Origin of the sequence: Streptomyces sp. NPDC015171, from assembly GCF_043079545.1 — a bacterium.
In the GTDB taxonomy this organism is placed as follows: Bacteria; Actinomycetota; Actinomycetes; order Streptomycetales; family Streptomycetaceae; genus Streptomyces.
In genome coordinates this window covers 14609-129405 of sequence record NZ_JBIBUO010000007.1, presented here as the reverse complement: position 1 = coordinate 129405, position 114797 = coordinate 14609, and the positions used below count along the sequence as shown (strand labels likewise).

The 114797-nt window shown below is 72.3% G+C and carries 102 protein-coding genes, 1 tRNA gene and 1 pseudogene (1 of these 104 cut by a window edge); 55 read left to right on the top strand and 49 right to left on the bottom strand.

From position 1 onward, the window contains the following. Positions 1 to 644, bottom strand: partial view of a DEAD/DEAH box helicase gene (locus ACF073_RS20675; protein ID WP_392071962.1) — the 5' portion only. 1921 nt of this gene lie to the left of the window's left edge; only the first 644 of its 2565 coding nucleotides appear in the window; its start codon is at positions 642 to 644; the stop codon falls past the left edge of the window. An 81-nt stretch (positions 645 to 725) separates the two neighbouring features. Between ACF073_RS20675 and bldG the strand changes: the two genes are divergently transcribed. The 11 genes from bldG to ACF073_RS20620 all read left to right on the top strand — a co-directional run bounded on the left by bldG (position 726) and on the right by ACF073_RS20620 (position 18413). Further along, entirely contained in the window at positions 726 to 1067 is a 342-nt protein-coding gene (gene bldG / locus ACF073_RS20670; protein WP_009189842.1) for an anti-sigma factor antagonist BldG, read from the top strand. Between the two features lie 244 nt (positions 1068 to 1311). Next, positions 1312 to 1740, top strand: a complete 429-nt coding sequence (locus ACF073_RS20665) for an ATP-binding protein (RefSeq protein WP_392071961.1) — start codon at positions 1312 to 1314, stop codon at positions 1738 to 1740. A 752-nt stretch (positions 1741 to 2492) separates the two neighbouring features. Continuing rightward, the gene (locus ACF073_RS20660; RefSeq protein WP_392071959.1) at positions 2493 to 4898 is read left to right on the top strand and encodes a sodium-translocating pyrophosphatase; all 2406 of its coding nucleotides are present in this window, start codon (positions 2493 to 2495) and stop codon (positions 4896 to 4898) included. 207 nt (positions 4899 to 5105) lie between these two features. Beyond that, positions 5106 to 5753, top strand: a complete 648-nt coding sequence (locus ACF073_RS20655; RefSeq protein WP_392071958.1) for a small secreted protein — start codon at positions 5106 to 5108, stop codon at positions 5751 to 5753. A gap of 276 nt (positions 5754 to 6029) precedes the next feature. Next, positions 6030 to 7550, top strand: a complete 1521-nt coding sequence (locus ACF073_RS20650) for a methyltransferase (protein WP_392071957.1) — start codon at positions 6030 to 6032, stop codon at positions 7548 to 7550. A gap of 348 nt (positions 7551 to 7898) precedes the next feature. Next, positions 7899 to 8096, top strand: a complete 198-nt coding sequence (locus ACF073_RS20645; protein WP_392071955.1) for a hypothetical protein — start codon at positions 7899 to 7901, stop codon at positions 8094 to 8096. 257 nt (positions 8097 to 8353) lie between these two features. Continuing rightward, on the top strand, positions 8354 to 11188 hold the full coding sequence (gene topA, locus ACF073_RS20640) for a type I DNA topoisomerase (protein ID WP_392071953.1): 2835 nt from the start codon (positions 8354 to 8356) through the stop codon (positions 11186 to 11188). A 337-nt stretch (positions 11189 to 11525) separates the two neighbouring features. Further along, complete coding sequence (gene tmk, locus ACF073_RS20635) at positions 11526 to 14912, top strand: dTMP kinase (protein ID WP_392071951.1); 3387 nt, start codon at positions 11526 to 11528, stop codon at positions 14910 to 14912. 175 nt (positions 14913 to 15087) lie between these two features. Then, positions 15088 to 16293 carry a DNA polymerase III subunit delta' gene (locus ACF073_RS20630; RefSeq protein WP_392071949.1) on the top strand — a complete coding sequence of 402 codons (1206 nt, stop codon included), beginning with the start codon at positions 15088 to 15090 and terminating at the stop codon, positions 16291 to 16293. Between the two features lie 322 nt (positions 16294 to 16615). Continuing rightward, positions 16616 to 18229 carry an alpha/beta hydrolase gene (locus ACF073_RS20625; protein WP_392071948.1) on the top strand — a complete coding sequence of 538 codons (1614 nt, stop codon included), beginning with the start codon at positions 16616 to 16618 and terminating at the stop codon, positions 18227 to 18229. Between the two features lie 107 nt (positions 18230 to 18336). Next, positions 18337 to 18413 (top strand) — tRNA-Thr (locus tag ACF073_RS20620). 44 nt (positions 18414 to 18457) lie between these two features. Here ACF073_RS20620 and ACF073_RS20615 read toward each other — a convergent pair. The 13 genes from ACF073_RS20615 to ACF073_RS20555 form a co-directional block, all read right to left on the bottom strand. Beyond that, positions 18458 to 19843: a tyrosine-type recombinase/integrase gene (locus tag ACF073_RS20615; protein WP_392071946.1), complete on the bottom strand. Its 1386-nt coding sequence runs from the start codon at positions 19841 to 19843 to the stop codon at positions 18458 to 18460. A 59-nt stretch (positions 19844 to 19902) separates the two neighbouring features. After that, a complete protein-coding gene (locus tag ACF073_RS20610) occupies positions 19903 to 20106 on the bottom strand; it encodes a helix-turn-helix domain-containing protein (protein ID WP_392071944.1) in 204 nt (67 codons plus the stop codon). 187 nt (positions 20107 to 20293) lie between these two features. Next, entirely contained in the window at positions 20294 to 21448 is a 1155-nt protein-coding gene (locus tag ACF073_RS20605) for a DUF3631 domain-containing protein (RefSeq protein ID WP_392071943.1), read from the bottom strand. Continuing rightward, positions 21445 to 21801: a hypothetical protein gene (locus ACF073_RS20600; RefSeq protein ID WP_392071941.1), complete on the bottom strand. Its 357-nt coding sequence runs from the start codon at positions 21799 to 21801 to the stop codon at positions 21445 to 21447. Before ACF073_RS20600 ends, ACF073_RS20605 begins: the two co-directional genes overlap by 4 nt. Further along, positions 21798 to 22691, bottom strand: coding sequence for a bifunctional DNA primase/polymerase (locus ACF073_RS20595; RefSeq protein WP_392072461.1), 894 nt, complete (start codon positions 22689 to 22691; stop codon positions 21798 to 21800). Before ACF073_RS20595 ends, ACF073_RS20600 begins: the two co-directional genes overlap by 4 nt. A 157-nt stretch (positions 22692 to 22848) precedes the next feature. Next, positions 22849 to 23346 carry a hypothetical protein gene (locus ACF073_RS20590; protein ID WP_392071939.1) on the bottom strand — a complete coding sequence of 166 codons (498 nt, stop codon included), beginning with the start codon at positions 23344 to 23346 and terminating at the stop codon, positions 22849 to 22851. Positions 23347 to 23513: 167 nt separating this feature from the next. Beyond that, entirely contained in the window at positions 23514 to 25574 is a 2061-nt protein-coding gene (gene traB / locus ACF073_RS20585; RefSeq protein ID WP_392072460.1) for a plasmid transfer protein TraB, read from the bottom strand. A gap of 40 nt (positions 25575 to 25614) precedes the next feature. Next, positions 25615 to 26178 carry a plasmid transfer protein TraA gene (gene traA, locus ACF073_RS20580; RefSeq protein ID WP_392071937.1) on the bottom strand — a complete coding sequence of 188 codons (564 nt, stop codon included), beginning with the start codon at positions 26176 to 26178 and terminating at the stop codon, positions 25615 to 25617. A gap of 19 nt (positions 26179 to 26197) precedes the next feature. Continuing rightward, positions 26198 to 26695, bottom strand: a complete 498-nt coding sequence (locus ACF073_RS20575) for a hypothetical protein (protein ID WP_392071936.1) — start codon at positions 26693 to 26695, stop codon at positions 26198 to 26200. A 47-nt stretch (positions 26696 to 26742) separates the two neighbouring features. Then, entirely contained in the window at positions 26743 to 27087 is a 345-nt protein-coding gene (locus ACF073_RS20570; RefSeq protein ID WP_392071935.1) for an RRQRL motif-containing zinc-binding protein, read from the bottom strand. Further along, entirely contained in the window at positions 27087 to 28097 is a 1011-nt protein-coding gene (locus ACF073_RS20565; protein ID WP_392071933.1) for a DUF2637 domain-containing protein, read from the bottom strand. The genes ACF073_RS20570 and ACF073_RS20565 overlap by 1 nt, the downstream gene beginning before the upstream one ends. After that, positions 28094 to 28381 (bottom strand): DUF6303 family protein, encoded by a 288-nt coding sequence (locus ACF073_RS20560; RefSeq protein WP_392071931.1) that lies wholly within the window; start codon positions 28379 to 28381, stop codon positions 28094 to 28096. Before ACF073_RS20560 ends, ACF073_RS20565 begins: the two co-directional genes overlap by 4 nt. Then, positions 28381 to 28644: a DUF6284 family protein gene (locus tag ACF073_RS20555; protein ID WP_392071929.1), complete on the bottom strand. Its 264-nt coding sequence runs from the start codon at positions 28642 to 28644 to the stop codon at positions 28381 to 28383. The genes ACF073_RS20560 and ACF073_RS20555 overlap by 1 nt, the downstream gene beginning before the upstream one ends. Positions 28645 to 29357: 713 nt before the next feature. Between ACF073_RS20555 and ACF073_RS20550 the strand changes: the two genes are divergently transcribed. Together ACF073_RS20550 and ACF073_RS20545 are read left to right on the top strand one after the other, a co-directional pair. Next, complete coding sequence (locus ACF073_RS20550) at positions 29358 to 30083, top strand: XRE family transcriptional regulator (RefSeq protein WP_392071927.1); 726 nt, start codon at positions 29358 to 29360, stop codon at positions 30081 to 30083. A 3-nt stretch (positions 30084 to 30086) separates the two neighbouring features. Continuing rightward, a complete protein-coding gene (locus tag ACF073_RS20545; RefSeq protein WP_392071926.1) occupies positions 30087 to 30560 on the top strand; it encodes an NUDIX domain-containing protein in 474 nt (157 codons plus the stop codon). Here the strand turns inward: ACF073_RS20545 and ACF073_RS20540 are convergent. Then, entirely contained in the window at positions 30548 to 31114 is a 567-nt protein-coding gene (locus ACF073_RS20540) for an HD domain-containing protein (RefSeq protein WP_392071924.1), read from the bottom strand. The genes ACF073_RS20545 and ACF073_RS20540 overlap by 13 nt on opposite strands. A 1-nt stretch (position 31115) precedes the next feature. Next, positions 31116 to 31577, bottom strand: coding sequence for a GntR family transcriptional regulator (locus ACF073_RS20535; RefSeq protein ID WP_392071923.1), 462 nt, complete (start codon positions 31575 to 31577; stop codon positions 31116 to 31118). A gap of 579 nt (positions 31578 to 32156) precedes the next feature. On the opposite strand from ACF073_RS20535, the gene ACF073_RS20530 reads away from it, so the two are divergent. The 3 genes from ACF073_RS20530 (at position 32157) to ACF073_RS20520 (ending at position 38143) form a co-directional block, all read left to right on the top strand. Further along, the gene (locus ACF073_RS20530; RefSeq protein ID WP_392071922.1) at positions 32157 to 32291 is read left to right on the top strand and encodes a hypothetical protein; all 135 of its coding nucleotides are present in this window, start codon (positions 32157 to 32159) and stop codon (positions 32289 to 32291) included. Between the two features lie 805 nt (positions 32292 to 33096). Continuing rightward, entirely contained in the window at positions 33097 to 33990 is an 894-nt protein-coding gene (locus ACF073_RS20525) for a glycosyltransferase family 2 protein (RefSeq protein WP_392071920.1), read from the top strand. A 634-nt stretch (positions 33991 to 34624) separates the two neighbouring features. After that, positions 34625 to 38143: a BTAD domain-containing putative transcriptional regulator gene (locus tag ACF073_RS20520; RefSeq protein ID WP_392071919.1), complete on the top strand. Its 3519-nt coding sequence runs from the start codon at positions 34625 to 34627 to the stop codon at positions 38141 to 38143. Positions 38144 to 38150: 7 nt separating this feature from the next. Here ACF073_RS20520 and ACF073_RS20515 read toward each other — a convergent pair whose 3' ends face one another. Both ACF073_RS20515 and ACF073_RS20510 read right to left on the bottom strand, forming a co-directional pair. Then, positions 38151 to 39842, bottom strand: coding sequence for a bifunctional 3'-5' exonuclease/DNA polymerase (locus ACF073_RS20515; protein ID WP_392071916.1), 1692 nt, complete (start codon positions 39840 to 39842; stop codon positions 38151 to 38153). A gap of 48 nt (positions 39843 to 39890) precedes the next feature. After that, on the bottom strand, positions 39891 to 40712 hold the full coding sequence (locus tag ACF073_RS20510) for a Clp protease N-terminal domain-containing protein (RefSeq protein WP_392071915.1): 822 nt from the start codon (positions 40710 to 40712) through the stop codon (positions 39891 to 39893). A gap of 185 nt (positions 40713 to 40897) precedes the next feature. Here ACF073_RS20510 and ACF073_RS20505 point away from each other — a divergent pair, with 185 nt between their 5' ends. Next, positions 40898 to 42007, top strand: coding sequence for a DUF2786 domain-containing protein (locus ACF073_RS20505; RefSeq protein WP_392071913.1), 1110 nt, complete (start codon positions 40898 to 40900; stop codon positions 42005 to 42007). Positions 42008 to 42031: 24 nt separating this feature from the next. Here the strand turns inward: ACF073_RS20505 and ACF073_RS20500 are convergent, their stop codons facing one another. The 4 genes from ACF073_RS20500 to rpmB all read right to left on the bottom strand — a co-directional run bounded on the left by ACF073_RS20500 (position 42032) and on the right by rpmB (position 43757). Continuing rightward, positions 42032 to 42547, bottom strand: coding sequence for a DUF4232 domain-containing protein (locus ACF073_RS20500; RefSeq protein ID WP_392071911.1), 516 nt, complete (start codon positions 42545 to 42547; stop codon positions 42032 to 42034). Between the two features lie 103 nt (positions 42548 to 42650). Continuing rightward, positions 42651 to 43148, bottom strand: coding sequence for a hypothetical protein (locus ACF073_RS20495; protein WP_392071909.1), 498 nt, complete (start codon positions 43146 to 43148; stop codon positions 42651 to 42653). A 67-nt stretch (positions 43149 to 43215) separates the two neighbouring features. Then, a complete protein-coding gene (gene rpsN / locus ACF073_RS20490; protein WP_392071907.1) occupies positions 43216 to 43521 on the bottom strand; it encodes a 30S ribosomal protein S14 in 306 nt (101 codons plus the stop codon). Continuing rightward, positions 43521 to 43757 (bottom strand): 50S ribosomal protein L28, encoded by a 237-nt coding sequence (gene rpmB, locus ACF073_RS20485; RefSeq protein ID WP_392071905.1) that lies wholly within the window; start codon positions 43755 to 43757, stop codon positions 43521 to 43523. The genes rpsN and rpmB overlap by 1 nt, the downstream gene beginning before the upstream one ends. A gap of 61 nt (positions 43758 to 43818) precedes the next feature. Here rpmB and rpmG point away from each other — a divergent pair, with 61 nt between their 5' ends. From rpmG to ACF073_RS20455, 6 genes are all read left to right on the top strand, one after another. Then, on the top strand, positions 43819 to 43983 hold the full coding sequence (rpmG, locus tag ACF073_RS20480) for a 50S ribosomal protein L33 (RefSeq protein WP_392071903.1): 165 nt from the start codon (positions 43819 to 43821) through the stop codon (positions 43981 to 43983). A gap of 5 nt (positions 43984 to 43988) precedes the next feature. Beyond that, positions 43989 to 44243 (top strand): type B 50S ribosomal protein L31, encoded by a 255-nt coding sequence (locus ACF073_RS20475; protein ID WP_392071901.1) that lies wholly within the window; start codon positions 43989 to 43991, stop codon positions 44241 to 44243. Next, positions 44240 to 45391 (top strand): CobW family GTP-binding protein, encoded by a 1152-nt coding sequence (locus tag ACF073_RS20470; RefSeq protein ID WP_392071899.1) that lies wholly within the window; start codon positions 44240 to 44242, stop codon positions 45389 to 45391. The genes ACF073_RS20475 and ACF073_RS20470 overlap by 4 nt, the downstream gene beginning before the upstream one ends. 7 nt (positions 45392 to 45398) lie before the next feature. Continuing rightward, positions 45399 to 45632 carry a 30S ribosomal protein S18 gene (rpsR, locus tag ACF073_RS20465; protein WP_392071897.1) on the top strand — a complete coding sequence of 78 codons (234 nt, stop codon included), beginning with the start codon at positions 45399 to 45401 and terminating at the stop codon, positions 45630 to 45632. Positions 45633 to 45694: 62 nt separating this feature from the next. Next, the gene (locus ACF073_RS20460; protein ID WP_392071895.1) at positions 45695 to 46069 is read left to right on the top strand and encodes a VOC family protein; all 375 of its coding nucleotides are present in this window, start codon (positions 45695 to 45697) and stop codon (positions 46067 to 46069) included. Between the two features lie 581 nt (positions 46070 to 46650). Next, positions 46651 to 46869, top strand: a complete 219-nt coding sequence (locus tag ACF073_RS20455; RefSeq protein ID WP_048910258.1) for a DUF397 domain-containing protein — start codon at positions 46651 to 46653, stop codon at positions 46867 to 46869. Between the two features lie 114 nt (positions 46870 to 46983). On the opposite strand, the gene ACF073_RS20450 is transcribed toward ACF073_RS20455, so the two are convergent. After that, positions 46984 to 47460, bottom strand: a complete 477-nt coding sequence (locus tag ACF073_RS20450) for an ATP-binding protein (RefSeq protein ID WP_392071893.1) — start codon at positions 47458 to 47460, stop codon at positions 46984 to 46986. Between the two features lie 366 nt (positions 47461 to 47826). On the opposite strand from ACF073_RS20450, the gene ACF073_RS20445 reads away from it, so the two are divergent. The 3 genes from ACF073_RS20445 to ACF073_RS20435 all read left to right on the top strand — a co-directional run bounded on the left by ACF073_RS20445 (position 47827) and on the right by ACF073_RS20435 (position 50884). Continuing rightward, positions 47827 to 48651: a helix-turn-helix domain-containing protein gene (locus ACF073_RS20445; protein WP_392072458.1), complete on the top strand. Its 825-nt coding sequence runs from the start codon at positions 47827 to 47829 to the stop codon at positions 48649 to 48651. 95 nt (positions 48652 to 48746) lie between these two features. Continuing rightward, entirely contained in the window at positions 48747 to 50207 is a 1461-nt protein-coding gene (locus ACF073_RS20440) for an aldehyde dehydrogenase family protein (RefSeq protein ID WP_392071891.1), read from the top strand. A gap of 137 nt (positions 50208 to 50344) precedes the next feature. Beyond that, positions 50345 to 50884: a DinB family protein gene (locus tag ACF073_RS20435; protein ID WP_392071889.1), complete on the top strand. Its 540-nt coding sequence runs from the start codon at positions 50345 to 50347 to the stop codon at positions 50882 to 50884. 352 nt (positions 50885 to 51236) lie between these two features. Here ACF073_RS20435 and ACF073_RS20430 read toward each other — a convergent pair whose 3' ends face one another. Then, the gene (locus ACF073_RS20430; RefSeq protein ID WP_392071887.1) at positions 51237 to 52643 is read right to left on the bottom strand and encodes a glutamate decarboxylase; all 1407 of its coding nucleotides are present in this window, start codon (positions 52641 to 52643) and stop codon (positions 51237 to 51239) included. 25 nt (positions 52644 to 52668) lie between these two features. Further along, positions 52669 to 53955 (bottom strand): ion channel protein, encoded by a 1287-nt coding sequence (locus ACF073_RS20425; RefSeq protein WP_392071886.1) that lies wholly within the window; start codon positions 53953 to 53955, stop codon positions 52669 to 52671. A gap of 142 nt (positions 53956 to 54097) precedes the next feature. Here ACF073_RS20425 and ACF073_RS20420 point away from each other — a divergent pair, with 142 nt between their 5' ends. Next, positions 54098 to 54874, top strand: a complete 777-nt coding sequence (locus ACF073_RS20420; RefSeq protein WP_392071884.1) for a MerR family transcriptional regulator — start codon at positions 54098 to 54100, stop codon at positions 54872 to 54874. A gap of 171 nt (positions 54875 to 55045) precedes the next feature. After that, positions 55046 to 56134, top strand: a complete 1089-nt coding sequence (locus ACF073_RS20415; protein ID WP_392071881.1) for a DedA family protein — start codon at positions 55046 to 55048, stop codon at positions 56132 to 56134. A 5-nt stretch (positions 56135 to 56139) separates the two neighbouring features. On the opposite strand, the gene ACF073_RS20410 is transcribed toward ACF073_RS20415, so the two are convergent. Continuing rightward, positions 56140 to 57795, bottom strand: a complete 1656-nt coding sequence (locus ACF073_RS20410) for a threonine/serine exporter ThrE family protein (RefSeq protein WP_392071879.1) — start codon at positions 57793 to 57795, stop codon at positions 56140 to 56142. Positions 57796 to 57934: 139 nt separating this feature from the next. Further along, positions 57935 to 58426, bottom strand: a complete 492-nt coding sequence (locus ACF073_RS20405; protein ID WP_067316824.1) for an inorganic diphosphatase — start codon at positions 58424 to 58426, stop codon at positions 57935 to 57937. A 79-nt stretch (positions 58427 to 58505) separates the two neighbouring features. Here ACF073_RS20405 and dacB point away from each other — a divergent pair, with 79 nt between their 5' ends. The 6 genes from dacB (at position 58506) to folE (ending at position 66537) form a co-directional block, all read left to right on the top strand. Continuing rightward, positions 58506 to 60116: a D-alanyl-D-alanine carboxypeptidase/D-alanyl-D-alanine-endopeptidase gene (gene dacB / locus ACF073_RS20400; RefSeq protein ID WP_392071877.1), complete on the top strand. Its 1611-nt coding sequence runs from the start codon at positions 58506 to 58508 to the stop codon at positions 60114 to 60116. A gap of 410 nt (positions 60117 to 60526) precedes the next feature. Next, on the top strand, positions 60527 to 61660 hold the full coding sequence (locus tag ACF073_RS20395; protein WP_392071875.1) for a zinc-dependent metalloprotease: 1134 nt from the start codon (positions 60527 to 60529) through the stop codon (positions 61658 to 61660). A 191-nt stretch (positions 61661 to 61851) separates the two neighbouring features. After that, positions 61852 to 62934, top strand: a complete 1083-nt coding sequence (tilS, locus tag ACF073_RS20390) for a tRNA lysidine(34) synthetase TilS (protein WP_392071873.1) — start codon at positions 61852 to 61854, stop codon at positions 62932 to 62934. Positions 62935 to 63001: 67 nt separating this feature from the next. Then, positions 63002 to 63562, top strand: a complete 561-nt coding sequence (gene hpt / locus ACF073_RS20385; protein ID WP_392071871.1) for a hypoxanthine phosphoribosyltransferase — start codon at positions 63002 to 63004, stop codon at positions 63560 to 63562. 195 nt (positions 63563 to 63757) lie between these two features. After that, entirely contained in the window at positions 63758 to 65797 is a 2040-nt protein-coding gene (gene ftsH, locus ACF073_RS20380; RefSeq protein ID WP_392071870.1) for an ATP-dependent zinc metalloprotease FtsH, read from the top strand. Positions 65798 to 65931: 134 nt separating this feature from the next. Further along, on the top strand, positions 65932 to 66537 hold the full coding sequence (gene folE, locus ACF073_RS20375; protein WP_392071868.1) for a GTP cyclohydrolase I FolE: 606 nt from the start codon (positions 65932 to 65934) through the stop codon (positions 66535 to 66537). 45 nt (positions 66538 to 66582) lie between these two features. On the opposite strand, the gene ACF073_RS20370 is transcribed toward folE, so the two are convergent. From ACF073_RS20370 to ACF073_RS20345, 6 genes and pseudogenes are all read right to left on the bottom strand, one after another. Further along, a complete protein-coding gene (locus ACF073_RS20370) occupies positions 66583 to 67071 on the bottom strand; it encodes a DUF3180 domain-containing protein (protein WP_392071867.1) in 489 nt (162 codons plus the stop codon). Positions 67072 to 67144: 73 nt separating this feature from the next. Continuing rightward, complete coding sequence (folK, locus tag ACF073_RS20365) at positions 67145 to 67756, bottom strand: 2-amino-4-hydroxy-6-hydroxymethyldihydropteridine diphosphokinase (RefSeq protein WP_392071865.1); 612 nt, start codon at positions 67754 to 67756, stop codon at positions 67145 to 67147. Beyond that, positions 67753 to 68112 carry a dihydroneopterin aldolase gene (gene folB / locus ACF073_RS20360; RefSeq protein ID WP_392071864.1) on the bottom strand — a complete coding sequence of 120 codons (360 nt, stop codon included), beginning with the start codon at positions 68110 to 68112 and terminating at the stop codon, positions 67753 to 67755. Before folB ends, folK begins: the two co-directional genes overlap by 4 nt. A 354-nt stretch (positions 68113 to 68466) precedes the next feature. Further along, positions 68467 to 69006: a nuclear transport factor 2 family protein gene (locus ACF073_RS20355; protein ID WP_392071863.1), complete on the bottom strand. Its 540-nt coding sequence runs from the start codon at positions 69004 to 69006 to the stop codon at positions 68467 to 68469. Between the two features lie 143 nt (positions 69007 to 69149). After that, a pseudogene (gene folP / locus ACF073_RS20350) lies at positions 69150 to 70052 on the bottom strand (dihydropteroate synthase); the annotation flags it as partial. Positions 70053 to 70221: 169 nt separating this feature from the next. Continuing rightward, positions 70222 to 72036, bottom strand: coding sequence for a phosphatidylglycerol lysyltransferase domain-containing protein (locus tag ACF073_RS20345; RefSeq protein WP_392071861.1), 1815 nt, complete (start codon positions 72034 to 72036; stop codon positions 70222 to 70224). A gap of 224 nt (positions 72037 to 72260) precedes the next feature. Here ACF073_RS20345 and ACF073_RS20340 point away from each other — a divergent pair, with 224 nt between their 5' ends. Together ACF073_RS20340 and ACF073_RS20335 are read left to right on the top strand one after the other, a co-directional pair. Continuing rightward, positions 72261 to 73388 (top strand): alpha/beta hydrolase, encoded by a 1128-nt coding sequence (locus ACF073_RS20340; RefSeq protein WP_392071859.1) that lies wholly within the window; start codon positions 72261 to 72263, stop codon positions 73386 to 73388. Between the two features lie 98 nt (positions 73389 to 73486). Beyond that, the gene (locus tag ACF073_RS20335) at positions 73487 to 74776 is read left to right on the top strand and encodes a hypothetical protein (protein WP_392071857.1); all 1290 of its coding nucleotides are present in this window, start codon (positions 73487 to 73489) and stop codon (positions 74774 to 74776) included. A gap of 109 nt (positions 74777 to 74885) precedes the next feature. Here ACF073_RS20335 and ACF073_RS20330 read toward each other — a convergent pair whose 3' ends face one another. Together ACF073_RS20330 and ACF073_RS20325 are read right to left on the bottom strand one after the other, a co-directional pair. Continuing rightward, positions 74886 to 76307 (bottom strand): PH domain-containing protein, encoded by a 1422-nt coding sequence (locus ACF073_RS20330; RefSeq protein ID WP_392071855.1) that lies wholly within the window; start codon positions 76305 to 76307, stop codon positions 74886 to 74888. Next, entirely contained in the window at positions 76304 to 76807 is a 504-nt protein-coding gene (locus ACF073_RS20325) for a PH domain-containing protein (RefSeq protein ID WP_392071853.1), read from the bottom strand. Before ACF073_RS20325 ends, ACF073_RS20330 begins: the two co-directional genes overlap by 4 nt. Positions 76808 to 76838: 31 nt before the next feature. Here ACF073_RS20325 and ACF073_RS20320 point away from each other — a divergent pair, with 31 nt between their 5' ends. Continuing rightward, complete coding sequence (locus tag ACF073_RS20320; protein ID WP_392071851.1) at positions 76839 to 77990, top strand: NADH-quinone oxidoreductase subunit D; 1152 nt, start codon at positions 76839 to 76841, stop codon at positions 77988 to 77990. 61 nt (positions 77991 to 78051) lie between these two features. Here the strand turns inward: ACF073_RS20320 and ACF073_RS20315 are convergent, their stop codons facing one another. After that, positions 78052 to 79215 carry an SAM-dependent methyltransferase gene (locus ACF073_RS20315; protein ID WP_392071849.1) on the bottom strand — a complete coding sequence of 388 codons (1164 nt, stop codon included), beginning with the start codon at positions 79213 to 79215 and terminating at the stop codon, positions 78052 to 78054. Between the two features lie 118 nt (positions 79216 to 79333). Between ACF073_RS20315 and ACF073_RS20310 the strand changes: the two genes are divergently transcribed. After that, entirely contained in the window at positions 79334 to 80539 is a 1206-nt protein-coding gene (locus ACF073_RS20310) for a sensor histidine kinase (protein ID WP_392071847.1), read from the top strand. Between the two features lie 78 nt (positions 80540 to 80617). Continuing rightward, the gene (locus tag ACF073_RS20305) at positions 80618 to 81289 is read left to right on the top strand and encodes a response regulator (RefSeq protein WP_392071845.1); all 672 of its coding nucleotides are present in this window, start codon (positions 80618 to 80620) and stop codon (positions 81287 to 81289) included. Between the two features lie 30 nt (positions 81290 to 81319). On the opposite strand, the gene ACF073_RS20300 is transcribed toward ACF073_RS20305, so the two are convergent. Beyond that, the gene (locus ACF073_RS20300; protein WP_392071843.1) at positions 81320 to 82423 is read right to left on the bottom strand and encodes a DUF5937 family protein; all 1104 of its coding nucleotides are present in this window, start codon (positions 82421 to 82423) and stop codon (positions 81320 to 81322) included. Between the two features lie 185 nt (positions 82424 to 82608). On the opposite strand from ACF073_RS20300, the gene ACF073_RS20295 reads away from it, so the two are divergent. Beyond that, the gene (locus ACF073_RS20295) at positions 82609 to 82815 is read left to right on the top strand and encodes a hypothetical protein (RefSeq protein ID WP_392071840.1); all 207 of its coding nucleotides are present in this window, start codon (positions 82609 to 82611) and stop codon (positions 82813 to 82815) included. On the opposite strand, the gene ACF073_RS20290 is transcribed toward ACF073_RS20295, so the two are convergent. Beyond that, positions 82816 to 83973 carry a threonine aldolase family protein gene (locus tag ACF073_RS20290; RefSeq protein ID WP_392071838.1) on the bottom strand — a complete coding sequence of 386 codons (1158 nt, stop codon included), beginning with the start codon at positions 83971 to 83973 and terminating at the stop codon, positions 82816 to 82818. It abuts the gene before it with no gap. A gap of 182 nt (positions 83974 to 84155) precedes the next feature. On the opposite strand from ACF073_RS20290, the gene ACF073_RS20285 reads away from it, so the two are divergent. The 10 genes from ACF073_RS20285 (at position 84156) to ACF073_RS20240 (ending at position 92653) form a co-directional block, all read left to right on the top strand. Continuing rightward, the gene (locus tag ACF073_RS20285; RefSeq protein WP_392071836.1) at positions 84156 to 85214 is read left to right on the top strand and encodes a Rossmann-like and DUF2520 domain-containing protein; all 1059 of its coding nucleotides are present in this window, start codon (positions 84156 to 84158) and stop codon (positions 85212 to 85214) included. Beyond that, positions 85211 to 86203: a pantoate--beta-alanine ligase gene (gene panC / locus ACF073_RS20280; RefSeq protein ID WP_392071834.1), complete on the top strand. Its 993-nt coding sequence runs from the start codon at positions 85211 to 85213 to the stop codon at positions 86201 to 86203. Before ACF073_RS20285 ends, panC begins: the two co-directional genes overlap by 4 nt. Continuing rightward, positions 86200 to 87897 (top strand): L-aspartate oxidase, encoded by a 1698-nt coding sequence (locus ACF073_RS20275; RefSeq protein WP_392071832.1) that lies wholly within the window; start codon positions 86200 to 86202, stop codon positions 87895 to 87897. The genes panC and ACF073_RS20275 overlap by 4 nt, the downstream gene beginning before the upstream one ends. Before the next feature lie 25 nt (positions 87898 to 87922). Continuing rightward, entirely contained in the window at positions 87923 to 88909 is a 987-nt protein-coding gene (gene nadC / locus ACF073_RS20270) for a carboxylating nicotinate-nucleotide diphosphorylase (protein ID WP_392071830.1), read from the top strand. A 4-nt stretch (positions 88910 to 88913) separates the two neighbouring features. Next, entirely contained in the window at positions 88914 to 89711 is a 798-nt protein-coding gene (locus tag ACF073_RS20265; protein WP_392071828.1) for a type III pantothenate kinase, read from the top strand. 217 nt (positions 89712 to 89928) lie between these two features. Further along, a complete protein-coding gene (locus tag ACF073_RS20260; protein WP_392072456.1) occupies positions 89929 to 90600 on the top strand; it encodes a hypothetical protein in 672 nt (223 codons plus the stop codon). A 131-nt stretch (positions 90601 to 90731) separates the two neighbouring features. Then, entirely contained in the window at positions 90732 to 90914 is a 183-nt protein-coding gene (locus tag ACF073_RS20255) for a hypothetical protein (RefSeq protein ID WP_392071826.1), read from the top strand. Positions 90915 to 91148: 234 nt separating this feature from the next. Next, entirely contained in the window at positions 91149 to 91571 is a 423-nt protein-coding gene (locus tag ACF073_RS20250) for a BlaI/MecI/CopY family transcriptional regulator (protein ID WP_392071825.1), read from the top strand. A gap of 9 nt (positions 91572 to 91580) precedes the next feature. After that, a complete protein-coding gene (locus ACF073_RS20245) occupies positions 91581 to 92114 on the top strand; it encodes an amino-acid N-acetyltransferase (protein WP_392071823.1) in 534 nt (177 codons plus the stop codon). A 203-nt stretch (positions 92115 to 92317) separates the two neighbouring features. Continuing rightward, complete coding sequence (locus ACF073_RS20240) at positions 92318 to 92653, top strand: Lsr2 family protein (protein ID WP_392071821.1); 336 nt, start codon at positions 92318 to 92320, stop codon at positions 92651 to 92653. On the opposite strand, the gene ACF073_RS20235 is transcribed toward ACF073_RS20240, so the two are convergent. Next, entirely contained in the window at positions 92632 to 93426 is a 795-nt protein-coding gene (locus ACF073_RS20235; RefSeq protein ID WP_392071819.1) for an SCO3374 family protein, read from the bottom strand. The genes ACF073_RS20240 and ACF073_RS20235 overlap by 22 nt on opposite strands. A 454-nt stretch (positions 93427 to 93880) precedes the next feature. Here ACF073_RS20235 and ACF073_RS20230 point away from each other — a divergent pair, with 454 nt between their 5' ends. After that, positions 93881 to 96406, top strand: coding sequence for an ATP-dependent Clp protease ATP-binding subunit (locus ACF073_RS20230; RefSeq protein WP_392071817.1), 2526 nt, complete (start codon positions 93881 to 93883; stop codon positions 96404 to 96406). A 70-nt stretch (positions 96407 to 96476) separates the two neighbouring features. Here the strand turns inward: ACF073_RS20230 and ACF073_RS20225 are convergent, their stop codons facing one another. Together ACF073_RS20225 and ACF073_RS20220 are read right to left on the bottom strand one after the other, a co-directional pair. Then, a complete protein-coding gene (locus tag ACF073_RS20225; protein ID WP_392071816.1) occupies positions 96477 to 99518 on the bottom strand; it encodes an NACHT domain-containing protein in 3042 nt (1013 codons plus the stop codon). A 60-nt stretch (positions 99519 to 99578) separates the two neighbouring features. Next, the gene (locus ACF073_RS20220; RefSeq protein WP_392071814.1) at positions 99579 to 100211 is read right to left on the bottom strand and encodes an HAD family acid phosphatase; all 633 of its coding nucleotides are present in this window, start codon (positions 100209 to 100211) and stop codon (positions 99579 to 99581) included. Positions 100212 to 100680: 469 nt separating this feature from the next. On the opposite strand from ACF073_RS20220, the gene ACF073_RS20215 reads away from it, so the two are divergent. Continuing rightward, positions 100681 to 101232 carry a M23 family metallopeptidase gene (locus ACF073_RS20215; RefSeq protein WP_392071812.1) on the top strand — a complete coding sequence of 184 codons (552 nt, stop codon included), beginning with the start codon at positions 100681 to 100683 and terminating at the stop codon, positions 101230 to 101232. A 1-nt stretch (position 101233) separates the two neighbouring features. Here the strand turns inward: ACF073_RS20215 and ACF073_RS20210 are convergent, their stop codons facing one another. Continuing rightward, on the bottom strand, positions 101234 to 101833 hold the full coding sequence (locus tag ACF073_RS20210; RefSeq protein WP_392071811.1) for a TetR/AcrR family transcriptional regulator: 600 nt from the start codon (positions 101831 to 101833) through the stop codon (positions 101234 to 101236). A gap of 128 nt (positions 101834 to 101961) precedes the next feature. On the opposite strand from ACF073_RS20210, the gene ACF073_RS20205 reads away from it, so the two are divergent. After that, positions 101962 to 103542, top strand: a complete 1581-nt coding sequence (locus ACF073_RS20205) for an MDR family MFS transporter (protein ID WP_392071809.1) — start codon at positions 101962 to 101964, stop codon at positions 103540 to 103542. 513 nt (positions 103543 to 104055) lie between these two features. On the opposite strand, the gene cseC is transcribed toward ACF073_RS20205, so the two are convergent. The 5 genes from cseC to ACF073_RS20180 all read right to left on the bottom strand — a co-directional run bounded on the left by cseC (position 104056) and on the right by ACF073_RS20180 (position 108516). Then, positions 104056 to 105423, bottom strand: a complete 1368-nt coding sequence (cseC, locus tag ACF073_RS20200) for a two-component system sensor histidine kinase CseC (RefSeq protein WP_392071807.1) — start codon at positions 105421 to 105423, stop codon at positions 104056 to 104058. 15 nt (positions 105424 to 105438) lie between these two features. Beyond that, positions 105439 to 106143 (bottom strand): two-component system response regulator CseB, encoded by a 705-nt coding sequence (cseB, locus tag ACF073_RS20195; RefSeq protein WP_392071805.1) that lies wholly within the window; start codon positions 106141 to 106143, stop codon positions 105439 to 105441. 43 nt (positions 106144 to 106186) lie between these two features. Continuing rightward, positions 106187 to 106840 carry a hypothetical protein gene (locus ACF073_RS20190; RefSeq protein WP_392071803.1) on the bottom strand — a complete coding sequence of 218 codons (654 nt, stop codon included), beginning with the start codon at positions 106838 to 106840 and terminating at the stop codon, positions 106187 to 106189. Beyond that, positions 106828 to 107367, bottom strand: a complete 540-nt coding sequence (locus tag ACF073_RS20185; RefSeq protein WP_392071801.1) for a SigE family RNA polymerase sigma factor — start codon at positions 107365 to 107367, stop codon at positions 106828 to 106830. The genes ACF073_RS20190 and ACF073_RS20185 overlap by 13 nt, the downstream gene beginning before the upstream one ends. A gap of 273 nt (positions 107368 to 107640) precedes the next feature. Beyond that, a complete protein-coding gene (locus tag ACF073_RS20180; RefSeq protein ID WP_392071799.1) occupies positions 107641 to 108516 on the bottom strand; it encodes an A/G-specific adenine glycosylase in 876 nt (291 codons plus the stop codon). 181 nt (positions 108517 to 108697) lie between these two features. On the opposite strand from ACF073_RS20180, the gene ACF073_RS20175 reads away from it, so the two are divergent. Further along, positions 108698 to 109507, top strand: coding sequence for a hypothetical protein (locus ACF073_RS20175; protein WP_392071797.1), 810 nt, complete (start codon positions 108698 to 108700; stop codon positions 109505 to 109507). 30 nt (positions 109508 to 109537) lie between these two features. Here the strand turns inward: ACF073_RS20175 and disA are convergent, their stop codons facing one another. Both disA and radA read right to left on the bottom strand, forming a co-directional pair. Beyond that, entirely contained in the window at positions 109538 to 110662 is a 1125-nt protein-coding gene (disA, locus tag ACF073_RS20170; RefSeq protein WP_392071795.1) for a DNA integrity scanning diadenylate cyclase DisA, read from the bottom strand. Between the two features lie 79 nt (positions 110663 to 110741). Beyond that, entirely contained in the window at positions 110742 to 112151 is a 1410-nt protein-coding gene (gene radA / locus ACF073_RS20165) for a DNA repair protein RadA (protein WP_392071793.1), read from the bottom strand. A gap of 197 nt (positions 112152 to 112348) precedes the next feature. Here radA and ACF073_RS20160 point away from each other — a divergent pair, with 197 nt between their 5' ends. Beyond that, positions 112349 to 114187: a hypothetical protein gene (locus tag ACF073_RS20160; protein ID WP_392071791.1), complete on the top strand. Its 1839-nt coding sequence runs from the start codon at positions 112349 to 112351 to the stop codon at positions 114185 to 114187. Positions 114188 to 114797: the final 610 nt, after the last annotated feature.

Below are 114797 nucleotides of genomic sequence, written 5' to 3'. Positions count from 1 at the left end.
CCGCGGTGCAGCATGTCCGGGTTGGTGAGGACGTAGTTGGCGTACTGGCGGATCCACTCGCGTTCCTCGACCGGAGTGTCGCCGTCGTACACCGCCGGGCGCACGGCGGTGCCCAGCGGTTGTGAAAGTTCCTTCACCGAACGGCACTGGTCCGCCGCGAGCGCCTTCGTGGGGGCCAGGTAGAGGGCGGTGGCGCCGCGGCCGTTCGGAGCCTCGGAACCGTCCAGAAGGGTGGACAGGACGGGCATCAGATACGCGAGGGACTTCCCGGAGGCGGTGCCGGTGGCGACGACCACCGAGTCGCCGTCCAGGGCGTGCTCGGCGGCCAGCGCCTGGTGCGCCCACGGGTCCTGGATGCCGCATGCCTGAACGGCCGCGATCACTTCGGACCGAATTCGATCAGGCCAGACGGCATGGCGACCCGCGCGCGGGGGCAAGTGCTCCGTATGAGTGATGCGCGCAGCCCGACTCGGCCCGGAGGCGAGCCGGTCCAGGATCGCCCCCGGAGACGGGCGGGACACCGGGTGCGCCTGGGGTCGGTCGGGTCGGTGATTCTTGGCCATCGGCACCGAGTGTGTCACTGGAGTGACGGACAATGGAGCCAAGGCGTCGTGCACGCCTGCCGGTAAGTGATTGAATGCCATCGCGGCTGGCGTAGCGTCCCGGGGGCCGCAAGCCAAGGTCCCCAAGGGGCGACCGCTCGATAGCAAGGTGCTGGAGGATCCGTGGACCTGTCCCTGTCGACCCGTACCGTCGGCGATCGTACGGTCGTCGAGGTCGGTGGCGAAATCGACGTATATACCGCGCCCAAGCTGCGCGAGCAGCTGGTCGAGCTGGTGAACGACGGGAATTTCCACCTCGTCGTCGACATGGAGGGCGTGGACTTCCTCGACTCCACCGGGCTCGGCGTTCTGGTCGGCGGCCTGAAGCGTGTTCGTGCCCATGAAGGCTCGCTGCGCCTGGTCTGCAACCAGGAGCGCATTCTCAAGATCTTCCGCATCACCGGCCTCACCAAGGTGTTCCCGATCCACACCTCGGTCGATGAAGCGGTGGCTGCCACCGACTGAGTCTGGACCGGTCGCCGGCGTCGGGGCTCCTGCGGGGGTCCGGGCGTCGGCCGGCCCGTCCGGGCCGCCGACCTGGCACGTGCCGGGTCGGTGAACCATGTGCTTCCGGGCCCTGAACGGTCCGGAGCCCGGACCGCCCCGGTGGCATGCCACGGGTGGCCCGGCATACAGAAATACACGCGGGGGTGCGGGCGCTCGGTGGCCCCGCCCCCGACCGCACGACTCGTAGTCGCGAGGGGGATGCATGGCCACCGTCGAACTCCGCTTCAGCGCGCTGCCCGAGCACGTCCGGACAGCCCGGCTGGTGGCGGCAGCGGTGGCGCGCAGGGCCGGAGTGGACGAGGCCGTCCTGGACGAGGTCCGGCTCGCCGTGGGCGAAGCCTGCTCGCGCGCCGTCGGACTGCACCAGAACAGTGGTGTCACGGCACCCGTGAAGGTGGCGCTGATCGAAGAGGAGAAACAGTTCTCCATCGAGGTCGGCGACGAGGCCCCGCACGCCGTTCCGGGCAGCGACACGCGCGCGCAGGACGGCGATGTGGAGGCCGAGGAGGACGAGATGGGCCTCGCGGTCATCAGCGGCCTTGTTGACGACGTGGAGGTCACCACCGGGCAGGACGGCGGCCTGATCCGCATGACCTGGCCGACCGCACCGCCGGCCACCGCACTGCTCTGACCCGTCCCGCGTCCGTCCACGGCGATCCGCCCCGGACCCGTCTGCGCTGACCCGACCCGTTCCGGACTCGTCTGTGCTGACCCGACGCGTCCCGGACTCGTCTGGGTGACCCGTCTCGGACTCGTTTGCGGTGATCCGCCGCACTCGCCGCGCCCCGCCGCGCGCTCGTTCCCGGGTCGCCGACCACAGCGCGCCCCTGCCCATCCGTTCCGGCCTGTCTCCGAGCCGCGGGCGGCCACGGCACTCCCACGTACGCCTCAGGGGCCACGGCACACCCCCGTACGCCTCGGGGCCTGCCGGACCCGTCTCCGGGCTGCCAGCCCGCCTCCGGACTGACGGACCCCTCCCGAGCCGCCGGCCTCCCCTCCCGAGCCGCCGAGCCCGTCTATGAAGCCGCCGCCTCGTCTCCTCCCCGACGGCGGTCCCGGCTCCAGGGCGCCGCGCCGGAGCGTCGCTGGGCCGTCGCACGCACTCCCTGGGGCCCTGTTCAGCCGGGTCCTCAAGGCGTTTTCCGGCGCGTCCCGGAATTCGTGAATAAATTCACGATCATTTGCCCGATAATTTGATCAAGAGTCAATGCGGCCGTCAATGCTTTTAGGGCGTTACCTCTTTCGGGTTCCGTGACGATACCGCGATCATTTGCTGAACGGCACGAGAAGGCTGATTCCGCTTACCGTCCCCTTTTTAGATCACTCGGCGGTACCTACAATCCGTCCACATCTTGAGCTCAGCCCAAGCGTCAAGGAGGACGAATGGCGGGGCTTTCTACCCCAGAGCAGTTGGGCCATCCCACATCCCTCGCGGCTGCGGTCCTGACAGACGACAACCGGATCATCGTGGCCGTCATCGCGGCGGTCGCCCTACTCGCGCTGGTGGTCGCGGGGATCCTGGTGCGTCAGGTGCTGGCGGCGGGCGAGGGCACCGACAGAATGAAAGAGATCGCCGCGGCGGTCCAGGAAGGTGCCAAGGCGTATCTCGCCCGACAGTTGCGCACGCTCGGCGTATTCGCCGTCGTGGTCTTCTTCCTGCTCATGCTGCTTCCCGCGGACGACTGGAATCAGCGAGCCGGCCGCTCGGTGTTCTTCCTGATCGGAGCGGTGTTCTCGGCGGCCACCGGCTATATCGGCATGTGGCTCGCCGTGCGCACCAATGTGCGGGTCGCCGCAGCGGCCCGGGAAGCGACTCCGGCGGTAGGCGAGCCGGCAAAGGATCTCACCACCGTCTCGCACACCGCGATGAAGATCGCATTTCGCACCGGCGGCGTCGTAGGCATGTTCACGGTGGGCCTCGGCCTGCTGGGCGCCTCCTGTGTGGTGCTGGTGTACGCGGCCGACGCGCCGAAGGTGCTCGAAGGCTTCGGCCTCGGCGCCGCCCTGATCGCGATGTTCATGCGCGTGGGCGGTGGCATCTTCACCAAGGCCGCCGACGTCGGCGCCGACCTGGTCGGCAAGGTCGAACAGGGCATTCCGGAGGACGACCCGCGCAATGCCGCGACCATCGCCGACAACGTGGGCGACAACGTCGGCGACTGCGCGGGCATGGCGGCCGACCTGTTCGAGTCGTACGCCGTCACCCTCGTGGCCGCGCTGATCCTCGGCAAGGCCGCGTTCGGCGACTCCGGACTGGCCTTCCCGCTGCTCGTGCCCGCCATCGGTGTGATCACCGCGATGATCGGCATCTTCGCGGTCGCCCCCAGGCGTGCCGACCGCAGCGGTATGACCGCGATCAACCGCGGCTTCTTCATCTCGGCGGTGATCTCGCTGGTGCTGGTCGCCGTCGCGGTCTTCGTCTACCTGCCGTCGAAGTATTCCGGGCTCGACGGCGTCACCGACGCGGCGATCCGGGGCAAGGACGGCGATCCGCGGATCCTCGCGCTGGTCGCGGTGGCCATCGGCATCCTGCTCGCCGCCGTCATCCAGCAGCTGACCGGCTACTTCACCGAGACCAACCGCCGTCCGGTGCGGGACATCGGCAAGACGTCCCTCACCGGACCGGCCACCGTCGTCCTGTCCGGCATCTCGCTGGGTCTGGAGTCCGCCGTCTACACCGCGCTGCTCATCGGGCTCGGTGTGTACGGCGCGTTCCTGCTCGGCGGTACGTCGATCATGCTGGCGCTGTTCGCGGTGGCGCTGGCCGGCACCGGCCTGCTCACCACGGTCGGCGTGATCGTCGCCATGGACACCTTCGGGCCGGTCTCCGACAACGCCCAGGGCATCGCCGAGATGTCCGGCGACGTCGAGGGCGCGGGCGCCCAGGTGCTCACCAACCTGGACGCGGTCGGCAACACCACCAAGGCCATCACCAAGGGCATCGCCATCGCCACCGCGGTCCTCGCCGCGGCGGCGCTGTTCGGGTCGTACCGCGACGCGATCACCACCAACGTGCAGGACGTCGGGGTGAAGCTGACCGGGCCTGGTTCGCCGTTGAGCCTGTCCCTGGACATCTCGCAGCCCAACAACCTCGTCGGCCTCATCGCGGGTGCCGCGGTGGTCTTCCTCTTCTCCGGACTGGCCATCAGCGCGGTGTCCAGGTCGGCGGGTTCGGTGGTGTACGAGGTGCGGCGGCAGTTCCGTGAGAAGCCCGGGATCATGGACTTCACGGAGAAGCCCGAGTACGGCAAGGTCGTCGACATCTGCACCAAGGACGCCCTGCGGGAGCTGGCCACGCCCGGTCTGCTCGCCGTCATGGCACCGATCTTCATCGGGTTCACGCTCGGCGTCGGCGCGCTCGGTTCCTACCTCGCCGGCGCGATCGGCGCGGGCACGCTGATGGCGGTGTTCCTCGCCAACTCCGGCGGTGCCTGGGACAACGCCAAGAAGCTGGTGGAGGACGGGCACCACGGCGGCAAGGGCAGCGAAGCCCATGCCGCCACGGTGATCGGGGACACGGTCGGCGATCCGTTCAAGGACACCGCGGGCCCCGCGATCAACCCGCTGCTGAAGGTCATGAACCTGGTCTCGCTGCTCATCGCACCGGCGGTGATCAAGTTCTCCTACGGTGAGGACAAGAGCCTCGGGGTGCGGATCGGGATCGCCGTCCTCGCGCTGCTGGTGATCGTCGTCGCCGTGTATCTCTCCAAGCGGCGCGGCATCGCTGTCGGAGAGGAGGAGAGCGCCGAGCGGGTCGCCAACTCGCCCGACGCGGCGGTGGTTTCGTAGGGCCCCTGAAGAGGGCCTGGTCGGCGGGCGGGCGGCGGCACGTACTGACGTGCCGCCGCCCGCTCCCGTATGTGTGGGCGGCATGTGTGCTCGGACACGTCGTGAGCCTTCTCTCGCATGGTTCAAAACGCCACAAAAGCTGACTTGTAGCTCATCCGACAAGAGGAGGGATGGTGTCCGGCGTGTAGATTCCGGTGGCCGAGAGCCATGGAAGGGACCAATCCGGTGAACAAGAAGCTCGCGGCCGCACTGTCCGGCGGTGCGGTACTCGTTGTGGCGTTGTCGGGGTGCAGCAGCAGCGGCGGTGACAAGGGGCCCGACCCCAAGCTGGTGTCCTGGGCCAAGGCGGTGTGCGACGCGGTGCCCGCACAGGACGCGAAGATCAAGGCGGCGAACGCGGCGATCAGGACGACCGCCGCCGACACGGCCAAGCCCGAGACCCTCCAGAAGACGGACTCGCAGGCATTCCAGGACATGGCTGACGGCTACAAGGCCATCGCCGCCGCCATCAGCGGTGCCGGGGCGCCTCCCGGGGTCGACGGCGGTGCCAAGCGGCAGCAGGACGTCGTGAAGACCCTCACCAGCCTCGCCTCCTCCTACACCGACCTGAAGAAGCAGGTCGACGGCCTGAACACCAAGAACCAGGGGAAGTTCGCCTCCGGTCTGCGTGACGTCGCCACGCGGATGACGGAGCTGGAGAAGCAGCACAAGAGCGGCACCGAGGCGCTGAAGAGCCTGCAGCAGGGCGAGGTCAAGGAGGCCATCGCCGAGCAGAGCAGCTGCAAGAAGGTCGCGTCCTCGACCGCGCCTGCGACGGGTTCGACGACCGGGGAGACCGGGGCGACGAAGGGCTGAGCCCTACTGGGGCCGGGCCCGCCCGGAGCAACCGGGCCAACCGGGCCGGGCAGGGCGGCCGGTGCGCTCAGGCTTCTGCCCCCCGCCCCCTCCTCCCGCCCCAGCCCCCTCCCCCCGGCCCCCGCCGCCCCCCGGCCCCCGCCGCCCCCCGGCCCTGCCGTCCCTCCCGGCCCCCCGGCCGCGCCTCCCGCGCCCGCCGGGGCGGCTTCCTGCCGCCCCCTGCCCGTACGGGCGCTCAGGCCGCTCCCGGCAGGTCTCGCGGGCCACAATGGTGGCGTGACTGACTCCGGACTCGCCCCCCTGCCCGCTCCCGACCGGCCCGACACCGCCGCGCGCCTGAGGGACGCCCTGCTGGCCGCCTCCTTCACCGCCGACGGGCTGCTCGACCTGCTCGGCGCCCCCGCGTACGCGGCGCTGGCCCGCAGCGAGACCGTGCCCGCTCTGCGCGCGACCCGTGGCGACACACCGCTGGAGACGCTGGTACGGCTGTTCCTGCTCCAGCAGCCGGTGCCCCACGCGCGCGTGACGGCCGTGCTGCCGGTCGAGGAGGCGGTGGAGGCAGGCTGGCTCACCCGCGTGGGCGCCGACGAGGTGGCCGCGACCGTGGACGTACGGCCGTACGGCGGCCCCGGCGGCGAGGACTGGTTCATCGTCTCCGACCTCGGGTGCGCGGTCGGCGGTGCCGGTGGCATCGGACAGCGCGAGAAGGGCGTCGTCCTGGGCGTCGGCGGCGCCTCCACGACCCTCGCCGGCATCACCGTCCGCGCCCCCGTCTCCTCCGCCCTCGACCTCGGTACGGGCTCCGGCATCCAGGCGCTGCACGCCGCCCAGCACGCCACGCGCGTGACGGCGACCGACCTCAACCCGCGTGCGCTGCACATGACGGCGCTCACGCTGGCCCTCTCCGGGGCCCCCGCCGCCGACCTGCGCGAGGGCTCGCTGTTCGAGCCGGTCCGGGACGACGAGACGTTCGACCTGATCGTGTCCAACCCGCCGTTCGTGATCTCCCCGGGCGCCCGGCTGACGTATCGGGACGGCGGCATGGGCGGGGACGATCTGTGCCGCTCGCTCGTTCAGCAGGCGGGGGAACGGCTGAACGAGGGCGGGTTCGCGCAGTTCCTCGCCAACTGGCAGCACGTGGCAGGGGAGGACTGGCAGGACAGGCTCAGGTCGTGGGTGCCGCGCGGGTGCGATGCCTGGATCGTGCAGCGCGAGGTGCAGGACGTCACGCAGTATGCCGAGCTGTGGCTGAGGGACGCGGGTGACCACCACGGGGACCCGGCGGAGTACCAGGCGCGGTACGACGCCTGGCTCGACGAGTTCGAGGCGCGCAAGGTCAAGGCGATCGGCTTCGGCTGGATCACCCTGCGCAGGACGGGCTCGGCGGAGCCCGTCATCACCGTCGAGGAGTGGCCGCACCCGGTGGAGCAGCCGCTCGGGGACACGATCCGGGCGCACTTCGACCGTCTCGACTATCTCCGGGAGCGCGACGACGCGGCGCTGCTGGCCAGCCACTTCAAGCTCGTCGCCGAAGTGGTCCAGGAGCAGGTCGGGCTGCCCGGCGCCGAGGACCCGGAGCATGTGGTGCTGCGCCAGCACCGCGGGATGCGCCGGGCGACGAAGGTGGACACGATCGGCGCCGGATTCGCGGGCGTGTGCGACGGCACGCTGAGCGCCGGCCGCATCCTGGACGCCATCGCGCAGCTCGTCGGAGAGGACCCGGTGCTGCTCCGCGACCGTACGCCGGCGCAGATCCGGCTGCTGGTGGAGCAGGGCTTCCTGGAGCCGACGGGCTGAGCGGCGGGGCCCGGGAGCGCGGGCCGCGGGGGCGTGCGCGGGGTCGGGCAGCTCCCGGTCCCCGACGCCCGCACTCCCGGTCCCCGGCACCCGTGCTCCCGGTCCCCGGTGCCGTACCTCCGGGTTCGGAGCGGATGCCGACCGGGAGCGGGGCCGGGACCGCGTGCGGACCCGGTCCCGGAAAACGGCCGGAAAAATATGGGCGGAGAGCAGAGACCGCTCTCACTCGTACGCGCGTTCGGTTGTGCGTCGACCTCCCGTTCACCCCGATGTCGCCCGCCCGACTCCCGCGCGTGCCACCCTCCCGGCGCTGGGCGGAGCCGAGGGCAGGGAACGGGTGGGCGGGCGATGGAGAGTGGGCCGGCGATCTTCGCGGGAGTGGTGTTCGCCCTGTTCGGGGCCGGTCTGCTGGCCTGGACCGGGACGCGTTTTCGGCGCGGGGAGCCGGTGGCCCTGGGTGTGAGTCGGGTCGCATCGGCGACCGTCGCGAGCCTGGCCGGAACGGCCGCGCTGGCCCTCGGCGTGTACTGCCTGACCCGGCTCTGAGGCCGGTGGTCACCGCGTCCGCGGCGTAAGGGGAGCGTCACGCTCCGGACAGGGGCGCGGGAATGACCGGGCAGTCCGGGCGGCAGGAATGGCGGTAGTCGGGTTACCGTTCGAGTGGCCGTTGTGGGCTTTTCCCGTTTGACACGGGGGCGGGATGTAGCGTCACACTCCGCAGCGTCACACGAGCCAGCAGTGCGCCGCGACCCCGGGACGAAGGCCTGGGGAGGCCCCAGCGTCGACCGGAGAGAAGAGCGAAGTTGTCCCCGACCAGCGAGACCGCACAGGGCGGTCGCCGACTCGTCATCGTCGAGTCGCCTGCCAAGGCGAAGACGATCAAGGGCTACCTCGGCCCCGGCTACACCGTAGAGGCGAGCGTCGGGCACATCCGCGACCTTCCCAACGGCGCCGCGGAGGTGCCGGAGAAGTACACCGGCGAGGTCCGCCGCCTCGGTGTGGACGTAGAACATGACTTCCAGCCGATCTATGTCATCAACGCTGACAAGAAGGCACAGGTCAAGAAGCTCAAGGACCTGCTGAAGGACTCCGACGAGCTGTTCCTCGCCACCGATGAGGACCGGGAGGGCGAGGCGATCGCCTGGCACCTCCAGGAAGTCCTGAAGCCGAAGATCCCGGTCAAGCGCATGGTGTTCCACGAGATCACCAAGGACGCGATCCGCGAGGCCGTCGCCAACCCGCGCCAGCTCAACCAGCGGCTGGTCGACGCCCAGGAGACCCGCCGCATCCTCGACCGTCTCTACGGCTACGAGGTCTCCCCGGTGCTGTGGAAGAAGGTCATGCCCCGGCTGTCGGCCGGCCGCGTGCAGTCCGTCGCCACACGACTCGTCGTGGAGCGGGAACGCGAGCGCATCGCGTTCCGTTCGGCTGAGTACTGGGACCTGACGGGCACCTTCGCGACCGGCCGCGCCGGCGACTCGTCGGACCCGTCGTCGCTGGTCGCCCGCCTGCAGAGCGTCGACGGCAGGCGAGTCGCGCAGGGCCGCGACTTCGACTCCCTGGGCCAGCTCAAGGGCGCGAACACCCTCCACCTCGACGAGGCGACCGCGCGCGGCCTCGCCGCCGCCCTGGAGAACACCCGCTTCTCCGTACGCTCCGTCGAGTCCAAGCCGTACCGCCGTTCGCCGTACGCGCCGTTCCGTACGACGACGCTGCAGCAGGAGGCCAGCCGCAAGCTGGGCTTCGGCGCGAAGGCGACCATGCAGGTCGCCCAGAAGCTGTACGAGAACGGCTACATCACGTACATGCGTACGGACTCCACGACGCTGAGCGACACGGCGGTCGCCGCTGCCCGCGCCCAGGTCACGCAGCTGTACGGCGCCGACTACCTGCCGCCGCAGCCGCGCACCTACGCCGCGAAGGTCAAGAACGCGCAGGAAGCGCACGAGGCGATCCGTCCCTCGGGTGATCGTTTCCGCACGCCCGCCGAGACCGGCCTGACCGGCGACCAGTTCAAGCTCTACGAGCTGATCTGGAAGCGGACCGTCGCCTCCCAGATGAAGGACGCGACCGGCAACAGCGTCACGGTGAAGATCGGCGGTACGGCCGCCGACGGCCGGGACGCCGAGTTCAGCGCCTCCGGCAAGACGATCACCTTCCACGGCTTCCTGAAGGCCTACGTCGAGGGTGCCGACGACCCGAACGCCGAGCTGGACGACCGCGAGCGCCGGCTGCCGCAGGTCGCCGAGGGCGACGCGCTGGCCGCCGAGGAGATCACGGTCGACGGCCACGCGACCAAGCCCCCGGCCCGCTACACCGAGGCGTCCCTGGTCAAGGAGCTGGAAGAGCGCGAGATCGGCCGCCCTTCGACGTACGCGTCGATCATCGGCACGATCCTGGACCGCGGCTACGTCTTCAAGAAGGGCACGGCCCTGGTGCCGTCCTTCCTGTCCTTCGCCGTGGTGAACCTCCTGGAGAAGCACTTCGGGCGGCTCGTCGACTACGACTTCACCGCCCGGATGGAGGACGACCTCGACCGCATCGCGGCCGGTGAGGCCAAGGCCGTGCCGTGGCTGAAGCGTTTCTACTTCGGCGAGGGCACCGCCACGGGCGGCGCGGCCGACGCCGGCAACGGCGACGGGGACCACCTCGGCGGCCTCAAGGAGCTGGTGACCGACCTGGGCGCGATCGACGCGCGCGAGGTGTCGTCGTTCCCGGTGGCCAACGACATCGTGCTCCGCGTCGGCCGCTACGGCCCGTACATCGAGCGCGGCGAGAAGGACACCGAGCAGCACCAGCGTGCCGACATCCCGGACGACCTGGCGCCGGACGAGCTGACCGTCGAGCTGGCCGAGGAGCTGCTGGCCAAGCCCAGCGGCGACTTCGAGCTGGGCACCGACCCCCGGTCGGGCCACCAGATCGTCGCCAAGGACGGCCGCTACGGCCCGTACGTCACGGAGATCCTCCCCGAGGGCACCCCGAAGACCGGCAAGAACGCGGTCAAGCCGCGCACGGCCTCGCTCTTCAAGACCATGTCGCTCGACACGGTGACGCTCGACGACGCGCTGAAGCTGATGTCGCTGCCGCGGACAGTGGGCACGGACGTCGACGGCGTGGAGATCACCGCGCAGAACGGCCGGTACGGCCCGTATCTGAAGAAGGGCACGGACTCGCGCTCGCTGCAGTCCGAGGACCAGCTCTTCACCATCACGCTGGAGGAGGCGCAGGCGATCTACGCCCAGCCGAAGCAGCGTGGCCGGGCCGCCGCCAAGCCGCCGCTGAAGGAACTGGGCGAGGACCCGGTCTCCGCCAAGCCGGTCGTGGTCAAGGACGGCCGCTTCGGCCCGTACGTCACCGACGGCGAGACGAACGTGACCCTCCGCTCGGGTGACAGCGTCGAAACGATCACTCCTGAGCGTGGTTTCGAGCTGCTCGCCGAGAAGCGCGCGAAGGGCCCCGCCAAGAAGACGGCCGCGAAGAAGACGACGGCCAAGAAGACCGCCCCGGCGAAGAAGACCGCCGCCAAGAAGACGGCCGCCAAGAAGACGACGGCCGCCGCGAAGAAGACGACCGCGAAGAAGACCACCGCCAAGAAGGCGACGGCCGCCAAGTCGACGGCTTCCGGCGCGGAGGACTGACCTGTTCCGCGCGGACCGAACCTGGTCCGCGCGAAACCTGGTCAGCGCGGACCTGGTCAGCGCGGATCTGTTCCGCGCGGGTCGAATCCGGTCTGTGGGCCGAACCCGATCTGTGGGCCGAACCCGGTCTGTGGGCCGAATCCGCTCCGCGCGGATCGATCTCCGGTCCGTGCGGCGGTCCGCCGGCGTTGCTGCCGTAGGACCTGCCCGTGCTACGGCCGTCCGCGGCTTCGCGAAACGAACGCCCGCCCCCGCCCCGGCACCGTCTCGGTGCCGGGGCGGGCGTACGTCCGGACACGTGAGGTGTGCTGTCAGTCGCTGCGGATAGGCTGAACGCATGACGCGAGCCGAGCAGCCAACGGCCCATTCCACAGAACCGGACGACGCCCTGGTCGCGGACTCCCGCGAGCGCGCCGTCCGCTCCCTGCTGCGCCGCCCGCAGCTGCGGCGCCTGTGGAGCGCGCAGCTGGTGAGCGGCGTCGGCGACGCCCTCTCCCTGCTCGTCCTGGTCGTCCTGGTCCTCCAGGCGTCGATAGCGGAAGGGGCGTTCGGCGGGGGCTACCGCGGCGCGGCGTTCGCAGTGGCGACGGTCTTCGGCGCGCGCGTCGTCGCCGCGCTGCTCTTCGGTGCCGTCCTCCTCGGCCCGGTGACCTCGCTCACCGCCCAGGAGGGTCCGCTCGACCGCCGCTGGACCATGGTCGGCTCCGACGGCCTGCGCGCCGCGCTGCTGATCGTCGCGCCCCTGTGGATCGACTGGACCCCGGACAACGCGCTGGCCGTCCTGCTGGTCACCGCCTTCGTCACCGGCGTCGCCGAGCGGCTGTGGACCGTGTGCCGGGAGAGCGCCGCCCCCGCCCTGCTGCCGGCCCCGCCGCCGGAGGGCGCGACCGTCCGGCCGCTGCCGGACCACCTCGACGCCCTGCGCCGCCTCGCGCTGCGCACCAGCTTCCTCGCGGTCCCGCTGGCCGCCACTGCCCTGGTGGTCGCCGGCCTGCTGAACAACCTGCTGGGCACCGGCGTGGCCTGGTTCGACCAGCACCATGCGGCCCTCGGGTCGTATGTGGCGGCCGGTCTGTTCGCCGCCTCGCTGTCCGTGCTGACCTACCTGGAACTGCCCGACACGCGCACCCCGCGCCCGCGGTCCCCGCTGGAGGGCCTGCGCCGCCCGCGCACCGGCACCGGCGTCGACAAGGGACGTACGGGCGCCATCCCGCTCCTCGTCCCGGCCTGCGCCGGAGTCGCCGGGGCGATCGCGGCGGCCGTCTCCGTGTGCGTGCTGCACGCCAAGGACCTGGGCGGCGGCCCGGTGCTGTACGGCCTGCTGGTGCTGGGCCTGACCGGCGGCGTCGCCCTCGGTATCCGCACCGCTCCCGCGCTGCTCCCCTCGCTCTCCCGCCGCCGCCTGCTGGCCCTCGCGATCGCCGTCACCGGCATCGCGCTGCTCGCCGCCGGTCTGGTCCCGGACGTCACCACGGTCCTGCTGATCGTCACACTGGCCGGCACCGGCGCGGGCGTGGCCGCCAACACCGGGCACACCCTGCTCGACCAGGAGACCGAGGACTACCGCCGGGCCCGCACCTCCGAGCACCTGCACGCCGTGGTCCGTGTCTTCATAGCGCTCGGCGCCCTGATCGCGCCCCTGGTCGCGGCGCTGATCGGCCCGCACCGGCTGGAGAACGGCAGGTTCGTCTTCGCGCACGGCGGTGCCGCCTTCACGCTGATGCTGGTCGGCGCGCTGCTGCTGCCGGTGGCCGCGCTGGTGCTCGCCAAGGTCGACGACCGGTCCGGCGTGCCGCTGCGCCAGGACCTCAAGGACGCGCTGCTCGGCGGCGACGACCCGGTGCAGGTCCCGGGGGCCGACGGCTTCTTCATCGCCCTGGAGGGCGGCGACGGCGCCGGCAAGTCCACCCAGGCCGAGGCGCTCGCCGAGTGGATCCGCGCCAAGGGCCACGAGGTGGTCCTGACCCGCGAGCCCGGTGCCACCCCGGTGGGCAAGCGGCTGCGCTCCATCCTGCTGGACGTGTCCTCGGCGGGCCTGTCGCACCGCGCGGAGGCGCTGCTGTACGCGGCCGACCGCGCGGAGCACGTCGACACGGTCGTACGCCCCGCCCTGGAGCGTGGCGCGGTGGTCATCTCCGACCGCTACATCGACTCCTCCGTCGCCTACCAGGGCGCCGGCCGCGATCTGTCCCCCACCGAGATCGCCCGCATCAACCGCTGGGCCACCAACGGGCTCGTCCCGCACCTCACGGTCCTGCTGGACGTCCCCCCGGAGACCGCCCGCGAGCGGTTCACCGAGGCGCCGGACCGGCTGGAGTCGGAGCCTGCGGAGTTCCACGCGCGCGTGCGGTCCGGTTTCCTCACGCTGGCCGCCTCCGACCCGGGCCGCTACCTGGTCGTGGACGCCGGGCAGGAGCCCGAGGCCGTCACCACGGTGGTCCGGCACCGGCTGGACATCGTGCTGCCGCTCTCCGAGGCCGAGGTCAAGGCCCAGGAGGAGGCCCGGCGGAAGGCCGAGGAGGAGGCCCGCCGCAAGGCCGAGGAAGAGGCCGCCCGCAAGGCCGAGGAGGAGCGCCTGGAGCGCGAGCGCCAGGAACAGCTCGCCAAGCTGCGTGCCGAGGAGGAGGAGCGCAAGCGGCGCGAGCTGGAAGAGGCGCAGCGGCGCGAGGCCGAACGGCAGGCGGAGGAGGCCCGCCAGCGGGCCGAGGAAGCACACCGGCGCGCGGAGGAGGAGCGGCAGCGGCTGCTCGCCGAGGAGAAGGCGCGCGCCGAGGAGGAGGCCCGCCGCAAGGCCGAGGAGGAGCGGCGCCGCAAGGAGGCCGAGGAAGCGGCCCGGCTGCGTGCGGAGGAAGAGGCCCGGCAGGCCCGCCTGCGCGCCGAGGAGGATGCCCGGCGCCTGGAGGCGCAGCGCAAGGCCGAGGAGGCGCTGCTGCGGGCCGAGGAGGCACGCCGGCAGGCGGCCGAGGCGGCGGCTGCGGCCGACGCGGCGGCCCGCAGGCCCAGCGCGCCCCGGCCGGCGGCACCGGGCGTGGTTCCCGAGGCGTCCACGGTCCCCACTCCGGTGGTGTCACCGGACGCGGGCAGGCCGGGCACGGACACGCGCGCCGCGGACACGCGGGCCACGGACGAGACGACGGTGCTGCGGCCGGTGCGTGAGGAGCGCGACGCCCCCGCGGACGACGTCCGGGGCCGGGGCGGTCGGTCCGCTCAGGACGCCCGTGCCGACTCCGAGGTGACGGCCGAGCTGCCGCAGCCGCCGGCGGCCCCCGGTCCCGCCGACGAGACCGCGGTGCTGCCGCGTATCCCGGGCGCGGCGGACGAGACGGCCGTGCTGCCGCAGGTGTCCGCCGACGAGACGGCCGAGCTGCCGTCGGTGGCACGGGGTGCGGCCGACGAGACGGCCGTGCTGCCCCCCGTACGCGATGACGCCCCGGCGGACCGGATGCCGTCCGGTTTCTTCCGGGACGAGCGGCCCGCCGCGGGTCCCGACGGCTCCGAGCCGCGCACGCGTGAGATGCCCCAGATCGACGCCGACGGCACACCCCGGCGCCGGCCGCGTTCCGACTGGGCCGAGGAAACCCCGCTGGACGACCTGCCGACGCTGGCCGACGAGCTGCTGGGCTCGTACGACGAGGGGGAGTACGGCGACCAGGGCGGCGACCACGGCGACGGCCGGGGCGAGGAGCAGGGCCGCAGGGGCCGCGGCCGGGGCCGGCGCGGCTGACCGGCACGCTCCCGCTGGGCATCAACGCCCCGGCACACCGGCGAGGGCCGGTGTGCCGGGGCGTTTCCGTCGCCGCCGCCGGCGGCCGTGTTCTCGCCGGTGGACCTCGGCTGTCAGTGGTCACCCGCACAATGGATGCCGGAACGCGGAATGTGACGGAAGGACGGCGTGACCCATGACCGTATGGGACGACCTCGTCGGGCAGGAGAAGGTGAGCGCGGTGCTCGACGCCGCCGCGCGGGACGCCGACGCCCTCGTCACGGCCGCCGCTGCGGCCCAGCCGCTGCCCGAGGCGTCGAAGATGACGCACGCCTGGCTGTTCACGGGCCCGCCCGGCGCGGGCCGGAACCAAGCGGCGCGGGCCTTCGCCGCGGCCCTGCAGTGCGTGAGCCCGGACCGCGCGCTCGGCGGCACCCCCGGCTGCGGCTTCTGCGACGGCTGCCACACCGCGCTGCTCGGCACCCACGCGGATGTCAGCGCCGTCGCAGCGGTCGGTGCCGAGATCCTGGTCAAGGACATGCGGGACACGGTTCGCAAGTCCTTCACCTCCCCGGCGAACGGCCGCTGGCAGATCATCCTGGTCGAGGACGCCGAGCGGCTGAACGAGAAGTCGGCGAACGCCGTCCTCAAGGCCGTCGAGGAGCCCGCCCCCCGCACGGTCTGGCTGCTGTGCGCCCCCTCCATCGAGGACGTCCTGCCGACGATCCGCTCCCGCTGCCGGCACCTGAACCTGCGCACGCCGTCCGTCGACGCCGTGGCCGACATGCTCGTACGGCGCGACGGCATCGAACCCGAGGTCGCCGCGACCGCCGCCCGCGCCACCCAGGGCCATGTCGACCGGGCCCGCCGCCTCGCCACCGACCCGGCGGCCCGTGAGCGCCGGGCCGGCGTGCTGAGGCTGCCGCTGCGGCTCGACGAGGTCGGCGCCTGCCTCAAGGCCGCCCAGGAGCTGGTCGACGCGGCGGCCGAGGACGCCAAGCAACTCGCCGAGGAGACGGACGGCAAGGAGTCCGAGGAGCTGAAGGCGGCGCTCGGCGCGTCCCAGGGCGGCCGGCTGCCACGGGGCACGGCGGGGGTGATGAAGGACCTGGAGGACATGCAGAAGCGCCGCAGAACCCGTACGCAGCGCGACAGCCTGGACGTCGCCCTCGGCGACCTCACCGCCTTCTACCGCGATGTCCTCGCCCTCCAGCTCGGCACCCGTGTGGCGCTCGCCAACGCCGACGCCGAGGACGCCCTGGACCGGCTGGCCCGTGGCAGCACCCCGGAGTCCACCCTGCGCCGCATCGAGGCGATCGCCGCCTGCCGCGACGCCCTGGACCGCAATGTGGCTCCGCTGCTGGCGGTGGAGGCGATGACGATGGCCCTGAGAGCCGGCTGACACCGACCGGGCGGACGGGACGACGCCGCCGGGCGCGGCGGCGGGCGCGGGCGCGGGCGCGGGCATGAGCGTGGGCAGGACCGACGGCCGGCGCCGGACGGCTGGCGGGCGCTCGTACGAAAGGGGCCGCGACGACGTCCACGCGCACGCGCCCAGGGGCCAGCGGCGACGTCCACGCGCACGCGCCAAGGGCAGCGCTGGCGTCCACGGGCCGTGTCCGCTTCCGTCCCCGTGTCCCCCGTACTCCGTCCCCGTGTCCCTCGTAGGAGGCACAAAGCCCACAGAGCGCACCCGATCCATCGCGCAGCGTTACGCTCGCCTGGTGTATACCAGGCCATCCCCCCACTCCCGCCGGACCCAGGGCATCCGCCCCCGGCCGCCGGCCCGCCTCACGGCCGCGCTTCTCACGGCCGCCGCCCTGCTCGTGTCCGCCTGCTCCGCCGGCATCTCGACCACGCCGGCGGGCGGGACGGTGGAGGAGGCGGCGCTGGCCGCGCTGCCGCGCGCGACGCCGTCGGCCCTCACGTCGTACTACGGCCAGCGGCTGGGGTGGCGTGACTGCGGCGCCCCCGGCTACCAGTGCGCCACGATGAAGGCCCCGCTGGACTACGCGAACCCCGACGCGGGCTCCGTCCGGCTCGCCGTCGCCCGCAAGAAGGCCACCGGCAAGGGCAGGGCGCTCGGTTCGCTGCTGGTCAACCCGGGCGGCCCGGGCGGCTCGGCGGTCGCCTACCTCCAGCAGTACGCGGGCTTCGGCTACCCGGAGGAGGTACGCGCCCGCTACGACATGGTGGCGGTGGACCCGCGGGGCGTCGCCCGCAGCGAGCCCGTCGAATGTGTCGACGGACGGCAGATGGACGCGTACACGCAGACCGATCTGACCCCCGACGACCCGCGGGAACAGGGCGCGGTCGTCGCGGCGGACCGCGAGTTCGCGGAGGGCTGCGGGGCGCGGTCGGCGCGGCTGCTGCGGCACGTCTCCACCGTCGAGGCGGCCCGGGACATGGACATCCTGCGGGCGGTGCTCGGGGACCGGAAGCTGCACTACGTCGGGGCGTCGTACGGCACGTTCCTCGGGGCGACGTACGCCGGGCTGTTCCCCGCGCGGGTCGGCCGGATGGTCCTGGACGGCGCGATGGACCCCTCCCTGGACGCCCGCAGGCTGAACCTGGACCAGACGGCGGGCTTCGAGACGGCGTTCCAGGCGTTCGCGAAGGACTGCGTACGGCAGTCCGACTGCCCGCTCGGCGGCAGGAGCGCGACGCCCGCGCAGGTCGGCGACCACCTGCGGGCGTTCTTCCGCAGCCTGGATGCCCGCCCCGTCCCGGCCGGCGACAAGGACGGCCGCAAGCTGGGAGAGGCGCTGGCCACCACCGGGGTGATCGCGTCGATGTACGACGAGGGGTCCTGGGGCCAACTGCGCCAGGCGCTCACCTCGGCGATGAAGGATCACGACGGCGCCGGCCTGCTGGCCCTCTCCGACAGCTACTACGAGCGCGACACAAAAGGCCACTACAGCAACCTGATGATGGCCAACGCCGCCGTGAACTGCCTGGACCTGCCCCCGGCGTTCTCCGGCCCCGGCGAGGTCGAGAAGGCGCTGCCCGCCTTCGAGAAGGCGTCCCCGGTCTTCGGCAGGGGCCTGGCCTGGGCATCGCTGAACTGCGCGTACTGGCCGGTGCGGGCGACGGGCGAGCCGCACCGCATCGAGGCCGAGGGGGCGGCGCCGATCGTGGTCGTCGGCACCGTCCGCGACCCGGCGACGCCCTACCGCTGGGCGCGTTCCCTGGCCGGCCAGCTCTCCTCCGCCCGCCTCCTGACCTACGACGGCGACGGCCACACGGCGTACGGCCGCGGCAGCGCCTGCATCGACGCGGCGATCAACGCCTACCTCCTCCGAGGCACCCCGCCGGCCAGCGGAAAGCGCTGCTCATAGCCCCGCCGACCGCCCCGGAGCCGCCTGCTCCGGGGCGGGTACGAAGCACCCCGGGAAACTGTGTAGACTTACCGACGTTGCTGATCGCACCATAGTGCGGGCAGCGCGCCGCTTTAGCTCAGATGGCCAGAGCAACGCACTCGTAATGCGTAGGTCTCGGGTTCGAATCCCGAAAGCGGCTCCATCGGAAAGACCAGCTAGGAACGTTCCTAGCTGGTCTTTCGTCGTTCAGCGCACGCGACGGCGGAGCCGCGCGCGGGCCGCACGGCTGTCGCCGGTCTCAGTTCTGGTCTCAGTCGAGGGTTCCGGGCGAGGCATGAAGGCGTCGCCCATGCGGCGCATCGCGTCCTTCGAGAGGTGCGAGCGCCCCTTCACGTATCGCCGGGTCTGACTGATCTGGGTGTGCCGCAGGATCTCCATGATGGTCGGCATGTCGACCCCCAGTTCGTTGAGGATCGTGCCGGCGGTGTGGCGACTCCCGTCGTACAGCCGGCGGTCGTCGATCCCGGCTTCCGCGAGCAGCTCCTTGAACTCCTCCCAGTCGGCCCGGGGGTCGATCGGCCGGCCGTCCGGCCGCGTGAAGACGGCGCCGCTCTCCTCCCAGGAGTCCCCGGCCGCCTCTCGCAGCGCGTTCTGCCGTTCCTTGTGTTCGTTCAGGTAGGGGACGAACGGCGGGGGAATCGGTACCGGGTTCCGGCTCTTCTTCGTCTTCGGCCGGGTGAAGACGAGTCCGCCGTTCTTGCGCTCCGGGCACGCGCTCGCGTGCCGGGTGCAGCCTTTCGGGCACGGCTTGGGGCACCCGCGCTTGTAGCTCCTGTGCGTCTGGCAGTCCGGCGGACAGGGCTCGAACCGGTGCAGTCGAGCACCGCAGCCGTGGGGGTCCTTGCAGCCGTGCCGCCAGGTGAGTCGCTGGAGCTGCCACTGGGGGTGAAACAGCTCGTTTTCCAGGTCGACGTACGACCAGCGCAGGCCGAGCGTCTCGCCCTGCCGGAAGCCCATGCCGACACCGACGCACCACCGCATGAAGGTGGGCCGCTTCGCCGCGGCTTCCAGGAACGCTTTGGCTTCCTCGGTGGTGAAGGGGTTCGCCTCGGTCTCATCGACGGTCGGCGGGTCGACCAGTGTCGCTACGTTCTCGCCGATGATCCGACGGCGGTGGGCGATCTTGAGTGCGCGGGACAGGATGCGGTGCACCTTGAGGACGTGCGACGGGGCGTGTCCCTCGTCCAGCATGGCGCGGTACATCCGTTCCAGATGCTCCGGGGCGAGCTTGTCGAGCCGGTGCTGTCCCACGCCGGGGTTGATGTCGTTGCGGGTCTTCGACCAGTAGTCGTCCAGGGAACGCGGCTTGAGCTTCAGGCTCGCGATCTCGGTCAGGTAGGTCTCCATCCACTGCGCGACGGTCGGCTTGCGGCCGGCCTTGGGGGCCCGGCCCTTGTCGCGCAGCGCTTCCAGCTCGCGGACCTTGCGGCGCACCTCCGCTTCGGTCTTCGCGCGTCGGTGGCGTCGGTCGGGGCTTCCGTCGTTTTTCACGCCCATCGTGACGCGGCCGTGCCACCAGCCGTCGGCGCCGAGGTAGATGGACGACTCCATGTTGGCCTTGCGGGGGCTCATGTACTCCTCCGAACGCGATGGGACCCCGGGCGGGCGGCCCGGGGTCCCATCGCGCATGCTCAGCAGGACTGCGCTTCCAGGGCGTTGACGAACTCTTCGAGGTGACACCGCTTGATGCGGCGCGACCGGCCGCGCTTGACGAACTTCAGCTCTCCGGCGGCCATCAGTTCGTAGACGGTGGAGCGGCCGAAACTCAGCACTTCGGCGGCTTCCTCCGGGGTGTAGAGCAGTCGGTCGATGCGGACGACGGCGGTGCTGTTCACGTGGATCTCTCCTCAGCAGCGCATCGGGGCACTGGGCCCCCTTCCGGGAAGTCCGCTACTTCCGCTACCTCCGCTACCGCGCAGGTCAGGGGCCTGCCGGTGGTAGCGGATGGCGGTAGCGGTAGCGGATGGGTAGCGGTCCGGTAGCGGATCGCGGGGGCGGTATCCGCTACCGGATCAGTGCTGGTCAGACCATGTTTTCGGTGCCGGGTAGCGGAGGTAGCGGATTCTGCCGGGGCGGGGGGCAGTAGCGGGACCAGGCGTCGTGCAGATCGGTCGCGTAATAGCCCTTGAGGACGCCTCCGCCGGTCTTGATGTTGCGGGAGGTGATCGGGTCTCCGTCGGCGGTGACGTACTCGGAGAGCATCCGGGACAGGCGGCGGGAGTCGAGCGGCTTGCCGCCCATGTCCGCCCAGGGCGCGTCGTCCATGGCGTTGAGCCGGTCGAGGATGGCGACGGTGGGCAGGCGGTCGATGCCGGCCATGACGTGGTCGCGCAGGTCGGTTAGCAGTCGGATGCCGATGCTGCCCTTGTCGTTGGCCCGGGAGGCTTTGACCAGGGTGAGGCAGGCTTCCCGTGCTCGCTTCGGCCAGTCGCCGCCGGCTGCGTCCGCTACGGCGAGGAGGGGTTCCCACACGTCGGCGGGCCGGTCGGCGACCCCGTCCGGCATCTCCGGGAACGCGTCCGTGACCTGCCTCTGGATGGCCTCGGCCCACTTGCTGAGACGGTCACGCAGTGCGTTGCCTTCCCGCACGTGGATGCGGGTGCGGAACTGCTCGACCTGCTCGTTCGGGGCGCGGCGGCGCATGCGGACGATGACGGACCGGGTCATGATCGTGTCGGGGAGGTTGCCGAGTCCGGCGACGGCGAGTGCGCAGTAGGAAGGGAAGCCCTGTACTTGCTGGTTGGCGCCGTCCCCAACGCACCGGTACATCACACGGCCGCGGGTGTGGCCGGCGTTGATGAACCCCCGCAGCTGCTCGTTCTCCCCGGCCTTGGGACCGAAGACGGTATCGATCTCATCGAAAAGGATCGTGGGCCGGCCGCCGTCGACGCCGGACACGGAACGGAACAAGGCGGCGGCGGACGCGTCCACGGCTGCCATGGAGCGCGGCACGAGGGTCTCCACCACTTCCAGCGCCCGCGACTTCCCCGACCCCGGTTCCGGGGAGAGGAACGCGAGCCGCGGGGTGGAGTCGAACGCGTCCAGGAGGTGGGCGTGCGCGTCCCACAGGGCCACTGCGACGTAGGCGGCTTCCGTCGGGAAGACGTTGAAGCGCCGGTGGAAGGCTTCCACCTCGTTGAGCAGCGCGGCCCCGTCGATGGGGGTGGGTGCGCTCATGCGGCGGCCCTCTCTTCCTGGGGGTGGCGGAGCGGGCAGGCGTTGCGGTGGGCGGTGTGCGCCTCGATCAGGGCGATCACCTTGCGTTTGCCGACGGCGCTCCGGTCCCAGCCGCACTCGCACTGGGAGGTGGCCGTGGGTCGGGTGCCGCGCGGGGCGCGGATGTGCAGCCACGCGATGGGGTACCGGCCGTCGTCCTGGCGCGGGTCAGGGCGAAGAGCAGTGACGACGCCCTTGCGGGCGGCGCCTGTCGACTCGCCCTCGGCCGGTTCGGGCGCGGCCTGTTCGGCGACAGGCTGGCCGGTCGGGGTGAGGGTGAGGCTCTTCAGGCGGGGGCGGGAGGGGGTGTTCATGCCGTGTCCCGGCGCTGCTGGTTGTGGGTGATGGACCAGTTCAGGGCGCTGCGGAGGGTAGATCGGCACTCGGCCGGGGACAGTCCGGCCAACTCGCCCGCCTCCTGAAGAGCCTGCTCGACCACATGCCGGGGGAGGTCGCCCCACGCGACGAACCGCCCCAGGGCTCGCGCAGCACGCAGTAATGTCCCGTCCCGCTGGCCGACGTGGGCCCCGGCGACGGCCCGGGTCTCGTTGGCGAGCGCTACATCCGCATACCGGGTGGATTGCCCCGGGATGGCGGTCGCGGGCGCCTGTGGGGTCCTGGGGGCGGGTCGCAGGATGGTGTGGAGCCACGGGGGTAGTACGGCCGTCTCCAGGCCGCACAGAGACTCGTACGTCCCGGCGGGGGTGATGCTGCCGGCGGCGACGACGTACCCGCCCCATGCCCGGGTGTCGACCAACTCGCCGATGGTCCCGGCGGTGTTGGCCAGCCGGGTTCCGGGCGGGGCGGTGAAGTACAGGTGCCTCCCGCCGCTCGCGGTCCGCACCCGGTAGGTGGCCGGGACGGCGTGGCCGGCGCGCTCGCAGAGCGCCTGGAAGGTTGCCGCGCCGTCAGGCGCGTCCGAACTGCCCTTGTCCTTGGGCACGTCCAGGTCCACGACCACCAGACCGGACGGGCCGGTGGCGATGCCGACGTTGAACGGCGCGAGGGACCAGGCGGCGCGGATGCGATCGGGGTCGGTGGTGGCCCGCTGCTCCCACTTCACGTGCCCGCCGGCACATACGCCGGTGCGGGGGCAGGAGGACTCGCCGTGCAGGGCAGGCCGCTTCGTGCCGGGACGGAGAGGGAAGACGTGCCAGCCGCACTCGGCGGCCTGCAACGCGGCATGCAGCAGGGTGACGTTCATGCCGTCGCCCCCGGACGAACGGGAGTGCGGGCGGTGGAGCCCTCGCCCGATGTCGGCGGGATGGGTCATGCTGGGTGACCTCCACTGTTCAGTTGGATGGTGGGAGCGAGGGCGGCCCCGGATCTTTGGCGAGACGAGGGGGCCGCCCTTGGCGTAGCTAGTGGTTGGTGGTGCGGGCGAACACGCCACGGGTGTGGGTGGTGGTGTTCTCCTGCCGGACCGGCCCTGTGTAGTGGTGGTGGTGTTCGGTGCGGTTGGCTGTGAGGGAGCGCAGGGCGGTCCCGAGGGCCGTGAGGACGGCGGCCAGACCTGCGATGGGCAAGGTGACGAACAGGACGGAGGCCAGGGAGATGGCGGCGAATCCCTGGCAGGCGAGCCAGACGCCGCAGCCGATGCCGACGCACGCGGCGCCGACGCCGATGCCCGCGACGGCGGTGCCGGCGGCCCAGGCGGGGACGATCCGCCGGTCCGGCTGGAGGACCGGGGGCGTGCTGCCGTAGGCGGGCAGCGGGGTGGCGTCGCGGTACGCGGTGGCCGTCTCGGGAAGGGGCCGGTAGGCATCGGCGATGATCCGGCGGGCTTCGGCGTCAGCTTCCGAGTCGGTCAGGCGGGGGTCAGATCGGATCGAGTCGGGGGCGTGCTCGGAGTGGGACACGGTGCACTCCTGCGGGTGAGGCGCGGGCCCACGCAGCGCGTGCATGGGCGGGCCCGCGGGCGAGTGTCAGGCAGGTGTCAGGGACGTTAGGCGGGGGGCGTCACGCGGTTCTGACAGTGGGTTTGCCTAGGGGTTTGGGTGTCAGGCGTGCGTGACGGTGTCAGGTGTCAGGCGGCCGTCAGGATGGGGACGATGCGCCACCGGCCGGTGGTGTTCGTCGGCTCCAGGCGCCCTTCCTCGGCAGCTTCCTTCAGCCGGGCGGACACCCAGGGGCGGGAGAGGCGGTGGGCGTCGCACCAGTCCATGAAGTCCCTCGGGCCCACGATCATCTGGCCGCCCGTCTCGAAGTCCTCCAGCGCCTGGGCGAACAGGAGCCGGGCCTCCTCGGGGGAGGGCTTGCGGCCGGTCTCCTGTCCAAAGATCGGCGCGTCGTCGCCTTCCTCGTCGCCGGGCAACTCGGCTTCGGGGTCGATGTCGGTGTCCTCGGGGTCGATCAGCAGCCCGTGCCCCTGTCCCTGCCCGTCGTTCATGTCGTGGTCTCCCTGCACGGAGGTCAGTCGCGGGCTGCCCGTGGCCGGGGCGGGGTCGGGGGTGGTGCGGCCGGTGTAGGCGCGGCCGGCGACCGCGGTCACCGCTGCGGCCGTGACCGGGTCGGCGGTCGCGCCCTCCCGCAGGGCCCACGCCGCGAGCTGCTCCATGAGGGGGACGGCGCGGGCGGGGAAGGCGAAGGTACGGCCCGGGGACGGGTAGCGGTCCTCAGGGATGCCGCCGCTGACCACGTAGCAGTAGCCGGGTCGCCGGTTGCCCCACGCTCCGGGATGGGCCCCCGCCGCCAGCACCTCATCGGGCAACGAGAATCCTTCGTCACGCCGGTCACAGCCGAGTGCGATCACGGACGGCAGCGAGGCCCGGGTGCTCGGAGACATCTGGTCGTAGGAGGGGCGCTGCAGGGACACGATCAGGGAGACGCCGGCGGAGCGGGCTTCCTGCGCGATCCCGGTGAACGCGTCGTCGCCGAGGTTGCGCAGGGTGTTCGCCGCTTCCTCGAACCAGGCCACCAGGAACGGCATACCAGCGCACCCGCACGCCCGGCCGGGCTGGCAGGAATGGTCGACGTCGGTCTGGGTCTGGGCGGCGGCGGGGAGCCACTGCCGGTAGCCGTGGGCGCCGAGCCAGCGGGTGCGGGCGGGGATGACGGCCTTGACCGCCTCCACCATGACCTCTGTCTCCGCCCCGCCCTCGGCGGACCAGTCCATGCCGGGCCGCAGCGGAGCGAAGTCCTGGAACGCTTTCGGGTCGGACACCCACAGCAGCACGTCCCGGCGGGAAAAAATCTCCGTCTGGAGGTTCAGCGCGGTCTCGCCCTTGCCGGATCCGGTGCCGCCCGCGATCAGGACGTGGGTGCTGTTCCGCTTGGCTTCCGGGTCGCCGGGGAGCCAGATGACGAGGGGGGAGCCGTCGTCGTACCGGCCGATGACCAGCGGTTCCGCGATCGAACCCCCGAGGTTCGACGGCCCCTCGTACTCCGCCGGCTGAGCGAGCATGTCTTCGGGGACGATGACCAGCTCACCGCGTCGGCTGGAGTCGGGGGAGGGGTGGTAGCGGACGGCGGAGGCGGGCAGGTCCAGCGCGGATGCGATCCGGGCCAGTGCCTTGGAGACGTCGTCGTTGGTTTGCTCGCCCGGCTCCAGCGACAAAGGTGCCGTGACCCGGTTCGGCTCCACCTTCGCCGCACCGATCTGCGCACGCGCCAGACCGACCTTCTCCAGCAGCCCCTTATCGCCGCCGCCGCCCTGAGGGTCGCTGTCGTTACGGCGCAGGACCATCCGCACGTTCCAGGAGAGCGCGACGACGGGCCCGCCCATCAGGAACAGGTCGTCCAGGGGGCCAGTCAGGGGGCCGGCGAGGCAGGCCGCGGTCACCCACGCCGACCCCGCCGCCACCGTGATGGCCGAGTGCAGTCGGCGCTGCTGGGTGGTGGACTTCCCCGCCCACCAGGTGGCTGCGGTGAGGGTGACGGAGGCGAGGGTGAGGCCGACGCCGGCCCCGGCGGAGGCTTCCCACCGCAGCGAGCCGAGGGCACCGGCCATGCCCGTGCCGGCCCATCCGAGCCAGGGCGGCAGATGCGGCATGACCCGGTTGAGCAGGTAGACGCCCACATTGCCGCCCGAACCGGTGGCGTAGGACGGGGCGAGGTAGCCGACTGTGCCGTCCTGGGCGTAAGCCATGGAGCGGCTGTTGTTACGAGCCATGATCGGCCCTCCTTCCCTACTGCTGGGCCCAGTTCATGACCGGCTGCTGGGGCCGGCGGGCACGGTGGCGGACGCGGTTGATCTCCTCTTCGAACTCCTGCTGGAACACGGCGTAGGTGGCGGCGGCGTTCTTCGCCGCGTCCCGCAGCGCGTCCGCGCTGCGCTGCATCTTGCGGGCCACCTTCTGCGCCCTAATCCGCGAGCCGAACGCCCGCCCCTCCGGGTCCGGCACGGCCGCCAGGACGCCCTTCATGATCTCGGCGCCCATGGACACCTCGATGGACAGCGTCACCGCGGCGGCCCGCAGGGTGTTGCAGTACTGCCGCACCTGGGCCGGAGAGGTGAACTCCGGTGCCGGCAGCAGCGCTTCGGCGTGTGAACGCCCGCCACCGGCGCTGCCACCGCGGTGGTTGTTGGTGGTGCGGTTGATGGTGACGTTGACCGGGGGCGTGAACGAGCTGCCCACCGCGCCGACGAACCCGCCGGCCGCGGCGCCCGCGGCGGCCCCGGCGTTGGCGAACTTGTTCGGCTTGGGCCCGTTCCCGTTGCCGCCGCGACGGTTGGTGTTGGTGGATGCCATCAGTCGACTCCTTCGCAGGTCAGTGGGTGCGGCGGACGATGAGCCATGCGGTCTGCGCGGCAGCCCAGATCAGCAGCCACAGCAGACCGAGCGGGCCGGCGAGCGGTCCGAACCCGGCCGCGGCGGCGAACCAGGCCAGGGCCAGCGTCGTGAGCAGGGCCAAGCCGATACGCCACGCCAGGACCGTTCCGGTTCCGGGACGCCGGCGCTGCATGAGCAGCACCCCCACGGCCGGGCCGGCGGCGAGGCCGGCCAGGACCAGACCGGCCCACGGCGCCTTGGCGTGCAGCAGCCCGGTCGCGGCGAGGGCGAGCAGGGCGAGGCTGGTCGGGGCGAGGGCGCCGCGGTGGCGCCACAGCATGCGACCCACCCACCCGGCGGCCTCCCAGGCGAGGGAGGGCCGCTCGGGGACGACGACCACGAACGGCTGAGCGGCGCGGCGACCGCGCTGGCGAGGGATGTGCACGGTGTGGATGCCAGCGGCCTTGGCGCCGCGAGCACGGGTACGGCTGGACACAGCGAATCTCCTCGTAGGAGGCAGGTGAATGGGGCTGTGCTGTGCGGTCAGGCCGCGGCGGCCTGGTCGTCCGGGAACGCGCACGGGGTGCACATGCCGAGCGCGGCCGGGATGACGTATCCGGCATCGCGGCGGCACTCGGGGCAGGTGCGGCGGGCCCTGTTTGCCTTGGCCAGCGCGGCGCGTTTGGCCGGGGTCATCGGGCGCACCGGCCGGGCCTGGTCGATGCGGTAGAGGTAGGCGACCAGCGGCGGACGTCCCTTGCGGCGGGGGCGTTCGAGCTGCGCGACCACGTCCTGGCCGCCGGGGCGAAGACCGGCCGCGCGCAGCTGCCGAAGCGTTGCCAGCCCCTCCGGGGCCAGCCGCCAGCGGTAAACGGGAAGGGCACCCATCAGCGGCTCGCGATCGCGAGCGCGGCGCCGTCACCGGCCGCCGGGTCGCGGTGTTCGGCGTAGCGGGCGGACACCCACCCGACCGACCAGCCGCACAACTCGGCAGCCGCCCGCACCGCCAGACCGGCGTCGAACGCCGCCCGCACCGTCAGCCGGGCCTGTTCCTCAGGCTGCTTCTCGGCAGCCGGGCCGCGCTCCAGGAGCGCGGCGCGTTCACGCTCGGCCCGCTCCTCGCGCTCGCGCTGTTCACGGCGTTCACGCTCGGCCCGCTCCGTGGTCTCACGCTCGCGGCGTTCGGCGGCCTCCCGCTCGGCGTGCTCACGCTCCCGCTCACGCTGTTCACGCTCGCGTTCACGGCGTTCACGTTCCTCGCGCTCCGCCGCCTCCGCAGCGGCCTTCCGCTCCTGCTCCTCCCGCCAGCGACGTTCTTGCCGCTCCGCAGCCTCACGAGCCAGAGCAGCTTCGTGTTCACGCTGTTCACGCGCCAGCATGGCGGCGTGCTCGCGCTCCTCACGGGCCCGACGTTCGGCCGCTTCCTGTCGGTCGGCGGCGGCCCGCTCCCGCGCCTCTCGCTCCGCCTGCCGCTTCTCCTCCAGCTCGGCCACGGCCCGCGTGATCGCACGCCGGTAGGCCAGCCCGGTTTCCGCGGTGACGATCAGCAGCAGCGGAGCGACCGCGTGAACCGCGACGCCGACCAGGTCCCTGTTCAGGGCGGAGTCGGCGACGTTCAGGGCCAGGGTCATCGCGCCGGTCATCCAGCGCAGCACCACCGGCCACCGGCCACCGTGCCCACCGAGCCGGGCAAGGGCCGCGTCCAGACGGACCACGATCACCACCGCAGCGTCCACGACCAGCGGCAGGATCGGAGCCGTCCATGCCCACTCGGGGGCGGTGTGCTCTGCGGCGAGCGGCGTCACGGTGAGGATGGAGTAGAGCATGGCGCCGGCCACGATCAACCACGTGCCCGCGGACAGGGCGCGTTCCGCTGAGCGGATCTGAACGCCGTTCACGCGCCCGCCCCCGTCCGTGAACGCACCTGAACGGTGGCGATCAGCACGACCGGCGAGGCCGGGTCATCGGGGTCCTGACTGTCCTCCGTCCACTGCCACGCGGCGCCCGGCACCGGCTCGAACCCCAGCACGCTGAGCGAGTCGGTGCGTTCGGTGAACGTCGGCACCGGCTGCTCACGGCCGAACCCGTACTCGGGCCACCACTCGGTGGTGTTCAGCAGCACCACGTACAGACGCCACCGGCCACGGTGCAGGGACATCTGCGCAGTGAACTCGTCAGCCATCACGCCACCCCGGGAGCGGTGGCGGCGGCCCGGTTCGCGAGGATGCGGCGGGCGGCGAGCACCTTGCGCCGGGCCCGACGCAGCCGGCGCATGTCCCAGTCGGTGACCGGCCGGTCCAGCAAACTGATCTCAACGTCCAGCAACTCGACCTGCGCCAGAACCAGCGGCATTTCCTCCGCCACCGCGTCCAGCTCGGCCGGCGTCGGCTCGCGGACGGAGTCATCGGCGGTAACAACCGCCTGAAGTGTGACGATGGGCTTCATGGGTCGTGTTCCTCTCGAAGGGTGAACGGCCCGAACAGCGCCCCCGGAGTTGCCGCTCCGGGGGCGCGCGCCGTTGAAGTCGGATCTAATCCGGCTCCCCACGCCCCGCCCGTACGGCAACCCCAGACAGCGGGGCCCGGACGGGCGAGGGAGGCAACCGGCCGCAGCGTCAGGCGCTGCGCAGCCAGGAGAAGGACCGGAGAGTTGAACGGGCGTGGCCGGCCAGTCCGCGTACCGGCAACGCCAGCGGTCTTCGTTGGTGCACTGGTCTTCCCATCAGCCGAGGTCAACAGAGGTGAATCACTGCAAGGGGGATCGCGTCCCCACACTCCGGCCGTTGATCGCGGTCGCCGGGCCACCTCGCCAGTACGGGTCGGAACCCTGTTGTGCCTGGCCTGCAGCGGGATTGCAGCGTCCCCGCCTTCTGCGTATGCGGCATGAAGCCGCCCATCAGCCGAGCTGTCGCGTCCGGCTGTGCAGTACCTGTTTTACAGGTACTGCATGAGGGTCCGTCAAGTGTGCCGACGGAACCTCGTGTCTCTCGCGCCGAGACTTCTTGGCGCACACTCAGAATCGCCGCAGGTCAGGGGAGTTGGTTACCCCATGCATGGACAGCTTCGAGACTTCTGGCTACGGTCAAGAGGTCCCTAGACGTCCCCACGGGGGTGCAGATGTCGAACGAACGCTTACGGTCGGCCCTTCTCGCCCGAGGCATGACCGTGCAGGGCCTCGCTGAGGCGATCGCGGTCAACCCGAAGACCGTCGAACGCTGGATCACCCAGGGCAAGGTGCCGTACCGGCGTCACCAGTACGCCACAGCGGCAGTGCTGAAGATCGATGTGACGACGCTGTGGGACGACAGTCGGACCGCCGACAGCGCGGCAGACCTGACGAAAGCCGAGATAGCGGCCGTCTACCCGCACCGGCACACGGTGCCGCCCGGACTCTGGCGGGAGCTGTACGGCCGAGCCAAGCAGAATCTGGATGTACTTGTGTACTCCGGCCTGTTCCTCGCAGAAGATCCCCTGTTCCACGGCCTGGTGAAGGCCAAGGCGGAAGCCGGGGCGCAGGTGCGCATCCTGCTGGGAGACCCGGGCTGCGCGGCCGTCCGGCAGCGCGGCATTGACGAGGGCCACCAGATCATGGACGGCAAGATCCGCAACGCCCTGCTGCTGTACCGGCCCCTCATGCGCACTCACCCGGACGTCGGGTTCCGGCTGCACGACTCGACGCTCTACAACTCCATCTACCGCGCAGACGACGAGATGCTGGTGAATCCGCACGTCTACGGCATTGGCGCCTTCATGGCACCGGTTCTGCACCTGCGCCGCCTACCAGGCGGGGGACTCTTCGAGACGTACGCGAATAGCATCGATCACACGTGGGAGAACGCCCGGCCGATCACCGAGCAGGACATACCAAGCATCACGGGAGCTTGAATCATGGGACGCATCGACTACCTCCACGACCCCGACGCCCCGCCGGCCAACTCGGTTGTGCCGTCCGTCGTCGCGTTCGTCCAGAACGACGCCGGCCAGGTGCTGATGATCCAGCGATCCGACAACGGGCGCTGGGCACTGCCCGGAGGCGGTCACGACGTGGGCGAGTCGATCAGCGACACCGTCGTCCGTGAGGTCTGGGAAGAGACCGGGATCAAGGCGGAAGTCGTCGACGTGTCCGGGCTCTACACGGACCCCGGACACGTGATGCAGTACGACGACGGCGAGGTCCGCCAGCAGTTCAGCATCTGCTTCCGCGCGCGGCCGGTCGGCGGCGAACTCCGTACGAGCAACGAGACGACCCAGGTCCGCTGGGTCGACCCGGCGGACCTGACGGAGTTGGACGTGCACCCCACAATGCGGCTCCGCATCGAGCACGCCCAGGACAGGACGCGCACGGCTCCCTACATCGGCTGACGCTTGGCAGTGGCAACGCGTTCGAGCACGCGGGACGTGCACTCCAGGATCTCGGGCTCGGCCCTGCGGATGAACGTCCCGATCAGGCTGTCCGGCCCGTACCGCCCCGTGATCTCGCTGATGCGGTCGATGGGGTTCGTGGGCGTGCCGTCCGGTGTGGTGTTCATGTCGCAGTAGCAGAGCGCGTCGTTGAGGTGCTCGTGCTCCCGTGGGAACTCGCCGTCCAGTTCCTCGCGCATACCGCGCGCCTCCGCCTCCATCCAGGCGCAGGAGTGGTGAGCGACCAGGTTGATGACTCGCTCGTCGGCGCCGGCAACGTCCCGGAGATACCGCGCGCCGTCCAGCGGGTGAAACCCCGTCTTGGCGAGGTCCGGCGCGTACCCGATGTCGTGCAGCACGGCCGCGGCTTCTAGCAGGTCCGCGTCCTGGTCAAGGATCAGCGCGATGGTGCGCGCCCGCTCGGCGACCCCAAGACAGTGCTTCCAACGCCGGGGCAACGGCTCGGCCAGCAGAGACTCGGCCAGGGGATAGGCCCACTCGGTCAACTTTGGCAAGCTACGAACGCTCCTCTCGAACCGGCACGGAGCGGACTGTCCGTACCCTTCCCTGTCCACCCCCCGCCAGCACGCCGGCGGCCTCCAGCTTTTCCAGGGCCTTGGTTACCGTGGGGCGTGAGACCTCGAAGCGTTCGGCTAGTGACGAAGCACTCGGGAACGCTTCCCCCGTTCGGAGTCCGTCAGTCGTGATGACCTCGGCAATCCGCTCATGGAGGGGGCGTCGCTCGACTTGCGTGCCGGATCGCATGACGCGCCAGCGCGCGCCTGGTGTGGGTTCGGCCAGGCCTTCCTGTCGCAAGACGCCATAGGCGCGGATGGCAACCCCGCGCGAGACTCCGTGTTCGCGCATGACTTCAGGCAGGGAAGGTAGCTCAGTCATCTCCGGGTTGCCCTCGATCAGTGCCTTCACCGAGTCGGCAACCTTCAGGAAGGTTCCCCGCGGGCTGGCCTGCTGCGACACCCGATCTCCCCTCTCCCGCTGCTGGCGGAATCAAGCGTCGCACGCCCTTCGGGTCTGGGCGTAGGGCCAGGCTTCAAGTGGGGCGCTTCGCACCGCCCCGAGCGCGGCAAGATGAGTGATCTGCGTCACAAGATAATCACCGGTTGACTCGCTGCCTGAGTAACGCCGGGCAAACGGCGCCGGGGGAAAGCTGTCATGCGCTTACCGGCGACTCTTCCGGCGGACACCGGCTGCGTCTTGCGTCTACTCGCCCTCCCGGAGCCGCACTTGGTGCGTGACCTCGGTAAACGCGGCATTACGTCTTCCTGGTTACGCCTTTGCAATGCTAATGACTTGCGCGGAGTTGGTCCGAGTTGACCCTAATCGATCCCGTGCTAAGGGAGACAAGGAGGGGGCGTCGTGAATTCGCATTACGAAATCTGCTTCTCTAGTGAAGACGCCGACTTATGGATGTCCCTGCCCCCGCCCGCCTATGCTTAGGCCGGTTCCTCCCCACGTTTCGCCGAGTCGTTCGCCTCGGTTGAAGGCGAACCCCTGGGTTGTACTCAGGGCCACTTCAGGGACGGAAGGAGGGGCCAGGTGGCCGAGGAGCAATCCGATGACGGTCGCTGCACGCGGTGCGAACACCGTCGGTCGATTCGACAGGCGGTCGTGGACTGGGTGCCGGTGATCGCGATGGTCATCAAGGAAGTGGTGCAGTACCTCTCGTCATGACGAGAGAGCGTGAACCCGCCGGCGGGCTCAAGAAACGAGCCCGACCGAAGAGAGACCGGCCGGGCTCGTGATCTGCACCCCTGGGGCCTGGCGCTGGTGAAGCAGCGTTAGGCCCTTCCTTGTCTCTTAAGACTTGCGGGGTCAGGCACTCACAGTACCCGTCTATGCATTGTCGGCCAATGCATACAGGGGTCGGTGAAGCGTGCCAGTTGCCAGCGGCAGCAGCGTCAAACGTTTGACGCTGCGCGTGTCTCGCGCTATCCGGCCGGTCGATCTGCCCTCCGCGACGCGTCAAACGTTTGACGCTCCTCTGTGTATGCCGGCCCTCAGGGTGGGCCGACTGGGCCGGGGCGTGAGTAGCGGTCTCAATCGTGGTCTCAGCCGACCCGCATTCTGGTGATGCCCGCCGTCGTCCACCTCAGTCCGACGTTCCACCTGACCAGGCGTGTTGCCTATTTCCCGGACTCCCACGGACGCCCCCGGACCAAGATCGGACAACTCGTAATGCGTAGGTCTCGGGTTCGAATCCCGAAAGCGGCTCCGATGGAGGCCAGGTCACGTCAATCGTGACCTGGCCTTTTTGCTGCTGCCAAGGGGCCCGGGTGGCCGGGACCAGGCCCGCCGAGGGGCGTGGCGGCGGCGTTGCCGCGAGGGTCCTGGAAATGTCGGCACAAAGCCGGATCAAAGACGCGGCAAAGTGAATCGGCGTCAGGCGAACCAGCGGCTCCGAGACAACATCTTGGTGAACGATGGGCAGCGCACGGTCGGGGTGCGGTGCCGCCGTCGGCCGGATGGGGTGTGGGACGTGGTGCAGCCGAGGATCGCCGTCGCCGTGGTGACCATGGGCAACCGGCCCGCCGAGGTCGACGCCCTGCTGGAGTCCGTGGCCAGGCAGCGCCTCGCCCCCGCCCGCATCGTGATCGTCGGGAACGGCTGCCGGCTGCCCGAGTTCGCCCACCGGCTCTCCCTGCCCGGCGAGGTCACCACCATCGACGTCGAGGAGAACCTCGGGTGTCCCGGCGGCCGGAACGTCGCCCTCGCCCGGCTGCGGGAGTTCGGGGACGTCGACGTCGTCGTCGAGCTGGACGACGACGGGCTGCTCGTCGGCCCCGACGTGCTGCACCGGGTCCGCGACCTCTACGCCGCCGACCCCCGCCTCGGCATCGTCGCCTTCCGTATCGCCGACGAGCACGGCGAGACCCAGCAGCGGCATGTGCCCCGGGTGGGCAAGTCCGATCCGCTGCGCGGCGGTTACGTCACCGGGTTCCTCGGCGGCGGGCACGCCCTGTCCACGGCGATGCTGGCCGAGACCGGGGACTGGCCCGCCGAGTTCTTCTTCGCACACGAGGAGATCGACCTCGCCTGGCGGGCCGTCGACGCCGGCTGGAAGATCCTCTACGCCCCCGAACTGCTCCTCCAGCACCCCAGGACCTCGCCCGCCCGGCACGCCGTCTACTTCCGGGTCAACGCCCGCAACCGGGTCTGGCTCGTCCGGCGCCGGCTGCCGCTGCCGCTCGTTCCGGTGCACCTCGGGGCGTGGACGCTGCTCACCCTCGCCCGCACCCGGTCCCTGGCCGGGCTCAGGGCGTGGTTCGGCGGGTTCACGGAGGGGCTGCGGGAGCCGGCCGGCGAGCGGCGGCCGATGCGCTGGCGGACGGTGTGGCGGCTCACCCGTCTTGGACGCCCGCCGGTGCTCTGAGGCGGCGGACGTCCGCCGTGCTCGGCGGACATAAGCCGTGCCGGCCGATGTGAGTCGGGGGCGCGGCGTGCGGCGGGCGGCGGTTGGGGCGCGGCGTAGGAGGGACGTTCATGCGGACGAGCGCCGTGGTGACCGCGAAGAGGTCCCCGGGACAGGGACGGAGGTCCCCCGAACAGGGACGGAGGTCCCCCGAACAGGGACGGACGCCTCGCCGCAGAAGGCGGTAGGCAGAAGGCGGAAAACAGAAGGCGGGACGGGGCCCCGGTCGTTCACCTCCGCCGGCCGGGGCCCTGATCGTCCCCGGATCCGGCCTACGGCGACACTCCCCCGAGTTACGCGACATCCGCGCGCGCCGTCGGACCAGATCCGATGGAATGATCACATCAGGATTCGCCAACGGATCGCTAACATGTGGCCAACGGTTCGTCGGCAAGTCGCGGACCGGTTGGCCGGAAGTCGTCCGGTGGCAGCGGGGAAAGCCCCTCGGACGAGGGGATTCCGATGCCGCTGCGGTGGGCAGAAAGTGGCGGGAAACCGTTGTGGACAGGGCGGGATTCCGCCAGGCAACGGCGGGCACACGCCCGCCGCGGAGCACGGTCGGCCCCCGACCGCGGGAAGGCAGTGGAGCGGCGTGATGCGGCTGTGCGAGCTGCGCTTCGGACTGCTGGGACCGCCGGTCCTCTATGACCGACCCCCGTACGAGATCGCGTACGGCCCCGCTTCGCCCCCCTCGCCCGCTGACTCCCGCGCACCAGGTGAAGACGCCCTCGACAACGACGTCCGGGCCATCGGCAGTCCCAAGGTCCGCAGCCTCCTCGCCGCGTTGCTGCTGGAGCCGGGCCGGGTCGTGTCGGTCGAATCACTGAAGGACGCGCTGTGGGGCGGTGCGCCACCGGTCTCCGCGCAGGCGTCCCTGCACAACCATGTCACCCGGCTGCGCCGGCTCCTCGACGACCCCGAGCGGCTCAGGGCCGTACCGCCCGGTTACGTGCTGCGGGTCGACCACGGCGAGTTGGACGTGCACGTCTTCGACCAGCGGGTCGTCGAGGCGCGGGCGGCGCACGGCCGGCAGGACTGGTCGGGTGTCGTACGGGCCTGCGCCGCCGCGCTCAGGCTGTGGCGCGGCACCCCGCTCAGCGGGCTCCCCGCCGACATCGGCGGCTACGCCCTGGTGCAGCGTCTCGAGGAGGCCCGGCTGCTCCTGCTGGAGTGGCGCTACGACGCCGAACTCTCCCTCGGCGGTGCCCGCCTGGCCGCGCTCGTCCCCGAGCTCGCCGCCCTGATCGCCGAGCATCCGCTGCGTGAGGCGTACCACCGTCAGCTGATGCTCGCCCTGCATCGCACCGGCCGCCAGGCCGAGGCCCTCGCCGTCCATCGTGACCTGCGCGCCCGCCTGGTGGAGGAACTCGGCATCGAACCCGGGCCGGCGGTCCGCCAGGCCCACGTCGAGGTGTTGCGGGGGAACTGCGAGAGGCCGCGGCGGCACACCGGGCACGGCGATCCCCAGCCGGGTGGCCCGGGTGGCCCGGGTGGCCCGGGTGTCACCGGTGGCCTGGGTGGCCCCAGTGGCACGGGAGGGCAGGACGGGCGGTCGCGGGACGAAGCCGGTTCGCCCGCCGGTTCGCCTGCCGGCCTCGACGCACCCGGCCGCACGCGCGGAACCGCTGCCACCCCGCAGCCATCAGCACCCTCCGCCGCACCCCCTGCGTCCCTCGCCCCACCCACGTCCCCCGCCCCATCCGTCCCGCCCGCGTCCCCCTCAACTTCCGCCCCCGCGCGGACCGCCGACGACCCCACCGCCAGCAGCCCCACCGCCGACGACCCCACCGTCCGGCAACCCCCGCGCCCGGCTCAGCTCCCCGCCCCGCCGGCCCACTTCACCGGCCGTGCCGACGTACGCCCGGAGCTGCGCCACGCGCTGACCGAGCCGCCCGCCCCGGCCCCCGCCATCGCCGTGATCAGCGGGATGGCGGGCGTCGGCAAGAGCGCGCTGGCGCTGCACGTGGCCCATGAGCTGAGGGAACGTTTCACCGACGGTCAGCTCTACGTCAACCTGCACGGCGCCACCCCCGGCATGGCCCCGCTCAGCGCCACCCAGGCGCTCACCTCACTGCTGCGCGACCTGGGTGCCGAGTCCCGGCACATCCCCGAACACCCCGACGCAGCGGCCGCGTTGTTCCGCTCGCTGCTCGCGCCCGCCCGCATCCTGCTGGTGCTGGACGACGCGGCGAACGCGGCCCAGGTGCGGCCCCTGCTGCCGGCCGGCCCCGGCTGCGCGGTGATCGTCACCAGCCGTTCGCCGCTCACCGCGCTCGACGGCGCCCGGCGCTTTCCGCTGACCCCGCTGACCCGCGAGGACAGCGCGGCCCTGCTGCGCGTGGTGAGCGGACGCACGGGGCTGGACGCCGGCCATGCGCTGGTCGAGCTGACCGGCCGGCTCCCGCTGGCGCTGCGCGTGGTCGCCGCCCGGCTCGCCGCCCGCCGCGCCCTGACCCCGGACGTCCTGGCCGGCCAACTCGCCGCCACCGGCGGGCGCCTGCGCCATCTGGAGTACGACGACCTGAGCGTCCGGCGCTCCCTTGCCGTCGCCCACGACGCGCTCGCCGTCGCCGGGCGCGAGGCCGACCGGGACGCGGCCCTCGCCCTGCGCCACATCGGCGCGCTGGACCTGCCGGCGTACGGCGCCCCGCTGATCGCCCGTCTGACCGGCACCGACGAGCGCCGCGCCGAGGCGGCCCTGGACCGCCTGGTCGACGTCGCGCTCCTGGAAGAGACGGCGTACGGCCGCTACGCACCCCATGACCTGGTCCGCGACTTCGCCCGCGAACTCGCGGACGCCGACGCGGCCGACGCGGCCGACGCCGAGGCCGGCGTCGCCGCCGAGGCGCAACCCACCGCCCCGAGTACCTCCACTGCCCCCGTCACCTCTGACCAGGCCGCTGCCACCCCTGACCAGTCCGCTGCCGCCCCCGGCCTGCCCGCTGCCACCCCCGACCCGTCCCCCGTCACCCCCGACCTGTCCGCCCTCCGCTGGTACGCCGCCATGGCCGAGCGGGTGTTGACGGCGATCGTGGAGGTCGGGCTCGATCAGGACGACCGGCGGCGGCCGACCGCCGCGCAGCCGGCGGGGCACGCGGCCGACGTGGCCGCCCTGGCGGCCTTCGAGTCGGCCGAGGAGGCCTTCGCCTGGGGCGAGGTGGAGCTGGAGAACGTGGTCGCCCTGGTGGAGCGGAACGCGGACACCGACGATCCGCGCACCGCCGCCCATCTCTCCGTGCTCGTACGGCTGCTCTTCCCCTGTGCGCAGCGCAGTGGCCGGGTCGCCGAGATGGAGGTGCTGGGGCGGGCCGGGCTCGGTGCGGCCCGGCGGCTCGGGGACCCGGCGGCCGAGGCGTACGCGCTGGGCGATCTCGCCGGACTGCACTTCCTGACCGGCCGGCAGAACGACGCCCTCGCCCTCACCGACCGGGCCCTGGAGATCTGGGGGCGGCTGGGCACGGTCTCCCGGATCCGGCGCTGTCTGAACAACCGGGGGCTGCTGCTGGAGGGGCTCGGGCGGTTCGAGGAGTCGGGGGAGGCGCTGCGGCAGAGCCTCGCCTACTCGCGGCTGCTGAACGACCCCTACGGCGAGGCCGTCACCCGCAGCCATCTCGGCAACCTCTACGAGCACACCGACCCGCGCGCCGCCATCGAGGAGCACCAGCGCTCGCTGGCGATCGGGGACACCATCGGCGCGGTCATCGTGCGGCACTCGGCGCACTGCAACATCGGCTACGCCCATCTCACCCTCGGCGAACCGGCCGCCGCCGCCCGGCACTTCGAGGAGAGCCTGCGCATCCTCGGCGGCCACGGCGACTGGCACGGCGAGTCCCAGACCCGGCTCGGCCTGGTCCGCGCGCTGCGGCAGCTGGGGCAGACCGGGCGGGCGTCCGGCGAGTGCGCCGAGCTGCTCGGCCGGGCCGACGCCCGCGCCGACCGCTACACCGGCGGCCTCGCCCTGCACCAGCACGGGCTCCTGCTGCGCGAGCAGGGGCGGCGGGCGGAGGCGTACGACGCCTGGCGTGCGGCCCGTGCGGCGCTGGACGGCACGGACGAGCAGGCGGTCCTCGCGGAGCTGCGGGAGCTGCTGGGCGACGGCCCGGCCGGCCCCTGAACCGGGCTCACTTGGCATCGGCATAGCACTCCACCACCGCCGTGGTGAACGGGAACCGCACCGGGGTCTCGCCGAAGGTGAGCCGCCCGGCGAGGGCGCCGCACTCGCGGATGGCCTGCACGACCGTGTCGGCCTCCTCGGCGGGGCAGTGCACGATCACCTCGTCGTGCTGGAAGAAGACCAGCTCGGCCCGCAGCTCCGCGCAGGACCGGCGCAACGCGGCGAGCAGCAGCAGGGCCCAGTCGGCGGCGCTGCCCTGGACGACGAAGTTCCGGGTGAAGCGGCCCCGCGCGCGGGCGTTCGTGGAGGCGTACCCGGGGACCCAGCCGGCCTGGGCCTCCGGCTCCTCCTCGCCGGCGCCGGGAATGCCGGCCTCCTCCGTCGCGTCCTCGCCCGCCCCGGCGGCGGGCGGGCAGGTGCGGCCGAGCCAGGTGCGCACCAGCCGGCCCTCCTCGCCCGCGCGGGCCGCGTCGTCGACGTACGCGACGGCCTTCGGGAAGCGGCGGCGCAGCGCGGCGAGGTTCTTCAGGCCGTCGCCCGAGGTCTGGCCGTAGACCGCGCCGAGCACGGCGATCTTGGCCTGGTCCCGGTCGCCGGAGAAGGCGCGGTCGGAGACGGACTGGTAGAGGTCGCTCTCGCGGCCGGCCACCTCCATCAGGCCGGGATCGCGGGAGATCGCGGCCAGCACGCGGGGCTCCATCTGGTCGGCGTCGGCCACCACCAGCCGCCAGCCGGGGTCGGCGACCACCGCCCGGCGGATCACCTTGGGGATCTGCAGTCCGCCCCCGCCGTTCGTCACCCAGCGCCCGGTGACCGTGCCGCCGGCCAGGAACTCGGGGCGGAAGCGGCCGTCGCGCACCCAGTCCTGCAGCCAGGACCAGCCGTGCGCCACCCAGATGCGGTACAGCTTCTTGTACTCCAGCAGGGGCTCGACGGCCGGGTGGTCGACGGAGCGCAGCTCCCAGCGGCGGGTGGACTTCACCTTGATCCCGGCCCGGTTGAAGGCCTTGACCACGTCGGCGGGCAGATCCGGGCGCACCCGGTGCCCGAAGGCCGTGGACACCGCGTCGGCCAGCTCGGCCAGGCGGCGCGGTTCGCCGCCGCCCGCGTACCGCTCGCCGAGCAGGTCGTGCAGCAGCTCGCGGTGGACCTCGGTGCTCCAGGGCAGGCCCGAGCGGTTCATCTCGGCGGCCACCAGCATCCCGGCCGACTCGGCGGCGGTCAGCAGCCGCATCCGGTCGGGGTGGGCGGTCGTCTCGTGCCGGCGCAGCTGGTCGGCGTAGACCGCGATCAGGTCCGGGAGGGGCAGGCGGATGCCGGCGGGCTCGAACAGCGGGGACTGGGCGCCCGGTTCGGCCGAGCGCTGGGGCGGGTCGGGCGGGACGGGGCCGCCGCGGAGGCGGGCCAGGGCTGCGGCGGCCGAGTGCGGTTCGCCGTGCCGGCCCTCGTGGCCCAGGAGGAGTGTCTCGGCGTCCTCGATGTCGTAGCACCGCTCCACTCGCACCCCCGTGGCGAGCAGACGCGGGTAGACCTCGGCGGTCGACCGCCACACCCAGCGGGTCACCTCCGGGCGGCCGCGCACCGCCTCGGCGAGATCGCTCTCCCGCCGCACCGGGCCGGCGGGCAGCCCGTCCCGGCCGAGGGGGGCGACGTCCACGCCTCCGTCCTCGGCCGGTGCGAGCGCCCACCGGTCGGTCATGAGTGCGAGTGTGGCAGCAGGCTCTGACAATCGCCCTGAACTGTGGCTTTATTCGTGCGGGCCGGGCGCCTGCGGGCCGGGCGCCTGCGGGTCGCATTCCCGCGCTCCGGAGTCCTGTGCTCCGGAGTCCTGTGCGCCGCCCGCTCCGGCCTGCTGCTCGAGCAGCAGCGCCAGCACCCTGCCGACGTACTCCTCCGCCGCGGCCTTGTCGATGCCCAGGCCGCTGAGGACGCCCTGGCCGTTCTCGTGCTCCAGCAGGGCGAGCAGGAGGTGTTCGGTGCCGATGTAGTTGTGGCCGAGCCGGAGGGCCTCGCGGAAGGTGAGTTCCAGGACCTTCTTGGCCTCGGTGCCGTAGGGGACGAGGTCGGGGACGTCGTCCGCCGCGGGCGGGAGCGCGGCGGTCGCGGCCTGGCGTACGGAGTCCAGGAGGACGCCCTGCGCGGTGATCGCCTTCGCTGCCAGGCCGTCGGGCTCGGCCAGCAGGCCGAGGACCAGGTGCTCGGGGCGGCCTTCGGCGTTGCGGGCGGCCACCGCCTCGTTGTGCGCGGCCGCGACCGCGTTCCGCGCGCGCGGGGTGTAGCGGCTGAAGCCCTGGCTGGGGTCGAGGTCGGCGGACTCCTTGGGCACGAACCGCTTCTGCGCCGCCTGCCGGGTCACGCCCATGCTCCGGCCGATGTCGGTCCAGGAGGCGCCGGAGCGGCGGGCCTGGTCGACGAAGTGCCCGATCAGATGGTCGGCCACGTCGCCGAGGTGATCGCCGGCGATCACCGCGTCCTGGAGCTGGACGAGGGGTTCGGTGTGAACCTTCTTGATCGCCTCGATGAGGTCGTCGAGGCGTACGGATACCGTGACGTTCGGGTTGGTCGCCATGGTGTCAACCGTAGGTTGCCCCCCATGCCCTGTCAACCGATGGTTGACACTGGATCTCGCCCGCGCCCGGATCTCGCCCGCGCCTCCCGCCCCCGGCTCCTCCCGCGCCTTCCCGGCGCCCCTCTGTCCACAGGTTGTGGACGGCGCTCGGCCCGCTGGCGGCGGCGCGTGGCACGATCGGCGGTGTGACCAGCACTGCCAGCACCGTCGAGCGGGCCTTCGGCGCCGCTCTCTACGACGACACCGACACCGGACTCGACACGGGCGCCTCCCTGCTCGCCTCCGACCCGGCCGCCGACGCCGAACTCGCCCACCGGGGCGAGGACTTCATGGCGACGGCCTGGCGGCGCGGCTGGCAGCCCGCCGACGTCGTACGGCTGGTGCGGCGCGAGCTGGAGGAGCCGCACGTCCGTCTCGCCGCCGCGCTGATCAGGGCGCAGGCCGGGCGGGACCGTCCGCGCGGGCGCCGCTGGGCCGATCAGCTGGCGGCGCTGCCCGCCGCCCCCGAGCGCACCGCCGACCGCTTCTCGCACGCCACGGCCGTCCTGGAGCTGTACCGCCTGCTGCTCCGCCTGCCGGCCCTCGAACCCCTGGACGACGAGCCCCGCCGCACCCCGGGGCCGGCCGCCTCCCGCATGCTCACCCGTATCCGCGCGCTGCTCGCCAAGGCCGAGGCGACCGGCTATCCGGAGGAGGCGGAGGCGCTCAGCGCCAAGGCGCAGGAGCTGATGGCCCGGCACAGCGTGGACGAGGCGCTGCTGGCCGCAGGGGCGCCGGCGCCGGACGCGCCGGGCGCCTGCCGCATCGGGGTCGAGCCGCCGTACGAGCAGGCCAAGGCGGTCCTGCTGGACGCGGTGGCCACGGCGAACCACTGCCGCGCGGTGTGGAACGAACCGCTCGGCTTCTCCACGGTCGTCGGCTTCGAGGCGGACCTGGAGGCGGTCGAGCTGCTCTACACCTCGCTGCTGGTGCAGGCCACGCACGCGATGACCACGGCCGAGGCCGCGCAGCGGGCCGGCGGGCGCAAGCGGACCAAGACCTTCCGGCAGTCGTTCCTCGCGGCCTACGCGCACCGCGTGGGCGACCGGCTCGCGGCGGCCGCCGAGACCCAGGTGACGCAGGACCTGCTGCCGGTGCTGGCCACGCGCGCGACAGCCGTCACCGGCCGGCTGGAGCACCTGTTCCCGGAGACCACCACGACCCGGCTGCGCGGGGTGAGCGACGAGGCGGGCTGGACCGAGGGCTCCCGCGCCGCGGACCGGGCCCAGGTCCGAGCCCGCCCGCGGCTGGAGTGAGCGCCACCGCCCGGTGGCCGGGCGTCAGTCGCCGACCTGCTGGAAGGCGCTCACCGAGGCGTCCGGTCCGCTGCCGTCGGCCTTGCCGGCGACCGGGCCGTACGACCACGGGAAGTCGCGGCCGGTGTCCGAGCCGGGCAGCGCGATCCGCACGGTCTTCGCCGCGAGGGCGCTCTTGTCGCCGTCCTTGCCGCGCACATAGCTGATCGAGAAGCTCGCGGAGTCGCCCTTGGCGAGCTTCAGCTGCTGGGCCTGCGCGCCCTTGAGGACGGGCACGGTCGCCCTGGTGTCCCCGGCCTTCAGCACGACGCCCGGGAAGTGGTCCAGAGTGCAGGGCGCGCTCTGGTTGGTGATGCTGACCGGGATCTCGCCGGTGTCCCCGGCGGCGGGAGCCACGCTCGCCGACCCGATCTGCACGGAGACCCCGCCGATCTCGCAGGCGGAGCTGCTCTTGCCGTTCTTGCCCCCGCCGCTGTCGTTGCAGGCGGTCAGCAGGAGGGCGGCGGCGAGGGCGGTGACGGTGAGCGGAATGGCGCGCATGAGCAGGTTCCCATCGAGGTGGTGACGGTCTCCCCGCATCATGGCCCCTGCGCCCAGGGCGCGTTCGCGCACCCCGGCCCGATTCACCGCTTCAGAGGTGATTTCATCGCTGCACGGGTACCGTCGGCAGGCCGGACGGCAGCTTCCCGCCCTCCGCCTTGGTGTACGTCTCCTGGCCCGCCTTGCCCGACCAGGTCACCTTCAGCGTCGCGGCGTCCACCGAGTCGACCATGCCGGTGCTCCGGTCCGTACTGCCGTCGCCGCAGGTCAGATGAATCATCTGCATGCCGTCCTGGGTGCCTGCCGTCCCGCTGCACATGGTCCCGCCGGTGGTGAAGACCCCGGCGCCCGTCCCGTTGACCACCAGGGCCACGATCTTGCCGCCGGCCGTGCTGATCCAGCTGCCCTGGAGCTCGCCCGAGGACCCGGTCGCGGCGGGGGAGGAGGTTGACGCCGACGGTGTGCCGGACGCGCTCGGCGCGGTCGAGGAGGAGTCGTCGTCCCCGGATCCGCCGCCGCACGCCGTCAGCGCCAGCGCCAGCGCGCCCGCCAGTCCCGCGGCCAGGGCCGCGCTCCGCACTCTCGCCGTCGCAGTAGTCACCGGAATGCCCCCAAGCGGTAGCGGCGGCCGTCCTCGCCGGACGGCCCGCAGCGCAAGCTACCAGCAGTCACCAGGAGGACTTCCGCACTCCGGGCAGGAATCCTCGGTGCGCCTGCTCGCGCAGGCCGACCCGGGACAGCCCGAAGGCGCGCAGATAGCCGCGCGGACGGCCGTCGATCTGGTCCCGGTTGCGCACCCGGGTGGCGCTGGCGTCCCGCGGCTGCCCGCGCAGTTCCCGCTGGGCGGCGAGCCGTTCGGCCTCGCCGCCGGACGGCCGGCGGACGATCTCCTTCAGCTCCGCGCGGCGCTCCGCGTACCGGGCGACGATCTGCTTGCGCCGCTCGTTCTTCGCGATCTTGCTGCGCTTCGCCATCAGACCCTCACCCCCCGGGCGCGGATGCGGGCGACGGCCGCCTCGACGCCGATGGCGTCCACCGTCTTCACGGCCCGCGCGCTCAGCCGCAGCCGGACGTGCCGGCTCTCGCCGGGCAGCCAGTAGCGCCTGCTCTGGATGTTCGGGTCGAAGCGGCGGGAGGTGCGCCGGTGGGAGTGGGAGACGCGGTTGCCGAAGCCCGGCCGGGCCCCGGTGAGCATGCAGTGTGCGGACATGGTGACGTAGCTCTCCTCAGGCAGTACAGCAAATGGAATTCATTTTCAGTAAGATAGCAGCATGGCACGCAACGAACTCCGCCCGGTCATCAGGCTGCGGTCCGCCGCAGGGACCGGCTTCACCTACGTGACCCGCAAGAACCGCCGCAACGACCCGGACCGTATGGCGCTGCGCAAGTACGACCCGGTCGCCGGCCGCCACGTCGACTTCCGAGAGGAGCGCTGATCGTCATGCGCGAGGGAATCCATCCGGAGTACGGGCCGGTCGTGTTCCGGGACCGTGCCGCGCGGCACGCCTTCCTCACCCGTTCGACCATGACGAGCGAGAAGACGGTCGAGTGGACGGACGGCCGCACCTACCCGGTCGTCGACGTCGAGATCTCGAACGTCAGCCACCCCTTCTACACCGGTACCGCGCGCGTGCTGGACACCGCCGGACGCGTCGAGCGCTTCGAGCGGCGGTACGGGAAGCGGGGCGGGGCGTGAGCCTGTCGGTGGCCGTCGTGGGCGGGCTGCACGCCGCGGCCCGTACGGCGGCCGTCGACCGGCTGCTCGCCGAGGTGCCCGGGAGCGTCGTACTCCACCACGACCTCGCGACGGCCGCCGCCGGCACCGTCGTACGGACGGTCCGCGACCGCGACGGCATCGTGTCCACGGGCGAGACACCCCTGGTCAACGACTGCGCCTGCTGCGCCCTGCGCGAGGACCTGGTGCCCGAGCTGCGCCGGCTCGCCGACGCCGGCACGGTCCGGCTCGCCGTCGTCGAGCTGTGGGACTCGGTCGAGCCCAAGGCGATGGCCGAGGTGATCGCGTCCGGCGGGCTGGCCGTCACGTCCGTGATCACCGCCGTCGACCCGGCGCTGGTCCTGCCGTACCTCGGCAACGGCGACGACCTCGCCGAGGCCGGACTCGCCGCGGCGGCCACCGACCAGCGCACGGTCGCCGACACCTTCGCCCGGCAGCTGGAGTACGCCCCGGTCCTCGCCGTCGCCGACTCCCCGGAGGCCGACGACGAGGACCGCGAACTGCTCGCGCAGCTCCATCCGACGGCCCGCCGGATCCCGATCGGCCGCGGCGGCCCGGCCGGCGGCCGCCGCGGGCCGCTGTCCGAGGCCGCGCTGGCCGGCTTCGACGTGGAGGCCGCGGCGGCGGCCCAGCACCCGGCCTGCGCCCTGCTGCCCCAGGAGGCCGACGACCACGGCGTCGCCACACTGGTCTGGCACCGCCGCCGGCCCTTCCACCCGGAGCGGCTCTACGCGGCGCTGGAGGACCTGACCTGCGCCGCCGCGCGCAGCCGGGGCCGGTTCTGGCTCGCCGACAAGCCGGACACGCTGCTGCACTGGGACGCGGCCGGCGGGGCGCTGTGCGTGGAGAGCGCCGGGCCCTGGCTCGCCGCGCTGCCCGACGCGGCCTGGGAGATGGTCCCGCCGGTGCGCCGCGCCGCCGCCGCGACGGACTGGCACCCGGAGCACGGCGACTGCTGCAACCACCTCGTCTTCACCTCGCCCGGCCTCGACCGCGACGGGCTGGCAGGTCTGCTGGAGTCCTGCCTGCTCACCGACGCCGAGTACACCGCGGGGCGGGACTCCTGGCGCAAACTCCCGCCCGCCTTCGACACCCTGCTGGAGGTCTGACCCCCCGATGCCCCGCACGAGCGACCGCACCCCCGCCCGGAACCGGCCCAACCCGCTGGACCGGGCCGGCATCACCCACATCGACCACAAGGACACCGACCTGCTGCGGACCTTCCTCTCCGACCGCGGCAGGATCCGCGGCCGGCGGGTCACCCGGATCACCGCCCGCCAGCAGCGGCAGGTGGCGCGGGCCGTCAAGAACGCCCGCGAGATGGCCCTGCTGCCGTACGCCGGCAGGTGAAACCGCGGGGAGGCGTTCCCCCGCGACGGGTGCGGCGGGGAACGCCTCCCTATCCTGCGGTCATGGCCATCACGCACGCCTCCTTCGTCACGCTCCCCGTCTCCGACCAGGACCGCGCCCTGCGCTTCTACACGGAGGTCCTCGGCTTCGCGGTCACGGCCGACCGGCAGATGCCGCCGGGCCGCTGGCTCCAGGTGGCGCCCGAGGGCGCGCAGACCGTCTTCACCCTCTCGGGGCCCGGCATGGGCGGTTTCGAGCCCGGCACCGCGCAGGGGATCATGCTGGTCACGACCGACGTCGACGCGGACTGCGCCCGGCTCGCGGCGGCCGGCGTCCCCGTCCACGGCCCGGACGAGCTGCCCTGGGGACGGATGGCCTCCTTCACGGACCCGGACGGCAACACCCTGATGCTGCTGACGGAGCGGGAAGGCTTCTGATCGCGTCGCCCCACGCCCGCCCAGGGCTCCCGGACACCTCCGTACGAGCGGCTGCGGCGCGCGCCGGGTCGGCCACCGGTACCGGATGATCTCCGCTCCGCGTCCCCGCACCCGCCTGTCCGCTGTCGTAGCGGGGCGGGTGTTCGTCTACGACACCGAGCGGACAGCGGTCCTTGGGCGGGCGGACGCGGATTCGGCCGATTCGGTGGGCCGGGTCATCGCAAAACCCTGGAACAGTAGGGGCGCGATACGCGTCTCTTCCTAGTGCACGAGGATTCCGACCGGCCGGCCCGGCTCGCACGGAGAGCGTGCACGATCATGGGCGGGAAACGGCGGGAACATGTCCTGCCTGCTCCAGGGCAGACGCGGGAACGGCTCGGGTAAAGCGGACGTCAAAGCTGTAACTGCGAGAACACCCCTCGTGCACGTGCATCTGCTCAAGCAGCTGCACGTGAACAGAGCTATGATCCGGGTCAGTTGACTACAGCATCTATGGCCACACCAGCCAGTGCACCACCGGGGAGCGACCTGTGGACCGCGACGCTGAGGGCGTGTACGGGGGGTACGACGTGTACAACGGCATGGCTGCGACGCAGCTGGACGGAGTGGCCTGGCAGAAGAGCAGGCACAGCAACTCGCAGGGATCCTGCGTGGAGTTCGCGCGGCTGCCGGGCGGTGAGGTCGCCGTACGCAACTCGCGCTTTCCGGACGGTCCGGCGCTCGTCTACACGCGCGCGGAGATCGAGGCGATGCTCCTCGGGGTCAAGGACGGCGAGTTCGACCACCTGATCGCGAGCTGACCTCCCGGCCGACGGTCCGGGACGGGTGATGGCAACGATGTCCGAAGGACGCCCGGTGCCCGCGCGATGGATGGACGCGCGTAGACACCGGGCGTCAAGCGGTGCCCGGGATGATCAGCCGGCCGGGCGGAGCCGGAACAGCGCCCAGACCACCTTGCCGTCGAGGGTGCCCGCGAGCGGATGCCAGCCCCAGCTGTCGGCGAAGGAGTCGACCAGGAACAGGCCGCGGCCCGACTCGGCGGAGAAGTCGTCCGAGTCCCGCGGGACCGGCGTCTCGTGGCTCGGGTCGCGCACCGCGCACACCAGCCGCTCGCTCCACCGCATCAGATGCAGCCGCACGCACGGGTTGCGCTCGTCGGCACCGCCCTGCCCGGCCGGAACCGCGTGACGCAGGGCGTTGGTGACGAGTTCGGAGACGACGAGGCAGATGTCGTCGAAACGGTCGCCGGCGTCCCACTGCTCCAGGGTGGCCCGGGTGAAGCGCCGGGCCTCGCGCACCGCCTCGTACCGGGCGGGGAGGGCGCAGGAGGCGGCATCGGACACGGCCGCGGGATCCAACGGCGGAAGGCCCTGCCGTAACGGCTTGAGCATGGTCGATCCATTCGTCCCCATGCGAGGCACTCCCGGGAATTCGCGGTCGTTGCGATGCAGCGGTGGCGCGGCACCCATGGTTTCGGATGCTTAGAGCAGATGCAAGGGCAGATGCACGTGCACGCGACCGAAATGGCACTGCCCGTACCGCTTCTTGGCCATTTTTTCTGCCATCTTCCTGACGGTCCCGTCAGAGGTCCGGACCATTCCGCGGTCCGGACCTCACAGAAACGGCCGAGGTCTTTCCGTTTCCGTAACCGTACGAGTACTGCTCGAAGTGTTTTAGTGGCAGACTTCGGCCCCTGAAGACGGTTGGGGAGGCTGGCGAACGTGAGCGCGGGAGAGCCCGGATCGGTGGTGCGGCGGATGCTGCTCGGCTCGCAACTCAGGCGACTGCGGGAGGCGCGGGGGATCACGCGCGAGGCTGCGGGATACTCCATCCGCGCCTCCGAGTCGAAGATCAGCCGTATGGAGCTGGGCCGGGTGAGCTTCAAGACGAGAGACGTGGAAGACCTTCTGACGCTCTACGGCATCACCGACGAGACGGAGCGCGAGTCGCTGCTCTCCCTCGCCCGGGAGGCCAACGTGGCGGGCTGGTGGCACAGCTACACCGACGTCCTGCCCAGCTGGTTCCCGACTTACGTCGGCCTGGAGGGCGCCGCCTCGCTGATCCGTGTCTACGAGGTGCAGTTCGTGCACGGCCTGCTGCAGACCGAGGAGTACGCGCGCGCGGTGGTCCGGCGCGGCATGAAGGGCGCGAGCACCGCCGACGTCGAACGCCGGGTCGCGCTGCGCCTGGAGCGGCAGAAGTACCTGCTCTCCGACAGCGCCCCCGAGTTCCACATCGTCCTGGACGAGGCCGCCCTGCGCCGACCCTACGGGGACCGCGAGGTGATGCGCGGCCAGCTCCAGCATCTGATCGACGTCTCCGCCCGGCCCAACGTGCGGCTGCAGGTCATGCCGTTCGGCTTCGGCGGGCACTCCGGCGAGAGCGGTGCCTTCACCATCCTCAGCTTCCCGGACACGGACCTGTCCGACGTGGTCTACCTGGAGCAGCTGACCAGCGCCCTCTACCTCGACAAGCGCGAGGACGTCGCCCAGTACGAGCAGGCCCTCAAGGAGCTGCAGCAGGACAGTCCGGGCCCGGACGAGAGCCGGGATCTGCTCCGCGGCCTCCTCCAGCTCTCCTGACCGCGCTCCCGACTCAACTCCCCTCAGTCACAAGTACGATGACATGTGATCAGACGTGGCGTAGATCTGGTGTCCGCTAGCGATTGAGGGATCACATGGCGTCCTACTTCACCGACTTGGCCCAGCAGTACATCGACGGCGAGTGGCGCCCGGGCACCGGCTCCTGGGACGTCATCGACTTCAACCCGTACGACGACGAGAAGCTGGCCTCGATCACGGTGGCCACCGTCGACGAGGTGGACCAGGCCTACCGGGCCGCCGCCCGCGCCCAGAAGGGATGGGCCGAGACCAATCCCTACACCCGCCGGGGCGTCTTCGAGCGGGCGCTCAGGCTGATAGAGGACCGCGAGCAGGAGATAGCCGACCTGATCATCGCGGAACTGGGCGGCACGCGCGTGAAGGCCGGTTTCGAGCTGCACCTCGCCAAGGAGTTCCTGCGCGAGTCGATCCACCTGGCGCTGCGCCCCGAGGGCAAGATCCTGCCCTCCCCGGCGGAGGGCAAGGAGAACCGCGTCTACCGGGTCCCGGTCGGCGTGGTGGGTGTGATCAGCCCCTTCAACTTCCCCTTCCTGCTGTCGCTGAAGTCGGTCGCCCCGGCCCTCGCGCTCGGCAACGGCGTGGTGCTCAAGCCGCACCAGAACACCCCGATCGCCGGCGGCACCCTGATCGCGAAGATCTTCGAGGAGGCCGGTCTGCCCGGCGGCCTCCTCAACGTCGTCGTCACCGACATCGCCGAGATCGGCGACGCGTTCATCGAGCACCCGGTCCCCAAGGTGATCTCCTTCACCGGCTCCGACAAGGTCGGCCGGCACGTCGCGACCGTCTGCGCGCGGAACTTCAAGCGCTCGATCCTCGAACTGGGCGGCAACAGCGCGCTGGTGGTCCTGGACGACGCCGACCTCGACTACGCGGTGGACGCGGCGGTCTTCAGCCGGTTCGTGCACCAGGGCCAGGTCTGCATGGCCGCCAACCGGGTCCTGGTGGACCGCTCGGTCGCCGACGAGTTCACCGAGAAGTTCGTCGCCAAGGTCAGGACCCTCAAGGTCGGCGACCCGCGCGACCCGCAGACCGTGATCGGCCCGGTGATCAACTCCGCGCAGGCGGGCGCGATCTCCGCCACCGTCGAGCAGGCCCTCGCGGAGGGCGCCACCGCCCTGGTGCGCGGCACCACCACCGACAACCTGGTCGAGCCGAGCGTGCTGACCGGCATCGCCGCCGACTCCGCGCTGCTCCAGCAGGAGGTCTTCGGCCCGGTCGTCTTCCTCGTCCCGTTCGACGGCGAGGAGGAGGCGGTCCGGATCGTCAACGACAGCCCGTACGGCCTCAGCGGCGCCGTCCACACGGGCGACATCGAGCGGGGCGTGGCCTTCGCCAAGCGCATCGACACCGGCATGTTCCACGTGAACGACGGCACGGTCCATGACGAGCCGATCGTGCCCTTCGGCGGCGAGAAGCACTCGGGCCTCGGGCGCCTCAACGGCGAGACCACGCTGGAGGCGTTCACCACGGTCAAGTGGATCTCGGTGCAGCACGGCCGCAGCGGCTTCCCGTTCTAGCCGGCGCCGTCACACGTCGGCCGCCCTTCTCGCGGGACCCGGACCATTGAGGACAGGATCTGACCTCAATGGTCCGTAGCGTCTTCGGTGTCGGGGGAAACCCCCCGGGCGAACGGCCCGACGAAAGGCGGCACGCCATGGTCACGCATGTTGCGGCGGAGGCGGAGAACGACGAGCGGGGCGCGCTGCTCGCCTTCATCGAGGAGCAGCGCGGCGGGATCCGCCGGGCGCTGCTCGGAGTCACCGAGGAGCAGGCCCGTACCCGCCCCAGCGTCAGCGAGCTGACCCTCGGCGGTCTGCTCAAGCACGTCGCCGAGGTGGAGCAGAGCTGGGTCGCGCGCGCCCGGCAGGAGCCGCCGGCCGTCCAGCGCGACGAGTCGAACTGGCACGAGACGTTCCAGCTGGTCGGCGAGGAGACGGTCGCGGGGCAGCTGGCGTACTGGGAGCAGGTGGCCGCCGAGACGGAGAAGCTCATCCGCTCCGCCCCCGGCCTCGACGAGACCTTCCCGCTGCCGCCGGACCCCTGGTTCCCGCCGGAGGGCCGCGTCTCGCTGCGCTGGCTGTGCCTGCACCTGATCCGTGAGACGGCCCGGCACGCCGGGCACGCCGACATCATCCGCGAGTCCCTCGACGGGAAAACCGCGTTCGAGCTGGTGGCCCTGGCCCAGGCCGGCTAGCCCGGCGCCCGCGCGGCGCGGCCCCGGACCGCGTGCGGGCGGTCCGGAGGCGCCCCTCGGCGGGCCGGGTACGAGGCCGCGGGCCGGGTACGAGGCCGCGAGCCGGGACGCGTCCTTCCGGCGACCGCGCCGGGCGCCCGGCTCCCGCGGCCAGAAGACCGGCGCCGGAGCGGCTCCGGGGCGCCCGGCTCCCAGGACCCGAAGACCGGCGCCGGAGCGGCTCCGGGGCCGCGGAACGCCGGATCGGGCGGTGGGGCGGGCCGCCGTCCCCGGGCACCACGCCCCCGGGGACGGCCCGGACGGTTCGCGGCACCCGGCGGGCGGCCGCTGGGCACCGGTGTCCGGCCCGCCCCTAGTGGTGGAAGCCGGTGGCCGCCGTCTTGTCCCGGGTCAGCGGGTGCGACTGGCGGCGCAGCTCGGGCAGCAGCCGGCCCAGGTCGTCGACGAACAGGTCGGCCAGGTCGTGCGAGAAGCCGTTGCGGCACACGATCCGCAGCACGGACAGATCCTCGCGGTTGGCCGGGAAGGTGTAGGCGGGCACCAGCCAGCCGTTCTCGCGCAGCCGCCGGGAGACGTCGAAGACGTCGTACGACGTGACGTCATGGGCCGTGGTCAGCGCGAACACCGGAAGCTGGTCCCCGCGCGTGAGGAGCCGGAAGTCGCCGAGCGCCTCGATCTTCGCGGCCAGCGAGGTCGCCACGTCCCGGGTGCACTGCTGCACCGCGCGGTAGCCCTCCCGGCCGAGCCGCAGGAACGAGTAGTACTGCGCCACCACCTGCGCGCCGGGCCGGGAGAAGTTCAGCGCGAAGGTCGGCATGTCCCCGCCCAGGTAGTTGACCCGGAAGACCAGTTCCTCGGGCAGCGCCTCCGCGTCCCGCCACAGGGCCCAGCCGACGCCCGGGTAGACCAGGCCGTACTTGTGCCCGGAGGTGTTGATCGAGGCCACCCGCGGCAGGCGGAAGTCCCACACCAGGTCCTCGTCGAGGAAGGGCGCCACCATCGCGCCGGACGCGCCGTCCACGTGCACCGGGACGTCGAGCCCGGTGCGCTCCTGGAGGGCGTCGAGGGCCGCGCACAGGTCGGCGATCGGCTCGTAGGAGCCGTCGAAGGTGGAGCCCAGGATGCCGACCACCCCGATGGTGTTCTCGTCGCACAGCTCGGCGGCGGACCGGGGGTCCAGGTGGAAGCGGTCGCCGTCCATCGGCACCAGCCGGGCCTCCACCTCCCAGAAGTTGCAGAACTTCTCCCAGCACACCTGGACGTTGATGCCCATGACGAGGTTGGGGCGCGCGCCGGGGTACCGGTCGGCGTTCCGCCGCGTCCAGCGCCGCTTCAGCGCCATCCCGGCGAGCATGCACGCCTCGCTCGACCCGGTCGTCGAACAGCCCACGGCGGCCGACGGGTCCGGGGCGTTCCACAGGTCGGCGAGCATCGCCACACAGCGCCGCTCCAGCTCGGCCGTGCGCGGGTACTCGTCCTTGTCGATCATGTTCTTGTCCCGGCACTCCGCCATCAGCACCCCGGCCTGCGGCTCCATCCAGGTGGTGACGAAGGTGGCCAGGTTCAGCCGGGAGTTGCCGTCCAGCATCAGCTCGTCATGGACCAGCTGGTACGCCGTGGTCGGGGGGAGGGGGGTGTCCGGAAGCCGGTGCGTGGGCGGGGCCTCGGACATACCGCCGACCGGGTTGGCCTCCCCGAAGAACGGGTTGACCGACACCCTCCGCCGCTCGTGCTCCTTGGAGCCTTTGTGCAGGGCCATGGACATGCCTCCAGACGATCGGGAATCAGCGGAGCGGGGTGCCGTCCGCGCGCAGCTGCATCTGCGGACGCCCCGTCACCAGGAGCCAGGCGGGCAGCGAGGCGATGCAGAGCAGGGCGATGATGCTGGGCGACGCCACCAGGACGGCGGCGGTGAACAGACTCACCCAGCCCTGCCGGGTGATCGCCAGGAGCATGCCCAGGACGCCGGTGGACACGCCCAGCGCGGGATGGACCGCCGGTACCAGGGCATGGGCGCACAGGCCGAGCGCGGCGCCGGCGAAGACCGCGGGGAAGATCCGGCCGCCCCGGAAACCGCAGGACGCGGCGACGAGCAGCGCGGCCAGCTTCACCACCGTCATCGTGGCGAACTGCCCCGCCGACCAGTCCTGCGGGGCGCGGGCCAGCACCCCGATCTCGGACAGCCCCTTGAAGAGCGTCAGATGGCCGCCCACTGCCGCCAGGGCGCCCAGCAGGACCCCGCCGGCCGGGAGCATCAGCATCGGGTGCCGCAGCCGCCGGAAGCCCGCGTGGACATAGGGGAAGGCGCGGGCGGCACACATGCCGAGCAGCGCGGCCGCCGAGGCGATCACCAGCGCCGCCAGCACGTCCTTGGCGTGCGGGTGGCCCATGGGCGGCAGGTCCAGGTCCAGGGCCGGATGCGACACCAGGGTGGTCGTCATGGCCCCGCAGGCGCCCGCGGTCAGCGGCGCGAACACGTTGTCCCACAGCCGCCCGGCCATCGGGCGGCCGGCCAGCGCCTCCGAGATGACCAGCGCCGCCGCCACCGGCGTGCCGAACAGCGCGCCGATGGTCGCCGCCTCCGCCAGCACCGGCCACAGGGTGTCCGGCATCCGGGGGCGCAGGCGCACGCCGAGCCAGGCCGCGAGGCCCACGTTCACCGCGATGACCGGGTTCTCCGGGCCGAGGCTCGGACCGCCGGCCAGCATCAGCCCGGTGGCCAGCACCAGGCCGGGCAGCACGGGCGGCGGCAGCACCGGGGCGTCGAGCGCGAGGGTGGCCGGCTCGGGGCCCGCGTGACCGGGAACCTTCCAGACCACGAGGCCGACGGCGATCCCGGTCGCCACGAGCATGACGAACATCCACAGCACGGAGTAGCGGCCGACGCCCAGCGCGTCCGGCAGCGGGCCCCACAGCACGTGCTGGAGCTGCTCCGCCGCGGCGCTCACCGCGGTGAGGAGCAGGCTCGCGGCCACGCCCACGACGACGGCGGGCAGGATGAACGGCAGCAGAGCCCGTGCCGGAGCGGCGGGCGCGCTCGGGGGTGACGGCTGCGTCGTCTCCTGGGCCACGGGCTCACCATAAGCGGACAAAACCCACATAACATCCCGGACCATCCCGGATTATCTCGGACTATCTCGGACGGATTCCGGCTTGCACCTCACGTGGCGTGAGGGCTCAGCGTGGACGCGTACCGACGACAAGGAGCGGAAAGTGAGCTACTCCGTGGGACAGGTCGCGGGGTTCGCCGGCGTCACGGTGCGCACCCTGCACCACTACGACGAGATCGGCCTGCTCGTGCCCAGCGAGCGGACGTACGCCGGCCACCGGCGCTACGGCGACACCGACCTCGACCGGCTCCAGCAGATCCTGTTCTACCGGGAGCTCGGCTTCCCGCTCGACGAGGTCGCGGTCCTGCTCGACGATCTGGCCACCGGCAGGGGCGACCCGCGCGGCCGTCTGCGCCGCCAGCACGAACTGCTGACCGCCCGGATCGAGAGACTGCAGAGGATGGCCGCGGCCGTGGAGCACGCCATGGAGGCACGCATGAAGGGGATCGATCTGACGCCCGAGGAGAAGTTCGAGGTCTTCGGCGAGCACGACCCGGACCGCTACGAGGACGAGGTGCGGGAGCGGTGGGGCGACACCGACGCGTACCGGGAGTCGCAGCGCCGGACCGCCTCGTACACCAAGGAGGACTGGAAGCGGCTCAACGAGGAGATGGGCGCGATCCATCTCCGGATGGCCGGACTGCTCGACGAGGGCGTGCCCGCGGACTCGGAGGCGGCCATGGACGCCGCCGAGGAGCACCGCCTGTTCATCACGCGCGCGTACTACGACTGCGCGCCCGCGATGCACGCCTGCCTCGGTGAGATGTACGTCGCCGACGAGCGCTTCACCGCGACGTACGAGGCGATCCGGCCGGGCCTCGCCGTATATCTGCGGGACGCGATCGCGGCGAACACGGCCCGGCACACCGCCGCGTCCTGACCACCCTGGCCCGGGGCTCGCTCCCGGGCCAGGACCGCCCCCGTCCCGTGGGCGCACACCTGGAGCCACCGGTGGAACCTGGGCCGGCCCCCTCGCGTTGATAGCTTTGTACGGCAGCACATCGACGTTCAGCCGCCGCAGCCGCCTTCCACCTCTCAGGAGCCCGGACCCGTGACGACACTTGCCCTCGGCCCGAGCTGGCTGGATCCCGATTATCTGCTGGGCACGTACGGCATCTGGGGTCTGCTGCTCATCGTCTTCGCCGAGTCCGGCCTGCTCATCGGTTTCTTCCTGCCCGGTGACTCGCTGCTGTTCACCTGCGGCCTGCTGATCACGTCGGGGCAGCTGGACTTCCCGTTGTGGGGCGCGGTCGCCCTGATCTGCCTCGCCGCGATCCTGGGCGACCAGGCGGGCTACATGTTCGGCAAGAAGGTCGGCCCGTCCCTGTTCAACCGCCCGGACTCCCGCCTGTTCAAGCAGGAGAACGTCGTCAAGGCGCACGAGTTCTTCGAGAAGTACGGCCCGAAGTCCCTGGTCCTGGCCCGCTTCGTGCCGATCGTGCGCACGTTCACGCCGATCATCGCGGGCGTCAGCGGCATGAAGTACCGCTCGTTCCTGACCTTCAACGTCATCGGCGGCGTCCTGTGGGGCGCGGGTGTCACCCTGCTCGGCTCCTGGCTCGGCAACATCGACTTCGTCAAGACCAACATCGAGGCGATCCTCATCCTGATCGTCCTCGTCTCCGTGGTGCCGATCGCGATCGAGTTCCTGCGGGCCCGCGGCAAGAGCAAGAAGGCGGCCCAGGCCGCGCCGGCTCCGCGGCAGCCGCAGACGCAGCCGCAGCCGCAGTACCAGCAGCAGCCGGCGACGGACGACGCGACGACCCAGCTCCGCCGCATCGAGCCCGAGCAGCCGCACGGCGGGCCGTACGAGCAGCCGTACCAGCAGCAGCCGCGGCAGGACTGGAACCAGCAACAGGGCTACGGCGGGCAGCAGGGCTACGGCGGCCAGCAGGGCTACGGCGGGCAGCAGGGGTACGGCGGCCAGCAGGGGTACGGCGAGCAGCAGTACGAGCAGCCGTACGCCGCTCCTCAGCAGCAGCAGCAGCCGTACGCCGCTCCTCAGCAGCAGTCCCCGTATGCCGCCCCTCAGCAGCAGCAGCCGTACGCCCCGCAGCAGCCGTACGACGGCCGGCAGGCGCACGACGGGCGGCAGCAGTACCCGTACGACTACGACCAGGGCGACTACCGCGCCCCGTGAGGCGCTCAGAACCCGCGGGTCCGCTTGGCCGCCCGGCGCTTCTTGGCCGAGCCCACGCGCAGGAAGAGCCGCGAGATCTCCGAGCCCAGATTGACCCCGATGGCGATGGCCATGGCCAGTGACGCGGCCTTGGCCAGCGACACCAGCCCCTTGTCCACGTCGTTCTGCGCGATGGACAGCAGCCCGAAGTAGGTCGCCGAACCGGGCAGCAGCGGGCCGATCGCCGCTGTCGTGTACGGCAGCGCGGAGGCGAACCGGTACCGGGAGAGCAACTGCCCGAAGAGGCCGACGAGACCCGCCGCCACGGCCGTGGAGGCCACCGGCGAGATGCCGCCCACATAGTGCATCGCGCCGTACACCGACCAGGCGACGCCTCCGTTGAGGGTCACCCAGAGCACGGTGGATCGTTCCTGCTGGAGCAGTACCGCGAAGGTCAGCGACAGCAGCATCGAGGCCGCGATCTGGATCAGCGGGCGCTGCGAGCTGCCCAGCGCCACGTCCGGGTTCAGCTTGCCGCCGACCTTCACGCCGAAGTACAGGACGATCAGCACCCCGACGACGATCCCGACGAAGAAGTACATGACCTCCAGCAGCCGGGCGGAGGCGGTGATGTAGAAGCCCGTCAGCCCGTCCTGCACGCCCGCCACCAGCGCCCGTCCGGGCAGCAGCGCGAACAGCCCACCGGTGATCACGGCGGACCCCTTCACGTCCACGTGTGCCAGCGTCAGCGCGACCCCGATCGCGGCGGGCGGCATCGCGGCCACCGTGAACTGGTAGAACTCCGGCAGCCCGCGCCCCGCGCACAGCCACGCCAGCCGGTCGCCGAGCATCGCGCCCAGGGCCGCCGCCACGAACACGAGCAGATCACCGCCGACCAGCACCGAGGCCGCGCCCGCGAGCAGCCCGCCCGCCAGCGTCAGCCCCCAGCCGGGGTACGGGTGCCGGTTTCGGCGGATCTCCGCCAGCCGCCGGTAGGCCTCCTCGAGGGAGACATGGGTCTCCGGGTCGGTGAGGTCGTCCACCAGCCGGAAGACGGCCGCGAGACGCGTGTAGTCGGTGCCCCGCCGCCGTACCGTCCGGGACGCCGTCACCGGGTCCTCCACCAGCGACGGCTGGTGCGAGATCGACAGCAGTGTGAAGGTGACGTTCGGCTCGCACCGGTCCAGGCCGTAGGACCGGCACACCGCGAACATCGCGGCCTCCACGTCCTCCGCGCCCTCCCCGCCGGCCAGCAGCAGCTCGCCGATACGCAGGGTCAGGTCCAGCACGCGCGGGACGGCCGGGCCTTCCTCCTCCTCGCGCTGCACCGGCTCCACCGCCGGCCGCTCGGTCACCGGCATGCGCAGCATCGTGCGCATCCGGTCCTGCCACGGCGCGTCCTTGACCAGGCTGACCAGTGGCACCCCGGTGGGCGGTGTGAACGCGGTGAGCGCGCTCTTCGAGCCGTAGGTGCGCGGCGTGCTGAACGCCGACCCCTCCTGCTCGGCAACCGCCGCCGGGGACGTCTGAAGCCCCTCGGGCACGGAGAACTCGGAGGTGGTCTCCGGCTCACCGCCGCCCTTGGGGACGTCGAGCCCCACGGGAATCGCGAACTCGGACGTGATCTCCGGGTCGTACCGCGCCTCGTCCGACCGGGGCTTGGCGTCCTCCGCCTCCGTCACCTCGCACCGCTCCCTGAATGACACCTTCCGTAAGCCTCAGTATGCGCACACGTACCCGGCAAGGCCGCAAATGTGCACACACGCGGAACGGGCCGCACGCGTGCGCGTGCGGCCCGTTCGCGGAGAACGAAAGAGGTGGTCAGTGACCGCCCTGCTCCTCGAAGCGCTTGTAGGACCGCTCGATCTCGGCCTCGGCGTCGGTGCGGCCCACCCAGTTGGCGCCCTCGACGGACTTGCCGGGCTCCAGGTCCTTGTACACCTCGAAGAAGTGCTGGATCTCCAGGCGGTCGAACTCCGACACGTGGTGGATGTCGCGCAGGTGCTCCACCCGCGGGTCGGTGGACGGAACGCACAGCAGCTTGTCGTCGCCGCCCGCCTCGTCCGTCATCCGGAACATGCCGATCGCGCGGCACTTGATCAGGCAGCCCGGGAAGGTCGGCTCGTCCAGGATGACCAGCGCGTCCAGCGGGTCGCCGTCCTCGCCGAGGGTGTTCTCGACGAAGCCGTAGTCGGCCGGGTAGGCGGTCGAGGTGAAGAGGCGACGGTCCAGCCGGATCCGACCGGTCTCGTGGTCCACCTCGTACTTGTTCCGCGAACCCTTCGGAATCTCGATCGTGACGTCGAACTCCACCGGTGGCTCCTCCATGATCAGCACATAGTTCTGGTGGTTAAGTGTCCCTCACGCAGGTGTGTGATCGCGAAAGGGGCTGGTGGTCGTGCCAGAGCTGAGGCGTTGGCGAGCCGCGGGACCGCAGGTGGTGCGGATCGCGAACGCCGTACGACCGCGTCTGGCGAGCGCCGTGACGACCGTCGGGCCGCGGATCGCGCGGCTGGCGAAGGGCGTGCGCGTCGGGCCTGCGCACCTCCCCCGTCCTCCCCGTCCGCGTACCGTCAGGACTTGGCAGTACACCGCGGGCGCCGCCACCGCCGGCCTGGCACTGGCCGCCGGCGTGGTGACCGTCGCCGGTCCGTGGGACGCCAACGGTCAGCGTACGGCCGAGCGGGACCGGGCGGTCGCCCTGGAGCGGTCAGGTGGCGCAGATCACGGCCGTTCCGGGACGGCCGCCGGGGCGCCCGCGCCCGCGCCGAGCGCCGAGCCCGTCCTGGCGGGCCTGGGCGCCGCGAAGGGCGCCGTGGGCACCAAGAAGACCGCGCCGGGCCAGACGGCCTTCTCGGACCTCCTGGGGCCCCTTCTGGACGACCCCGCGCTGGGCGGCAGCCACGCGGCGGCCGTCATCGATGTCGCGACCGGCGCCCGGCTGTACGGCGCCGGCGCCGGCAAGGCCCTCACCCCCGCCTCCACCACCAAGATCGCCACCGCCGTCGCCGCGCTGTCCGCCCTCGGCCCCGACCACCGGCTGACCACCCGCACCGCCCTCGAACCGGACACCGGGGAGCTGGTCCTGGTCGGCGGCGGCGACCCCACCCTCACCGCGCACGCCAGGCCCGGCGGCTGGGCGAGCCTGCGCGCCCTGGCGGCGGACACCGCGAAGGCCCTGGGCGAGCGCGGCATCCGCAAGGTCACCCTGTCCTACGACACCACCCTCTACAGCGGTCCCGCCCTGCACCCCATCGGCGTCAACGACAACCTCGCCCCGGTCAGCGCCCTGACCGCCGACGAGGGCCGGTCCGACGACTCCGTCAGCGGCCCGGCGGCCCGCGCGGCCGACCCGGCGGCGGACGCGGCGGCCCGGTTCGCCGGCTTCCTGAAGGACGCCGGCGTCACGACCACGTCCCCCGGCCCCTCCAAGGCCAGCACGCGCGCGCAGACCCTCGCCACCGTCACCTCGCCCCCGCTGGCCGCCCTGGTGGAGCGGATGCTGACGAACAGCGACAACGACATCGCGGAGGCCCTGGCCCGGCACACGGCCCTGGCGAGCGGCCGGCCCGCGAGCTTCTCCGGCGGTGCCGGGGCGATCGCCACCCAGCTGCGCGAGCTCGGCCTGCCGATGTCCGGCGCCTCCTTCCACGACGGCAGCGGCCTCGACCGCTCCGACCGGCTCACGGCCGGCCTCCTCACCGCCCTCCTCGCCAAGGCGGGCGACCCGGACCGCCCCGGCCTGCGCCCGGTCCTCACGGGCCTGCCCGTAGCCGGCTTCACCGGCACCCTGAGCAGCCGCTACACCGACGGCGCCGCCGGCGTCGTCCGCGCCAAGACGGGCACCCTGACCGGCGTGAACACCCTCGCCGGCACGGTCGTGGACCAGGACGGCCGCCTCCTGGCCTTCGCCTTCCTCGCCTCGGACACGGCGAACGGCCCGGAGGCCCAGGCGGCGCTGGACCGGACGGCTACGGCGCTGGCGCGGTGCGGCTGCCGCTAGCCGCAGCACGACGGGGCCGCCGGCCCCTACGGGGTCGTGCCCTGGCGGGCGTTGTCCCGGATGGCGGTCGTGGGGGCTGGGGCCCGTGCCCGCCCGCGGCCCGGTGGCTCCGCTTCGCGCAGTTCCCCGCGCCCCTGGTGCCCTGGCGGGCGTTGTCCCGGATGGCGGTCGTGGGGGCTGGGGCCCGTGCCCGCCCGCGGCCCGGCGGCTCCGCTTCGCGCAGTTCCGCTCGCCCCTTCGGGGCGCCGGTGCCGACCAGGGGCGCGGGGAACTGCGCGGCCGCCCGCCACGGGCCCGCACCCGGCAGACCCCGCCCGCCCCCGCCCCGCATCCCGCCCCCGCGCACCCGCCGGACGGCACCCCGCACCACGGCCTGCCCGAAGCGGGGGCGCTCACGTACGGTTGACAGCATGACGAGCTTCGGTGGCACCGCATCTCCCGGGATGGTCGACTGGAACCTCGCGGTGGCAACCGCGACCCGGCTCGTACGGCCCGGGCCCGATGTCAGCCGCGACGAGGCCAGGTCCGTCGTCGCGGAACTGCGCCGGCACGCGAAGGCCTCGGAGGAACACGTCCGGGGCTTCACTCGTATGGCCACCGAGGAGACCCACGACACCCCCGTCCTCGTCGTCGACCGTCCCGGCTGGGTCCGCGCCAACGTCGCCGGCTTCCGGGAGATCCTCAAGCCGCTCCTGGAGAAGATGCAGGAACGCCGCGGCGGCAACCCGGGCAGCGCCGTCCTCGGCGCCGTCGGCGGCAAGGTCACCGGCGTGGAAGTGGGCATGCTCCTGTCGTTCCTGTCCTCCCGTGTCCTCGGCCAGTACGAGACCTTCGCCCCCGCCACCCGCGACCTGCCCGCCGGCGAGAACGGCGGCGGCCGGCTGCTGCTCGTCGCGCCCAACATCGTCCACGTGGAACGCGAACTCGACGTCGAGCCGCACGACTTCCGCCTGTGGGTGTGCCTGCACGAGGAGACCCACCGCACGCAGTTCACCGCCGTGCCCTGGCTGCGTGACCACCTGGAGGGTGAAATCCAGTCGTTCTTGGCGGAGACCGACGTCGACCCGATGACGTTCCTCGAACGCATCCGGGAAGCCGCCCAGTCCCTGGCAGGCGGCCGGCCCGAGGGCGAGGAGGACGACGGCGGACGCTCCTTCGTCGAGCTGGTGCAGACCCCCGCCCAGCGGGAGATCCTCGCCCGGCTCACCGCCGTGATGTCCCTGCTGGAGGGCCACGCCGACTACGTCATGGACGGCGTCGGACCCAGCGTCGTCCCGTCGGTCGCGGAGATCCGCGAGAAGTTCCAGCAGCGCCGCGCGAAGGGTGCCTCCCGGCTGGACCTCGCCCTGCGCAAGCTCCTGGGCCTGGATGCCAAACTGAGGCAGTACCGGGACGGCGAACGGTTCGTACGGGCCGTCGTGGAGCAGGTCGGCGTGGACGGTTTCAACCGCGTGTGGACCTCGCCCAACACCCTGCCGACCAAGGCGGAGATCGCCAAACCGGCGGACTGGGTCGCACGGGTGCACCGCAGGACCGAATCGTGAAACGCACGGGAAAGGCGTGAAACGAATCCGGCCGACGGCAGGCGAACGCCCCTCCAATCACCCGTCCGAGGGACCGTGTGCCATGCGTAGGCGTGCGATGCTCGGGGAACGGCCCGCTTCTGTCACCATCTACACACTCTGAGTGACCGGCTCGGGCTCACCCCCCGAAAACTTCATGAAGGGAACCGGACATGGGTCCCCATCCTGCGGTCGCGGCGATACGCCTGGCGGTCCGCCGCGTCCTCCACGACATCCTGAACGACCACCAGACCTGCCACGCGCACGCGGGCCGGGAAGTGCCGGGCGAGCACTCCGACCGGCGTCCGGGCCGGGGCGCCCTGCGCATGGCCGAGCGGCCCCCCTCCCCGCTCGTCCTCGTCGCGTGCTCCGGCGGCGCCGACTCCATGGCCCTCGCCTCGGCCCTCGCCTTCGAGGCCCCCAAGCTCGGCATCCGCGCCGGCGGGGTCACCGTCGACCACGGCCTCCAGGCCGGTTCCGACCTCCGCGCCGACGAGGTCGTCCTCCGATTGCGTGAACTCGGCCTCGATCCGGTCGACTCCGTCGCCGTGACCGTCGGCCGCGAGGGCGGGCCCGAAGCCGCCGCGCGGGACGCCCGCTACGCCGCCCTGGACGCCGCCGCCGAACGCCACGGTGCCACCGCGATCCTGCTCGGCCACACCCGCGACGACCAGGCCGAGACCGTCCTGCTGGGACTCGCCCGCGGCTCCGGCATCCGCTCCCTGTCCGGCATGGCCGCGGTCTCGGGGGCCGGCGGCCGTTACCGGCGGCCCTTCCTGCACCTGGACCGGCAGACCGCCCGCAAGGCCTGCATGGTGCAGTCCCTGCCCGTCTGGGACGACCCGCACAACGCCGACCCGGCCTACACCCGCTCCCGGCTGCGGCACGAGGGCCTGCCCGCCCTGGAGAAGGCCCTCGGCAAGGGCGTCGTGGAGGCACTCGCCCGCACCGCCCAGCTCTCCCGCGACGACGCCGACGCCCTGGACACCTGGGCCAGCCAGGCCGAGGCCTCCGTCCGGGACGGCGCCGGCCTGCTGGAGTGCGCCAAGCTGTACGCCCTCCCGCCCGCCGTACGCCGCCGGATCCTGCGCCGCGCGGCCATCGAGGCCGGTGCTCCGGCCGGCGCGCTGTTCGCCCGGCACATCGAGGAAGTCGACCGCCTGATCACCGGCTGGCGCGGCCAGGGAGCCATCAATCTCCCGGGCAAAGTCGTCGCCCAGCGCCAGGGTGGCAGACTGGTGATTCGGCAAGGCTGATTCCCGACCCCTCCCGGAGTGATCCTCCGGCGGCCGGGCGGCCTCAAGTGCGGGACGACCGAAAGTGATGCGGGTGGACGCGAAAGACATGGGTGCCGACCTCCAGCAGGTACTCATCACCAAGGAAGAGATCGACGCCAAGCTGGCAGAGCTGGCCGCGAAGATCGACGCGGAGTACGCGGGCAAGGACCTGCTGATCGTCGGCGTCCTCAAGGGCGCGGTGATGGTCATGGCGGACCTGGCCCGGGCGCTGTCCACCCCCCTCACCATGGACTGGATGGCCGTGTCCTCGTACGGCGCGGGCACCCAGTCCTCCGGTGTCGTGCGGATCCTCAAGGACCTCGACACCGACATCAAGGGCAGGCACGTCCTGATCGTCGAGGACATCATCGACTCGGGCCTCACCCTGTCCTGGCTGATCAACAACCTCGGCTCCCGCGAGCCCGCCACCCTGAAGGTGTGCACGCTGCTGCGCAAGCCGGACGCCGCCAAGGTGGCCATCGACGTCGAGTGGGTCGGCTTCGACATCCCGAACGAGTTCGTCGTGGGCTACGGCCTCGACTACGCCGAGAAGTACCGCAACCTGCCGTTCGTCGGTACGCTCGCGCCTCACGTCTACGGCGGCTGAGCCACTCGGCCCAAGCCCGGTAGGACGATCGGGAACCCCAGCGGGTTCCGTGCCGTTGAAGCATGCAGAGACGGGTTTCCCAGCCGTCGAAACGGCTCCGTGCGGCTTCGGGCAACAATGCTGGGGTACCGTCAGAAGAACTGTCTTATCAAACTCACTATGGCAGGAGGGACGGGGCGACACCGCTCCGTATGGATGGACGTGAAGCGATACTTCCGTGGGCCGGTCATGTGGATCGTGCTGGCCGTCCTTGCCGTGGTCGTGTTGATGCAGGTCGTCGGCTCGTCCGGCGGCTACAAGACGGTGGACACCGGCCAAGTCGTGGCTGCGATCAGCGACAACAAGGTCGAGTCGGCCAAGCTCACCACCGGTGACGAACAGAGCATCAAGGTCACCCTCAAGGACGGCTTCAAGGTCGAGGGCAGCTCGAAGATCCAGGCGAGCTACATCGGCGACCAGGGCGTGACCATCGCCGGCCAGCTGCAGACCAAGTACCAGGACAAGCAGATCCCCGACGGCTACACGGTGTCGCCGTCGAAGCAGAACCCGTTCGTCGGGGTGCTGCTCTCGCTGCTGCCCTTCGTCCTGATCGTGGTCGTCTTCCTGTTCCTGATGAATCAGATGCAGGGTGGCGGCTCGCGTGTCATGAACTTCGGCAAGTCCAAGGCGAAGCTCATCACCAAGGACACCCCGAAGACGACGTTCTCCGACGTCGCGGGCTGCGACGAGGCCGTCGAGGAACTCCAGGAGATCAAGGAGTTCCTGCAGGAGCCGGCCAAGTTCCAGGCCGTCGGCGCCAAGATCCCCAAGGGCGTGCTGCTCTACGGCCGCCCGGGTACCGGCAAGACCCTGCTCGCCCGTGCCGTCGCCGGCGAGGCGGGCGTCCCGTTCTACTCGATCTCCGGTTCCGACTTCGTCGAGATGTTCGTCGGTGTCGGTGCCTCCCGGGTCCGTGACCTGTTCGAGCAGGCCAAGGCGAACGCCCCGGCGATCGTCTTCGTGGACGAGATCGACGCGGTCGGCCGCCATCGCGGTGCCGGCCTCGGCGGTGGCCACGACGAGCGCGAGCAGACGCTGAACCAGCTGCTCGTCGAGATGGACGGCTTCGACGTGAAGGGCGGCGTGATCCTGATCGCCGCCACGAACCGCCCCGACATCCTCGACCCGGCACTGCTGCGCCCCGGCCGCTTCGACCGGCAGATCGCGGTCGACCCGCCGGACCTCCAGGGCCGCCTGGAGATCCTCAAGGTCCACCAGAAGGGCAAGCCGGTCGCCCCCGACGTCGACCTGGCCGCCGTCGCCCGCCGCACGCCCGGCATGACCGGCGCCGACCTCGCCAACGTGCTGAACGAGGCCGCGCTGCTCACCGCCCGCGGTGACCAGAAGCTGGTCGACAACAAGGCGCTGGACGAGGCGATCGACCGTGTGGTCGCGGGCCCGCAGAAGCGGACCCGGATCATGTCGGACAAGGAGAAGAAGATCACCGCGTACCACGAGGGCGGTCACGCCCTGGTCGCGGCGGCCTCGCCGAACTCCGACCCCGTCCACAAGATCACGATCCTGTCCCGCGGCCGTGCCCTCGGGTACACGATGGTCCTGCCGGACGAGGACAAGTACTCGACCACGCGCAACGAGATGCTGGACCAGCTCGCCTACATGCTGGGCGGCCGGGCGGCCGAGGAACTGGTCTTCCACGACCCGACCACCGGTGCCGCGAACGACATCGAGAAGGCCACCAACCTGGCCCGCGCGATGGTCACGCAGTACGGCATGACCGAGCGGCTCGGCGCGATCAAGTTCGGCGGCGACAACAGCGAGCCCTTCCTCGGCCGTGAGATGGCTCACCAGCGCGACTACTCGGAAGAGGTCGCCGCGCTGGTCGACGAAGAGGTCAAGAAGCTCATCGAGACCGCGCACAACGAGGCCTGGGAGATCCTGGTCGAGAACCGCGACGTGCTCGACCAGCTCGTTCTCCAGCTGCTGGAGAAGGAGACCCTGGGCAAGGAGGAGATCGCCGAGGTCTTCGCCCCGATCGTCAAGCGCCCGCCGCGGCCCGCCTGGACCGGCTCCTCCCGCCGTACCCCGTCCACCCGCCCGCCGGTGCTCTCCCCCAAGGAGCTGGCACTGACCAACGGTGCGAACGGCGCGACGGCGGCGATCAGCACGGCCAAGTCGACGGCCGTGGAGTCCGCCCCGGTGACGGAGCAGGCCCCGGAGGACCGCCCCGAGAGCTGACCCTGTTCCGGCCGACAGGGCCGGAATGAACGCCGCGCCCCCCAGGTTCTAGCCTGGGGGGCGCGGCGTTTGGTATGTCCGCAGACAGAACGCGTGTCGAACCACGCGTGCACGGCACAGGAACGAGGAAGCAGATGACCGACCCGGTGACGCTGGACGGCGATGGCTCCATCGGCGAGTTCGACGAGAAGCGTGCCGAGAACGCCGTGCGGGAACTGCTGATCGCGGTCGGCGAGGACCCGGACCGCGAGGGCCTGCGGGAGACGCCGGCCCGGGTCGCGCGCGCCTACCGGGAGATCTTCGCGGGCCTGTGGCAGCGGCCCGAGGACGTCCTGACGACGACGTTCGACCTGGGACACGACGAGATGGTCCTGGTGAAGGACATCGAGGTGTACTCGACCTGCGAGCACCACCTGGTGCCGTTCCGGGGCGTCGCCCACGTCGGCTACATCCCGTCCGTCACCGGCAAGATCACCGGCCTGTCCAAGCTGGCCCGGCTGGTCGACGTCTACGCCCGCCGACCGCAGGTGCAGGAACGCCTCACCACGCAGATCGCCGACTCCCTCATGAACATCCTGGAGCCGCGGGGCGTCATCGTGGTCGTCGAGTGCGAGCACATGTGCATGTCCATGCGCGGCATCCGCAAGCCGGGCGCGAAGACCATAACCTCAGCGGTGCGCGGTCAGCTGCGGGACGCGGCCACCCGGAACGAGGCGATGAGCCTCATCATGGCGCGCTGAGCCTCATCAAAGCGTGTTGACCGGCCCGGTGACCGGGGCCGGCGGTCAGGCCGCCGGCTCCGCTCCCGAGTGGTCCTGGTCGTCGTCCTCCGGGAGCTTGCAGACGCGCTCCAGGAACACGGCGGCCGCTATCACGCCGAGGCCGGCCAGGACCGAGAACCCGGCGTAGATCGCCTGGTCCCGGCGGGCCGGGAAGTCGAGCAGCTCCAGCAGGAAGACGCCCGTGCCGCCGTACATCCCGGCGACCAGGGCCGCCACCAGGGCGCTGGCCTGGCCGAAGACGACCGCCCGGGCGGCCATCAGCGGATCGACGCCCTTGGCGCCGGGCGTGCGCTCGCGCTGGGCCTTGAACCGGGCGCGCAGCGAGAGCGCGGTCGCGAGCAGGACCACCGCGATCAGCGCGAGGACGACGGGGGCGGCCAGGGGGACGCTGGGCAGGGTCCCGGCCGAGTTCCAGAGGCGGGCGCCCGCCCAGGACAGGATGCCGGCCACGACGAACACGCCCGCCAGCACCCTGATGCGCAGCTCTCTCACGGTGTCCCTTCAGTTCCCCCGGACCGTCCCGGACGGCGGTCGTCGTGGTCTTGATCCGTCTCGACCTTAACGACTACTCGGGCAGCCGGAGTTCCAGGTCCCCGCGGTGCGCCACGCCTTCACGCGTGATGACCGACAGCAGATCGGCCACCGTGCCGCGGCCGGGAAGCTGCGCCTGCGGGTCCACGTCGTGCCAGGGCGCGAGGACGAACGCGCGCTCGTGGGCGCGCGGGTGGGGCAGGGTGAGCTGCGGGTCGTCGGAGGTGACGTCGGCGTAGGCGACGATGTCGACGTCCAGCGTGCGCGGGCCCCAGCGCTCGTCCCGGACGCGGTGGAAGGCCTCCTCGACGGCGTGCGCCCGCTCCAGCAGGGAGGACGGGGGCAGGGTCGTCTTGAGGACCACGACCGCGTTGAAGTACGACGGCTGGCTGCCGGGCGCCACGCCCCACGGCTCGGTCTCGTACACCGGGGAGACGGCCTTCACCCGGACGCCCGGGGTGTCCTCCAGGGCGTCGACGGCACCCTGGAGCGTCTCCAGGCGGTTGCCGAGGTTGGCGCCGATGGAGATGACGGCCCATTTGGGGTTCTGCAGGGTCGTGTCGGCGGCGTCCACCCGCTCGACGACCGAGGCGGGCACCGGCTGGACGGTCGGGTCGCTGTGACCCTGGCGGAAAGGTCGGGTCATACTCGGCTCCGGGTGATGGTGACGGTCACGTCGTCGAAGGGGACCGTGATGGGCGCGTCCGGCTTGTGGAGGCACACCTCCACCTCCTGGACCCCTTCGTGCTTCAGACAGGTCTGCGCGATCCGCTCGGCGAGGGTCTCGATGAGGTTCACCGGCTCGCCCTCGACCACGGCCACGACCTCCTCGGCCACGATGCCGTAGTGCACGGTCTTCGCCAGGTCGTCGTCGGCCGCGGCCGGCCGGGTGTCCAGGCCGAGGACGAGGTCGACGATGAACGTCTGGCCCTCCTCGCGCTCCCTGGGGAACACACCATGGTGCCCGCGGGCCTTGAGGCCGCGCAGCGCGACACGATCCACGCGAATCACTCCTGCAATCGTCGGGAACGACCGGACCGTACCGCGTGCGGGCGGCACACCGGCCTCAGACGAATCTACCTGCGGACACCGACAAAGCCGGGTTGCGGGGGCGTGGGCCCGAGCCGGTACCCGGAGGGTTCACCGGGTGTTTCCCCCGGGGAACCCGGCACTGTCATGGGCTGGTAGCCGCACCTACCCGGGGGTAGGTGATTCGAACCACGTTCTCGCTGGGGGTCCTGTCGGGGTCCTGTCGGGGTTTTGGCGGGGTCCTGTCGGGTCTTGGCGGGGCTGGTCGAGGGCCTGGAGGCGGGGCTTGTACGGGTCTCGGTACGGGTCCCTGGTCCGCATACCCGCTCAGGCGAGGGGGTTGTCGTCCGGGTTCACGCCCTGCACACCGTCTTCACCGTCGTCGCCGTCGTCGTCGCTCTCGGCCAGCACGGGGGAGGCGTGGTGCGACCAGAGCTTCCAGCCGGACGGCGTACGCCGGAACACGTTCGTGGCGACGACGAGCTGGCCGACCAGCGGTCCGAGTTCCGCGCCCTCCTCCGGTGCGGGGCCGCCGCTGAGGATGTTCTCCGTGCAGGTCACCAGCGCGGTGTCGCCGGTCACCGAGACATGCACATCGGTGAGGAAGAACTGGATGTAGTCCGTGTTGGCCATGATCAGGGCGTACGACCTGAGGACCTCGCCACGGCCGGTGAGCACCGGCCAGCCGGGGTGCACGCAGGAGATCACGCCGCTGTCCGCCGGGTCGTGGTACTCCTCGTCCACGCCCAGGTCGGACGGGGTCAGCCAGCGGGCGGAGACCTCCTCGAAGTCGCCGCGTTCGAGCGCCTCGTAGAAGGCGGTGTTGGCCGCCTCCACCTGCTCGACATCGGTATGGGGGGCGCTCACCGGTCTCCTTCCGCCCGGCGCTCACCGTGGACGCCCGGCTCGTGGGGCGTGCTGTGCGCCTGGCGCTCGCTGCCCGGTCCGGGCGCACCGGCCGCATCCCGCGCCCCGTTCTCACTTCCCGTGCCGGGCGTGTGTCCTGTCTCGCGCGCCCCGCGCTCGCTCTGGGCGCCCCGTGCTACTCCGTCCGCGTACGCCCCCTCCAGGGCCCGCGCCACCCGCACCGCGTCCGCCGTGGCGCGCACCTCGTGCACGCGCACCGCCCACGCGCCGGCCTGCGCCGCGAGGGCGGAGACGGCGGCCGTGGCCGCGTCGCGCTCCCGGGCCGGCGGAGGCGCCCCCTCCGGTCCGGCGAGGACCCGGCCGAGGAACCGCTTGCGGGAGGCGGCCACCAGCACGGGGTGGCCCAGCGCGCGCAGGCGGTCGAGGTGGGCGAGGAGGACGAGGTCGTGCTCGGCCTCCTTGGAGAAGCCGAGGCCCGGGTCGACGACGATGCGGTCGGGGGCGATGCCGCCGGCCAGCACGGCCTCCACGCGCGTGTGCAGCTCGTCCATGACTTCGGCGACGACGTCCCCGTAGACGCCCTTGACGGTGTCGCCCTGGAGGAAGCCGCGCCAGTGCATGACGACGAAGGGGGCGCCCGCGTCGGCGACCACCGGGATCATCGCGGGGTCGGCGAGGCCGCCGCTGACGTCGTTGACGAGGGCGGCGCCGGCCGCGAGGGACTGCTCGGCGACGGAGGCGCGCATGGTGTCGACGGAGACGACGACGCCCTCGGCGGCGAGGCTGCGCACCACGGGGATCACCCGGCGCAACTCCTCGGCCTCGTCCACGCGCGAGGCGCCGGGCCGGGTGGACTCGCCGCCCACGTCGACCAGGTCCGCGCCCTCCGCGACCAGGTCGAGGCCGTGCTTGACGGCGATGGTCGTGTCGAACCAGCGGCCGCCGTCGGAGAAGGAATCGGGGGTCACGTTCACGACCCCCATGACCGCGCACCGGTCCCATGCCGGAAGTCCGGTCACCCGGCCGCGTCCGCTGAGGTTGTTCATACGTTCAGCGTAGGCCCAGGACGGAGCGGCGAAGGCCCAGGACGGAGCGGTGTAACCCCAGGACGGAGCCGTGAACGCGCGGTGGCCCGGGTGGCGGCCCCTGTGCTGGAGGGGGCGGGGCTGCCACCCGGGCCGGTCCCCGGGCCTCACCACTCGGCGGCGTCCTGGCTCAGGCCGCCCGGACGTCCCGTTCGGCCACCGCGTGACCGCACGGGCGCACGGCGGCCGCCCGGCGCCGGCGCAGGAAACGCGGCAGCGGCAGGGCGAGGTCGACGAAGCCCTCCGCCTGCATGGCGGCGAAGCCGATGCGGGGCAGGTCGGCGGAGGCGCGGTAGACCACGAACCGGGGCTCCCAGCGCGGCTGGAACTTGGCGTTGAACTTGTACAGCGACTCGATCTGGAACCAGCGGGACAGGAACACCAGCAGCCCGCGCCAGGCGCGCAGCACCGGCCCCGCGCCGATCTTCTCCCCGCGCGCGAGGGCGGAGCGGAACATCGCGAAGTTCAGCGAGACCCGGTTGATGCCGAGCTTCGGGGCGGCCTGGAGGGCGGCGACGATGAGCAGTTCGTTCATGCCCGGGTCGGCGGCGCGGTCCCGGCGCATCAGGTCCAGGGAGACGCCGTCCGTGCCCCAGGGCACGAAGTGGAGGATCGCTTTCAGGTCGCCGTACTCACCCGGTACGTCGTCGGACTTGTGGGCGGTGGCGATCAGGCAGTCCCCGTCGGTCGGGTCGCCGATGCGGCCGAGCGCCATGGAGAAGCCGCGCTCGGTGTCCGTGCCGCGCCAGTCCTCCGCGGCCAGGCGGATCCGCTCCAGCTCGGCCTCGCCGACGTCACGGATGCGCCGTACCCGGGTTTCGTAGCCGGCCCGCTCGATGCGCTTGACCATCTGGCGCACGTTGCGCATCGCGCGTCCGGCGAGCGAGAAATCCGCTACGTCGACCACCGCCTCGTCGCCCAGCTCCAGGGCGTCGAGACCGGTCTCGCGGGTCCACACCTCGCCGCCCGTCTCCGAGCAGCCCATGACGGCGGGCGTCCAGGAGTGGGCCTTGGCCTCGTCCATGAAGCGCTCGATGGCACCCGGCCAGGCCTCGACGTCCCCGATGGGGTCGCCGCTGGCGAGCATCACACCGGACACGACGCGGTAGGTGACCGCGGCCTTGCCGCTCGGCGAGAACACGACCGCCTTGTCGCGGCGCAGCGCGAAGTGGCCGAGCGAGTCGCGTCCGCCGTGCTTCTCCAGCAGGGCACGCAGGCTGGCCTCGTCCTGCTCGGTGAGGCGCGCGGCCGGGTGCTCGGGGCGGAAGGCCAGGTAGATGGTGGTGACCGCGGTGATCCAGCCGAGGGCGCCGAGGGAGAAGGCGACCGTCCAGGAGGTGTTGCCCTGGTAGTCGACCGGGCCCTCGAAGCCGAACAGGCCGTAGATGACGTGGGTGAGCCGGTCGGCGAGGCTCGGGTCGCCGATCGTCCGGTTCGGATGGACGTTGACGATCACGAGCCCGAGGGCCAGCGAACCGGCGCTCATGAGCACGAAGTTGGCGAGCGCACGCCACCTGCTGCGCGGATCGGGCAGCGCCGCGAACTGGCCCCGGTGGCGCAGCAGCGGCACCAGCAGCGCGATCGCGATGAGCATGCCGATGACCGAGTGCCGGTACCCGAACTGCGCCATCGCGCCCACCGGGAGCAGCGCGACCGCCGCGCGCCACGCCCTGCGCTTGCGCCGCTTGAGCCCGTGCGCGAGCAGCAGCAGCAGCACGCCCGAGCTGAGCGAGAGCGCCGCGGCGAACGGCCCGAACGAGCCCGGCAGCACCTCGGCTATGGCGTGCATACGGCTGTGACGGAAGCGCGGGAACACACCCGCGGCGATGTCCAGGACGCCCACGAGCGCGGCGGCCCTGCCGACCAGAGCGGGAACGGCGTCGGGGCGCGGGCCGCGCAGTATGCGCCGCGCCCGGCTTGATCGGCCCGGAACCTCGCCCGACAATTCCCCATCTATCCTGACAGACATCGCATCCCGTAGTTCTGCGAGAGACCTTGAACCCGGGCCCGATCGGGCATCCGGCGACATTGCGCCCTCTAGGACGGTGTCTGGGGGAGAGAGGTTCATTCCCCACCGGAAAGTCGGGTCAAAGGCCGAGGAAAGCCCCGGGCAAGCTCACGCGACATGTGTGGGTACGGCGCGGGCGGAAAGCGCAGGCAGGAACAGCCATGGGTCTCACGAGCAACAAAGTGCTGGCGCTGGTGGTCGTGGTCGCCGCGCTGCTGTTCATCGGCACGGTGTGGCTGTGGCCGCGCCTGGCCCGGCAGAGCTGGCGGGCCGTCAGCGGCCGGGTCGGCCTGCTGCTCTCCACCCAGTTGGCGCTCTTCGCCGCCGTGGGCCTAGCCGCCAACCAGGCCTTCGGCTTCTACGCCAGCTGGGCCGACCTGTTCGGCAAGGAGACCGACCAGGGCGTCGTCGTCGACCACTCGGCCAACGGCAGCACCGGCGGGCCGCTCCAGGTGGTCTCCACCTCCGACGTGCCGGGTGTGCGCGCCGCGCGGCCGGAGACGGGCGGGCAGATCCAGAAGGTGGACATCGTGGGCCGTACGACCCACATCGCCACCCCGGCGTACGTGTACCTGCCGCCGGAGTACTTCCAGCCGCAGTACCGCACGCGTACGTTCCCCGCGACGGTCGTCCTGACCGGCTACCCGGGCACCGCGCGGTCGCTGGTGGACAAACTGAACTACCCGAGCACGGCGCAGCGGATGGCCAAGGACGGCCGGATGCAGCCGATGATCCTGGTGATGATGCGGCCGACCGTGGCGCCGCCGCGGGACACCGAGTGCGTGGACGTGCCGGGCGGCCCGCAAGCGGAAACGTTTTTCGCCAAAGATCTGCCGGACGCCGTCCTCGGGCACTACCGGGCCGGCAAGCGCCCGGGCAGCTGGGGCGTCGTCGGCGACTCCACGGGCGGCTACTGCGCGCTCAAGCTCGCCATGCACCACCCCGAGGTGTACGCGGCGGGCGCGGGCCTCTCGCCCTACTACAAGGCGCCGATCGACCCCACCACCGGCGATCTCTTCCACGGCGACCCGAAGCTGCAGAACCGCTCCGACCTGTTCTGGCTGCTGCGGAACGAGCCCGCGCCCGACACCTCGCTGCTCGTCACCAGCAGCAAGGTCGGCGAGCACAACTACAAGGACACGCTGAAGTTCATCGAGGGTGTGCAGGCCACGAACCGGACCCGGATCTCGTCGATCATCCTCGACAGCGGCGGCCACAACTTCAACACCTGGCGGCGCGAGATCCCGCCGACGCTCCAGTGGCTCAGCGGCCGGCTCACCGACCGCTGAGCCGGGCGCACCCCTGACGTCCCGTGAAGCTCACGGTATGGCTGTGTTTTTACGGGGCGGGGGTCCGCGATTCGCCTACGCGCGGTAAGTTTCTGGCCATGCCACGTGGACGCCACCGCCATTCCCCGCCTCTGCACCGGCTGTTGCCTCCCTCGGCGATCGCCGGCGTCTCCGTCGTCTGCGCGCTGGGTCCCTGGGTGTTCTCCGAGGCCACGGTGGTCCGCGCGCTGGCCGCGGCCGCCGCGGCGACCGCGGTCGCCGGCGCCGTCGTGATGCGCCGCTGGGACGCGCAGGCGGGCAAGCAGGTCGCCGAACTCACGCGCGCGCGAGTCGGTGACGAATGGCGATACGAGGAACGGGTCGCCGAACTGGAGACCGATCTGGAGGAGTCGCGCGAGCTGCGCGTGAAGCTGGAGCAGCGGCTGCGCGCCAAGCGCGCCGAACTGGCCGGCCTGCGCAACGAGCACGCGGCCCTGCTGCGCCGGTACGCCACGGCGGAGACCGAGCGCGCGAGCGCCCTGGAGGGACGCCGGCTGCTGGAGCTCGAATCGGGGGCGCCCGAGCCGGGGGCCGCCGCCTCGTCGGCGCCCGCCCTGCCGCCCGCCCGGAGCGCGGAGCGCGCGGCCTCCGCGGCCTCCGACTCCGGCGAGCCTGCCGAGTCCGTCGAGTCCCTCGCGTCCTCAGGGGCCGTGAAGGGCGGTCCGGCGGTGTTCTCGTCCGAGGGCGCCCCGCTGTACCGGCGGGCTCTGACGGCTCTGGCCCGGTTCGACCGGGAGCCTCAGGACGCGGCGGCGCCGGAGGCCGAAGCCGAGGGGGACGAACCTGACGCGGCCGGGACGGCGGAGACGGCGGAGACTGCCGTCGGGGTTGCTGAGGCCGCCGAGGTCGCTGAGGTCGCTGAGTCCGGCGTGGGCCGGGCGGCCGAGGCGTCCGAGCCGGAGCTCTCTGCCGACCCGGACGCGGATGCAGATGCAGATGCGGACGTGGTGGCCGAGGTCGAGTCCGGGTCCGTCGCCGACGGCGAGAACGTCGCGCACGACGCCGAGCCCGCCCCGGCCGTGGGGCAGCCGCCCAACGGGCACTTCACGGTGCCGACCGCGGTGGCCGTCGCACCGGCCCCGCCCGCGCGGCGCCCGAGGGTCGAGGGCGGTTTCGACTTCTTCGGCACCCAGAAGGAGACCCCGAAGGCCACGCTGGACTCCGTGCAGAACGAGGACCTCGCCGACGTCGTCGGCCAGGAGGCCCTCGCCGTGCACAAGGCCGAGGCGGAGGCCGGGTTCAAGCCCGCCGACGAGCGCTCCCGCGGCGTCGGCCAGGTCATCGACCTGACCGCGCACGACGAGACCGAGCACATCGACCTCCAGGGGCTGCGCAGCGCGGCTTCCTGAGCCGCACAGCCGCCGGCCGCACACCAGCCGCACAGCCGTACACGCCGACGCACCGGGCCCGGTCCTCCCGCGAGGGGGAGCCGGGCCCGGCGCGTCGGCCGGCAGCCGGTCAGCCGGTGGTCATCCAGCGGTCCGGGAGCGCGTCCCTGCGGCCCGTACGGGACCTCTCCGCCTGCTCGCCCAGGAGCCGCGCGGCCGCCTCCGCGCCCCGCAGACGGGCGGTCACGGTCCCGTCGGCCCCCGTGTCCACGTGCACGTCGGCGATCCCCCAGCGGCGTTCCCAGGGGCCCTGGGTGAGCCGTACGCTCTGCACCTTGGCGTGCGGGACCAGCGAGAGCCGGCGGCACAGCAGGCCGCTCCGGGCGGCGAACACCGAGTCGGTGACCGCGAGCCCGTGCCCGCGCCACCACACCGGCACGCACCACCGGGCCCGGCGCGGCACCCGGGACAGCTCACGCGGCACCGTCACGCCGGGCAGCACGCGCGCGACGACCGACTCGGCGACCGCGCGCGGGGCGACCGGAATCAGCACCGAGTTGTCGGACCCGGCCACGTCCAGCTCCACCCGAACCCAGCCGCGCCCGCGCCACAGCAGCGGCTCCACGATCCGCACGGTCTGGACCCGGCCGGGCGGCACCGTCTCGTGCGCGCGGTCGAGCAGACCGTGGTCGATGCGCAGCCCGTCCGGGGACTCGCTCACCGTCCAGTCGAACTCGGTGACGAACCGGCCCACGCTGCTCGCGCCGGCCGCGCCGAGCAGGGGCAGGGCGGTGGCCAGGACCGTCCACACGTTCTCGGTGATGAGCCACAGGACGGTCGGCACGATCAGCGCGGCGCACAGCGAACCCCAGGTGGCGCCCGTCAGCACCAGGGAGCGCGCCAGCTCGCGCGCGGGCACCCGCAGCAGGGTGTGCGCCGGTGCCTCGCCGACCTCGCGCGCCGTCTCGGGCGCGAAACCGGCCGCGCGCGCGAGCAGTTCGGCGCGCAGGGCACGCGCGTCCCGCTCGCCCAGGAAGGCCAGCTCGTCCTTCTTGTCGTCGGTGCCGACGACGTCGATGCGCAGCTTCGCGACGCCGGCCACGCGCGCGAGGAGCGGACGGGAGACGTCCACGGCCTGGATGCGCTCCAGCCGGATGTGCGCGGTGCGCCGAAACAGCAGCCCGGTACGTATGCGCAGTTCGGTGTCGGTGACCGCGTAGTGCGTGAACCACCAGGACAGGAAGCCGTAGAGACCGGCCGCTGGCAGCAGCACCGCGAGCCCCACCAGGAGCATGGCGTCGGTCAGGCGCGCGAGCTGCTCCTGGGCGCCGCCCGGGTCGTGGACCGCCCAGCCGGCCACCACGGCCAGCGGCGCCCACGCCCTGCGGAAGGGCGTGACGGGGTGCAGCCGGCGCTCGGTGACGGCCGCGCGCTCGGCTCGGCCGCCGTCCGCTGTGCCGCCCTTCGCTGTGCCGCCCTTCGCTATGCCGCCGTCCGCGCTGTCGGAGGGGCCCGCGCCCTCGGCGCCGTCGGTGTGGTCCGGGGTCGTCACAGGCCCGCCGATCGTGCCTCGCCCAGCTCGGTGAGCCGGTCGCGCAGCCGTTCCGCCTCGGCCGGATCGAGGCCGGGGATGGTCGCGTCGGTGGCGGCGGCGGCCGTGTGCAGCTGCACGGTGGCCAGCCCGAAGCGGCGCTCCAGGGGTCCGGAGGTCACCTCGACCAGCTGCATCCGCCCGTACGGCACCACCGTCTCCTCGCGCCACAGGACACCGCGGCTGATCAGCAGGTCGTCGGCGCGCTCGGCGTACCGCCAGGAACGCCAGTTGCGCTCCAGCAGCCACCAGCACCAGGCGGCGAACGCCGGCGCGAGCAGCGCGCAGGCCGCCCAGACCGGCCCCGCGAGCAGGCCGAGCAGCAGCCCCGCGGCGATCGCGAGCACCGCCGTCCACACCATGAGCAGCAGCCGGCGCACCCGCAGCAGCCCCCGCCGCAGCCCGCGCCACACCGGCTGGTCCGCCGGCGCTCCGGTCTCTTCCAGACTCCCCGTTTCCATGAGGCCAGCGTACGTAGGGGAAACTGGGGCCATGACTCCTACGACGGAGACCACGGTCGGTATCGGCGGCGCGGCGGAGAGCACCGACATGGTGCTCAACATCGGGCCCCAGCATCCGTCCACCCACGGTGTGCTGCGGCTCAAGCTCGTGCTGGACGGGGAGCGCATCGTGCGCGCCGAGCCGGTGATCGGGTACATGCACCGGGGTGCCGAGAAGCTCTTCGAGGCGCGCGACTACCGGCAGATCATCGTGCTCGCCAACCGCCACGACTGGCTGTCGGCGTTCTCCAACGAGCTGGGCGTCGTCCTCGCCGTGGAGCGGATGCTCGGCATGGAGGTGCCCGAGCGGGCGGTGTGGACCCGCACCCTGCTCGCCGAGCTGAACCGGGTGCTGAACCACCTGATGTTCCTCGGCTCGTACCCGCTGGAGCTGGGCGGCATCACGCCGGTGTTCTACGCGTTCCGGGAGCGCGAGGTGCTCCAGAACGTCATGGAGGAGGTCTCCGGCGGGCGTATGCACTACATGTTCAACCGTGTCGGCGGCCTCAAGGAGGACCTCCCGGCCGGCTGGACGGCACGCGCGCGTGAGGCCGTCGCCGCCGTGCGCTCGCGCATGGACGTCTTCGACGACCTGGTGCTCGGCAACGAGATCTTCCGGGGGCGCACGCGCGGGGTCGGGGCGCTCGCCCCGGAGCAGGTGCACGCCTACGGTGTGAGCGGGCCCATCGCGCGCGCCTCGGGCGTCGACTTCGACCTGCGCCGCGACGAGCCGTACCTGGCCTACGGCGAACTCCAGGGCACCCTGAAGGTGGCGACCCGCAGCGAGGGCGACTGCCTCGCCCGTTTCGAGATCCTGCTGGCGCAGACCCACAACGCCCTCGACCTCGCCGACGCCTGCCTCGACCGGCTCGCCGAGCTACCGCCCGGGCCGATCAACCAGCGGCTGCCGAAGGTCCTGAAGGCGCCCGAGGGGCACACGTACGCGTGGACCGAGAACCCGCTCGGCATCAACGGCTACTACCTGGTGAGCAAGGGCGAGAAGACGCCGTACCGGCTGAAGCTGCGCTCGGCCTCGTACAACAACATCCAGGTGCTGACCGAGCTGCTGCCGGGGACGCTGGTCGCGGACATGGTGGCGATCCTGGGGTCGATGTTCTTCGTGGTCGGCGACATCGACAAGTAGCCCGCGGGGACGGGCGGCACCCGGCCCCGCGGGTACGGCTAACCCGCCCCGCCGGTACGGCTCACCGGCCGGGCGGGTCGTGCGGCCCCGGTTCCCCGTGCCTCCGGTCCGGCTCCAGGGGGTCCGGGACGCCGACGGGCTGGAGGAGCCAGCCGAAGTCGCCGAGGCCGCCCGCCGCCGTCAGCTCGGCTGCCTCGCCGGCGCCCGCGAGGGCGCGGACGTAGGCGGTGGGGTCCGTGGAGGCGAGCGCGAGCGGGGGGCGTGCGCCGGTGATATCCAGGGCGTGCAGAGCGGCGCGTTGGGTAAGGAGGCGCGCAGGGGGAAGCGCACGCGCCGCGTCGTCGGCTCCCTGCGCCCTGTCCGAGGGCGCGTGGGGCCGCGCAGGCCCCCCGGCTGTGCGCGTGCGCGCCGCCGCCGTGCCCGGCGCCGCCGCGCACGCGTCCAGCGCGACATGCGCCGTGATGTCGCACGACCCGTCCGGCACGGGCCTCGTCTCCCGCCCCTCCCGGAAGCCGGTGAGCGTCCCGTACGGGGGGCGTGCGTCCACGGTGTGCGCGTAGTCCACGGCCACCGCAAGCCCCCGCACCAGCCGGGCCACGGCCGAGGCCCAGGCGCGGTCCCGGGGCAGCCCGATCTCCGCCCGCGCCCCCTCCTCGGCGGGCAGCGGCCACCAGCGGGCGAGCCAGTCGGCGTCCGCGCCCGCCACGGGCTCCCCGAGCCGCTCGGAACCGTCCTCCGCGACGAGCACCAGCCGGGGCACGCCCGCGCAGTCCACCTCCACGACGTCCACCGGGACGTTGTCCAGCCACTCGTTGGCGAACAGCAGTCCGCTGACCGTGTCCGGGACCGCGTCCAGCCAGATGATCCGTTCGTCCAGGCCGGCCGGGCGGCCGGCGATCTCGACGGCGTACGCACGCGCGCGTGCGGCGACGTCGGCGGGCAGGGCCGCGAGCACGCCACAGACCAGTTCGCCCCGCCCGGCGCCCATGTCGACGAAGTCCAGCACCGCGGGCCGTCCGAGCGCCGCGTCGACCCGGCACAGCAGCCGGGCCACGGCCCGCGCGAACAGCGGGGAGGCGTGCACGGAGGTGCGGAAGTGACCGGCCGGGCCCTCCGGGCGCCGGTAGAAGCCGCCGGGTCCGTACAGCGCCTTCCGTGCCGCCGCGCGCCAGGGGCGTGGGCCGGATTTCCCGCCGAATCCCCCCGCTGTCGTCTCATCCGTCACCGGGACAGACTAGGCGCACAGATGATCACGGCCTCCACCTTGCGGAGTACGTGCGCCGGGCGCGGATCGGCCCTTCGGTTGACCCCTGCACGCATCCGGCTTCCCTACGCTGGGTTACGTGCAGCGCCTCTACGACTTCCTCCGCCGCCACCCGACATGGGTCGACACCTTCTGGGCCGTCGTCCTGTTCGGGCTGTCCGGGCTGAGCGTGGTCAATCTGGAAGGGGTGCCAGGCCACCACGGGTCGGTCGGCGCGGGGATGGCCGTGTCCGCCGTCCTCTGCGCCGTCGTGGCGCTGCGCCGCCGTTACCCGGAGCCGATGCTGCTGGTGGCTCTTGTCACCGGCCTCGCCCAGCTGGTCCTGGACGTAGAGACGACCATCGCCGACTTCGCCATGCTGGTGATCACCTACACCGTCGCGACGGTGGGCGCGCGCTGGTCCTCCCGGCTCGCCCTCGCCGTCAGCCTCTGCGCGGCGGCCGCGGCCCAGATCCGCTGGCCGGAGGAGCAGATCAGCTTCGCGAGGCAGGTCGCCGTGGCGGTCTTCCAGACCGTGCCCTTCGCCCTCGCCTGGGTCCTCGGCGACTCGATGCGCACCCGGCGGGCCTACTTCGCCCAGCTGGAGGAGCGCGCGGCCCGGCTGGAGAAGGAGCGCGAGGCGCAGGCGAAGGTCGCGGTCGCCGCCGAGCGCGCCCGGATCGCGCGCGAGCTGCACGACGTCGTCGCGCACAACGTGTCGGTGATGGTGGTCCAGGCCGACGGCGCCGCCTACGTCATGGACGCCGCGCCCGACCAGGCGAGGAAGGCCCTGGAGACGATCTCCTCCACCGGCCGCCAGGCCCTGGCCGAGATGCGCCGCCTGCTGGGCGTGCTGCGCACCGGCGAGCACCAGGAGACCGGGGAGTACGTCCCGCAGCCCGATGTCGAGCAGATCGACGACCTGGTCGAGCAGTGCCGCGGCTCCGGCCTCCCGGTCGACTTCAAGGTCGAGGGCACCCCGCGTCCGCTGCCCAGCGGCGTGGAGCTGACCGCGTACCGGATCGTGCAGGAAGCCCTCACCAACACGCGCAAGCACGGCGGCCCCGACGCGGGCGCGAGCGTACGGCTGGTCTACTTCGACGACGGACTCGGCCTGCTGGTGGAGGACGACGGCAAGGGCGCCCCGCACGAGCTGTACGAGGAGGGCGGCGCGGACGGGCGGGGACACGGCCTGATCGGCATGCGCGAGCGGGTCGGCATGGTCGGCGGCACCCTGGACGCCGGGCCGCGCCCGGGCGGAGGATTCCGCATCAGCGCCCTGCTGCCCCTCAAACCCGCACACTGACGCCGCCGCGAGCCCTTCGCCGACACCTGTGACACCGGCCCGGCACCACCGCCGCTCGCCCCGAACGAAAGAGAACCGATGACGATCCGCGTGATGCTCGTCGACGACCAGGTGCTGCTGCGCACCGGGTTCCGGATGGTGCTCGCCGCCCAGCCGGACATGGAGGTCGTCGCGGAGGCGGGCGACGGCGTGGAGGCCCTCCAAGTGCTGCGGTCCACCGCCGTCGACGTCATCCTGATGGACGTCCGGATGCCGAAGCTGGACGGCGTGGAGACCACCCGGCGGATCTGCGCGGAGCCGGACGCCCCGAAGGTGCTCATCCTGACCACGTTCGACCTGGACGAGTACGCCTTCTCCGGGCTGAAGGCCGGCGCCTCCGGTTTCATGCTCAAGGACGTGCCGCCCGGTGAGCTGCTGACGGCCATCCGCGCCGTGCACAGCGGGGACGCGGTCGTGGCGCCCTCCACCACCCGGCGCCTGCTGGACCGCTTCGCGCCGATGCTGCCCTCCGCCGGCAAGGGGCCCCAGCACAAGGAGCTCGAGCGGCTCACCGAGCGGGAGCGCGAGGTGATGGTGCTGGTGGCGCAGGGCCTGTCCAACGGCGAGATCGCGGCCCGGCTGGTGCTGAGCGAGGCGACGGTGAAGACCCATGTCGGCCGCATCCTGACCAAGCTCGGCCTGCGCGACCGCGTGCAGGTGGTCGTGCTGGCCTACGAGACGGGGCTGGTGCGCGCCGGCGGCCACGGCTGACGCGGGTGACGCGGGCCGTACGGGCCCGGCTCAGCGCAGGACGCCCTCGATGAAGTCGCTGCCCAGCCGGGCCACGGCCGCGAGGTCCAGCTGGTGCTGGACGTACCGGCCGCGGCGGCAGTCGGTGATCAGGCCCGCCTTCTTCAGCACCGCAAGGTGCCGGGATATCTCGGGCGCCGACATGCCGTGCGCGTCGGCCAGTTCGCCGGTGGTGTGCGGGGCCCGCGCCAGATGCCGGCACATCCGCATCCGCACCGGGTGGGCCAGTGCCTCCATACGGCGGGTGAGCTGCTCGACGGACGGGGCCTGCGGGCGGGAGCCGCTCGCCGGATAGGTGATCGTGGGCTGCCAGCCGTACCGGCGCAGGACGTGGACGTGCGGCCAGCCGAGGCTGGTCGGCACCAGGACCAGAGCGCCGTCGCCCGTGGCGGCCTGGCCCGTCATCAGCTTGTCGATCCTGATGAGCGCGGCCTCCTCGTCGAGCGAGACGGCCCCGGACAGGGACGCGAGGGCCTCGGCGAGCCCCTTGCGGCGCAGCAGGTCGGTCTTGTGCCGGGCGTCGGCGGCGAGCTGGGGCTGGAGTCTGGCCCAGGTGTCGGCGAAGAACGCCTCGTCGCAGGCGAGCATCAGCTCCCGGAACCACGCGCGGACGGCCGGCGGATCCTCCAGCAGCCGCCGCGTGAACCGCTCCTGTACGGTGCCGCGCGCGGCGGCCAGCTCCAGGGCGCGGCGGCGCAGCTCGGGATCGGTCAGCGGGACGGACTCCTGCGAGTCGTAGCGCAGCTGGCAGGTGAACTCCAGGGCGGCGCTGACGAACTGCTCGTCCGTCAGCTTGTCCAGCTGGTCCAGCTCCTCCCCGAGCGTGGCGCCGGGGAGTTCGCGGCCGCCGGGGAGGGCCGCGAACGGGGAGAAGACGTCCGAGAACGTCGTACGCCACAGGAAGTCCGCCTCGCACAGCCGGTCGGCCAGGCAGGGGTCGAGGCGGGAGGAGACGGCGGTCACCCAGCCCTGGAGGCCGGGGTGGTGTCCGGGGTCGCCGAGAACGTGCAGGGCCATCCCCAGCTCCGCCAGCGGCGAGGGCACGACACGGACCCGCTCGACCGGCAGTCCGGTGATGTCGATCGTCACGCTCATGCCCTCCATCCTGCACCCGCCCACTGACAGCGCCCGCGCCGATTGACGGCCGCCGTCAATCCACGGGACACCCGCCCCGGGCCGGGAGCAGGCTGGAGGCACCCGGGCAGCCGCGGAGCCCGAACGGTCACCGAGCGGTCGGTGACCAGCCCACGTCCCGAGAACTTCCGAGAAGGCGATCCGCCATGAGCATCACCCAGCAGTACCTCCTCGACAGCCACCGCGCCCGGGCGCTCGGCGAGCCCGTGCCGCCCGCGCCCGGCCGGCACGACGTCCGCGTGCTGCGCGAACTGCGCGACCACCGGCGCTTCAGCGCGGTCGTCGCCGAGCGCCCGGCACGGGGGCGCGTGCGGTACGCCCTGCGCCGGTGGCTGAGCCCGCGCGCGCTGTGATCACGGCGCGGGCAGGCGGGACACGAAGTCGGCGACGGCCGCGCGTACGTCGTCCGGCGTCCACTCCAGGGCCGCCGCGCCGACCGTGACCTCCGTCCGGGCCAGGCCGGGACCGCCGCGGTCCCAGGCGTTCCCGAACAGCAGCACCGAGGTCTCCTCCGCCTGCCGCACCGCGGCCTCGGCCGCCGTCTCGGGGTCGTACGGCAGCCAGACCTGGAACTCATGGGTGTGCGGCGCCTCCGGGTGGACGCGGGCCCAGGGCAGGCCGGCCGCCGCGAACCCCTCGCGCAGCGCCGCGGCGACCACGCGCGCGTGCCGCACGTACCCGGGCAGCCGGGGCAGCTCCCGCTCCAGTCCCGCGAGCGCCGACAGCACGGTCGGGAACTGCTGGAAGACCGTCCCGCCGTACCGGTGCCGCCAGGTCTTCGCCTCCTCGACCAGCGTGCCGGGGCCGGCCAGCGCGGCGCCGCCGAAGCCGCCGAGGGACTTGTAGAACGACACGTAGACGGAGTCGGCGAGGCCGGCGATCTCGTCCAGCGGGCGGCCGAAGTGGACGGTGGACTCCCACAGGCGGGCGCCGTCGAAGTGCACCACCGCGTCGCGCTCCCGCGCCGCCTCGACGACCTCGGTCAGCTCCTCCCACGAGGGCAGCACGAAACCGGCGTCCCGGAGCGGCAGTTCCAGCATCAGCGTGCCGAACGGCTCGGGGAAGTCGCGTATCTCGGCGGCCGTGGGCAGTCTCGGGTCACTGCTCACCCGTACCGGACGCAAGCCGCTGACCTGGCTGAAGGCCTGCCGTTCATGCACCTCGGGGTGGGCGAGGGCGTGCAGGGCGACCGTGGGGTCACCGGTGCGGCCCGCCCAGCAGCGCAGCGCCACCTGCTGGGCCATCGTGCCGGTCGGGAAGAACGCGGCGGCCTCCGTGCCGAGCAGGGCGGCGACGCGCTCCTCCAGGGCGGCCACGACCCGGTCGCCGTAGACGTCCGCCGGCTCGTCCAGGTCGTGGACCTCGGACGCCGTCTGCGCCAGCCAGTCGAGGCGTTCGCGGAGCGTGCCGCGGAAGGCGTGACGCGCCAGGGTGCGCCGGGCCCGGCGGCAGGCGCTCGCCCGCCGTTCGCGCACCGATGGTCCCTCGTCCTGTTCAGCCGTGTCGGTCATGCCGTGGATGATGCCGTGCCCGTACCGCGCGGGCACCAGGGTTTCCCGTCGTGGGCCCACCGAGCCGGCGTGTAATGACCCACAGCCTGTGGACGACCGGTGGGCGCCGGACCGGATAGCGTTAACATGACGAGAAATCGTCCGGTACCCAGAGCGGACTGGAACGGGAAGGCCACCGTCGCGTGAGTACAGTCCACCAGCCAGACCTCAAGGACCGCCCCGCGCGGCTCACCGTCGGCGTCGTCGGCGCCGGTCGTGTGGGCCCCGCGCTGGCCGCGTCCCTCCAGCTCGCCGGGCACCGCCCGGTGGCCGTCTCCGGTGTCTCCGACGCCTCCCGCAGGCGGGCCGGGGCCATGCTCCCGGACGTCCCGCTGGTGCCGCCCGCCGAGGTGCTCCAGCGCGCCGACCTGGTGCTGCTCACGGTCCCCGACGACGCCCTGCCGGGCCTGGTCGCCGGGCTCGCCGAGACCGGCGCGGTGCGGCCGGGACAGCTGCTCGTGCACACCTCGGGGCGGTACGGCGCCCGGGTCCTCGACCCGGCCCTGCGCGCGGGCGCGCTGCCGCTGGCCCTGCACCCGGCGATGACGTTCACCGGCACGCCCGTGGACGTCCAGCGCCTCGCGGGCTGCTCCTTCGGCGTCACCGCGCCCGAGGAGCTACGGCTGGCCGCCGAGGCCCTGGTGATCGAGATGGGCGGCGAGCCCGAGTGGATCAGCGAGGAGAACCGCCCGCTCTACCACGCGGCCCTCGCTCTCGGCGCCAACCACCTGGTGACCCTGGTCGCCCAGTCCATGGAGCTGCTGCGCACGGCGGGCGTGACGGCGCCCGACCGGATGCTCGGCCCGCTGCTCGGCGCCGCCCTGGACAACGCGCTGCGCTCCGGCGACGCGGCCCTGACCGGGCCGGTCGCGCGCGGGGACGCCGGCACGGTCGCCGCGCACGTCACCGAGTTGCGCAGGCACGCCCCGCAGACCGTCGCGGGCTACCTGGCGATGGCCCGCGCGACCGCCGACCGCGCGCTCGCCCACGGTCTGCTCAAGCCGGAACTGGCCGAGGACCTCCTCGGGGTACTCGCCGACGGGAGCCGCACCGGCGGCGGAACCGCTGAGACGGACGGCCGCACCGACGGCCGCACCGACGGCACCGGCACGGACGACACCGGCCGCACGGACGACACCGGCCGCACGGACGGCACCGAGGGCACCGACGGCACGACCGGCACCGAGGGGAACGACCGATGACCACCGCCCTGCTGAGCACCGCCGACGAGCTGCACGCGCGCGTGCGCCGAGGCCGCCGCGCCGTCGTGATGACCATGGGCGCCCTGCACGAGGGCCACGCGACCCTCATCCGCGGCGCCCGCGAGATCGCGGGCCCGGACGGCGAGGTCGTCGTCACGGTCTTCGTCAACCCGCTGCAGTTCGGCGCGGGGGAGGACCTCGACCGCTACCCGCGCACCCTGGACGCCGACATGAAGCTCGCCGAGCAGGCGGGCGCGGACGCCGTGTTCGCGCCCTCCGTCGACGAGGTCTACCCGGGCGGCGCACCCCAGGTGCGCGTCTCCGCCGGGCCCATGGGGGAGCGCCTGGAGGGTGCCGCGCGGCCCGGCCACTTCGACGGCATGCTCACCGTCGTCGCCAAGCTGCTGCACCTGACCCGTCCCGACGCCGCCCTGTTCGGGCAGAAGGACGCCCAGCAGCTGGCCCTGATCCGGCGCATGGTGCGGGATCTGAACTTCGGCGTCGAGATCGTCGCCGTACCGACCGTCCGCGAGGAGGACGGGCTCGCCCTGTCCAGCCGCAACCGCTACCTCTCGGCCGAGGAGCGCCGCACCGCGCTCGCGCTGTCCCGCGCGCTGTTCGCCGGCCGGGACCGGCACGCGGCACAGGAGGCGCTGCGCGCGCGGGCCCGCGAAGTGCCCTCCACGCACGCGCGTGCCGAGGCGCTGAGCGCCATAGGGGAGTCCCGCGCGGCGGCCGACGCGCACGCGGTGGCCACCGCCGTGCCCGGCGCCGCCGCGGCCGTCCGGGCCGCGGCCCGGACGGCCCTGGACGAGGCCGCCCGCTTCGACCCGCCGCTCCGTCTCGACTACCTCGCGCTGGTCGACCCCGCCGACTTCGCCGAGATCGATGACGACTTCACCGGCGAGGCCGTCCTCGCCGTCGCCGCCCGGGTCGGCGCGACCCGGCTGATCGACAATCTGCCCCTCACCTTCGGAGCCGCCTCGTGACCAGCACAGGCATACGACTGCACGCGCCCGCCCCCGGCTGGGCCATCTCCGCCGACGTGGTCGTCGTCGGGTCCGGCGTGGCCGGCCTGACCGCCGCCCTGCGCTGCGAGGCCGCGGGCCTCACCACGGTCGTGGTCACCAAGGCCCGGCTGGACGACGGCTCCACCCGCTGGGCGCAGGGCGGCGTCGCCGCCGCCCTCGGCGAGGGGGACACCCCCGAACAGCACCTCGAGGACACCCTGGTGGCCGGCGCGGGCCTGTGCGACGAGGAGGCCGTACGGATCCTGGTCACCGAGGGCCCCGACGCGGTAAGGCGGCTCATCGACACCGGCGCGCACTTCGACGAGTCCGCCGAGGGACGGCTGGAACTCACCCGCGAGGGCGGCCACCACCGCCGCCGGATCGCGCACGCCGGCGGGGACGCGACGGGCGCGGAGATCTCCCGGGCGCTCGTCGAGGCCGTACGCGCGCGCGGGCTGCGCACGATCGAGAACGCGCTGGTGCTGGACCTGCTGACGGACGCCGGGGGCCGTACGGCCGGGGTCACCCTGCACGTGATGGGCGAGGGCCAGCACGACGGCGTGGGCGCCGTGCACGCCCCCGCGGTGGTCCTCGCCACCGGCGGCATGGGCCAGGTGTTCTCCGCGACCACCAACCCCTCCGTCTCCACCGGCGACGGCGTGGCGCTGGCGCTGCGCGCGGGCGCGGAGGTCAGCGACCTGGAGTTCGTGCAGTTCCACCCGACCGTGCTGTTCCTCGGCCCGGACGCCGAGGGCCAGCAGCCGCTGGTCTCGGAGGCGGTGCGCGGCGAGGGCGCCCATCTGGTCGACGGCGACGGCGTGCGCTTCATGGTCGGGCAGCACGAGCTGGCCGAGCTGGCGCCGCGGGACATCGTCGCCAAGGGCATCATGCGGCGGATGCAGGAGCTGGACGCCGAGCACATGTTCCTCGACGCCCGGCACTTCGGCGCCGACATGTGGGCGCACCGCTTCCCGACCATCCTGGCCGCCTGCCGGGCCAACGGCATCGACCCGGTCACCGAGCCCATCCCGATAGCCCCGGCCGCCCACTACGCCTCCGGAGGCGTCCGCACGGACGCCCGGGGCCGGACCACCGTGCCCGGCCTGTACGCGTGCGGCGAGGTCGCCTGCACCGGCGTGCACGGCGCCAACCGGCTCGCCTCCAACTCGCTCCTCGAAGGGCTCGTCTACGCCGAGCGGATCGTCGCCGACCTCACCGAGGCCCGCGCCGAGGACGCCCTGCCCGCGCGCGTGCCCGCGCCCGTCCTGCACCCGGACCGGCCCGCCCACCCGCTGCTCGCCCCCGAGACCCGGTTCGCCATCCAGCGGATCATGACCGAGGGCGCGGGCGTGCTGCGCTCCGAGGAGTCCCTCGCCAAGGCCGCGGACCAGCTCCAGAAGCTGCACACCGAGGCCCGGGACGCGCTGCGGGAGGACGGGAAGACCGCCGAGCCCGGCGTGGACACCTGGGAGGCGACGAACCTCCTGTGCGTGGCCCGGGTCCTGGTCGCCGCCGCCCGGCTGCGCGAGGAGACCCGCGGCTGCCACTGGCGCGAGGACCGCGCCGAGCGCGACGACGCCCACTGGCGGCGCCACATCGTCGTACGGCTCAATCCGGACCGGTCGCTGGCCGTACGCACCACCGACACCGCAGACTTCCCCCCTACCCGGTAACCAGCGCCCAGGAGCAGTGACAGACGTGAGCACCGACGACCTTCCTCTCGCCCCCAGCGGCGGCTGCGGCGACGGCTGCGGCTGCGGCGCCGGGGCCGACGAGGAGACCATGGACTACGCGGAGTGCGGCCTCGACCCCGCCCTCGCCGAACTGCTGGCCGCCGCCGGACTCGACCCGATCGAGGTCGAGGACATCGCCAACGTCGCCATCCAGGAGGACCTGGCCGGCGGCGCGGACGTGACGACCGTCGCGACCATCCCCGAGGACGCGGTGGCCACCGCCGACTTCACCGCGCGCGAGGCGGGCGTCGTGGCCGGCCTGCGGGTCGCCGAGGCCGTGCTCTCCGTGGTCTGCACGGACGAGTTCGAGGTCGAGCGGCATGTGGAGGACGGCGACCGGGTCGAGGCCGGGCAGCAGCTGCTCTCGGTCACCACGCGCACCCGTGACCTGCTGACCGCCGAGCGCAGCGCGCTGAACCTGCTGTGCCGGCTGTCCGGCATCGCGACGGCCACGCGCGCGTGGGCGGACGCGCTGGAGGGCACCGGGGCGCGCGTGCGGGACACCCGCAAGACGACCCCGGGCCTCAGGTCCCTGGAGAAGTTCGCCGTCCGGTGCGGCGGGGGCGTCAACCACCGCATGTCGCTGTCCGACGCGGCCCTGGTGAAGGACAACCACGTGGTGGCCGCCGGCGGCGTGGCGCAGGCCTTCAAGGCCGTACGGGAGGCCTTCCCGGACGTGCCGATCGAGGTCGAGGTCGACACCCTGCACCAGCTGCGCGAGGTCGTGGACGCGGGCGCCGATCTGATCCTGCTGGACAACTTCACGCCCGGGGAGTGCGAGGAGGCCGTCGGCATCGTCGGCGGCCGGGCGCTGCTGGAGGCGTCCGGACGGCTGACGCTCGCCACCGCGCGCGCGTACGCCGGCACCGGCGTGGACTTCCTGGCCGTCGGCGCGCTCACCCACTCCTCGCCGATCCTGGACATCGGCCTGGACCTGCGCGAGGCGGAGTAACGCCATGCTCCTCACGATCGACGTCGGCAACACGCACACCGTCCTCGGCCTGTTCGACGGCGAGGACATCGTCGAGCACTGGCGCATCTCCACGGACGCCCGCCGCACGGCGGACGAGCTCGCGGTGCTGCTCCACGGGCTGATGGGCATGCACCCGCTGCTCGGCGAGGACCTGGGCGACGGCATCGACGGCATCGCGATCTGCGCGACCGTCCCGTCGGTGCTGCACGAACTGCGTGAGGTCACCCGGCGGTACTACGGCGACGTGCCCGCCGTGCTGGTCGAGCCGGGCGTGAAGACGGGCGTGCCGATCCAGTTCGACAACCCCAAGGAGGTCGGCGCCGACCGCATCATCAACGCGGTCGCGGCGAACGAGCTGTACGGCGGCCCGGCGATCGTCGTCGACTTCGGCACGGCGACCACCTTCGACGCGGTCTCCGCGCGCGGGGAGTACGTCGGCGGGGTCATCGCCCCCGGCATCGAGATCTCGGTGGAGGCCCTCGGGATCAGGGCGGCGCAGCTGCGGAAGATCGAGGTGGCCCGGCCGCGGAACGTGATCGGCAAGAACACCGTCGAGGCCATGCAGTCGGGCGTCGTGTACGGCTTCGCCGGGCAGGTCGACGGCGTGGTGACCCGGATGGCCCGGGAGCTGGCCGACGACCCCGAGGACGTCACGGTGATCGCCACGGGCGGCCTGGCGCCGGTGGTGCTGGGCGAGTCCTCGGTGATCGACGAGCACCAGCCGTGGCTGACCCTGATCGGGCTGCGCCTGGTCTACGAGCGGAACGTGTCACGGCTGTGAGGGACGGCCGGTGCCCGCGCGGGCACCGGCCCCCCTGCGCCCTCTGGCGAGGGGGATCGCCGCCCCGTGACCCCCGCCCCTGCGCGGCCCTGACCCCGTGACCCCGGATGAGGGAAACGCGGAGCGACACGCAGCGAAACGCCATCCCCATTCGTCACTTTTGTCCGATTAGCGGTAGCGTCGCCGCATGCCCACGCCATACGGATCCCGCGGCGGCATGGCGTTCGGCACGGAGGAGCTGCGTGTGCTCCGCCGCGCCCTCGCTCTCGCCCTCCACCCCGGCCATGTCTCCGCCGAGGACGTGCAGGACTGCTTCCGGCTCGCCGAGTCGCTCGACGAGGCGCTGGCCGAGGGGGCCAGGCTGCGCGCCTTCCTGGTGGCCGATCTGGGCCGGTACCGGGCTGCCCTGCCGGGCACGGCCGCCGGTTACCTCGCTCTTCTGGAGGAGGCGCTCGGGACGGGGCACCGGCCGGAGCCCGACGACCTCGCCGCGCTCCGGGCGCTGCGCGGGAACGCCGCGGCGGCGGCGCTGCTCGACCGCTGCCAGGCGCTGGCCGAGCAGGACGTGCGGGCCCGGTTCGCGCAGGGCGGGCGCGCGGTCCCGGCGCCCGCCGTACCGCCCGCGAGGACGCGCCTGCTGACCCTCGCGGGCGGCGCGGGGGAGGTCGGGGTCCGCCAGGGCGAGGGGGCGGGCGAAGAGCCGCCCAAGGCCCCGCAGCGGCCCGCGCAGAAGCCGGGGCAGAAGCCGGCGCCCGGCCCCGCAGGCCCGCCCGCGCGGGAACCCGCCGCACCGAAACGGCCCATCCCCACGCCGGGGGAGGTCTTCCCGCGCCGCAAGCCCGCGCCGCCCGCCGAGTCCGCCGACTCCCGGCAGCTGGCCGCCGGCTGACGTCCCGCCCCGCCGCCGGGGGCCGAGGGGCGAGGCGGTCTGTCCGCCGGGCGGGCGATCTCCGGCCGCGGCCGGGGGCGAGGAGCGCCCCCCGCCCCGTCCGCCCGTTCCCCCGTGGCTACTCTGGAGCCATGGACTACGTCTCCGCGCTGGTGCCCCCCATCGTCATGGCCGTGTTCTTCATCGGCCTGGTCCGGGTGATCGTGAAGACCCAGGGCGGCGCCGCCAAGGCCAAGGAGGACGCGGCCGTCGACGCCGCCCTCGCGCGCGTGGAGAGCGCCGGCAAGCCGGCCTCCACCGTCGGCGACGCCTGAGCGGTCCCCCACCCCTCGCCCCGCGGGCCGGCCGCCCGCCGGGCTTCGGCATGCCCCGGCCCGCCTCCGGTGCCCGGAGTACGACGCCCTTCCCGCCCGCGGGCGCTTTCCGAGCCGTACGCCCTTTTTGTTCGCATCTGTAGCCATAGCGCACGTCCGGCACGCCATTGCCGGGATCTCCCACTATTGTTCTGAGCTGTGCCTCGCCCATTGGGAGAACTCGAAGACGCAGTCATGACGCGGGTCTGGAAGTGGAACCGCCCGGTGACCGTTCGGGAAGTCCTGGAAGACCTGCAGCAGGAACGCTCCATCGCGTACACCACCGTGATGACCGTTTTGGACAATCTCCATCAGAAGGGCTGGGTGCGCCGCGAGGCGGAAGGCCGGGCCTATCGATATGAGGCCGTGTCGACACGGGCGGCGTACGCGGCGGCCCTGATGAACGACGCCTGGTCGCAGAGTGACAACCCCGCCGCCGCTCTCGTCGCCTTCTTCGGCATGATGAGCGAGGAACAGCGGGAGGCCCTCAGGGACGCGGTGCGCATCGTCCAGAGGCCGGAAGAAACCCAGGAAGCTCCACAAGCGCGGCAACAGGAACCGCCGGAAGCACGCCAAGAGGAGAACCCCGGCTCGGCGGAGGACGCCGCCGGGCGATAGCGTCCGCTCATGTCAGCAGAGCGTCCCGAAGTCTCCGCAAAAGCCATCACCGTCCGGCGGGCCAGGACCAGCGATGTCCCCGTGGTGCGCCGCCTCCTCGACGCCTACGTCCGTGACCGGATCCTGCTCGACAAAGCCAACGTCATGCTTTACGAGGACATCCAGGAGTTCTGGGTCGCGGAACGCGACGACAACGCCGAGGTGGTCGGCTGCGGTGCGCTGCACGTCATGTGGGAGGACCTCGCGGAAGTCCGCACTCTGGCGGTGAAGCCCGGTCTCAAGGGCGCCGGGGTCGGACATCAGTTGCTGGAGAAGTTGCTCCAGACCGCGCGCTGGCTCGGTGTTCGGCGCGTTTTCTGCCTCACCTTCGAAGTGGACTTCTTCGGGAAGCACGGCTTCGTGGAGATCGGGGAGACACCGGTCGACACTGATGTGTACGCGGAGCTGTTGCGTTCCTATGACGAGGGTGTCGCCGAGTTCCTCGGTCTCGAACGAGTGAAGCCGAACACCTTGGGCAACAGCCGGATGCTTCTGCATCTGTGATCGTCATTGCCCCGGTGCCCTATGTCCGAAACGCGCATGTTTCCGGACGCGGGCGGGCCGCTGCCGCACTCCCGAGGGTTTGTGTTTTTCCGGCAAAAGCGGTTTGCTTTCCGACGTACTGCAGTACTGCATATAACAGGGGCGGCGAAACGGCGGACGCCGCACACCCCTGACCCTCAACGTTATCGATGAAAGGAAATGCGGTGGCACAGAAGGTTCAGGTCCTTCTTGTCGACGACCTCGACGGCGGCGAGGCGGACGAGACGGTGACGTTCGCGCTGGACGGCAAGACGTACGAGATCGATCTCACGACCGGCAATGCGGACAAGCTGCGCACGCTTCTTGATCCCTATGTGAAGGGCGGACGCCGTACCGGCGGCCGTGCCTCCGGTGGACGTGGAAAGGCGCGTGCCGCGGTCGGCGGCAACCAGGACACCGCGGCGATCCGCGCGTGGGCGAAGGAGAACGGTTTCGAGGTCAACGACCGCGGCCGTGTTCCCGCGTCCATCCGCGAGGCCTACGAGAAGGCCAACGGCTGATTCCGCCGGCCGGCGGGATGTCCGGCGCACGCGCGCCGCAGCCGGACCCGGTGACACTGCGCTGCCACCGTGTCCACCAGTCGTACGAGATCGGGGGCGCTCCCCTCGCGCCCCACGCCCGGCATGGCCGGCAGCGAGGCTTCGGCCTCGGCGCCGGGACGAGGGGGCCGCAGCCACACGGCGGCCCCCTGCGCGGACCCGGCCCGCGGACATTCGGCGAGCGGGAACGGGGCCGGCGGGGATTCGCTACGCGGGGAATCGACCCGCCGGGAATCGGTCCGCGGAGATTCCGCCCGCGGCGAATCTGGCGGAGATTCGATCCGCAGGGATTCTGGCCGCACGGATTCCCGCCCCCCGGATCCGGGCCGCACGGCGACGACGCCAGCCGGCGGCACAGGCGCTTCCAGCAGGTCGCCCGCCCCGAGGACCCGCAGGTCCAGGGGTACGGGGCCCCATTCCAGCCAGTCCAGCAGCCCGGGCAGTTCCTCCGCGCCGCCGACGGCCACCAGCAGCTCCATCCGGTCGCCCCGCAGGGCCACCGGAGAGCCCGGCGCGAGATGCCGGAGCGCCTCGGCGCCCGCCTCGGCCGGTACGTCCAGCACGTCGAAGCGCACCCCCGTGAGCAGCCGGAGCGGCCCTGCGGGCACTGTCGGCCAGCCCAGATCGTTCTCGTACCAGTGCCGGGCCCGGGCGTCGGGGCCGGCGGACGGATCGAGCCCGGCCGGAGCGCCCGAGTCGAACGGCCGGCGGGGAAGGGGGGCCGTGGAAGTCATGGAGACCGAGACCGAGCCGACCATGCCAAGTGCAACCCCCAAAGGCCCCTTCAGGTTACGCTGGGTGCCTCTACAGCTGCGCAGAGTGCCGTATGAGGGGGCGTGCGGGGGTCCGGAGGGGCGCGAGGTTGTTCGCCCATAGCGGAGGGAACCGGTGCGCGCCGCATGGAGTGTCCGTCCCTGCGGGTAAGACATGCCTAGTGGGAGGGGGCGACGCGCAGGACGGGACGTCTCACGTTCGCCATCGGCGTACTGGCGACTGGGGTAACTGCCTGGCCTGCGGGAACATCGTCTCGCACCATCGGGTTGGAGCAGATGTCGGCGTTCGGGGTCAGGAGGCCATCGACGGTGTCGGCAGTTGGAATGAGCGGTCCCCGCTTGCGGGACTAAGCTGCGGAAGGACAGGGAGGGGAAGTTCCCCCCACTGCCTGACCGCTCTGAGGAGCGATTAACGATGTTCGAGAGGTTCACCGACCGCGCGCGGCGGGTTGTCGTCCTGGCTCAGGAAGAAGCCCGGATGCTCAACCACAACTACATCGGCACCGAGCACATCCTCCTGGGTCTCATCCACGAGGGCGAAGGTGTCGCCGCTAAGGCCCTGGAGAGCCTCGGCATTTCGCTTGAGGCGGTCCGCCAGCAGGTGGAGGAGATCATCGGTCAGGGCCAGCAGGCCCCGTCCGGCCACATCCCCTTCACCCCCCGTGCCAAGAAGGTCCTGGAGCTCTCGCTCCGCGAGGCCCTTCAGCTGGGCCACAACTACATCGGCACGGAGCACATCCTGCTCGGCCTGATCCGTGAGGGCGAGGGCGTCGCCGCCCAGGTCCTGGTCAAGCTGGGCGCAGACCTCAACCGGGTGCGGCAGCAGGTCATCCAGCTGCTCTCCGGTTACCAGGGCAAGGAGACCGCCACCGCCGGCGGCCCGGCCGAGGGCACGCCCTCGACCTCTCTCGTCCTGGACCAGTTCGGCCGGAACCTCACCCAGGCCGCTCGTGAGTCCAAGCTCGACCCGGTCATCGGGCGCGAGAAGGAGATCGAGCGGGTCATGCAGGTGCTGTCCCGCCGCACCAAGAACAACCCGGTGCTGATCGGTGAGCCCGGCGTCGGCAAGACCGCCGTCGTCGAGGGCCTCGCCCAGGCCATCGTCAAGGGCGAGGTGCCCGAGACCCTCAAGGACAAGCACCTCTACACGCTGGACCTCGGCGCCCTGGTCGCCGGCTCCCGCTACCGCGGTGACTTCGAGGAGCGCCTGAAGAAGGTCCTCAAGGAGATCCGCACCCGCGGCGACATCATCCTGTTCATCGACGAGCTGCACACGCTGGTCGGTGCGGGTGCCGCCGAGGGCGCCATCGACGCGGCCTCCATCCTGAAGCCGATGCTGGCCCGCGGCGAGCTGCAGACCATCGGTGCGACCACGCTGGACGAGTACCGCAAGCACCTGGAGAAGGACGCGGCCCTGGAGCGCCGTTTCCAGCCCATCCAGGTCGCCGAGCCGTCCCTGCCGCACACGATCGAGATCCTCAAGGGCCTGCGCGACCGCTACGAGGCGCACCACCGCGTGTCCATCACGGACGAGGCGCTGGTCCAGGCCGCCACCCTGGCCGACCGGTACATCTCGGACCGCTTCCTGCCGGACAAGGCGATCGACCTGATCGACGAGGCCGGTTCCCGGATGCGCATCCGCCGGATGACCGCTCCGCCGGACCTGCGCGAGTTCGACGAGAAGATCGCCGGTGTCCGCCGGGACAAGGAGTCCGCGATCGACTCGCAGGACTTCGAGAAGGCCGCCTCCCTGCGCGACAAGGAGAAGCAGCTCCTCGCCGGGAAGGCCAAGCGGGAGAAGGAGTGGAAGGCCGGCGACATGGACGTCGTCGCCGAGGTCGACGGCGAGCTGATCGCCGAGGTCCTCGCCACCGCCACCGGCATCCCGGTCTTCAAGCTGACCGAGGAGGAGTCCAGCCGCCTGCTCCGCATGGAGGACGAGCTCCACAAGCGGGTCATCGGCCAGGTCGACGCCGTCAAGGCGCTGTCCAAGGCGATCCGCCGTACGCGCGCCGGTCTGAAGGACCCCAAGCGTCCCGGTGGTTCGTTCATCTTCGCCGGCCCGTCCGGTGTCGGTAAGACCGAGCTGTCCAAGGCGCTCGCCGAGTTCCTCTTCGGCGACGAGGACGCGCTGATCTCCCTCGACATGTCGGAGTTCAGCGAGAAGCACACGGTCTCGCGCCTCTTCGGTTCGCCCCCCGGTTACGTGGGCTACGAAGAGGGCGGCCAGCTGACCGAGAAGGTCCGCCGCAAGCCGTTCTCCGTCGTCCTCTTCGACGAGGTCGAGAAGGCCCACCCGGACATCTTCAACTCGCTGCTGCAGATCCTGGAGGACGGTCGCCTGACCGACTCCCAGGGCCGGGTCGTGGACTTCAAGAACACGGTCATCATCATGACGACCAACCTCGGCACCCGGGACATCTCCAAGGGCTTCAACCTGGGCTTCGCCGCCTCCGGCGACACGAAGACCAACTACGAGCGCATGAAGAACAAGGTCTCGGACGAGCTGAAGCAGCACTTCCGGCCCGAGTTCCTCAACCGCGTCGACGACGTGGTCGTCTTCCCGCAGCTGACCCAGGCGGACATCCTGCGGATCGTCGACCTGATGGTCGGCAAGGTGGACGAGCGCCTGAAGGACCGGGACATGGGCATCGAGCTCTCCCAGTCCGCCAAGGAGCTGCTGTCGAAGAAGGGCTACGACCCCGTGCTGGGTGCCCGGCCGCTGCGCCGCACCATCCAGCGCGAGATCGAGGACACCCTCTCGGAGAAGATCCTCTTCGGCGAGCTGCGCCCCGGCCACATCGTGGTCGTGGACACCGAGGGCGAGGGCGACACCGCCACCTTCACCTTCCGGGGTGAGGAGAAGTCGGCGCTGCCCGACGTCCCGCCGATCGAGCAGGCCGCCGGCGGGGCCGGACCCAACCTGAGCAAGGACGCGTAAGCGTTCGCCCGACGGGTGGTACGAAGGGGCCGGTGCTTTTCGGAGCGCCGGCCCCTTCGGCGTTCCCCGGTCAGGATCCGTCGACGACGAGGTCCGCGCCGGGGAAGAGGCCGGTGTAGAGGGGGACGCGCGGGTCGGAGCCGCTGAGGAGCAGCTTCCGCAGGTTCGGCAGCCGGTCGGAGAGGTTCTGGAGCGCCTCGGGGTGCATGCCGGGGGCGATGCGCAGCCGGTCGATCCCGGGAAGCTCCGGCATGCCGTGGTAGGCGATCGGGCCCGTGTCGTGGAGGGTGAGGCTGTGCAGGTCGGGGAGGGCGGTGAGCTCGCGCCACTCCTCGGCGGACGGCGGCTGCCGCGACGTCGCGAGGCCCAGGGAGGTGAGCGTGGGCCACCGGCCGACACCGCGCAGTCCTACGGACTCCAGGGTGTCCTGGCCGACGTAGAGGTGCTCCAGCGGTGCTTCCACCGGCAGGCCGTCGGCGAGGCTGTCACCCGCGAGGCGCTGGTCGAGCGAGAGCCAGCTGAGCGACCACAGCTCCCGCAGGCCCGTGCAGTCGGCGATCGGACCGAAGGAGAGGCCGGTGAGCGGCAGGCCCCTGAGCGGGGTCAGTCCCGTGACGCCGGGACAGTTCTGCAGCCACAGGCCGGACAGCGACCGGAACGCCAGCAGCTCGCCGAGGTCACCGAGCGCGGGGTTGTCCTCCAGGTTCAGGTCGAAGACCTCCTCGGGTGCCGTGACGGCGTCGGCGATCTCCCGCGCGGTCAGGGCGCCCGACATCATCACGCCCTGCCAGGGGCGCATCCGGCGCAGCGCCGCACGCTGCTCGGCGGAGACGCAGGACACGTACAGACTGTCCCGGCTCACATGGTCCAGCACCTCGGCCGCGTACTCCTCGGTGTCGAACCTTCCCCAGGTGCCGACGAGTTGCCGCCGCACGGAGAGGTCCCGGTGGCCGCGGAACCGGCGCAGTACGCCCAGTGCCTCCGCGGGCGCCTCGGTGCCCAGCACGGACGCGGTGATCGTGACTCCCAGGGCCGCGTCGTCACTGAGCCCCTCCGGCCCCGGCAGCAGTTCCAGCACCAGCGGCCCGGCGTCCGCCAGCATCTTCGCGTCCTCCGCCGTGCGCGGCGGGATCAGTGCCGCGGCTCGGGCCTCCACCTCGGCGCGCACGCCGGGGTCGAGTGCCGCCGCGTGTTCGAGGCAGGCCAGGGCGAGCAGGTCCAGCCGGGCGGTGTTCCGGGCGAGCATGCGCCGTAGCAGCGTCGCCCGTTCCCGCGGCCGGGCGTGGGCCACCGCCAGGCGGATCACATCCTCCCACTGGGTGTCGTCGGCGTGCCCGGCGAGGACGTCGACATGGCCCTCCTCCACCGCGTACCGGCCGCCCAGGTAGTCCTGGAAGGTGCGGTGCACGAAGTCCACGACGCCGTCGGCCGGCTGGCGCAGCAGGCCGCTGCGCAGCAGCAGGAGCCGGAGCACCGTCGGCGCGTCCCCCTGCCCCGCTGCCGCGGCCACGGTCGGCAGGCAGCGTTCGACGATGGACTCGGCCGTCTCGGTGTCCATCTCCGTACGGCCGCTCAGCACCAGGGCGTAGGCGAGGCGCTGGAGCAGCTCCAGCTGGGCCTCCTCGCCCAGCTCCAGGCCGTCCACAGCGGCCATGCCCCGCTCCCGGTCACGGCGGGTCAGCAGCATCGTGAGGGCGGCGTCGTACAACTCCTTGCGGCCGGTGGGGAGGTAGCCGCGCCGTTCGCGGTGGAGGGCGCAGATCAGGCCGCACATCAGGGGGTTGGTGGCCAGGCGGGCCAGGTCGCGCTTGGTGTGCAGGGCGTCGAGCAGCGCCGTCTCGTACTCCGGTGCCCGGGCCGCCTCGTGCCAGCGCCGTACGAAGGTGGTCACCTCGGAGCGGCGCATGGGGGCCAGGGACAGTTCCCGGAAGCCCTCCTCGGCCAGCCAGTCGGGCCGTACGGCGGTGGGACGGGAGGTGAGGAGCCAGCGGTTGCCGGGGAAGGCGCGGATGAGGGACTGGAGCCAGTCGCGGGTGCGGTGGCGGTCGGTGGCCGGGATCTCGTCCAGGCCGTCGATGAGGACCAGGCCGCGGCCCGCCGTCAGGACGCGCTCGGCCCAGCCCTCGGGCGGGGACAGCGGGCAGCCGACGGCCGTGAGGAACACGGCCGGCGCCGGCAGGGCGCCCGCCCGCACGAGGGTGCGCAGGGGGAGGACGTACGGGACGCGGTCGCCCGCCGCGGCGGCCGTCACCGCGAGCCACTGCACCAGCGTCGTCTTGCCGGAGCCCGCGTCGCCGCGCAGCAGCACCCGGTCGTGGCTGCGCATGGCCTCCTCGGCCGACAGCTGGAGCGTGACGGGGGTCCTCGGACCGTCGCCCGGCGAGCGGTCGGGCGAGGGCTCCTCCGTCGCCGTCGCCTCCAGGCTCAGATAGGCGACCTCGAGGGGCCAGCGGTCGGGGGAGTCGCGCAGGTCGATGCCGTAGATGGTGATGTGGTTGTGCCGGTCGGCGACATAGGGCAGGTACCGGCGTTCGAAGGCGAGGTCCAGGGCGCCGGGGCGCGGGGTGCGGGCGATCAGTTCGTCGACCTTGCCGATCAGTTCCCGCTGGCTCCTGGTCTGCTCCACCAGGGTCCGGGCCACGAAGGTGGAGCGGCGGGTGAAGAACTCCAGGATGTGCAGGCAGGCCCACTGGGTCGCCGAGTCGAGGAAGGCCAGGGCGTCGGCGGAGAGGCCGTCCGGGGGCGGGGCGTGGCGGTGCAGCAGCCGGGCGAGTTCCCGGCTGCCGAGCCGGACGGCCTGGACGTCGTCCATGTCCAGGTCGCCCAGGGCGAGCAGCCGGCGGGTCAGGGCGTCGGTGACGGCCGTCTCCTCGCCGGGCGGGAAGGGCCGCTCGCCCGGGGAGGCCAGGGCCTCCTTCACCAGCCGGCCGGCGAGGGTGCGTACCTGCTTCTCGCCCAGGGTGCGCCGTTCGCCCCGGAACGACACCAGCGCCGAGAGCCGCACCGGTCTGTCGACCAGTCCCGCGCCGGGACCGTCCTGTACGAACAGCTTCCTCACCAGCGGGCCGAGCAAGCTGGAGGCCAGCTTGCTGCCCAGTACGGCCGGCTCCATCCGCCACCCCCGTGTGCGTACGACGTACGGAGGGAGCCTAGCCAGCCCATGCGGCGCGCGTTAGGACAACTGGCCGTTGTAGTCAGGCAGCTTGTAGGTCTTCTCGGCGTGGCCGCCGGAGAGGTCCGTGGCGTTGTTGCCGATGTTCGCGATGATCGTGTAGCCGTCGTTCTCGATGTCGGCGCGCTGGGCGGTCTTGTAGGCGGCGACGTCCTTGAAGAGGTCGAACAGGCCGCGCACGCGCAGGCCGGCGACCTGGTAGCCGTCGTGCTCCAGGTTGTACTCGGTCGGCAGGTAGATGATGCCGGGGCGGGCCGTGACGAAGAACAGGGAGACGCCGTGGTCCTGGGCGTACTTGGCCACGTTCAGGACGGGCTTGTTGGCCGGCTGCGGGAAGCTGAAGCCGAAGTCGGTCTCCAGCGTGGTGTTGTCGATGTCGAAGACGATCGCCTGCTTCTCGCCGGGCCCGGCGGCTGCGATCCGGTCCTTCAGGTACGGCAGGGCCTGGTCCATGACGGCCTGGCAGTCCTTCTGCCAGGTGCCGTAGTCGACCTTCGCTGCCGTGCCGGACACCGCGGCGGCCGGCACGGCCTGCGGGGCCTGGGCGGCCTGGGCCGGGGCGGCCAGCGCGGCGAGGGCGGCCACGGAGACAGCGGTCACGGAGATGCTGCGGGCCCAGGGGCGTGTGGTCATCGGTGGGGGTCCTCTCACGTCCGTACGGCGAGCCGCACGTGGCCTGAATGTCAGGGGCATGATCTGTTGCGAGAGTGGCGCGAGGGGAACCGTAGGGTTACTGAACGGTAGGTGGATAGAGGGCTGCGTCACATTTATGGGTGCGCTGGTTTATCGGCCCGGTGATAAGCGGCACAGGCGAAATGTCCGGTACTAACGCGGATAGTGGGATTCGCCGCGTGGACAAAAAGGACATTTATTTCGGAACCCAGCGTGAAACCGCGACGTCGTCCGGCCTGCGCTCTCGGGCCGGAGGGGACTGTCAAGACTTGGGTGGTTTTGCGGTCATCTACTAATAGGTGTCGTAGAAGAGGGGGTTTGTCAGCGGCGGAGTGCTCGGTTTACCAAGGTATTGCCGCTACGGCAGAGCGTTCGATCGGACGCCAGTACGCCGGGTGGTCGACCTGATTCCCGAGTTCACGAGGTCCCGATGATCCGACGCTTCACGTCCCGCTCCACCCGTACGTCCTCGCAGCGCAACCGCGTGGCCGTCCTGGCTGCCGGAATCGGCGCCACGGCCGTGCTGGGGACCGGAGTCGCGAGCGCCGCCACCGCTTCCGCCGCGTCCTGGGTCGACCCGGTGAAGCAGTACACGCTCTCCGCCGGCTTCGCCCAGTCCGGCAGCCACTGGGCCGCCAAGCACAGCGGCCAGGACTTCGCCGTGCCGACCGGCACCGAGGTCGTCGCCGCGCACGGCGGCACCGTCGTCAAGGCCGGCCCCAACGGCGCCGGTGACGGCCCGGCCTACGGCAACGCCATCGTCGTCAAGCACGGCAACGGCACCTACTCGCAGTACGCGCACCTGTCCCGGGTCGACGTCCGCATCGGCCAGGTCGTCGCGACCGGCCAGCACCTCGCCCTCTCGGGCAGCACCGGCAACTCGACCGGCCCGCACCTGCACTTCGAGATCCGTACGACCCCGAACTACGGCTCCGCCATCGACCCGGTCACGTTCCTGCGCGCCAAGGGTGTGACGGTCTGAGCTAGTTCCGGTCCCGGTCGTGCTCGTGCGCCTGGGTGACCAGGTCCAGGGCGACCTCGAGAACGGCTTCGCGCTTCTTCTCGGGGTCGCCTTCCAGGTCCTGCATCACGAACATGCCGGCGTGCAGCGTGAACATCGCGCTGAGCGAGCGCACCTGGTCCACGAGCTGCGCCTCGGGGTTGATGAGGATGGCCCGCAGGCCGCGCATCCGGTCCTTGAAGGTGTCGCCGATGCGCAGTTCCCGTACCGTCGCCTGGTTCTCCTGCATGAAGCGGAAGAGCGGTTCCGCGCCCGCGAGCGCCTGGCTGTAGCGGCAGACGATCTCCCGCTTGGTCTCCAGGGTGTGCGGCTGCTGCCGGCCCCACTCGATCAGGTCCTCGATCGGCTTCGTCAGATCCTCGAAGAGGCTGACGATGATCTCTTCCTTCGTCTTGAAGTGGTAGTACAGGGCTGCCTTGGTGACGTCCAGACGCTCGGCGATCTCCCGCAGGGAGGTCTTCTCATAGCCCTGTTCCGCGAAGAGTTCGAGCGCCACGTCCTGGATGCGCTGGCGGGTGTTGCCGCGGCGCTGCTGCTTGGTGCCGTCCATGGTGACGCCCATCCTCGTACTCCTCGCGCTTCTGCGGAAACTTACTTGACGCCCGGCTAGTAGCGCGTCTACCTTCCCCAGTGTAGTGAGTACTAGCCGGGCGGCAAGTAAGTAAGCGCCGCAGGGGGAATGGGAAGACGATGGCGGACACGGTCAAAAGCAATGTAGAGGGCAAACAGCCCAAAAGTGTGCGAGTGGTGCTGCTTGCACTCATGATCGCGATGATGCTCGCGATGCTCGACAACATGATCGTGGGTACGGCGATGCCCACGATCGTCGGTGATCTGGGCGGCCTCGAACACCTCTCCTGGGTCGTCACCGGCTACACCCTGGCCACCGCGGCCTCCACCCCGATCTGGGGCAAGGTCGGCGACATGTACGGGCGCAAGGGCGCCTTCCTCAGCTCGATCGTGATCTTCCTGATCGGCTCGGCGCTGAGCGGCATGGCCCAGGACATGGGCCAGCTGATCGGGTTCCGGGCCGTACAGGGCCTCGGTGCCGGCGGTCTGATGGTCGGCGTCATGGCGATCATCGGCGACCTCGTGCCGCCCCGCGAGCGCGGCAAGTACCAGGGCATGATGGCCGGCGTCATGGCGCTGGCGATGATCGGCGGCCCGCTGGTCGGCGGCACCATCACCGACAACTGGGGCTGGCGCTGGGCCTTCTACATCAACCTGCCGCTCGGCGCGGTCGCGCTCGCGCTGGTCACCGCCGTGCTGCACCTGCCGAAGAAGCGGGCCAAGGCGGGCATCGACTACCTCGGCGTCGTCCTGCTGACCGTCGGCATCACCTCCATCGTGCTGGTCACCACCTGGGGCGGCACCGAGTACGCCTGGACCTCCGCGCGGATCATGGAGCTGGCCGGCATCGGCGTGGCCTCGCTGATCGGGTTCGTGTTCTGGCAGACCCGGGCCGCCGAGCCGGTGCTGCCGCTGCACATCTTCAAGAGCCGCAACTTCACCCTGATGTCGCTCATCGGCTTCGTCACCGGCTTCGTGATGTTCGGCGCCACGCTGTTCCTGCCGCTGTACCAGCAGGCGGTGCAGGGTGCCTCGGCGACCAACTCCGGCCTGCTGCTCCTGCCGATGCTCGGCGCGATGCTGGTGACCTCGATGGTCGCCGGGCGGGTCACCACCAACAGCGGGCGCTACAAGGTCTTCCCGATCGCCGGCGGCGCGCTGATGATCGTCGGCCTGTACCTGCTGTCGACGATGGACACCAGCACCACCCGGCTGACGTCCGGCATCTACATGGCCGTGGTCGGCGCCGGCATGGGCTGCCTGATGCAGATCACCATGCTGGTCGCGCAGAACAGCGTGCAGATGAAGGACATGGGCGTGGCGTCCTCGTCCGCCACCCTGTTCCGTACGCTCGGCTCCTCCTTCGGCGTGGCCATCATGGGCGCGCTGTTCAACCACCGGGTGCAGGACGTCATGTCCGAGCGGGCCGGCGCGCTGGGCTCGAAGATCACCGAGAAGTCGGCGCAGCTGGACGCGGCGAGCCTGGCGAAGCTGCCGGCGGCGGCCCGCGAGGCCTACCAGCACGCGGTGTCCCAGGGCACGCACTCCGCGTTCCTGCTCGGCGCCGGCATCGCGGTGCTGGTGCTGATCGCGTCGCTGTTCGTGAAGGAAGTGCCGCTGAAGGGCGGTCCCCAGCAGGCTCCGGCCGACGGTGCGGACGGTGCCGGCGCGGCGCCGGCGGCCATGGTCGAGGCCGTCTGACCCTTCCCCGCGACCCGAAGGCCCCGGTGCGTGTCCGCCGCCGGGGCCTTCGTGCGTTCCCGCCGCCCCGGCCCCGGACGGGAGTGCAGTTCCTCCAGGAGCCGCAGGAGCCGCCGTACGGGGAGCCCGCCGCGCCGCCGGATCCGGGGGCGCCGCCCCGCGCTCGGGCCCCGGCCCGGACGGACCGAGCGAGTGGGGCACCCGCCCCGCGCGGATCAGTCGGTGAGCTGCCGGCCGCTTCCGGACTGCGGCAGCATCGGATAGCTGCCGGTGTTGGTCGGGGCGTGCTCCGGCAGCCACAGCACGGCCACCGCGCCGTCCGTCGGGATGTCCTTCGTGCGTTCCCGCCGCCCCGCGCCCCGGTCCCGACGCCGGACGGGAGCGGAGCTCCTCCGGGAGCCGCAGGAGCCGCCGTACGGGGAGCCCGCCGCGCCGCCGGATCCGGGAGCGCCGCCCCGCGCTCGGGCCCCGGCCCGGGCGGAGCGAACGAGTGGGGCACCCGCCCCGCGCGGATCAGTCGGCGAGCTGCCGGCCGCTCCCGGACTGCGGCAGCATCGGATAGCTGCCGGTGTTGGTCGGGGCGTGTTCCGGCAGCCACAGCACGGCCACCGCGCCCTCCGCCGGGATGTGGTCGGGTGCGCCCGCCGGCCGTACGTTGCGGAACGTCAGCCGGGCGCCGAGCACCCGGGCCTGGCCCGCCGCGATGGTCAGGCCCAGCCCGTGGCCCGTACCGGCGCGGTCCATGCTGCCGGTGCGGAAGCGGCTCGGCCCCTCGGCGAGCAGCGCCTCCGGGAAGCCGGGACCGTGGTCGCGGACCCGGATGACCCGGCCCTCCACGGTGACCTCGATCGGCGGCTTGCCGTGCCGGGCGGCGTTGGCCAGCAGGTTGAACAGCACCCGCTCCAGCCGCCGCGGGTCGGTGGTGACCTCCGACTCGTGCACCACGTGCACGGTGATCTCCGGATCCTTGGCCGCCACCCGGCGCACGACGAACTCGCCGAGCAGGATGTCCTGCAGCTCGGCCCGTTCCGAGGCGCTGTCGAGGCGGGCCACCTCCAGGACGTCCTCGACGAGGGTGCGCATCGCCTTCGCCCGGTCCAGGACCAGCTCCGTGGGCCGGCCCGGCGGCAGCAGCTCGGCGGCCGTCAGCAGACCCGTCACCGGGGTGCGCAGCTCGTGCGCGATGTCGGCGGTGACCCGGCGCTCGGCCTCCAGACGCTGCCGCAGCGCGTCCCCCATGGCGTCCACCGCGCGCGCGAGATCGTCGGTCTCGTCCCGTACGACCCCGCCGATGGCCTCCCGCACCCGGACGTCGGTCTCGCCCTTGGCGACCTGGTTCGCGGCGGCCGCCGCCTTGCGCAGCCGCCGGGACAGCTGCCCGCCGATCAGCACGCCGAGCGCGCTGCCGCCGAGCACGACCGCGACGGAACCGATGACCAGCGCCTGGTCGAGGTCCTTCAGCACATCGGTGGAACGGTCCGGCATATGGCTGTGCAGGGACAGCACCCGACCGTCCTTGGTCGGCACCGCGGCCCAGATGTCCGGCACCCCGTCGTTGTCGGTGACATCGCTGGCCTTGCGGCCCTGCTCGGCCTTCTCGCGCAGCGCGGCCGGCAGCTCGGGGTCGTCGATCTTGATGTTGGGAAAGTTCGGCCGCCGGCTCAGCTCGTAGTTGCGCTGGGCGACCTGGACACGCTGATTGGCCAGGTCGCGCGCGTTGTCGAGCATCGAGACCCGGGCCGCGTTGTGCACGACCAGGCTCAGCGCGATCGCCACGAGCCCGGCCACCAGCGCGATCGCCGCGCTGAGCTTCCATCTGAGACCGGTGTGCAGGCCCGCGCGCTCCATACGCCGGACCGGATACCGGAGAATCCCCCGCATGCCGCCGCTCCCCGCTCAGGCCTTCAGCTTGTAACCGAAGCCGCGGACGGTCTCGATCCGGTCCTGGCCGATCTTCTGGCGCAGCCGCTGCACATGGACGTCGACGACCCGGGTGTCCCCGCCCCAGCCGTAGTCCCAGACGCGCTCCAGCAGCTTGTCGCGGGAGAGCACGGTGCCCGGCGCCGAGGAGAACTCCAGCAGCAGCCGCATCTCGGTCGGGGTGAGCGCGACCGGCTGTCCGGCCCGGCGCACCTCCATGCCCTCGGTGTCGATCTCCAGGTCCCCGAAGGCGAGCGCGCCGCCGGTCACCGGGTCCGCGTCGGCCCGGGCCTGGGAGCTGCCGCCCGCGTGCCCGAAGCGGCGCAGCACGGCCCGGATCCGCGCGACCAGCACGGCGCCGTCGAACGGCTTGGTCACGTAGTCGTCGGCGCCCGCCTCCAGGCCGAGGACGACATCGATGGAGTCGGCGCGCGCCGACAGCATGATCACCGGCACGGTCGACTCGTCCCGGATGCGGCGGCACAGACTGACCCCGTCCAGGCCGGGCACCATGACGTCCAGCAGGGCGATGTCGGGGCGGTCGGCCCGGAACGCCTCAAGGCCCGAGAGGCCGTCCGGCATGGCGGTGACCGCGAAACCGTCCCGCTCCAGGGCGAGCTGGGTGGCCTCGCGGATGACGTCGTCGTCCTCGACGAACAGGACGTGGGTCTGGTCTGCCATCCCGGTGCTCTCAGTCCTCAGGGTGTGGGGGGCGGGTGGGGGGTCAGTTCTCCGGGGCGGACACCGTGTCGCCGCCGGCCTTGCTGTAGTCGGTCTCGTGGCTGTTGACCCGGGCGAACCGGCCCGCCTTCCAGCTGTACGTGATCACGGTCTCCCGGGACGGGTTCGATACCGGGTCGTCCGTCTCGTACACCTGCTTGGTCACGGTCAGGTCGGTGCCGTCGATCTCCGCGTAGACCGGCGACTCCTCGGCCTTGAACACATTCTTGTACGTGCCGTCCACGTCCCGGTACACATAGGTGCCGAGCCCGATCCAGTCGCCGCAGGTCACGATGTTGACGACGACGTCATTGACGGATCCGCCGGTCAGATCGCCGTACGTGACGTCGACGGGGTAGTCGTCGTCCTCGCTGCACGGCTTCAGCTCCCGCTTCAGGGTCGGGGACACCGCGGGGTCCTTCTTGAGCAGCGAGACCGCGTCCACCCGCCGGTAGGCGGTGGACGGGGTCGGGGAGGGGGAAGGGGCCGCTCCCGCGACCGCCGACGCGTGGGCCGGGCCCTCGTCGCGGGCGCCGGTGCCCCCCGTGCCGCAGGCCGCGACGAAAAGGGCGATGGCGGCGAGCACGGCCCCCACCGTGATCACCGCCCGGGAACTGCCGCGGACCCGATCGGGTCCGGCACCGGTCAGGCCGCGCAACGCTCCCGCTCCTCACGCTCCAGCGCGCGTGCGTCCAGATCGCGGGCCTCCAGCTCCTCACGGAGCCGGGCGAGCGCCCGGTGCAGCGTGCTCTTGACCGTACCGGCCGACATGCCGAGGGCAGCGGCCGTCTCCTCTGTGGACATCTGCTCCCAGTGTCGCAGCACCACGACACTGCGCTGCTTCGGTGCGAGCACCTTCATGACGTCCATCAGCAGGGCCCGGTCGGCGTGCTGCTCGGTGGAGTCGTCCACGCAGGCGTCCGGCAGCTGCTCGGTCGGGACTTCCTCCAGCTTGCGCGCCCGCCACCACTCGGTACGGGTGTTGATCATGACACGGCGCAGATAGGCGTCGGCCAGCCGCTTGTCGGCGATGCCCTCCCAGCGGCCGTACGTGCGCACCAGCGCCGTCTGCAGCAGGTCCTGGGCGTCGACCGGGTCCGGCACCAGCCGGCGGGCGCTGCGCAGCAGCGCGTCCTGCCGGGTGCGGACGTACTCCTCGAATTCGAGCACCTCGCCCTGCGCCATGATCAACCGCCTCCATTCCCCGTTGCCCTCCGGCGCCTGCCGGAAGTCCCGCTGTCCCCGCGCCCGGTGGTCCGCCGGGCACGAGGAAGAAGTTACGGAGCGGTTGTCACGGCGCTGTCCGATCCAGCCTGCGGCTAGCAATCGGCTATCCGTCGGTTGTGTAACGGGCCAGGGAATGGGGTAGTGAGCTAGGCCGCTATGTCCCTTTATGAGGGCCTTTGTCGGTCGGATGGGCGGGTAACGGAGCCGTCGTAACGGTGACTTGGCTGTCCGTCAGCTCAGCGGCAGCCGGTACAGGGCGCCCGGCAGCGGCTCCACCAGGCCGTCCGAGACCAGCCCGTCGAGCGCGCGGGCCCGCTGCACCGGCTCGTGCCACACCCGGTCGAGCACCGTCTGCGGCACCGGGGTGTGCGCCTCCCGCAGCACGGCCAGCAGCTTGCCGCGCACCTGCCGGTCCGTCCCGGCGTACGTCTGCCCCCGGCGCGGCGGCCCCGCGTGCTCCGGCTTGCCGGCCAGCCGCCAGGCGCACTGCGCGGCGATCGGGCACCGCGCGCACTCCTCGTTCTTCGCCGTGCACACCAGCGCGCCCAGCTCCATGGAGGCGGCGGCCCAGCGGGCGGCCGTGCTCTCCTCCTGCGGGAGCAGCTCGCGGGCCAGCCGCCGCTCGGCGGCCGTGGTCGCGTTCGGCGGGTACTGCACGCCCGTCACCGCCCGTGCGAAGACCCGGCGCACATTGGTGTCCAGCACCGCGTGCCGCTGCCCGTACGCGAACGAGGCCACGGCGGCGGCCGTGTACTCGCCGATGCCGGGCAGTGCCAGCAGGTGCGCGTGGTCCGTCGGCACGTCCCCGCCGTGCCGTTCCGTTATGGCGACGGCGGCGCCGTGCAGGCGCAGGGCGCGGCGCGGATAGCCGAGCCGGCCCCAGGCGCGCACCGCCTCGCCGGGCGCGTCCTTGGCGAGGTCGGCGGGGCGCGGCCAGCGGGCCAGCCACTCCTCGTAGACGGGCAGCACCCGGCTGACCGGGGTCTGCTGGAGCATGAACTCGCTGACCATCACGCCCCACGGGCCCGCCTCCGGGCGGCGCCAGGGGAGGTCGCGGGCATGGGCGTCGAACCAGGCGATCACGGGGGCGTGGAGCATCTCAGTCATGGCCTTTCCGATCCTGCCATGGGATGGCGGGCAGAGCGTGTGATCACACCATCACCCAGCGTGGCGGAATGCGAAGAACCGTGCCGTCGTGGCCAGTTACCGGGATGATGATCCGGAAAAGTTGGCGCGGGCGCGGCGGGTGGCGCAAGCGAGCGCGCCGATCTCTCGTACAGTTTGGGCCGTGGGATCTCTGCGCAATCCGGTCGGGCCGCTTCCCTCCTCCATCTACTGGCGTAGGAGGGTGGTCATGCTGTCCCTGCTCGCTGTGCTGGCGCTGGTGGTCGCCTTGATCGTCACCGCCGGCGGCGGGGGCGGCAAGAAGAACAGCGACGCGTCCGACGGCAAGAACCCCACGCACACCATCACCCCTGGGCCGTCCCCGTCCGGCTCCGCCATCAGCCAACACCCGGGCGGGCGCGACGAGTCGGGCGGCTCGGACTCCGGCGGCTCCGGCTCCGGCGGGGGCGACGGCTCGGCGGGCTCGGCCGGCGGCTCCTCCGGCTCCTCCGGCTCCGGCGGCGGCCCGGGCGCCGCGTCCGGCTCCGGCGCCGTCGGTACGGGCGACGCGCTCCCGGCGTCCTCGGCATTGCCCGACTGCACGGCCGGCGCGGTGGCGTTGAGCCTGCGCAGCGCGCACAACTCCTTCTCGCCGGACCAGACGCCGACGTTCGAACTCACCGCGAGGAACAGCTCCTCGGCCGACTGCAAGGTCGATCTCGGGCCGAAGAACGTGGTGTTGACGGTCACGCCGGCGGACGGGGACGACGCGTACTGGTCCTCGGCCGACTGCCCCAAGAGCGCGGGCCGCCTGGTGTTCAAGGTGCCGGCCGGCCAGAGCATCACGTACAGCGTGAAGTGGGACCGGAAGCCGAGCGCGCCGCAGTGCGCGACGCCCCCCGCGGGCAAGGCGAAGCCGGACACCTACCTGCTGGAGGCCAAGGCGCCCGGGTACGGGAAGATGCAGGCGTCGTTCGTCCTGGCGGCCGACTGAGGACGCCGCGCGTCCCGCACCGGCCACGACTCAGACGTACCGCTCCAGGATCGAGGACTCGGCCAGGCGCGACAGTCCTTCCCGTACGCTCCTCGCCCGGGCCTCGCCCACGCCGTCCACGGTCTGCAGGTCGTCCACGCTGGCGGCGAGCAGCTTCTGCAGGCCGCCGAAGTGCTCCACCAGACGGTCGATGATCGCGCCCGGCAGCCGCGGCACCTTCGCCAGCAGCCGGAAGCCGCGCGGGGACACCGCGGAGTCCAGAGTCTCGGGCGAGCCGGTGTACCCCAGCGCCCGCGCCACCGTGCCGAGTTCGAGCAGCTCCGCGTGGCTCAGGGCGTCCAGCTCGGCCAGCGCCTCGTCGACCGTGCGGGACCGCTTGGCCGTCGGCTCGGGGACGTAGTCCCGGACGACCAGCTCGCGGTCGGGCTCGACCCCGGCGATCAGTTCCTCCAGCTGGAGGGCGAGAAGACGGCCGTCGGTGCCCAGCTCGACCACGTATTCGGCGATTTCGGTGGCGATGCGGCGCACCATCTCCAGTCGCTGCGCGACCGCCGAGACGTCCCGGACGGTCACCAGGTCCTCGATCTCCAGCGCCGACAGCGTGCCCGCGACCTCGTCGAGACGCAGCTTGTACCGCTCCAGGGTGGCCAGGGCCTGGTTCGCGCGGGAGAGGATCGCCGCGGAGTCCTCGAGGACGCGGCGCTGACCGTCGACGTACAGGGCGATCAGGCGCATCGACTGGGAGACGGAGACGACCGGGAAGCCGACCTGCTTGCTGACCCGGTCCGCCGTGCGGTGCCGGGTGCCGGTCTCCTCCGTGGGGATCGTCGGGTCCGGGACCAGCTGGACACCCGCGCGCAGGATCTTCGACAGGTCCGACGACAGCACGATGCCGCCGTCCAGCTTGCACAGCTCCCGCAGCCGGGTCGCGGTGAACTCGACGTCCAGCACGAAACCGCCCGTGCACATCGCCTCGACCGTCTTGTCGGAGCCGAGCACGATCAGGCCGCCGGTGTTGCCGCGGAGAATCCGCTCCAGGCCGTCGCGCAGGCCCGTTCCCGGAGCCACGGCGCTCAGCGAGGCGCGCATCAGGCCATCGGTACCGGCACTCCCACCGGACTTTCCGGGAGCTGCTGCCCGGTCGTTGGCTGCCACTGCACTCCTCCGGTCGCAGGTTCTGACGCGCTCCTGTCGCGCACTCTGTTCGTACGGACGGGCGAGACCTGGGCAAAGTCTACCGGCGCTCCTCCGCCTCCCGTGGGGCCTCTCGGCGACGGGAGCGCGGCAGGACCCGGAGGGCTTCCCCCATGTCGGCGACTTCCAGGACCTTCATGCCGGGCGGCACCTTCCCGGGATCGGCCGGTACGAGCGCGTGGGTGAAGCCCAGCCGATGCGCCTCGGAGAGCCTGCGCTGCACGCCCGTGACCCGTCTGACCTCGCCCGCGAGCCCCACCTCGCCGATTGCCACCAGGTTCTTCGGCAGCGGGGTGTCGCTGGCGGCGGAGGCGAGGGCGAGCGCGATGGCGAGGTCGGCGGCCGGCTCCGACAGCTTCACGCCGCCGACCGTCGCGGAGTAGATGTCCCGCTTGCCCAGCGCGCTGATCCGGCCGCGCTGCTCCAGCACCGCCAGCATCATCGACACCCGCGAGGTCTCCAGACCGGACGTCGTACGGCGCGGGGAGGGGATCTGGGAGTCGACGGTCAGCGCCTGCACCTCGGCCACCAGCGGGCGGCGGCCCTCCAGGGTGACGGTCAGGCAGGTGCCCGGGACCGGCTCGGCCCGGCGGGTCAGGAACAGGCCGCTGGGGTCGGCGAGGCCGATGATGCCCTCGTCGTGCAGCTCGAAGCAGCCGACCTCGTCCGTCGCCCCGTACCGGTTCTTCACGCCGCGCACCAGGCGCAGGCGCGCGTGCCGGTCGCCCTCGAAGTGCAGGACGACGTCGACCAGGTGTTCCAGCAGACGGGGGCCGGCGATGGCGCCGTCCTTGGTGACATGGCCGACCAGGAGCGTGGACATCCCGCGCTCCTTGGAGGCGCGGATCAGGGCGCCGGCGACCTCGCGGACCTGGGCCATGCCGCCGGGCGCCCCGTCGATCTCCGGGGAGGCCACCGTCTGCACCGAGTCGAGGATCAGCAGGGACGGCTTGACCTCGTCCAGATGCCCGAGGACGGCGGACAGGTCGGTCTCGGCGGCCAGGTACAGATCGTCGTCCAGGGCGCCGATGCGGTCGGCGCGCAGCCGCACCTGGCTCGCCGACTCCTCGCCGGTGACATAGAGGGTGCGGTGCTCGGCGCTCGCCGACTTGGCGGCGACGTCCAGCAGCAGGGTGGACTTGCCGACGCCCGGCTCGCCCGCGAGCAGGACGACCGCGCCGGGCACCAGACCGCCGCCGAGCACCCGGTCCAGCTCGGGCACGCCGGTCGAGCGGGCGGTGGCCTGCCGGCCGTCGACCTGGCCGATGGGCAGCGCGGAGGAGGTCACCCGGCCCGGTGCCGTGGTGCGGACCGCGGGTGCGCCGTACTCCTCGACCGTGCCCCAGGCCTGGCACTCGGGGCAGCGGCCGAGCCACTTGGCCGTCTGCCAGCCGCACTCGGTGCAGCGGTAGGACGGGCGGTCCTTGGTGGTCTTGGTACGGGCAGCCATGCGGAAACCGTAGCCCGCGGCACTGACAACGACGCCGGGGGCCGCGTGTGGGTGGACCGTTCTCGGCCACCACCCGCCAGGATCCAGCCGCGGAATAAAGGGTTCCTGTCCCCTTATGAGGGATCGTTTCACCCGTACGGATTAAAAGTGCTCAAGGTTCCAGAACGGGCACTCCGCCGCCGCCTACGGTCGCACGGGTGATGAGCAGCAGTCCGGAGACCACGACCCGCACCACAGGCGCGCACCGGGCACGTCGCGAGGCGCGTGACCGCACCGCCGCGCGCACCCTCGCCCAGCGTCCGCCGGCCCGCTACGAGCCGTACCTGGACGGTCTGTTCACCTACTGTCTGTCGGTGCTGTGCGACCACGACGCGGCCACCGCCGCCCTCGGCGACGTCGTCGCCCTGGCCGAGCGGCGCGGCAACCGGGGCCCCGAGGCCCCGGGCGACCGCCGCGCCTGGCTGTACGCACTGGCCCGCTGGGCGTGCCTGCGCAAGCTGGCCGAGGCCAGGCAGAAACGTCAGGGCACGCACGCGGCGGGGCGCTCCGGAACCGGGCGGGGCGCCGGTGCGGGGGCCGTGAAGTGGCCGGGCGCCGCGACGGCGGCGGGGCCCGGCAAGGGGACGGTGACGGGAGCCGCCCCGATGGGGGGACCCGTGCCGATGGGGGCACCCGCGCCGGTGGCGGGAGTCGGCGAGGGCCGCGGGAAAGCGGTCCCGGATCCGCCCGTCGCCCCGGAGACCCAGGAGCGGCGGCGCCGCGAACTCGCCCTGCTGGCCTGGCCCGAAGCGGCCGGCACCACCCCCGAGCAGCGCGAGGCGCTGGAGCTGGCCGTCCGGCACCACCTCACCGCCCACGAGGTCGCCTCCGTCCTCGGCATGGAGCCCGCCGCCACGCGCGAGCTGCTCGCCTCCGCCGCCTGCGAGGTCGAGCGCACCCGCGCGGCCCTCGCCGTGGTCGAGACGGGCGGCTGCCCGAGCGTGGCCCACCTCACCGGCGACAGCCGGATGGTCCTCAGCACGGCCCTGCGCCGCGAGCTGGTCCGGCACGTCGACGACTGCCCGCGCTGCCGCCGCACCGCCGAGCGCGCCGCCCCCGGCCACTGGCCCGGGGCCACGGTCACCCCCGCCGAGCTGCCCGTCGTCGCGGCCCCGCGCGCGGCCCTGCACATGGCACTGGCGCACCACTCGCGCGCGCGGGGCGCGACGCTGCCCCGCTTCGACCGGCGCGGCTTCCCGATGGACCCCAAGGACCGCGCGGCCCGCCGCGACCGGCTCCGCGCGCGTGCCGTCACGACGACGGTCGTCGCCACGGTCGTCGCCGCGCCCGTCCTCGCCCTCTGGGCCGCCTACCGGGGCGGACCGGGCGGCGACGGCGGCGGCCCCGCCGCGACCGCCCCCGAGGCACAGGGCCCCGACGTGCTCGGCAGCGACACGGCGGGCGGCTACGAGAACGCGGGCAACGCCAGAGTGAAGCCGGGCGCCCGCGCCGGGAAGGACGGCAAGGCGGACGTCTCCGTGGAGGTCGTCAGCGTCGGCGGAGCGGGCGGGCAGGGCGCCGGCCGGCTGTCCGTCGTCGCCGCCAACGACGGCGACACGACCCTGATCACCCTCGCGGCCTCCGGCGGCTCCGAGGTCCGCTGGTCGGTGTCCACGTCGGCCGGCTGGCTCTACTTCAGCCAGTCCTCGGGAACCCTGCGGCCCGGCGGGACGTTGACGATCAAGGTGTACGTCGACCATCTGCGCGAGCCGTCCGGCCCCTGGCACGCGCGGGTGGCGGTGGCCCCGGCGGGCTCGGTGGTCTCCATCGTGGGCTACGGCACGGCACCGAGCCGCCCGACCCCGCGCCCCCCGTCCACCGACCCGGGCACTCCGGCCCCGCCCAGCACACCCCCCGCCGAGCCCCCCACCAGCTCGTCTCCGCCGCCCACGGACCCGACCCCCACGCCGACGACCCCGCCCCCGTCCGACCCTTCGACTCCGACCCCGACTCCCACCCCGACGGACAGCGGGACCCCGAGCCCGTCGGGCACCTAGGGGCGGCCCTTACCCGGCCCCGCCCCCGGGCTCCCTGGCGCCCAGGGCCTGAGGGGGCGCTGGTGGGCGTGCCAAGGGCGGGGGTGATCCGTCTGTTGCGGGTGGCTGGGGGGCTTGCTCAGCGGAGCCGGTCCGGGGGCCGGATGCCCGGGATGCCGGGCATCCCCCGGCCTGCCGGGGTTCCCCGGCGCTCTCCCGGGGCGCCGCCCGGATGTCCCTGGGGCACGGGTGCCGGAGCCGGAGCCCGGAATGCCCATGCCGGGCGGAGCCGGAGCCGGGAATGCCTATGCCGGGCGGAGCCGATCCCGCCGGGACATCCAGGGTCCCTCCCCGGGTGCCGTCGGTGCGGTCCTGCGGGCTCGGTCCGCCCTGGGCCGCTACCGGTCCACCACCGGGCCGCCACCGGCCCCGCGACCCGCGTCGGCGCGGCCCCGCCCAGGACACCGCCGCCGTCTGCTCGCCGTCGGCCGGGCTCCGCCGTCGGCCGGGCTCCGGCGTCGACCGTGGCCCCGTGTCGGCCGGGCTCCGGCGTCGACCGTGGCCCCGTGTCGGCCGGGCTCCGGCGTCGACCGTGGCCCCGTGTCGGCCGGGCTCCGGCGTCGACCGTGGC

Coding starts and splice junctions, on each gene's coding strand:
- ACF073_RS20665 (WP_392071961.1), top strand. CDS start 1,312: ATGGCCACCGTCGAACTCCGCTTCAGCGCGCTGCCCGAGCACGTCCGG.
- ACF073_RS20660 (WP_392071959.1), top strand. CDS start 2,493: ATGGCGGGGCTTTCTACCCCAGAGCAGTTGGGCCATCCCACATCCCTC.
- ACF073_RS20655 (WP_392071958.1), top strand. CDS start 5,106: ATGGAAGGGACCAATCCGGTGAACAAGAAGCTCGCGGCCGCACTGTCC.
- ACF073_RS20645 (WP_392071955.1), top strand. CDS start 7,899: ATGGAGAGTGGGCCGGCGATCTTCGCGGGAGTGGTGTTCGCCCTGTTC.
- tmk (WP_392071951.1), top strand. CDS start 11,526: ATGACGCGAGCCGAGCAGCCAACGGCCCATTCCACAGAACCGGACGAC.
- ACF073_RS20630 (WP_392071949.1), top strand. CDS start 15,088: ATGACCGTATGGGACGACCTCGTCGGGCAGGAGAAGGTGAGCGCGGTG.
- ACF073_RS20615 (WP_392071946.1), bottom strand. CDS start 19,843: ATGAGCCCCCGCAAGGCCAACATGGAGTCGTCCATCTACCTCGGCGCC.
- ACF073_RS20605 (WP_392071943.1), bottom strand. CDS start 21,448: ATGAGCGCACCCACCCCCATCGACGGGGCCGCGCTGCTCAACGAGGTG.
- ACF073_RS20600 (WP_392071941.1), bottom strand. CDS start 21,801: ATGAACACCCCCTCCCGCCCCCGCCTGAAGAGCCTCACCCTCACCCCG.
- ACF073_RS20595 (WP_392072461.1), bottom strand. CDS start 22,691: ATGAACGTCACCCTGCTGCATGCCGCGTTGCAGGCCGCCGAGTGCGGC.
- traB (WP_392072460.1), bottom strand. CDS start 25,574: ATGGCTTACGCCCAGGACGGCACAGTCGGCTACCTCGCCCCGTCCTAC.
- traA (WP_392071937.1), bottom strand. CDS start 26,178: ATGGCATCCACCAACACCAACCGTCGCGGCGGCAACGGGAACGGGCCC.
- ACF073_RS20570 (WP_392071935.1), bottom strand. CDS start 27,087: ATGGGTGCCCTTCCCGTTTACCGCTGGCGGCTGGCCCCGGAGGGGCTG.
- ACF073_RS20560 (WP_392071931.1), bottom strand. CDS start 28,381: ATGGCTGACGAGTTCACTGCGCAGATGTCCCTGCACCGTGGCCGGTGG.
- ACF073_RS20555 (WP_392071929.1), bottom strand. CDS start 28,644: ATGAAGCCCATCGTCACACTTCAGGCGGTTGTTACCGCCGATGACTCC.
- ACF073_RS20550 (WP_392071927.1), top strand. CDS start 29,358: ATGACCGTGCAGGGCCTCGCTGAGGCGATCGCGGTCAACCCGAAGACC.
- ACF073_RS20545 (WP_392071926.1), top strand. CDS start 30,087: ATGGGACGCATCGACTACCTCCACGACCCCGACGCCCCGCCGGCCAAC.
- ACF073_RS20520 (WP_392071919.1), top strand. CDS start 34,625: ATGCGGCTGTGCGAGCTGCGCTTCGGACTGCTGGGACCGCCGGTCCTC.
- ACF073_RS20515 (WP_392071916.1), bottom strand. CDS start 39,842: ATGACCGACCGGTGGGCGCTCGCACCGGCCGAGGACGGAGGCGTGGAC.
- ACF073_RS20510 (WP_392071915.1), bottom strand. CDS start 40,712: ATGGCGACCAACCCGAACGTCACGGTATCCGTACGCCTCGACGACCTC.
- ACF073_RS20500 (WP_392071911.1), bottom strand. CDS start 42,547: ATGCGCGCCATTCCGCTCACCGTCACCGCCCTCGCCGCCGCCCTCCTG.
- rpsN (WP_392071907.1), bottom strand. CDS start 43,521: ATGGCGAAGCGCAGCAAGATCGCGAAGAACGAGCGGCGCAAGCAGATC.
- rpmB (WP_392071905.1), bottom strand. CDS start 43,757: ATGTCCGCACACTGCATGCTCACCGGGGCCCGGCCGGGCTTCGGCAAC.
- rpmG (WP_392071903.1), top strand. CDS start 43,819: ATGGCACGCAACGAACTCCGCCCGGTCATCAGGCTGCGGTCCGCCGCA.
- ACF073_RS20475 (WP_392071901.1), top strand. CDS start 43,989: ATGCGCGAGGGAATCCATCCGGAGTACGGGCCGGTCGTGTTCCGGGAC.
- rpsR (WP_392071897.1), top strand. CDS start 45,399: ATGCCCCGCACGAGCGACCGCACCCCCGCCCGGAACCGGCCCAACCCG.
- ACF073_RS20460 (WP_392071895.1), top strand. CDS start 45,695: ATGGCCATCACGCACGCCTCCTTCGTCACGCTCCCCGTCTCCGACCAG.
- ACF073_RS20455 (WP_048910258.1), top strand. CDS start 46,651: ATGGCTGCGACGCAGCTGGACGGAGTGGCCTGGCAGAAGAGCAGGCAC.
- ACF073_RS20450 (WP_392071893.1), bottom strand. CDS start 47,460: ATGCTCAAGCCGTTACGGCAGGGCCTTCCGCCGTTGGATCCCGCGGCC.
- ACF073_RS20445 (WP_392072458.1), top strand. CDS start 47,827: ATGCTGCTCGGCTCGCAACTCAGGCGACTGCGGGAGGCGCGGGGGATC.
- ACF073_RS20440 (WP_392071891.1), top strand. CDS start 48,747: ATGGCGTCCTACTTCACCGACTTGGCCCAGCAGTACATCGACGGCGAG.
- ACF073_RS20435 (WP_392071889.1), top strand. CDS start 50,345: ATGGTCACGCATGTTGCGGCGGAGGCGGAGAACGACGAGCGGGGCGCG.
- ACF073_RS20430 (WP_392071887.1), bottom strand. CDS start 52,643: ATGGCCCTGCACAAAGGCTCCAAGGAGCACGAGCGGCGGAGGGTGTCG.
- ACF073_RS20395 (WP_392071875.1), top strand. CDS start 60,527: ATGACGAGCTTCGGTGGCACCGCATCTCCCGGGATGGTCGACTGGAAC.
- tilS (WP_392071873.1), top strand. CDS start 61,852: ATGGGTCCCCATCCTGCGGTCGCGGCGATACGCCTGGCGGTCCGCCGC.
- hpt (WP_392071871.1), top strand. CDS start 63,002: ATGCGGGTGGACGCGAAAGACATGGGTGCCGACCTCCAGCAGGTACTC.
- ftsH (WP_392071870.1), top strand. CDS start 63,758: ATGGACGTGAAGCGATACTTCCGTGGGCCGGTCATGTGGATCGTGCTG.
- folE (WP_392071868.1), top strand. CDS start 65,932: ATGACCGACCCGGTGACGCTGGACGGCGATGGCTCCATCGGCGAGTTC.
- folK (WP_392071865.1), bottom strand. CDS start 67,756: ATGACCCGACCTTTCCGCCAGGGTCACAGCGACCCGACCGTCCAGCCG.
- ACF073_RS20340 (WP_392071859.1), top strand. CDS start 72,261: ATGGGTCTCACGAGCAACAAAGTGCTGGCGCTGGTGGTCGTGGTCGCC.
- ACF073_RS20335 (WP_392071857.1), top strand. CDS start 73,487: ATGCCACGTGGACGCCACCGCCATTCCCCGCCTCTGCACCGGCTGTTG.
- ACF073_RS20325 (WP_392071853.1), bottom strand. CDS start 76,807: ATGGAAACGGGGAGTCTGGAAGAGACCGGAGCGCCGGCGGACCAGCCG.
- ACF073_RS20320 (WP_392071851.1), top strand. CDS start 76,839: ATGACTCCTACGACGGAGACCACGGTCGGTATCGGCGGCGCGGCGGAG.
- ACF073_RS20305 (WP_392071845.1), top strand. CDS start 80,618: ATGACGATCCGCGTGATGCTCGTCGACGACCAGGTGCTGCTGCGCACC.
- ACF073_RS20300 (WP_392071843.1), bottom strand. CDS start 82,423: ATGAGCGTGACGATCGACATCACCGGACTGCCGGTCGAGCGGGTCCGT.
- ACF073_RS20295 (WP_392071840.1), top strand. CDS start 82,609: ATGAGCATCACCCAGCAGTACCTCCTCGACAGCCACCGCGCCCGGGCG.
- ACF073_RS20290 (WP_392071838.1), bottom strand. CDS start 83,973: ATGACCGACACGGCTGAACAGGACGAGGGACCATCGGTGCGCGAACGG.
- panC (WP_392071834.1), top strand. CDS start 85,211: ATGACCACCGCCCTGCTGAGCACCGCCGACGAGCTGCACGCGCGCGTG.
- ACF073_RS20265 (WP_392071828.1), top strand. CDS start 88,914: ATGCTCCTCACGATCGACGTCGGCAACACGCACACCGTCCTCGGCCTG.
- ACF073_RS20260 (WP_392072456.1), top strand. CDS start 89,929: ATGGCGTTCGGCACGGAGGAGCTGCGTGTGCTCCGCCGCGCCCTCGCT.
- ACF073_RS20255 (WP_392071826.1), top strand. CDS start 90,732: ATGGACTACGTCTCCGCGCTGGTGCCCCCCATCGTCATGGCCGTGTTC.
- ACF073_RS20250 (WP_392071825.1), top strand. CDS start 91,149: ATGACGCGGGTCTGGAAGTGGAACCGCCCGGTGACCGTTCGGGAAGTC.
- ACF073_RS20245 (WP_392071823.1), top strand. CDS start 91,581: ATGTCAGCAGAGCGTCCCGAAGTCTCCGCAAAAGCCATCACCGTCCGG.
- ACF073_RS20235 (WP_392071819.1), bottom strand. CDS start 93,426: ATGACTTCCACGGCCCCCCTTCCCCGCCGGCCGTTCGACTCGGGCGCT.
- ACF073_RS20230 (WP_392071817.1), top strand. CDS start 93,881: ATGTTCGAGAGGTTCACCGACCGCGCGCGGCGGGTTGTCGTCCTGGCT.
- ACF073_RS20225 (WP_392071816.1), bottom strand. CDS start 99,518: ATGGAGCCGGCCGTACTGGGCAGCAAGCTGGCCTCCAGCTTGCTCGGC.
- ACF073_RS20220 (WP_392071814.1), bottom strand. CDS start 100,211: ATGACCACACGCCCCTGGGCCCGCAGCATCTCCGTGACCGCTGTCTCC.
- ACF073_RS20215 (WP_392071812.1), top strand. CDS start 100,681: ATGATCCGACGCTTCACGTCCCGCTCCACCCGTACGTCCTCGCAGCGC.
- ACF073_RS20210 (WP_392071811.1), bottom strand. CDS start 101,833: ATGGGCGTCACCATGGACGGCACCAAGCAGCAGCGCCGCGGCAACACC.
- ACF073_RS20205 (WP_392071809.1), top strand. CDS start 101,962: ATGGCGGACACGGTCAAAAGCAATGTAGAGGGCAAACAGCCCAAAAGT.
- cseC (WP_392071807.1), bottom strand. CDS start 105,423: ATGCGGGGGATTCTCCGGTATCCGGTCCGGCGTATGGAGCGCGCGGGC.
- cseB (WP_392071805.1), bottom strand. CDS start 106,143: ATGGCAGACCAGACCCACGTCCTGTTCGTCGAGGACGACGACGTCATC.
- ACF073_RS20185 (WP_392071801.1), bottom strand. CDS start 107,367: ATGGCGCAGGGCGAGGTGCTCGAATTCGAGGAGTACGTCCGCACCCGG.
- ACF073_RS20180 (WP_392071799.1), bottom strand. CDS start 108,516: ATGACTGAGATGCTCCACGCCCCCGTGATCGCCTGGTTCGACGCCCAT.
- radA (WP_392071793.1), bottom strand. CDS start 112,151: ATGGCTGCCCGTACCAAGACCACCAAGGACCGCCCGTCCTACCGCTGC.